This window comes from Streptomyces sp. NBC_00775 (genome assembly GCF_036347135.1).
In the GTDB taxonomy this organism is placed as follows: Bacteria; Actinomycetota; Actinomycetes; order Streptomycetales; family Streptomycetaceae; genus Streptomyces; species Streptomyces lutosisoli.
In genome coordinates this window covers 8,947,622-9,061,902 of the sequence record NZ_CP108938.1, presented here as the reverse complement: position 1 = coordinate 9,061,902, position 114,281 = coordinate 8,947,622, and the positions used below count along the sequence as shown (strand labels likewise).

106 protein-coding genes, 1 pseudogene and 1 riboswitch (2 of these 108 running past the window's edge) are annotated in these 114,281 nt (G+C 70.9%); of the genes and pseudogenes, 31 read left to right on the top strand and 76 right to left on the bottom strand.

The window, feature by feature from the left end:
• The 4 genes from OIC96_RS40300 to OIC96_RS40285 all read left to right on the top strand — a co-directional run.
• A protein-coding gene (locus OIC96_RS40300; protein WP_406501383.1) for a putative hydro-lyase crosses the window boundary here: on the top strand, positions 1-774 show its 3' portion. The gene continues 81 nt to the left of window position 1, outside the view; 774 of the gene's 855 nt are visible here — the last part of the coding sequence; its start codon lies off the left edge, out of view; it ends in the stop codon at positions 772-774.
• 58 nt (positions 775-832) lie between these two features.
• Positions 833-1,591 (top strand): LamB/YcsF family protein, encoded by a 759-nt coding sequence (locus tag OIC96_RS40295; RefSeq protein ID WP_330303095.1) that lies wholly within the window; start codon positions 833-835, stop codon positions 1,589-1,591.
• Between the two features lie 77 nt (positions 1,592-1,668).
• Entirely contained in the window at positions 1,669-2,286 is a 618-nt protein-coding gene (locus OIC96_RS40290) for a 5-oxoprolinase subunit B family protein (protein WP_330310015.1), read from the top strand.
• Complete coding sequence (locus tag OIC96_RS40285; RefSeq protein WP_330303096.1) at positions 2,283-3,152, top strand: biotin-dependent carboxyltransferase family protein; 870 nt, start codon at positions 2,283-2,285, stop codon at positions 3,150-3,152. Before OIC96_RS40290 ends, OIC96_RS40285 begins: the two co-directional genes overlap by 4 nt.
• Before the next feature lie 55 nt (positions 3,153-3,207).
• On the opposite strand, the gene OIC96_RS40280 is transcribed toward OIC96_RS40285, so the two are convergent.
• The 5 genes from OIC96_RS40280 to OIC96_RS40260 all read right to left on the bottom strand — a co-directional run bounded on the left by OIC96_RS40280 (position 3,208) and on the right by OIC96_RS40260 (position 8,585).
• Positions 3,208-4,062, bottom strand: a complete 855-nt coding sequence (locus OIC96_RS40280; RefSeq protein WP_330303097.1) for an SGNH/GDSL hydrolase family protein — start codon at positions 4,060-4,062, stop codon at positions 3,208-3,210.
• Complete coding sequence (locus tag OIC96_RS40275) at positions 4,059-5,213, bottom strand: glycosyltransferase (protein ID WP_330303098.1); 1,155 nt, start codon at positions 5,211-5,213, stop codon at positions 4,059-4,061. The genes OIC96_RS40280 and OIC96_RS40275 overlap by 4 nt, the downstream gene beginning before the upstream one ends.
• Positions 5,210-6,334 (bottom strand): glycosyltransferase family 4 protein, encoded by a 1,125-nt coding sequence (locus OIC96_RS40270; protein ID WP_330303099.1) that lies wholly within the window; start codon positions 6,332-6,334, stop codon positions 5,210-5,212. Before OIC96_RS40270 ends, OIC96_RS40275 begins: the two co-directional genes overlap by 4 nt.
• Before the next feature lie 139 nt (positions 6,335-6,473).
• Entirely contained in the window at positions 6,474-7,892 is a 1,419-nt protein-coding gene (locus OIC96_RS40265) for a HEAT repeat domain-containing protein (protein WP_330303100.1), read from the bottom strand.
• A gap of 300 nt (positions 7,893-8,192) precedes the next feature.
• Positions 8,193-8,585, bottom strand: coding sequence for an ankyrin repeat domain-containing protein (locus OIC96_RS40260; protein WP_330303101.1), 393 nt, complete (start codon positions 8,583-8,585; stop codon positions 8,193-8,195).
• A gap of 259 nt (positions 8,586-8,844) precedes the next feature.
• Here OIC96_RS40260 and OIC96_RS40255 point away from each other — a divergent pair, with 259 nt between their 5' ends.
• Together OIC96_RS40255 and OIC96_RS40250 are read left to right on the top strand one after the other, a co-directional pair.
• Positions 8,845-9,039, top strand: a complete 195-nt coding sequence (locus OIC96_RS40255; RefSeq protein WP_189188106.1) for a hypothetical protein — start codon at positions 8,845-8,847, stop codon at positions 9,037-9,039.
• Between the two features lie 40 nt (positions 9,040-9,079).
• Entirely contained in the window at positions 9,080-10,639 is a 1,560-nt protein-coding gene (locus tag OIC96_RS40250; protein WP_330303102.1) for an ATP-binding protein, read from the top strand.
• A gap of 186 nt (positions 10,640-10,825) precedes the next feature.
• On the opposite strand, the gene OIC96_RS40245 is transcribed toward OIC96_RS40250, so the two are convergent.
• Positions 10,826-12,325: an SCO1417 family MocR-like transcription factor gene (locus tag OIC96_RS40245; RefSeq protein WP_330303103.1), complete on the bottom strand. Its 1,500-nt coding sequence runs from the start codon at positions 12,323-12,325 to the stop codon at positions 10,826-10,828.
• A 100-nt stretch (positions 12,326-12,425) separates the two neighbouring features.
• On the opposite strand from OIC96_RS40245, the gene yczE reads away from it, so the two are divergent.
• The 4 genes from yczE (at position 12,426) to OIC96_RS40225 (ending at position 15,964) form a co-directional block, all read left to right on the top strand.
• Positions 12,426-13,169, top strand: coding sequence for a membrane protein YczE (gene yczE, locus OIC96_RS40240; RefSeq protein WP_330303104.1), 744 nt, complete (start codon positions 12,426-12,428; stop codon positions 13,167-13,169).
• Positions 13,166-13,933 carry a glycerophosphodiester phosphodiesterase gene (locus OIC96_RS40235; protein WP_330303105.1) on the top strand — a complete coding sequence of 256 codons (768 nt, stop codon included), beginning with the start codon at positions 13,166-13,168 and terminating at the stop codon, positions 13,931-13,933. Before yczE ends, OIC96_RS40235 begins: the two co-directional genes overlap by 4 nt.
• A 42-nt stretch (positions 13,934-13,975) precedes the next feature.
• A complete protein-coding gene (locus tag OIC96_RS40230) occupies positions 13,976-15,334 on the top strand; it encodes an MFS transporter (RefSeq protein ID WP_330303106.1) in 1,359 nt (452 codons plus the stop codon).
• A gap of 255 nt (positions 15,335-15,589) precedes the next feature.
• On the top strand, positions 15,590-15,964 hold the full coding sequence (locus tag OIC96_RS40225; protein WP_003977404.1) for an RNA polymerase-binding protein RbpA: 375 nt from the start codon (positions 15,590-15,592) through the stop codon (positions 15,962-15,964).
• A 300-nt stretch (positions 15,965-16,264) separates the two neighbouring features.
• Here the strand turns inward: OIC96_RS40225 and fxsA are convergent, their stop codons facing one another.
• From fxsA to OIC96_RS40205, 4 genes are all read right to left on the bottom strand, one after another.
• On the bottom strand, positions 16,265-16,849 hold the full coding sequence (fxsA, locus tag OIC96_RS40220) for an FxsA family membrane protein (protein WP_330303107.1): 585 nt from the start codon (positions 16,847-16,849) through the stop codon (positions 16,265-16,267).
• Between the two features lie 142 nt (positions 16,850-16,991).
• Positions 16,992-17,783 carry a polyprenol monophosphomannose synthase gene (locus OIC96_RS40215; RefSeq protein ID WP_330303108.1) on the bottom strand — a complete coding sequence of 264 codons (792 nt, stop codon included), beginning with the start codon at positions 17,781-17,783 and terminating at the stop codon, positions 16,992-16,994.
• Positions 17,784-18,324: 541 nt separating this feature from the next.
• Positions 18,325-19,950: an amidohydrolase gene (locus tag OIC96_RS40210; RefSeq protein ID WP_330303109.1), complete on the bottom strand. Its 1,626-nt coding sequence runs from the start codon at positions 19,948-19,950 to the stop codon at positions 18,325-18,327.
• A 67-nt stretch (positions 19,951-20,017) separates the two neighbouring features.
• Positions 20,018-20,458, bottom strand: coding sequence for an Lrp/AsnC family transcriptional regulator (locus OIC96_RS40205; protein ID WP_327427179.1), 441 nt, complete (start codon positions 20,456-20,458; stop codon positions 20,018-20,020).
• Positions 20,459-20,724: 266 nt separating this feature from the next.
• On the opposite strand from OIC96_RS40205, the gene OIC96_RS40200 reads away from it, so the two are divergent.
• Positions 20,725-21,162: a hypothetical protein gene (locus tag OIC96_RS40200; protein WP_330303110.1), complete on the top strand. Its 438-nt coding sequence runs from the start codon at positions 20,725-20,727 to the stop codon at positions 21,160-21,162.
• A 25-nt stretch (positions 21,163-21,187) separates the two neighbouring features.
• On the opposite strand, the gene OIC96_RS40195 is transcribed toward OIC96_RS40200, so the two are convergent.
• Positions 21,188-22,300: a phosphotransferase family protein gene (locus OIC96_RS40195; RefSeq protein WP_330303111.1), complete on the bottom strand. Its 1,113-nt coding sequence runs from the start codon at positions 22,298-22,300 to the stop codon at positions 21,188-21,190.
• 13 nt (positions 22,301-22,313) lie between these two features.
• Positions 22,314-23,426: a hypothetical protein gene (locus tag OIC96_RS40190; protein WP_330303112.1), complete on the bottom strand. Its 1,113-nt coding sequence runs from the start codon at positions 23,424-23,426 to the stop codon at positions 22,314-22,316.
• Between the two features lie 199 nt (positions 23,427-23,625).
• On the opposite strand from OIC96_RS40190, the gene OIC96_RS49965 reads away from it, so the two are divergent.
• Positions 23,626-24,024 (top strand): hypothetical protein, encoded by a 399-nt coding sequence (locus tag OIC96_RS49965; protein WP_406501388.1) that lies wholly within the window; start codon positions 23,626-23,628, stop codon positions 24,022-24,024.
• Here OIC96_RS49965 and OIC96_RS40180 read toward each other — a convergent pair.
• Positions 23,987-25,159 (bottom strand): acyl-CoA dehydrogenase family protein, encoded by a 1,173-nt coding sequence (locus tag OIC96_RS40180; protein WP_330303113.1) that lies wholly within the window; start codon positions 25,157-25,159, stop codon positions 23,987-23,989. The two genes, OIC96_RS49965 and OIC96_RS40180, sit on opposite strands and share 38 nt — an antisense overlap.
• A 321-nt stretch (positions 25,160-25,480) precedes the next feature.
• Here OIC96_RS40180 and OIC96_RS40175 point away from each other — a divergent pair, with 321 nt between their 5' ends.
• A complete protein-coding gene (locus OIC96_RS40175) occupies positions 25,481-26,719 on the top strand; it encodes a glycoside hydrolase family 18 protein (protein WP_330303114.1) in 1,239 nt (412 codons plus the stop codon).
• Positions 26,720-26,772: 53 nt separating this feature from the next.
• Here OIC96_RS40175 and OIC96_RS40170 read toward each other — a convergent pair whose 3' ends face one another.
• Both OIC96_RS40170 and OIC96_RS40165 read right to left on the bottom strand, forming a co-directional pair.
• Positions 26,773-27,432, bottom strand: coding sequence for a TetR/AcrR family transcriptional regulator (locus OIC96_RS40170; protein WP_330303115.1), 660 nt, complete (start codon positions 27,430-27,432; stop codon positions 26,773-26,775).
• Between the two features lie 147 nt (positions 27,433-27,579).
• Positions 27,580-27,837, bottom strand: a complete 258-nt coding sequence (locus OIC96_RS40165; protein ID WP_330303116.1) for an SCO1431 family membrane protein — start codon at positions 27,835-27,837, stop codon at positions 27,580-27,582.
• Between the two features lie 104 nt (positions 27,838-27,941).
• Between OIC96_RS40165 and OIC96_RS40160 the strand changes: the two genes are divergently transcribed.
• Positions 27,942-29,423 (top strand): M1 family metallopeptidase, encoded by a 1,482-nt coding sequence (locus OIC96_RS40160; RefSeq protein WP_330303117.1) that lies wholly within the window; start codon positions 27,942-27,944, stop codon positions 29,421-29,423.
• 52 nt (positions 29,424-29,475) lie between these two features.
• Here the strand turns inward: OIC96_RS40160 and OIC96_RS40155 are convergent, their stop codons facing one another.
• From OIC96_RS40155 to OIC96_RS40145, 3 genes are all read right to left on the bottom strand, one after another.
• Positions 29,476-30,828: a peptidase C39 family protein gene (locus OIC96_RS40155; RefSeq protein ID WP_330303118.1), complete on the bottom strand. Its 1,353-nt coding sequence runs from the start codon at positions 30,826-30,828 to the stop codon at positions 29,476-29,478.
• Between the two features lie 243 nt (positions 30,829-31,071).
• Entirely contained in the window at positions 31,072-32,613 is a 1,542-nt protein-coding gene (locus tag OIC96_RS40150) for an amino acid permease (RefSeq protein WP_330303119.1), read from the bottom strand.
• Positions 32,614-32,689: 76 nt separating this feature from the next.
• On the bottom strand, positions 32,690-33,646 hold the full coding sequence (locus OIC96_RS40145) for a hypothetical protein (protein ID WP_330303120.1): 957 nt from the start codon (positions 33,644-33,646) through the stop codon (positions 32,690-32,692).
• A 232-nt stretch (positions 33,647-33,878) separates the two neighbouring features.
• Here OIC96_RS40145 and OIC96_RS40140 point away from each other — a divergent pair, with 232 nt between their 5' ends.
• Together OIC96_RS40140 and OIC96_RS40135 are read left to right on the top strand one after the other, a co-directional pair.
• Positions 33,879-34,532 (top strand): uridine kinase family protein, encoded by a 654-nt coding sequence (locus OIC96_RS40140; protein WP_330303121.1) that lies wholly within the window; start codon positions 33,879-33,881, stop codon positions 34,530-34,532.
• Between the two features lie 429 nt (positions 34,533-34,961).
• Complete coding sequence (locus tag OIC96_RS40135) at positions 34,962-36,827, top strand: AAA family ATPase (RefSeq protein ID WP_330303122.1); 1,866 nt, start codon at positions 34,962-34,964, stop codon at positions 36,825-36,827.
• Between the two features lie 259 nt (positions 36,828-37,086).
• Here the strand turns inward: OIC96_RS40135 and OIC96_RS40130 are convergent, their stop codons facing one another.
• The 9 genes from OIC96_RS40130 to OIC96_RS40090 all read right to left on the bottom strand — a co-directional run bounded on the left by OIC96_RS40130 (position 37,087) and on the right by OIC96_RS40090 (position 44,483).
• Positions 37,087-38,175, bottom strand: a complete 1,089-nt coding sequence (locus OIC96_RS40130) for a hemolysin family protein (protein WP_330303123.1) — start codon at positions 38,173-38,175, stop codon at positions 37,087-37,089.
• Entirely contained in the window at positions 38,172-39,497 is a 1,326-nt protein-coding gene (locus tag OIC96_RS40125) for a hemolysin family protein (protein WP_330303124.1), read from the bottom strand. The genes OIC96_RS40130 and OIC96_RS40125 overlap by 4 nt, the downstream gene beginning before the upstream one ends.
• A 199-nt stretch (positions 39,498-39,696) precedes the next feature.
• Entirely contained in the window at positions 39,697-40,161 is a 465-nt protein-coding gene (locus tag OIC96_RS40120) for a PH domain-containing protein (protein ID WP_330303125.1), read from the bottom strand.
• Between the two features lie 14 nt (positions 40,162-40,175).
• Positions 40,176-41,036 (bottom strand): ATP phosphoribosyltransferase, encoded by an 861-nt coding sequence (hisG, locus tag OIC96_RS40115; protein WP_330303126.1) that lies wholly within the window; start codon positions 41,034-41,036, stop codon positions 40,176-40,178.
• Between the two features lie 50 nt (positions 41,037-41,086).
• Positions 41,087-41,359: a phosphoribosyl-ATP diphosphatase gene (locus OIC96_RS40110; RefSeq protein ID WP_327427198.1), complete on the bottom strand. Its 273-nt coding sequence runs from the start codon at positions 41,357-41,359 to the stop codon at positions 41,087-41,089.
• Between the two features lie 34 nt (positions 41,360-41,393).
• Complete coding sequence (gene ribH / locus OIC96_RS40105; protein ID WP_330303127.1) at positions 41,394-41,879, bottom strand: 6,7-dimethyl-8-ribityllumazine synthase; 486 nt, start codon at positions 41,877-41,879, stop codon at positions 41,394-41,396.
• Positions 41,880-41,938: 59 nt separating this feature from the next.
• The gene (locus OIC96_RS40100) at positions 41,939-43,237 is read right to left on the bottom strand and encodes a bifunctional 3,4-dihydroxy-2-butanone-4-phosphate synthase/GTP cyclohydrolase II (protein ID WP_330303128.1); all 1,299 of its coding nucleotides are present in this window, start codon (positions 43,235-43,237) and stop codon (positions 41,939-41,941) included.
• On the bottom strand, positions 43,234-43,872 hold the full coding sequence (locus OIC96_RS40095; RefSeq protein WP_330303129.1) for a nicotinamide mononucleotide transporter family protein: 639 nt from the start codon (positions 43,870-43,872) through the stop codon (positions 43,234-43,236). The genes OIC96_RS40100 and OIC96_RS40095 overlap by 4 nt, the downstream gene beginning before the upstream one ends.
• Positions 43,869-44,483 (bottom strand): riboflavin synthase, encoded by a 615-nt coding sequence (locus tag OIC96_RS40090; RefSeq protein ID WP_327427202.1) that lies wholly within the window; start codon positions 44,481-44,483, stop codon positions 43,869-43,871. Before OIC96_RS40090 ends, OIC96_RS40095 begins: the two co-directional genes overlap by 4 nt.
• 152 nt (positions 44,484-44,635) lie before the next feature.
• Positions 44,636-44,766, bottom strand: a riboswitch (FMN riboswitch).
• Positions 44,767-45,119: 353 nt separating this feature from the next.
• Between OIC96_RS40090 and OIC96_RS40085 the strand changes: the two genes are divergently transcribed.
• The gene (locus OIC96_RS40085) at positions 45,120-46,010 is read left to right on the top strand and encodes an RNA polymerase sigma-70 factor (RefSeq protein ID WP_330303130.1); all 891 of its coding nucleotides are present in this window, start codon (positions 45,120-45,122) and stop codon (positions 46,008-46,010) included.
• Between the two features lie 126 nt (positions 46,011-46,136).
• A complete protein-coding gene (locus tag OIC96_RS40080; RefSeq protein ID WP_330303131.1) occupies positions 46,137-46,892 on the top strand; it encodes an SDR family oxidoreductase in 756 nt (251 codons plus the stop codon).
• Positions 46,893-47,232: 340 nt separating this feature from the next.
• Here OIC96_RS40080 and OIC96_RS40075 read toward each other — a convergent pair whose 3' ends face one another.
• Positions 47,233-48,423: an ROK family transcriptional regulator gene (locus tag OIC96_RS40075; protein ID WP_330303132.1), complete on the bottom strand. Its 1,191-nt coding sequence runs from the start codon at positions 48,421-48,423 to the stop codon at positions 47,233-47,235.
• Positions 48,424-48,545: 122 nt separating this feature from the next.
• Here OIC96_RS40075 and OIC96_RS40070 point away from each other — a divergent pair, with 122 nt between their 5' ends.
• Entirely contained in the window at positions 48,546-49,757 is a 1,212-nt protein-coding gene (locus OIC96_RS40070; RefSeq protein WP_330303133.1) for an MFS transporter, read from the top strand.
• Here OIC96_RS40070 and OIC96_RS40065 read toward each other — a convergent pair.
• Both OIC96_RS40065 and OIC96_RS40060 read right to left on the bottom strand, forming a co-directional pair.
• Entirely contained in the window at positions 49,717-50,175 is a 459-nt protein-coding gene (locus OIC96_RS40065) for an acyl-CoA thioesterase (protein WP_330303134.1), read from the bottom strand. The genes OIC96_RS40070 and OIC96_RS40065 overlap by 41 nt on opposite strands.
• A gap of 118 nt (positions 50,176-50,293) precedes the next feature.
• Positions 50,294-51,559, bottom strand: a complete 1,266-nt coding sequence (locus tag OIC96_RS40060) for an alginate lyase family protein (protein WP_330303135.1) — start codon at positions 51,557-51,559, stop codon at positions 50,294-50,296.
• 133 nt (positions 51,560-51,692) lie between these two features.
• On the opposite strand from OIC96_RS40060, the gene OIC96_RS40055 reads away from it, so the two are divergent.
• The gene (locus OIC96_RS40055; RefSeq protein WP_330303136.1) at positions 51,693-53,087 is read left to right on the top strand and encodes a uracil-xanthine permease family protein; all 1,395 of its coding nucleotides are present in this window, start codon (positions 51,693-51,695) and stop codon (positions 53,085-53,087) included.
• Here the strand turns inward: OIC96_RS40055 and OIC96_RS40050 are convergent.
• Complete coding sequence (locus tag OIC96_RS40050) at positions 53,069-54,184, bottom strand: glycoside hydrolase family 6 protein (RefSeq protein WP_330310016.1); 1,116 nt, start codon at positions 54,182-54,184, stop codon at positions 53,069-53,071. The genes OIC96_RS40055 and OIC96_RS40050 overlap by 19 nt on opposite strands.
• Positions 54,185-54,357: 173 nt before the next feature.
• On the opposite strand from OIC96_RS40050, the gene OIC96_RS40045 reads away from it, so the two are divergent.
• Both OIC96_RS40045 and OIC96_RS40040 read left to right on the top strand, forming a co-directional pair.
• Positions 54,358-55,041 carry a DUF5995 family protein gene (locus OIC96_RS40045; protein ID WP_330303137.1) on the top strand — a complete coding sequence of 228 codons (684 nt, stop codon included), beginning with the start codon at positions 54,358-54,360 and terminating at the stop codon, positions 55,039-55,041.
• Between the two features lie 89 nt (positions 55,042-55,130).
• Complete coding sequence (locus tag OIC96_RS40040; protein WP_330303138.1) at positions 55,131-56,060, top strand: LLM class F420-dependent oxidoreductase; 930 nt, start codon at positions 55,131-55,133, stop codon at positions 56,058-56,060.
• 17 nt (positions 56,061-56,077) lie between these two features.
• Here OIC96_RS40040 and OIC96_RS40035 read toward each other — a convergent pair whose 3' ends face one another.
• Both OIC96_RS40035 and OIC96_RS40030 read right to left on the bottom strand, forming a co-directional pair.
• Complete coding sequence (locus OIC96_RS40035) at positions 56,078-57,787, bottom strand: flavin monoamine oxidase family protein (RefSeq protein ID WP_330303139.1); 1,710 nt, start codon at positions 57,785-57,787, stop codon at positions 56,078-56,080.
• A 59-nt stretch (positions 57,788-57,846) separates the two neighbouring features.
• Complete coding sequence (locus OIC96_RS40030; protein WP_330303140.1) at positions 57,847-58,635, bottom strand: carbon-nitrogen hydrolase family protein; 789 nt, start codon at positions 58,633-58,635, stop codon at positions 57,847-57,849.
• A 299-nt stretch (positions 58,636-58,934) separates the two neighbouring features.
• On the opposite strand from OIC96_RS40030, the pseudogene OIC96_RS40025 reads away from it, so the two are divergent.
• Positions 58,935-59,177 (top strand): annotated as a pseudogene (locus OIC96_RS40025) (hypothetical protein); the annotation flags it as partial.
• A 46-nt stretch (positions 59,178-59,223) separates the two neighbouring features.
• On the opposite strand, the gene OIC96_RS40020 reads toward OIC96_RS40025, so the two are convergent.
• From OIC96_RS40020 to OIC96_RS39985, 8 genes are all read right to left on the bottom strand, one after another.
• Positions 59,224-59,604 (bottom strand): DUF742 domain-containing protein, encoded by a 381-nt coding sequence (locus OIC96_RS40020; protein WP_330303141.1) that lies wholly within the window; start codon positions 59,602-59,604, stop codon positions 59,224-59,226.
• A 7-nt stretch (positions 59,605-59,611) separates the two neighbouring features.
• Positions 59,612-60,100, bottom strand: a complete 489-nt coding sequence (locus OIC96_RS40015; protein WP_330303142.1) for a roadblock/LC7 domain-containing protein — start codon at positions 60,098-60,100, stop codon at positions 59,612-59,614.
• Positions 60,090-62,387 (bottom strand): sensor histidine kinase, encoded by a 2,298-nt coding sequence (locus tag OIC96_RS40010; protein ID WP_330303143.1) that lies wholly within the window; start codon positions 62,385-62,387, stop codon positions 60,090-60,092. The genes OIC96_RS40015 and OIC96_RS40010 overlap by 11 nt, the downstream gene beginning before the upstream one ends.
• A 167-nt stretch (positions 62,388-62,554) precedes the next feature.
• Positions 62,555-64,060, bottom strand: coding sequence for an HAD-IA family hydrolase (locus tag OIC96_RS40005; protein ID WP_330303144.1), 1,506 nt, complete (start codon positions 64,058-64,060; stop codon positions 62,555-62,557).
• 28 nt (positions 64,061-64,088) lie between these two features.
• Positions 64,089-65,165, bottom strand: coding sequence for an ABC transporter ATP-binding protein (locus tag OIC96_RS40000; RefSeq protein WP_330303145.1), 1,077 nt, complete (start codon positions 65,163-65,165; stop codon positions 64,089-64,091).
• 3 nt (positions 65,166-65,168) lie between these two features.
• Entirely contained in the window at positions 65,169-65,981 is an 813-nt protein-coding gene (locus tag OIC96_RS39995) for an ABC transporter permease (protein ID WP_330303146.1), read from the bottom strand.
• Positions 65,969-66,877, bottom strand: coding sequence for an ABC transporter permease (locus OIC96_RS39990; RefSeq protein WP_330303147.1), 909 nt, complete (start codon positions 66,875-66,877; stop codon positions 65,969-65,971). Before OIC96_RS39990 ends, OIC96_RS39995 begins: the two co-directional genes overlap by 13 nt.
• A complete protein-coding gene (locus OIC96_RS39985) occupies positions 66,874-68,031 on the bottom strand; it encodes an ABC transporter substrate-binding protein (RefSeq protein ID WP_330310017.1) in 1,158 nt (385 codons plus the stop codon). The genes OIC96_RS39990 and OIC96_RS39985 overlap by 4 nt, the downstream gene beginning before the upstream one ends.
• Before the next feature lie 211 nt (positions 68,032-68,242).
• On the opposite strand from OIC96_RS39985, the gene OIC96_RS39980 reads away from it, so the two are divergent.
• Positions 68,243-68,983: a GntR family transcriptional regulator gene (locus OIC96_RS39980; protein ID WP_330303148.1), complete on the top strand. Its 741-nt coding sequence runs from the start codon at positions 68,243-68,245 to the stop codon at positions 68,981-68,983.
• A 135-nt stretch (positions 68,984-69,118) separates the two neighbouring features.
• Here the strand turns inward: OIC96_RS39980 and OIC96_RS39975 are convergent, their stop codons facing one another.
• Positions 69,119-69,571: an Lrp/AsnC family transcriptional regulator gene (locus OIC96_RS39975; RefSeq protein WP_062713983.1), complete on the bottom strand. Its 453-nt coding sequence runs from the start codon at positions 69,569-69,571 to the stop codon at positions 69,119-69,121.
• Between the two features lie 10 nt (positions 69,572-69,581).
• Positions 69,582-71,048: an amino acid permease gene (locus OIC96_RS39970; RefSeq protein WP_330303149.1), complete on the bottom strand. Its 1,467-nt coding sequence runs from the start codon at positions 71,046-71,048 to the stop codon at positions 69,582-69,584.
• A gap of 328 nt (positions 71,049-71,376) precedes the next feature.
• Between OIC96_RS39970 and OIC96_RS39965 the strand changes: the two genes are divergently transcribed.
• From OIC96_RS39965 to OIC96_RS39955, 3 genes are read left to right on the top strand one after another with little or no spacing between them, the layout of a single operon-like run.
• A complete protein-coding gene (locus OIC96_RS39965; protein WP_330303150.1) occupies positions 71,377-72,489 on the top strand; it encodes an LLM class flavin-dependent oxidoreductase in 1,113 nt (370 codons plus the stop codon).
• Positions 72,486-73,289: an SDR family NAD(P)-dependent oxidoreductase gene (locus tag OIC96_RS39960; RefSeq protein ID WP_330303151.1), complete on the top strand. Its 804-nt coding sequence runs from the start codon at positions 72,486-72,488 to the stop codon at positions 73,287-73,289. Before OIC96_RS39965 ends, OIC96_RS39960 begins: the two co-directional genes overlap by 4 nt.
• Positions 73,286-74,230, top strand: a complete 945-nt coding sequence (locus tag OIC96_RS39955) for a GDSL-type esterase/lipase family protein (RefSeq protein ID WP_330303152.1) — start codon at positions 73,286-73,288, stop codon at positions 74,228-74,230. The genes OIC96_RS39960 and OIC96_RS39955 overlap by 4 nt, the downstream gene beginning before the upstream one ends.
• A gap of 15 nt (positions 74,231-74,245) precedes the next feature.
• Here the strand turns inward: OIC96_RS39955 and OIC96_RS39950 are convergent, their stop codons facing one another.
• The 6 genes from OIC96_RS39950 to rpe all read right to left on the bottom strand — a co-directional run bounded on the left by OIC96_RS39950 (position 74,246) and on the right by rpe (position 79,018).
• A complete protein-coding gene (locus OIC96_RS39950; RefSeq protein WP_330303153.1) occupies positions 74,246-74,641 on the bottom strand; it encodes a hypothetical protein in 396 nt (131 codons plus the stop codon).
• Positions 74,642-74,782: 141 nt separating this feature from the next.
• On the bottom strand, positions 74,783-76,225 hold the full coding sequence (locus OIC96_RS39945; protein ID WP_330310018.1) for a GuaB1 family IMP dehydrogenase-related protein: 1,443 nt from the start codon (positions 76,223-76,225) through the stop codon (positions 74,783-74,785).
• A 106-nt stretch (positions 76,226-76,331) separates the two neighbouring features.
• On the bottom strand, positions 76,332-76,709 hold the full coding sequence (locus tag OIC96_RS39940; protein WP_330303154.1) for a barstar family protein: 378 nt from the start codon (positions 76,707-76,709) through the stop codon (positions 76,332-76,334).
• Positions 76,706-77,140, bottom strand: coding sequence for a ribonuclease (locus OIC96_RS39935; RefSeq protein WP_330303155.1), 435 nt, complete (start codon positions 77,138-77,140; stop codon positions 76,706-76,708). The genes OIC96_RS39940 and OIC96_RS39935 overlap by 4 nt, the downstream gene beginning before the upstream one ends.
• Before the next feature lie 65 nt (positions 77,141-77,205).
• Positions 77,206-78,219, bottom strand: coding sequence for a sugar-binding transcriptional regulator (locus tag OIC96_RS39930; RefSeq protein ID WP_327434917.1), 1,014 nt, complete (start codon positions 78,217-78,219; stop codon positions 77,206-77,208).
• 112 nt (positions 78,220-78,331) lie between these two features.
• A complete protein-coding gene (gene rpe, locus OIC96_RS39925) occupies positions 78,332-79,018 on the bottom strand; it encodes a ribulose-phosphate 3-epimerase (RefSeq protein ID WP_327427226.1) in 687 nt (228 codons plus the stop codon).
• A 134-nt stretch (positions 79,019-79,152) separates the two neighbouring features.
• Between rpe and OIC96_RS39920 the strand changes: the two genes are divergently transcribed.
• Positions 79,153-81,339 (top strand): MMPL family transporter, encoded by a 2,187-nt coding sequence (locus OIC96_RS39920; protein ID WP_330303156.1) that lies wholly within the window; start codon positions 79,153-79,155, stop codon positions 81,337-81,339.
• A 50-nt stretch (positions 81,340-81,389) separates the two neighbouring features.
• Here the strand turns inward: OIC96_RS39920 and OIC96_RS39915 are convergent, their stop codons facing one another.
• Entirely contained in the window at positions 81,390-82,823 is a 1,434-nt protein-coding gene (locus OIC96_RS39915; RefSeq protein ID WP_330303157.1) for an RsmB/NOP family class I SAM-dependent RNA methyltransferase, read from the bottom strand.
• A 139-nt stretch (positions 82,824-82,962) separates the two neighbouring features.
• Between OIC96_RS39915 and OIC96_RS39910 the strand changes: the two genes are divergently transcribed.
• Positions 82,963-83,091, top strand: a complete 129-nt coding sequence (locus OIC96_RS39910) for a hypothetical protein (RefSeq protein WP_330303158.1) — start codon at positions 82,963-82,965, stop codon at positions 83,089-83,091.
• A gap of 254 nt (positions 83,092-83,345) precedes the next feature.
• On the opposite strand, the gene fmt is transcribed toward OIC96_RS39910, so the two are convergent.
• Entirely contained in the window at positions 83,346-84,278 is a 933-nt protein-coding gene (gene fmt / locus OIC96_RS39905; protein ID WP_330303159.1) for a methionyl-tRNA formyltransferase, read from the bottom strand.
• A 520-nt stretch (positions 84,279-84,798) separates the two neighbouring features.
• On the opposite strand from fmt, the gene OIC96_RS39900 reads away from it, so the two are divergent.
• A complete protein-coding gene (locus OIC96_RS39900; RefSeq protein ID WP_330303160.1) occupies positions 84,799-85,341 on the top strand; it encodes a hypothetical protein in 543 nt (180 codons plus the stop codon).
• 125 nt (positions 85,342-85,466) lie between these two features.
• Here OIC96_RS39900 and OIC96_RS39895 read toward each other — a convergent pair whose 3' ends face one another.
• The 14 genes from OIC96_RS39895 to pyrR form a co-directional block, all read right to left on the bottom strand.
• Positions 85,467-87,614 (bottom strand): primosomal protein N', encoded by a 2,148-nt coding sequence (locus OIC96_RS39895; protein ID WP_330303161.1) that lies wholly within the window; start codon positions 87,612-87,614, stop codon positions 85,467-85,469.
• Between the two features lie 228 nt (positions 87,615-87,842).
• Positions 87,843-89,051, bottom strand: coding sequence for a methionine adenosyltransferase (metK, locus tag OIC96_RS39890; protein WP_330303162.1), 1,209 nt, complete (start codon positions 89,049-89,051; stop codon positions 87,843-87,845).
• Between the two features lie 240 nt (positions 89,052-89,291).
• Complete coding sequence (coaBC, locus tag OIC96_RS39885) at positions 89,292-90,494, bottom strand: bifunctional phosphopantothenoylcysteine decarboxylase/phosphopantothenate--cysteine ligase CoaBC (protein WP_330310019.1); 1,203 nt, start codon at positions 90,492-90,494, stop codon at positions 89,292-89,294.
• 116 nt (positions 90,495-90,610) lie between these two features.
• A complete protein-coding gene (gene rpoZ / locus OIC96_RS39880; protein ID WP_003982715.1) occupies positions 90,611-90,883 on the bottom strand; it encodes a DNA-directed RNA polymerase subunit omega in 273 nt (90 codons plus the stop codon).
• A gap of 37 nt (positions 90,884-90,920) precedes the next feature.
• Complete coding sequence (gene gmk / locus OIC96_RS39875) at positions 90,921-91,478, bottom strand: guanylate kinase (protein ID WP_330303163.1); 558 nt, start codon at positions 91,476-91,478, stop codon at positions 90,921-90,923.
• A gap of 37 nt (positions 91,479-91,515) precedes the next feature.
• Positions 91,516-91,839, bottom strand: a complete 324-nt coding sequence (locus OIC96_RS39870; protein ID WP_016638838.1) for an integration host factor — start codon at positions 91,837-91,839, stop codon at positions 91,516-91,518.
• Between the two features lie 278 nt (positions 91,840-92,117).
• Positions 92,118-92,960 (bottom strand): orotidine-5'-phosphate decarboxylase, encoded by an 843-nt coding sequence (pyrF, locus tag OIC96_RS39865; protein WP_330303164.1) that lies wholly within the window; start codon positions 92,958-92,960, stop codon positions 92,118-92,120.
• Positions 92,957-94,063 (bottom strand): quinone-dependent dihydroorotate dehydrogenase, encoded by a 1,107-nt coding sequence (locus tag OIC96_RS39860; RefSeq protein ID WP_330310020.1) that lies wholly within the window; start codon positions 94,061-94,063, stop codon positions 92,957-92,959. The genes pyrF and OIC96_RS39860 overlap by 4 nt, the downstream gene beginning before the upstream one ends.
• 100 nt (positions 94,064-94,163) lie before the next feature.
• Positions 94,164-97,472: a carbamoyl-phosphate synthase large subunit gene (gene carB / locus OIC96_RS39855; protein ID WP_330303165.1), complete on the bottom strand. Its 3,309-nt coding sequence runs from the start codon at positions 97,470-97,472 to the stop codon at positions 94,164-94,166.
• Positions 97,465-98,622: a glutamine-hydrolyzing carbamoyl-phosphate synthase small subunit gene (gene carA / locus OIC96_RS39850; RefSeq protein ID WP_330303166.1), complete on the bottom strand. Its 1,158-nt coding sequence runs from the start codon at positions 98,620-98,622 to the stop codon at positions 97,465-97,467. Before carA ends, carB begins: the two co-directional genes overlap by 8 nt.
• On the bottom strand, positions 98,619-99,167 hold the full coding sequence (locus tag OIC96_RS39845; protein WP_406502244.1) for a PH-like domain-containing protein: 549 nt from the start codon (positions 99,165-99,167) through the stop codon (positions 98,619-98,621). The genes carA and OIC96_RS39845 overlap by 4 nt, the downstream gene beginning before the upstream one ends.
• Positions 99,168-99,181: 14 nt before the next feature.
• Positions 99,182-100,468, bottom strand: a complete 1,287-nt coding sequence (locus OIC96_RS39840) for a dihydroorotase (RefSeq protein WP_330303168.1) — start codon at positions 100,466-100,468, stop codon at positions 99,182-99,184.
• 4 nt (positions 100,469-100,472) lie between these two features.
• A complete protein-coding gene (locus OIC96_RS39835) occupies positions 100,473-101,450 on the bottom strand; it encodes an aspartate carbamoyltransferase catalytic subunit (RefSeq protein ID WP_327427241.1) in 978 nt (325 codons plus the stop codon).
• An 88-nt stretch (positions 101,451-101,538) separates the two neighbouring features.
• The gene (pyrR, locus tag OIC96_RS39830; RefSeq protein WP_330303169.1) at positions 101,539-102,129 is read right to left on the bottom strand and encodes a bifunctional pyr operon transcriptional regulator/uracil phosphoribosyltransferase PyrR; all 591 of its coding nucleotides are present in this window, start codon (positions 102,127-102,129) and stop codon (positions 101,539-101,541) included.
• 254 nt (positions 102,130-102,383) lie between these two features.
• Between pyrR and bldD the strand changes: the two genes are divergently transcribed.
• Complete coding sequence (bldD, locus tag OIC96_RS39825; RefSeq protein WP_067366005.1) at positions 102,384-102,884, top strand: transcriptional regulator BldD; 501 nt, start codon at positions 102,384-102,386, stop codon at positions 102,882-102,884.
• A gap of 231 nt (positions 102,885-103,115) precedes the next feature.
• On the opposite strand, the gene nusB is transcribed toward bldD, so the two are convergent.
• From nusB to mltG, 11 genes are all read right to left on the bottom strand, one after another.
• Positions 103,116-103,550, bottom strand: coding sequence for a transcription antitermination factor NusB (gene nusB / locus OIC96_RS39820; RefSeq protein ID WP_330303170.1), 435 nt, complete (start codon positions 103,548-103,550; stop codon positions 103,116-103,118).
• Between the two features lie 2 nt (positions 103,551-103,552).
• Positions 103,553-104,119 carry an elongation factor P gene (efp, locus tag OIC96_RS39815; RefSeq protein WP_330303171.1) on the bottom strand — a complete coding sequence of 189 codons (567 nt, stop codon included), beginning with the start codon at positions 104,117-104,119 and terminating at the stop codon, positions 103,553-103,555.
• 59 nt (positions 104,120-104,178) lie between these two features.
• Complete coding sequence (locus OIC96_RS39810) at positions 104,179-105,285, bottom strand: aminopeptidase P family protein (protein ID WP_330303172.1); 1,107 nt, start codon at positions 105,283-105,285, stop codon at positions 104,179-104,181.
• Between the two features lie 91 nt (positions 105,286-105,376).
• Positions 105,377-106,267 carry a Pro-rich N-terminal domain-containing protein gene (locus OIC96_RS39805; protein WP_330303173.1) on the bottom strand — a complete coding sequence of 297 codons (891 nt, stop codon included), beginning with the start codon at positions 106,265-106,267 and terminating at the stop codon, positions 105,377-105,379.
• 196 nt (positions 106,268-106,463) lie between these two features.
• Positions 106,464-107,555: a 3-dehydroquinate synthase gene (aroB, locus tag OIC96_RS39800; RefSeq protein ID WP_330303174.1), complete on the bottom strand. Its 1,092-nt coding sequence runs from the start codon at positions 107,553-107,555 to the stop codon at positions 106,464-106,466.
• Complete coding sequence (locus tag OIC96_RS39795) at positions 107,552-108,034, bottom strand: shikimate kinase (protein WP_330310021.1); 483 nt, start codon at positions 108,032-108,034, stop codon at positions 107,552-107,554. Before OIC96_RS39795 ends, aroB begins: the two co-directional genes overlap by 4 nt.
• A 29-nt stretch (positions 108,035-108,063) precedes the next feature.
• Positions 108,064-109,248 carry a chorismate synthase gene (aroC, locus tag OIC96_RS39790; RefSeq protein WP_330303175.1) on the bottom strand — a complete coding sequence of 395 codons (1,185 nt, stop codon included), beginning with the start codon at positions 109,246-109,248 and terminating at the stop codon, positions 108,064-108,066.
• A gap of 219 nt (positions 109,249-109,467) precedes the next feature.
• Complete coding sequence (locus OIC96_RS39785; RefSeq protein WP_330303176.1) at positions 109,468-109,926, bottom strand: (2Fe-2S)-binding protein; 459 nt, start codon at positions 109,924-109,926, stop codon at positions 109,468-109,470.
• A gap of 25 nt (positions 109,927-109,951) precedes the next feature.
• Positions 109,952-112,159, bottom strand: coding sequence for a xanthine dehydrogenase family protein molybdopterin-binding subunit (locus tag OIC96_RS39780; RefSeq protein WP_330303177.1), 2,208 nt, complete (start codon positions 112,157-112,159; stop codon positions 109,952-109,954).
• Between the two features lie 137 nt (positions 112,160-112,296).
• Entirely contained in the window at positions 112,297-113,136 is an 840-nt protein-coding gene (locus tag OIC96_RS39775; protein ID WP_330303178.1) for a shikimate dehydrogenase, read from the bottom strand.
• On the bottom strand, positions 113,117-114,281 hold the 3' portion of the coding sequence (mltG, locus tag OIC96_RS39770; protein ID WP_330303179.1) for an endolytic transglycosylase MltG. The gene runs 653 nt beyond the window's last position; the window shows 1,165 of its 1,818 coding nt (coding positions 654-1,818); the start codon falls outside the window, past its right edge; its stop codon occupies positions 113,117-113,119. The genes OIC96_RS39775 and mltG overlap by 20 nt, the downstream gene beginning before the upstream one ends.

Below are 114,281 nucleotides of genomic sequence, written 5' to 3'. Positions count from 1 at the left end.
CACGCGTGGACCCCCAGGAAGGCGCGTGCCCAGTTCCGTTCGGGCGTGTCGGGCCCCACCGCCGGAGTCGCCGCGGGTCACACCCAGGCGAATCTGATCTCGGTGCCCGCCGACTGGGCGTACGACATGCTGCTGTTCTGCCAGCGCAACCCGAAACCGTGCCCGGTCCTCGACGTCACCGACGCTGGCTCCTGGACCACTCCGCTGGCTCAGGGCGCGGACCTGCGCACCGATCTGCCGCGCTACCGGGTATGGGAGCACGGCGAGTTGGTCGACGAACCCACGGACGTGACCGACCGCTGGCGCGACGACCTGGTGTCGTTCCTCATCGGGTGCAGCTTCACCTTCGAGTGGGCGCTGAGCGAGGCGGGTGTCCCCATGCGTCACATCGAGCAGGGGCGCAACGTCTCGATGTACGTGACGGGGCGCCAGTGCCGTCCGGCCGGGCGGCTGCACGGCCCGATGGTGGTGTCGATGCGCCCGGTCCCTCCCGAGCACCTGGCCGCGGCGATCAGGGAGAGCAGTCTGCTGCCCGCCGTGCACGGCAGCCCGGTGCACTGCGGTGAGCCGTCGGGGCTGGGCATCGAGGATCTCTCGCGTCCCGACTTCGGCGATCCGGTGGACGCGGCGCCGGACGACATCCCGGTGTTCTGGGCCTGCGGAGTGACACCCCAGGCCGCCGTGATGGCGTCCCGTCCGCCGTTCGCGATCACCCACGCGCCCGGCCAGATGTTCCTCACGGACACCCGTGACGAGCAGTACCGCGTGGCCTGAACAGGAATGACCTGACCGGGAAGGTCCCGGTCAGGAAATACAGGAGAGACCACACCTCATGACCCCGATCGATCTCAACGCCGACCTCGGCGAGGGCTTCGGCCGCTGGCGTCTGACCGACGACGAACAACTGCTGTCCGTCGTCACCAGCGCCAATGTGGCCTGCGGTTTCCACGCCGGGGACGCGGCCACCATGCGGCGGGTGTGCGAGCTTGCGGCCGAGCGCGGCGTACGGATCGGCGCCCAGGTCTCCTACCGGGACCTGGCGGGGTTCGGGCGGCGCGCGATGGACGTACCGGCCGACGAGCTGGCCGCCGAAGTGGCGTACCAGATCGGCGCCTTGGAGGTCTTCGCACGCGCGGCCGGCACGCGCGTGTCGTACGTGAAACCGCACGGCGCGCTCTACAACCGCGTCGTGCACGACGAGGAGCAGGCGGGGGCGGTCGTCGAGGGCGTACGGCTGGCGGACGCCACCCTGCCCGTCCTCGGCCTGCCCTCCTCCCGCTTCCTGAAGGTGGCCGAGCAGGCTGGACTGTCCACCGTCACCGAGGCGTTCGCGGACCGCGCGTACACCGAGGAGGGCACCCTGGTGCCGCGTACCCAGGCCGGCGCGGTGATCACGGACGCGGACATGGTCGTCGAACGCTCGGTGGGCCTCGCCCGCTTCGGCGAGGTGACCTCGCACTCCGGGGAGCGCATCCCGGTCCGCGCCCGCTCCCTGTGCCTGCACGGGGACACGCCGGGCGCGGTGGAACTGGCCCGCAGGGTGCGCGACCGGCTGAAGCACTCGGGCGTCCGCGTGGAGGCGTTCGCATGAGGGCACTGCCAGTTGGCGACGACTTGGGCGCGCTGCCGGCCGGCGACGGCACGCGGGCGCTCTCGCTCGGCAAGGACATCCGGGCGCTGCCTGTCGGTGACCGGGCCCTGCTCGTCGAGGTCTCCTCGGGCGACGCGGCGCAGGCCCTGCACGCCGAGCTGCTGCGCCGCCGCGCGGAGGGTTCCCTGTCCGTGCGCGAGATCGTCCCCGCGGCTCGCACGGTTCTCCTGGACGGCCTGGACGACCCCGGGCGCCTGGCGGAGCGGCTTCCCACGTGGGACATCCCGCCGCTGCCCGCGCGGGCGGGCGGGGCGATCGAGATCCCCGTACGGTACGACGGTCCCGACCTGGCGGATGTGGCGGCCCTGTGGGGTGTGGCCGAGCGCGAGGTGCCGGAGATCCACGCGGCGGCCGAGTTCCGGGTCGCCTTCTGCGGGTTCGCGCCCGGCTTCGGTTACCTCACGGGACTGCCGTCGCACTACGACGTGCCTCGCCGGGCGACCCCGCGGACGGCGGTTCCCGCGGGTTCCGTGGCGCTCGCGGGCCCGTACACCGGTGTGTACCCGCGCTCGTCGCCGGGCGGCTGGCAGCTGATCGGCACGACGGACGTGGTGCTGTGGGACCACGCGCGCGTGCCGGCCGCGCTGCTGGCTCCGGGCGCACGGGTCCGCTTCGTACCGGCGCGGCGCTCATGACGGACCGGGCCCTCTCCGTCGTCCGCTCGGGGGCGCTGACCACCGTCCAGGACCGGGGCCGCCCCGGCCACGCGCACCTCGGCGTACCGCGCTCCGGCGCGCTCGACGCACCCGCGGCGGCGCTGGCCAACCGGCTCGTCGGCAACCCTTCCGAAGCAGCTGTCCTGGAGACGACGCTCAACGGCTGTGCCCTGCGCCCGCGTTCGGCGATCACCGTGGCGGTGGCGGGAGCGCCCTGCCCGGTCACCGTCGACGGCCGTCCGGCCGCCTGGGGTGCGCCCGTGCGTGTGCCCGCCGGGGCGCTGCTGGACGTCGGCCACGCGCGCGCGGGGCTGCGCAGCTATGTGGCCGTCTCCGGCGGAGTGGCCGTGGACCCGGTCCTCGGCAGCCGCTCCACCGACCTCCTCTCGGGCCTGGGCCCCCCGCCGCTCACGGACGGCGTGGTGCTGCCCCTGGGACGCCCCGCCGCGCTCCACGCGCGCGTGGATGTCGTCCCGCACGCCGCCCCGCCCGCCGAGCTGGTCCTGCGGGTGACGCTGGGCCCGCGCGACGACTGGTTCACAACGTCGGCCGTGCGCGTCCTCACCACCCGCGCCTACCGGGTGTCGTCCGCGAGCAACCGCATCGGCCTGCGGACGGAAGGGCCCTCACTGGAGAGGGCCGTTTCCGGTGAACTCCCCAGTGAGGGCATGGTCCTGGGCGCCGTCCAGGTACCGCCCGACGGCCGGCCGGTCGTCTTCCTCGCCGATCATCCGACCACCGGCGGGTACCCGGTGATCGCGATCGTCCGCCCCACCGACCTCCCCGCGGCGGCTCAGGCGGTCCCGGGCACGCCGGTCCGCTTCGTGGCCGTACGCCGCCGCTGAAGCCGGCAAGTGCACGCGCACTGCCACCGAGCGCCCCCGCGTCCCCGCCGAACCGTCATGCCGCGTCCGGCTGTTCGGCCACCGACAGCGCGGCCAGCGCGGATGAGACGGCGTGCGAGGCGCTCAGGTCGAGGCGCGCGCTGGTGCCGTGCGCCCGGTGGCGTAGTTCGGCGGCGGCGAGGGTGAGCAGCTGCGGGAGCAGGTCCGTGCAGCGCCGGGCCACCCATCCCGTTCCCGCGGTGGCCAGCCACCACAGGCTGGCCGATCGCGTGGGCACGGGAAACTCGGGCTCGGCCGAGGGCGCCGTCCCCGTGGCGATGTCCTGCTCGGCGAGCAGCGCGTGGTAGCGCAGGGCGAGTTGCCGGTGCCCCTGCTCCCCCGGGTGCAGCCGGTCCGCGCTCCACATCGCGCGGCCCGTCAGCCACTCCTCCTCCGCGGCGTGCAGGTGCATCGCCCCGTGCCGCTCGGAGAGCACGTGCACGACCGTGTTGACGGCCCGCTGCCGCCGGGCCAGCGGTCGCGCCAACGCCCCCGGCAGTCCGAGCATGGAGCCGGGATCCGGGAGACAGGCCGTCATCACCACCGCGTCCTGAGCGCGGAACGCCGCGTACACCTTGTCGAGCCGCTCGGCCACCGAGTGGATGTCGAAGGTGCACCGCAGGGTGTCGTTGACGCCGATCACCACGGAGACGATGTCAGGCTCCAGGGCCAGCGCCGCCGGGGTCTGCCGCTCCAGCACATCCCGGGTCTGCGCCCCGCTGACCGCGAGGTTGGTGAACTCCACGGGTGCGTCCGCCGGGGCGAGCCCCTGCGCGAGCAGTGCGGCCCACCCCCGCCACGCGTCTCCGACGGGATCACCCACGCCTTCCGTCAGCGAGTCCCCGAGGGCCACGAACCGAAGGGGTCTCATCCGACGCCCTCCTGCAAGCGCGGGCGCGCCTGGACCACCGCGTCGTGCGCGGCGAGAAAGCCCTCTACGGCGGCATCCCATCCGAAACACTCCGCACGCGCGCGTGCGGCTTCCCTGCGCTCGCTCTCGGGGCGTCCCAGCAACAGCCGCACCGCGTCCGCGAAGGAGTCCCCGCGGTCCGCCGCGGTGGCCCCTGCTGACCCGACGATCTCCGGCAGGGCGGACAGCGCGCTGGCCACCACGGGCGTGCCGCAGGCCATCGCCTCCAGAGCGGCGAGCCCGAACGTCTCGGCGGGCCCGGGGGCCAGGCACACGTCGGCGGAGGCCTGCAGCGCGCCGAGCACGGCACGGTCGGAGACGTGCCCGAGGAAGGTGACGGGCAGCCTCCGCTCCCGGGCGCGCAGTTCGAGCCGGGCCCTCAGCGGTCCGTCCCCGGCCACGACGAGCACGGCACGCTGTCCGCGCCGCAGCAGGGCCTCCAGCGCGTCGAGTGCCGTGCCGGGCCGCTTCTCGACGGACAGCCGGGAGCACATCACGAGCAGCGCCTCTCCCCCGCGCGCGTACTGGGCGCGCACGCCGGGATCGCGCAACGCGGGGTGGCGCCCCACAAGGTCGACGCCCAGGGGGGCGCGTACGACATTGCGTGCGCCGATGCGGACGAACTCGCGCTCGGCGAACTCCGTGGTGCACACCACACGCGCATAGGTGTGCGCCGTACGGATGTTGAGGGCGTCGGCGGTCCGCCGGGCCATCCCCTCGGAGAGCCCCCAGGTCCGCAGCACTCCGTCGGCGGTCTCGTGGGAGACCATCACGGCGGGCACCCGGGCCCGCCGTGCCCATACGCCGGTCCAGCGCAGCGTGGTCCGGTCGGAGACTTCGAGGCGGTCGGGCGCGAGCGACTCCAGGAGCCGGGCCACCCGCCGCTTGTCCGTGAGCACGCGATAGCCACCGGTCCCGGGCAGTAGCGGCCCGGGCAGCGTGATCACCCGCCCCTGCTCGGTCTCGCGGTCGCTCGCGCGCTCACCGGGGATGATGAGCACCGGCTCGTGCCCGGCCGCCCGGTAGCCGGAGCCGAGCTCCCGCAGCGCGGTGCGCAGACCGCCGGAGGCGGGGGCGACGAAGTTGGCGAGCCGAACGATGCGCAGGCTCATGCCGCCACCAGCTTCCGCGCGGAGAGCACATCGGCGTAGTGCCCGATGAGCTGATCGCCCACGGCGGCCCAGGTGCGGCCCTCGACCGTGGCCCGCCCCGCGGCGCCGTAGGCGGCCCGCAGCGCGGGATCGGCGGCCAGCGCCCACACCGCGTCCCGTACGGCGGCCCCGTCACGCGGCGGTACCAGCAGCCCCGTACGTCCGTGAGCCACCAGGTCGAGCGGTCCGCCCGCGGCGGGCGCGACGACGGGCACCCCGCTGGCCATGGCCTCCTGCACGGTCTGGCAGAAGGTCTCGAAGGGACCGGTGTGCGCGAAGACGTCCAGCGAGGCGAAGATCCGGGCGAGTTCGTCGCCGGTGCGACGCCCGAGGAAGACGGCGCCCGGCAGCGCCTCGGTGAGCGTGTGCTGACTCGGCCCGTCGCCCACGACCACGACGCGCACGCCGTTCAGGCCGCAGACACCGGCGAGGAGCTCGACCTGCTTCTCGGGGGCGAGCCGGCCGACGTAGCCGACGATCAGCTCGCCGTTCGGCGCGAGTTCGCGGCGCAGTGCCTCGTCCCGGCGGTCGGGACGGAAGCGGACGGTGTCCACGCCGCGCGGCCACAGCCGTACCCGGGGCACTCCGTGTGCCTCCAGGTCGTGCAGGGCCGCGCTGGACGGAGCGAGCGTCCGGTCGGCGGCGGCGTGCACGGAGCGTATGCGCCGCCACGCGGTGGCCTCACCCGCACTGATGTACGTGCGGGCGTATCCGGCGAGGTCGGTCTGGTAGACGGCCACGGCGGGGATGCCGAGCCGGGCGGCGGCCGCCATGCCGCGGACGCCGAGGACGAAGGGGCTGGCCAGGTGGACGATGTCGGCGCGGTGTTCGGTGATCGCCGCGGCGACGCGTCGGCTGGGGAGGGCGACGCGGACCTGGGGGTAGCCCGGGAGCGGTAGGGAGGGGACACGGATGACGGGGCACGGCGCGAGGGCGTCGGGCCCGTTCCCGGCCGCTGTGGCCGGGGCGACGACGAGGGGAGCGTGACCGCGATCGACGAGGTGCCGGGCGGTCTGGAGCGCGCAGTGGGCCACGCCGTTCACATCGGGGGGAAAGGATTCGGTCACGATGACGACACGCATACCCGTGTTGTCGCCGTGCTGGACGTGGCCGCGTCAACGTGGATCTTTCCTGACGAGGAACGTCCCATGAGCGTTGCGCTCCACACCCGTCCAGGTCAGCCCGCGTCCACGCCCTCCTGACTCCCGGGTCACCGAACGTTCATACGGCGGGCATGTCGGGCCCTATCCGGCTGCGTACCGCGGTCTGGACGTCCGCCTCCTCGGCCGGATCCGCCGCCAGCCGCCGGAGCTGGTCCACCACGCGCGCGTCACCGGTCTCGGCGTGCCGTGCGGCGACCTCGCGGGTGGACTCCTCGCAGTCCCACAGGCATTCGACGGCGAAGCCCGCGGGGAAGGAGGGATCGGTGGCGGCCAGAGCACGGGCGGCGCGCCCGCGCAGATGGGACGAGGCCGTCTCGCGGTACACATGGCGCAGCACGGGTGCGGCACAGACGATGCCGAGCCGTCCGGCGCCGTCGACGAGGGTCCACAGGGTCGGCGCGTCCGGGCCTTCGCCCCGTACCGCTTCCCGCAGCGCCCCGAGGACCAGTTCGCTGTCCTGGGCTCCGCCCCGGCAGGCGAGCATCCGTCCCGCGGCGGCGCCCAGGGCGTCGGGCCGGTGCGCCCAGCTTCGTGCCCGCTCGACGGCGGCCACGCTGCGCATCCGTTCGAAGGCGTCGACGGCGGCCTCGGCAGCGGCCGCGGAACCATTGGCCACGGCTGTCTCGATCAGATCGAGGGCATCTGGATCATTGCCGTCGGCGAGATAGCGCAAGGCGGTGCAGCGGGCTCCGTCGCCGCCGCTCCGGGCGGCCTCGACGATCTCGGGCCGGTCCTCGGGGCCCGCGACGGCGGTCAGGCAGCGGGCGGCCGGCACATGGAGCGCGGCTCCGCGTTCGATGCCCTGCTGGGCCCACTCGAAGACGGCCTGCACGCTCCACCCCGGGCGGGGCCCGGATGGTCGCATCTGCCGCTGCCAGCGGTCGAAGGAACCGGCTTCCTGGGCGGCACGCACGCGTGTGCCGATGGATTCGCGCGGATCGTCGGCCCACAGCCGCCAGGGCCGGGGCTCGAAGGCGTCGCGCACGGCGGCGGCGAGTTCGGCCTCGCCCTCCGCGTCCGACGGGAAGCGAGCGAGTACGGGCACGGCGAGGGCCCGCAGACCCGCGTCGTCGTCACGCAGGGCCAGCTCGTCGAGAGCCCAGGCCCAGCTGGTGCCGGAGGCGGCGTACCTGCGCAGCAGTTCGAGCGCGTCGTGCCTGCCGTACGAGGCGAGGTGCCCGAGGACCGCGAGGGCGAGCCCCGTGCGTGACTCGCACGTGTCGAGGACGTCCTCGGCCTCGAAGAGATGCCGCTCGATCTCGTCGAGCTCACCGCTCAGATCGAGGTAGAGACGGGCGTAGTACAGGGAGCGGTTCTCCACCTGCCAGTCGTGGCGGGGGTCCCGCAGCACACAGTGGTTCAGCGCCGCGAGCGCTTCGGCGCGCGGTGCGGTGAGCGCGTGCAGCGTGCCGTCGCCGCGGCCCCTCTGGAGCAGGCCGAGCAGCGTTCCGCTGGGCGCTATGACCGGATCGAACATGGGAAACAGCCTCACATCAAGCGTCGACGCAACCGGGATCCTGCATTACCTGGCCGCGTGACAACACGTCGGAGCGCCCGCCGTTTCTTGCTTGCTGTAGACCATCTTCCTCTGCCTCTCGTCGGTGGCCCATGCGGGCCGCATCACGGCCCGCGCGGTGCGGCAACATCTGCCCAGCCATCGCGTCCGTGAATCACGACGTCATGATGACTCGGCAGTTCTTCCTGCCGCGACCGTATTTCCGGCGGCCCCGTTCCGCCTCCCTTTTTTCTTGCGTTTCGCCTGGTCAGAGCGTTCGAGTCAGTGTGCGCCGAACAATTCGAGCAGTTCCGTCTTGCCGAACATGCGCGCCGTGTCGACGGCCGAGGGTGTACCGGCGGCCGGATCGGCACCGGCGTCCAGCAGCACCCGGATCACGGCCGCCTCACCCTTGAAGACGGCCCCGGCGAGCGGCGTTTGCCCCCGGTCGTTGATCCGGTCCGCCTCGGCGCCGCGCTCCAGCAGGGCGCCTACCGCGTCGGCGTGACCGTGGTAGGCGGCGAGCATCACGAGCGAGTCACCGCGGTCGTTGGTGAGGTTGGCCGGAACGCCCGCGTCCACATACGCCACGAGCGCCTCGGTCTCGCCACGGCGGGCCAGATCGAAGATCTTGGTCGCCAGCTCCACGACCTCGGGGTCGGGGGCTTCACTCATCGGCCGGACCGCCTCTCACTACAACCGTTCGGGTGAATCGACAGCGTACTGGCTCCACCGGGACATGACCGGCACCGTCCACGGCAAAGATCACAGCAGACCCGCCCGACGCAACAGACCCGTTCAGGTAGCCCCAGACGGCTCCGCCACCTGGGTGAAATTAGCCGAAATTCACCCAGTTGCACCTTTTATCGTATGGATACATGCTGTGATCCTGGAAGTACTCATGGTGACTGTCCCCACGAACCAGGAGACTCAAATGATCCTGTCCATGTCAGGTGTGGTCCTGCTCGGCGTCGTCGTATTCCTCTTCTTCCGCAAGGACGGCCTCAAGGCGTCGCACTGCCTGGTGTCGACCTTGTTCGGCTTCTACCTGGCCAGTACGGCCATCGCTCCGAGCATCAAGGCCGGCGGGGAGAGCCTGGCGAGCCTGCTCGGCGGGATCAAGTTCTGACCTCGTCCACCCCTCCCGCACGCACCATCAGGAGACAGCAGTGGCCCGGCGCCCTCTCCCCCGCATTCTCAGCAACGGCAGCGCACAGATCGCCCGAAGCCGGGAGCTGGCCCGGACGGCAGCCGACAGCGCCACCGACGTCCTCCACCCACTGATCACGGTCTCCCGAGGACTGCGCCGGCTGGCAGGAGCCGGACGGCGCAAGTGGGCCGACACCCCCAAGGACCGGCGCGGGCCGCTGCTGTTCCTGGTGGCCTCGGTGATCCTGGTCGTGGCACTGGTGCCGTACGGGCCACTGCTCGCCGCCATCAGCCTGATGGCGGCGGCAGCCTGGACCGGCCGCGACCACACCTCGTCGGCGCCCACCGGCCCCGACGAGGCGCAGACCGGGCGCCTCCAGTCGCTGTACGAGGCCCTGGTCCCGTACTTCTCGGCGGCCGAGGACCCCGAGCCCCTGTACGCCCACGGCGGCGACTGGGAGAAGGCGTTCTCCTCGTACGACTTCGACGACGACGGACGCGTGTCCCGGCTCCTCATCCGCTATCCGGCGTACTTCACGGACGGCGAGGCGGAGTCCCGCGCCCGCATCGAGCAACTCCTGCACGCGAAGTCGGGGCGCGGCCGCGAGTACCACTTCGACTGGGACGAGGAGGGCAACGAACTCACCATCACGGTCCTCCCGCCCCTCCCCACCGACATCGCCGCCCAGCGCTTCGTCACCGCCCCCGGCGAGACGGTCCTCGGCTTCACCGACCCGGCCGACGTCCAGCGCACGCTCGCCCTCACCTACGGTGAGGAACAGCGCGACGTCCCTCCGGTCGTCTGGCGCACGGGAATCCGCTCGACCGAGCCACACCTGCTGGTGGTGGGCGAACCCGGCAGCGGAACGACCACGCTGATGCGCTCCATCGCCCTGCAGACCCTCCAGTACGGCGATGTCGTCATCGTCGAGGGGGGCGCCACCGGCGAGTACGCGTGCCTGACCGGGCGGGCCGGTGTGCTGGCCGTCGAGTGCGGGCTTGCGGGAGCCCTCGCCAGCCTGGAATGGGCCGCGCACGAGACGGAGCGGCGGTTGATCGCCGCGAACCGTGCACGTCAGGCGGGGCATCCCGCTCCGGACGACATCAAGAATCCCCTGTGGATCCTGCTGGACCGGCCCAGCGCGCTGGGCCACCTGGCCGCCGCCGACGGACGCCAGGACCCGCAGGCCCTCCTTCAGGTGCCCCTCCGGCACGGGCGTGCGGCGGGCGTGACGGTCGTCGTGGCCGAGCACTTCGACAGCCTCGACGTCCTGAGCGAGGCGGTGCGGCAGCACACCCGCGCGCGCGTGGTGCTCGGTCCCGCGTCCTCCGCCCAACTGGAAGCCGTCCTGGGCGTGCCCCCGCACACCACTCCCACCCGTGACGTGCCGCCCGGGCGCGGTTACGCCCGCCTTGGAACCGGGCCCGTCCTTCGGCTCCAAGTGCCCGCCACGCCTGATCCGTACGACGATGCGACGAGCGAGGCCCAGCGGCGGGCGGTCCTTGAACTTCTGCCGGAGCGTACGACTCCGGCGGACGCGGGGGCGCTGCCGGTGAATGCCGCCGTGGCGGAAAGCTGAGTTTTCTCGCCCCCTCCGCCCCTACCCGTCCCATCCCTGGGGGCTGCGCCCCCAGACCCCCCCTAAAAGATTGCGCAGTTCCCCGCGCCCCTTTCAGGGGCGCGGGGAACTGCGCAATCTTTTGCACCAGCCCCCACCCACCCGCAGACAACACACAACCGAACGGGGTCGAAGGGGCGAAGCCCCTTACGCCACGAACGTTCGCGGGGCCTCGTTCCCCCCGCTCGCCCCCGTCTCAACCAACCGCGCCGCCGCAGCCAACCGCACCGCCGCCTCCTCGGCCACCGCACCGCCCACGGTGAACGGCAGCCGTACGTACCCCTCGAAGGCCCCGTCCACCCCGAAACGCGGCCCAGAGGGCACGCGCACGCCCACGCGCTCGCCCACCTCGGCGAGACGGGACCCGGACAGCCCGCCGGTGCGCACCCACAGCGTGAGCCCGCCCTTCGGTACCGAGAACTCCCACCCGGGCAGCTCCCGCCGCACGGCGGCGACGAGGGCGTCGCGGTTCTCGCGGGCCTGGCCCCGCCGGATGTCGACGGCCTGTTCCCAGCCCCCGGTGCTGAGCAGCCAGTTCACGGCCAGCTGCTCCAGCACGGGCGTACCCAGATCGGCGTACGCGCGCGCCGAGACCAGGCTGCGGATCACATCCGGAGCGGCCCGCACCCAGCCGATGCGCATGCCCGCCCAGAAGGCCTTGCTCGCGGATCCGACGGTGATGACGGTCGACCCGGCGGGGTCGAAGCTGCACACGGGGCGCGGCATCTCCACGTCCTCGTCCAGATGCAGTTCGCTCATCGTCTCGTCGACGACGAGCACGGTGCCCGCGGAACGCGCCGCGTCCACGAGCCCGCGCCGCTGGTGTTCGTCGGCGAGGGCGCCGGTCGGGTTGTGGAAGTCGGCGACCACGTAGGCGAGACGGGGCGCGGCGTCGCGCAGGACCTGGCGCCAGCGGTCCAGGTCCCACCCGGCGAGCCCCTCGGCCATGGCGACGGGCACCAGCCGGGCCCCGGCCTCGCGCATCAGTTGAAGGATATTGGCGTAGGAAGGCGACTCGACGGCGATGCGCTCGCCGCGCCCGGCGAAGAGATGGCAGATCGCGTCGATCGCGCCCATCGCCCCGGTGGTCACCATGATCTGCTCGGGCATGGTCGGAATTCCGCGCGCGGTGTACCGCTCGGCGAGCATCGAGCGCAGCGCGGGCAGCCCGGCGGGATAGTCGCCATGCGTGTGCGCGTACGGCGGCAGCTCCTCCAGCGCGCCCCGCACGCTGCGGGTGAGCCATGGCTCGGGCGCCGGCAGCGCCGCGCAGCCGAGGTCGATCATGGACCCGAGGGCCTCGGGCGGCAGGGGTTCCAGGCCGCGCGCGGGCAACGGGTTCCCGGCCGGCACCGCGGTCCAGCTGCCCGCTCCGCGGCGGGACTCCAGGAACCCCTCGGCTCGCAGCGCCTCGTAGGCGGCGGCGACGGTCGTACGGCTGACGGACAGGGACAGCGCGAGCTCCCGCTCGGCGGGCAGCCGCGCGGCCACCGGGACCCGGCCTTCGAGCACCAGCAGCCGGATGCCGTCGGCGAGCGCGCGATAGGCGGGCGGACGGCGCGTGCCCGGCCCCGCGGGGCGCTCCTGCTGGGAGTTGAGGAGCCGGGCGAGCTGTGCGGCGCCTACCGCCGAAGTCCACTGCGCCATGATTCCCAGTCCACCTTCCCCGAATTGGCCTTGGATGAGATCTCCAACCAAGCCACAGAATGTCATGCGCCAGGCCACTACCACCACAGGGGGGCATCTCTTGTCCACATGCGCCGAGAGCTCCGAACACTCCGCGGACTCACCGCTCTCCGGAAACTCCACCCTCCCCGAGGGCTCCGCGGACTCTCTCCACTCGGAGTCCCGACGACTCCCGCGCCGCCTCGTCCAGCTGTACGCAGGCCTTGCCCTGTACGGCGCGAGTTCGGCCCTGCTCCTGGATTCCGGCCTCGGTCTGGAGCCCTGGAACGTGCTGCACCAGGGCCTCGCCGAGCTGACCGGTCTGACGATCGGTGTGGTGTCGATCATCGTGGGCGCGGCGGTGCTGCTCCTGTGGATCCCGCTGCGCCAGCGCCCCGGCCTCGGCACGGTCTCCAACGTCTTCGTGGTCGGCATCGCCATGGACGGCACGCTCGCGCTGGTGCCGGAAGCGCACACCTTGGCCGTACGGATTCCGCTGCTCGTGGCGGGCATCGTGCTGAACGGCGTGGCGACCGGCCTCTACATCTCGGCCCGCTTCGGTCCCGGTCCGCGCGACGGCCTCATGACGGGTCTGCACCGGCGTACGGGACACTCGATCCGTCTGGTGCGCACCGTCCTGGAGGTGGCGGTCGTCGCGACCGGCTTCGCGCTGGGCGGCACGGTCGGCATCGGCACGGTGCTGTACGCCGTCGCGATCGGCCCCCTCGCCCAGCTCTTCCTGCGGGTGTTCGCCGTTCGCACGGCACCGGGCGGCAGCACCGTCGTTGCCGCCGGTCAACCGGAGGGCGCGATACTGCCCCGGTGAGCATGCGCATACGCCATCCCTACCTCGACCATCCGGGCCCGATCGCCTTCGCGCACCGGGGCGGGGCGGCGGACGGTCTGGAGAACACCCTGGCCCAGTTCCGGCGCGCGGTGGCGGCGGGCTACCGCTACATCGAGACGGACGTGCACGCGACGGCGGACGGCAGGCTCGTCGCCTTCCACGACTCGACGCTCGACCGGGTGACGGACGGGGCGGGCCGGATAGCCGACCTCCCCTGGGAGGACGTGCGCCACGCGCGCGTGGGGGGCAAGGAACCGGTCCCTCTCTTCGAAGAGCTCCTCGAAGTCTTCCCCGAGGTGCGCTGGAACATCGACGTCAAGGCCGAGCCCGCCCTCCTGCCGCTGCTCGACCTGATCGACCGCACCGACGCCTGGGACCGCATCTGCGTCGGCTCCTTCTCCGAGGCGCGCGTCGCCCGCGCCCAGCGCCTGGCCGGGCCGCGCCTGGCGACGTCGTACGGCACACGCGGTGTACTCGGCCTGCGGCTGCGCTCGTGGGGCATACCGGCCCCGCTGCGGCGGTCGGCCGTCGCCGCCCAGGTGCCGGAGTCCCAGTCGGGCGTGCCGGTGGTCGACCGCCGCTTCGTGCGGGCCGCCCACGCGCGCGGGCTGCAGGTACACGTGTGGACAGTGAACGAACCGGAACGCATGCACCGGCTCCTGGACCTGGGAGTCGATGGCATCATGACCGATCACATCGACACGCTGCGCAAGGTCCTGGAGGACCGGGACACCTGGGTCTGAGCTCCCTCGCGCGGTTCGTTCACGGGGAAGCGAGGGGCACGGGTGGGCACTGACACCGTGCGGGCACAGCAGGCCGCCGAGCAGATAGCGGTCGCCGAGCGGCGGCGCGAACAACGCGGCTGGTACTTCTACGACTGGGCGTGCTCCGTCTATTCGACGAGCGTGCTGACCGTCTTCCTGGGCCCCTATCTGACGTCGGTCGCCAAGCACGCGGCGGACGCGGACGGTTTTGTGCACCCCCTGGGGATCCCGATCCGCGCCGGTTCCTTCTTCGCGTACACGGTCTCCGCCTCCGTCATCCTGTCGATCTTCGTGATGCCGATGGCGGGCGCGGCCGCCGACCGCACGGGCCGCAAGAAGCCGCTGCTCGCGGCCGCCGCCTATCTGGGCGCCGCGGCCACCACCGGCATGTTCTTCCTGGACGGCGACCGCTATCTGCTCGGCGGTCTGCTGCTGATCGTCGCGAACGCCTCGGTGGCGGTGTCGATGGTCCTCTACAACTCCTACCTGCCGCAGATCGCCCCGCCCGAGGAGCGTGACGCCGTCTCGTCCCGGGGCTGGGCCTTCGGTTATGCGGCGGGCTCACTGGTGCTGGTCGCGAACCTCATCCTGTTCACGGCCCACGACACCTTCGGTGTCTCCGAGTCGACGGCCGTCCGCATCTGTCTGGCCTCGGCCGGCATCTGGTGGGGCGCCTTCACCCTCGTACCCCTCAAACGCCTGCGCGACCGCCCGACGGACTCCACGGGGACGGCCACCGCGCACGGCTGGCGGCAATTGGCGGCCACCGTGCGGGACATGCGGGCCAAACCCCTCACACTCGCCTTCCTGCTCGCCTATCTCATCTACAACGACGGCATCCAGACCGTCATCTCGCAGGCCTCGGTGTATGGGTCGGAGGAGCTGGGCCTGAGCCAGTCGACCCTGATCGTGGCCGTGCTGCTGGTCCAGGTGCTCGCGGTCGGGGGCGCCCTGGGCATGGGGCGGCTGGCGCGCACATACGGCGCGAAACGTACGATCCTCGGCTCGCTCGTCGCCTGGACCGTGACGCTCGGCGCCGGGTACTTCCTGCCGGCCGGCGCGCCCGTCTGGTTCTTCGTCCTCGCCGCCGGTATCGGTCTCGTCCTGGGCGGCAGCCAGGCGCTGTCCCGCTCCCTGTTCTCCCATCTCGTGCCGAGCGGCAAGGAGGCCGAGTACTTCTCGGCGTACGAGATGAGCGACCGCGGCATGAGCTGGCTGGGCCCGCTGCTGTTCGGGTTGACCTACCAGCTGACGGGAAGTTATCGGGACGCGATCATCTCGCTCGTGGCCTTCTTCGTCATCGGATTCGTGCTGCTCGCGCGGGTCCCGGTGCGGCAGGCGGTGCGCGACGCGGGCAATCCCGTACCGGACAGGATTTAGCACCCGGGGCCAAAGGCCGGTAGTGTACGCGTTTGGCCTGCCAGGCGTACCGTTACTGCGCGTCAAAGATGCCGAAACGGTGGGTGACATCTGCTGCCAGATGTGACAAACCGGGCGCTGGTGGGTACAACAAGGGGCGGCTACGACGGCGACGCATGACCCGGAACGGGAATCTTTACCGCCGACCGGACGTTGACCGGATGACGACGACAGCGACACCTGTCCTGTGGGCGACAAGCCCGGGAGGCACGATTCATGAGTGAGCGAGCTCTTCGCGGCACACGCCTCGTAGTGACCAGCTATGAGACGGACCGCGGGATCGACCTGGCTCCGCGCCAGGCCGTGGAGTACGCATGCGAGAAGGGACATCGCTTTGAGATGCCCTTCTCGGTGGAGGCCGAAATTCCGCCGGAGTGGGAGTGCAAGGTCTGCGGGGCCCAGGCACTTCTCGTGGACGGCGACGGCCCTGAGGAAAAGAAGGCGAAGCCCGCGCGTACGCACTGGGACATGCTGATGGAGCGGCGCACTCGCGAGGAGCTCGAAGAGGTCCTTGAGGAGCGCCTGGCCGTTCTGCGCTCCGGCGCGATGAACATCGCGGTACATCCGCGGGACAGCCGCAAGTCCGCGTAGTCCCTCCGGGGGTTGAGCGGCATAGCACGCACGCCGAGACCGTGGGCACCGTACGTTTCTGTACGGGGCCTGCGGTTTCGTGCGTTCTGATGGGGCGCCGGGGGTCAGTGCGGCCCAGTGCGGGCGGCCGGGCCGGCCCTGGGGGCTGCGCCCCCAGACCCCCCTTCGCCTTGACGGCTCGTCCTCAAACGCCGGACGGGCTGGATGGTGCCGGGCCGCGCCTCAAAGCTCGGCCATCAGCGCTCGGCCATCGGCTCTCAGCCCCAGCCCCAGCCCCAGCCCCAGCCCCAGCCCCAGCCGTCAACGACTGAGCGGCGGGCGCGGGTCCTGTCCCGAGCCCGGGCCCCGCACGTCCTCGTCCCTGATGACCTCGCCCTGGACCACCTTCCCGTCGGGGCGGTGGATGCGGGCCTGCTGGAAGGCGTCGCCGAGGGTGCCGGGGGCGGCCGCGCGCATCTTGCGGTCGAGGGTGCGCTCCGCGTAGCGGCTGAGGGCCTTCTGGACGGGCGGGATGAGCAGGAGCAGGCCGACGGCGTCGGAGATCAGGCCGGGGATCATCAGGAGGAGGCCGCCGAGCATCATCAGCCCGTTGCCATTGCCGTTGCCGCCGCCGGTCGTCGGGGCGGCGCCGCTCTGCTGCTGTTGAAGGGTCTCGCTGAGGTTCTTGAAGGCCCGGCGTCCGGCCCGCTTGATGACCACGGCGCCGAGGACGAAACCGGCGAGCAGCAGCAGGAAGACGGTGAAGCCGCTCGACGCGCCCGCGACCACCGTCAGCAGCCAGATCTCCAGCACCAGCCACGCGGCGATGCCGAGCGGCAGGAAGGTGCGCAGCCGCGAGCGCCGCGGGCGGGCGGGGTACGTGGGAGTCGGAGCGCCAGTCGTCATGTTCCCAGTGTGCCTGGGCCCGGCTCAGTACGGGATAAGCGGATGATCAACCGCGGCTGTGGATCGGTGACCGGGGCTGTGCGTCGGCACCGCGGCTTTGCGTATCACCGCGACGGCGTACCGAGCGCCCGGCCGGCGCCGCTCAGGAGGACTTGCGGCCCTTGATCCGCGCGACCCGCTCGCCCACGCCCCACGTGGTGACCCGCCACAGGGCCTCCACGAGGATGTCGCGGCTCATCTTGGAGTCGCCGAGTTCCCGTTCGACGAAGGTGATGGGCACCTCGACGACGTGGAAGCCCGCCTTGACGGCGCGGCGGGCCAGGTCGACCTGGAAGCAGTACCCCTGCGAGGCGACCTCGCCGAGGCCGAGGCCTTCGAGGGTCTCGCGGCGGAAGGCGCGGTAGCCGCCCGTGACGTCGCGGATCGGCACGTCGAGCAGGACACGGGAGTACAGGCTGCCGCCTCGGGAGATGAACTCGCGGGACTTGGGCCAGTTCACGACCCGCCCGCCCGGCACCCAGCGCGAGCCGAGCACGAGGTCGGCGCCCTTGAGGGCGGTCAGCAGACGGGGCAGCTCCTCGGGCTGGTGCGAGCCGTCGGCGTCCATTTCGACGAGTACGCCGTAGCCGTGCTCCATGCCCCAGCGGAAGCCCGCGAGGTAGGCGGCACCGAGGCCTTCCTTGCCCTTGCGGTGCAGCACCTGGACGTGGTCGTCCTCGACGGCCAGCTCGTCGGCGAGCTTGCCCGTGCCGTCGGGGCTGTTGTCGTCGGCCACCAGGACATGCGCCTCGGGCACGGCGGCACGTACCCGGCCGACGATCTTCTTGATGTTCTCCGCCTCGTTGTAGGTCGGAATGATCACCAAGGCCTCGCCGAGCGGGCCGAACTGCCTCCCCTGGGCTCCTACCGCGAGGGTCCCGTCGCCGTCGTTCACTGCTGCCCCTTCGTGTCCGTACGCAGGGGTCCACCATAGTGCGCTCAACCTGCGCTGTTGCCTCGCCGCGTTAGTACGGGGGTGTCGATTCGACAAGAGGCGGGTAAGAGTCGACGTCCTGGGGCGGAAACTCGTGTGCTGCGGATCGGGGCCCGGCGCCCTTCGGGCCGACCAGGGACCCGCTGGCTGCGGGTCGACCGAAAGCCGTTGTCTACTGAACGTCCGGGCCCCACCCGGGTCACACCTGCCGACTTGTCGGAACGTTCCCTCGCCTCGTTGCACGGGCGCTGGGCCTGGCTCCCAGTGGTGGTGCGCCGGTGCGGCACACCACCCCTGACCCAGCGGCGCTTCGAGGCCGCGCGGAAGTTCCCCGGTCGGACGTCCGGTGGTGGACCCGGCCGAACCTACCGGCCACCTGCGGCCAGCTGTCAACAGCCGTTTGACCTGCTGTTTTTCCCTCAATCGCCTGGTCAGCGCGGAGGATGCGCAGGTCGCGAGACGGAGTGGCGGGCGATGATCAAGGGCGCGCCACCCCGGGACATCACTCGTTAGGCCGCACGAATACCGTCCGTCCGGCCACCACGGTGCGCAGGCAGACGGGCAGGTCGTTCCCGGGGGTCAGATCAGGCAGTCCGGGGGTGCCGGAGCGGGGGTCGGTGGACCAGCGCGCGACCCGGTCGTCGGGGGCCTGCACGACGAGCTCGGCGGTGCGCCACACGGCGTAGTCGGCGGGCGCGCCCGGCACCAGGACTCCCGCGTCGTCCCGTCCGATCGCCCGCCAGCCGCCCCGCGTATGCGCCGTGAACGCGGCGCGTACGGACACCCGGTGCTCCGGCGTGCGATGGAAGGCCGCGGCGCGGACGGTGCCCCACGGGTCGAGGGGCGTGACCGGGCTGTCGGAGCCGAAGGCGAGCGGCACGCCGGTGCGCAGCAGGGCCGCGAAGGGGTTGAGGCTCCGGGCCCGTTCGGCGCCCAGGCGCTGGGCGTACATGCCGTCCTCGCCGCCCCACAGCGCGTCGAAGGTGGGCTGCACGGAGGCGGTGAGGCCGAGTTCGGCGAAGCCGGCGATCGTTTCCGGGGTGAGCATCTCGGCGTGCTCGACGCGGTGCCTGGCGGCGCGCACGCGGGCCAGGCCGACCTTCTCCGCCGCCGCGCGCACCCCTTCGACCACGGAGGTCACCGCGGCGTCCCCGATGGCGTGGAAGCCCGCCTGGAGGCCCGCCTCGGTGCAGGCCACCACATGCGCGGCGACCGCGGCGGTGTCGAGGTAGGCCGTGCCGGTGTGCTCGGCGTCGGCGTACGGCTGGTGCAGGCAGGCGGTGTGCGAGCCGAGCGAGCCGTCGATGAAGAGGTCGCCCGCGGCGCCGGTCGCGCCCAGTGCCCGCGCCTTCGCCACGCCCTCTTCGGCCCACTCGGCCCAGTAGCCGACGACCCGGGGGCCGGGCTCCTCGGCGGCGAGCCGCAGCAGCCCGGTGAAGTCGTCCTCGGAGGAGATCTCCGGGCCCGCGCACTCGTGTACGGAGCCGATGCCGAGCGAGGCGGCGTGGGCGAGCGCGGCGCGCTGGGCCTCGATGCGCTGCCCGTCCGTGATGGCGCCGAGGGCCGCGGCGCGGACGGCGTGGTGGGCGTCGCGGATCAGCGGGCCGTCGGGCGAGTACCCGGCGCGTGCCGTGACGCCCGGGACCAGGTCCAGGAGCGCGGTGGTGACCACGGCGGAATGCACGTCGATACGGGAGAGGTAGAGCGGGCGACCGCCGGTCGCGGCGTCGAGTTCGGCGCGCGCCGGAGGACGTCCGCCGGGCCAGCGGGCCGCGTCCCAGCCGTGGCCGAGCAGGACCCGGTCGGCGGGGCGGGCGGCCGCGAAGTCCCGTACGAGAGCGAGCGCCGCCTCCAGGGACGGGGCGTCGGACAGGTCGAGGCCGGTGAGCGCGAGCCCGGTGGCGGTGGTGTGCACATGCGCGTCGGTGAACGCCGGGGTGACCAGGGCGCCTTCGAGGTCCACGACCTCGTCGACCCCGTTCGCGAAGGCGTCGGCCGCGCCTTCGGAGCCGACCCACGCGACGTGCCCGTGTTCGACGACCATCGCGGTGGCGAAGGGGTCGGCGGGGCTGTGGACTTCTCCACCGCGCAACAGCACGGTGTCCGACGAGGCGGTGCTCTCACTCATGGGGAACAGTCTCGCGCCTGTGGGCGCCCGCCCCGCGCGCGGGGGCCGCGAAAAGCCGCAAACCCTGTCAGATGCGGGGCGGTCGCGCCTCGTACGGCGTCGACAGCACCACCGTCGTCCGTGTCGACACGCCGGCGAGCGTGCGCAGCCTCGCGAGGAGCTCCTCCAGTTCATGCGGGGTGGATACCCGCACCTTGAGGATGTAGTTCTCGTCGCCCGCGACGCTGTGGCAGGCCTCGATCTCGGGGACGCCGGCGAGGCGTTCCGCGATGTCGTCCGGGGCGCTGGGGTCGAACGGCTTCACCGAGATGAAAGCGGTCAGGGGCAGCCCTACGCTCTCAGGGTCCACGACCGCGGCATAGCCGCGGATGACGCCGCGCTGCTCCAGCCGGCGCACCCGCTGATGCACGGCAGACGTGGACAGGCCCGTGGCCTTGCCCAGGTCGGTGTAACTCATCCGCCCGTCTGCGACGAGCAGCTGCACAATTTGTCGGTCCAGCTCCTCCATGACGCAAGAACCTACAGGGCCCTTGATCCCCCCGGATACTCAGCGGCGCAGGTCATACCCGGTTTGTAATGTGGCTTAGAGTCAGCTGTACGCCACCCGGGGGACAAATCCACCGGGCCAGGCACCTGCGGGCGGCATGTGACGAACGCCACATGGCCGCAACCGGGTCCGTGATGTTCTCGTGATTACCGCAGAGACGGGACGGGAAGTGCTTGCTGTGGTCGAGGCCGCAGTGCCTTGTCGGCCCACCCGAGGGGGAGAAACCCATGCAGAGTCTTAAGCGCCCAGGTCGTACCGCGTCCAAGCGGCAGCAGCCCGTTCTCGAGCCCGAGCCGGAGGGCGTCGAACCGGACGCCCTGGACGGCGAGGAGTTCGACGCGTACGACACTTTCGAGATGTACCGGGTGATCTGCCCGGACTGCGCGCAGTCCATCGCGCTCCTGGCGGACGAGGAGGTCCTGCCCGAGCACGCGCTGTGCGCCTCGCCGTGGAACCCCTTCGGGCTCACGGTCTGCTCCGGTACGGGCCGCGCGGCGGCCGAGGCACGGCCCGCGGACGAGTCCGCCGAACTCCAGGAGCAGGACACCGCCCTCCTGTTGACGCTCCCTCAGGGCCTCGACTGGCGGACGCAGCCGTTCTCCCACGTGGGTGGTCCGGGCTCGCGCCCGATGCGGGTTCCCGAGATGCGGCGCCAGGCCGCCTGACCGTCCTCGCACTCGGCGAGCGCGTTCAGCGGGCGACGCCCGGTCCTTGCCAGTAGCTGCCCTGCACCATGGCTCGCAGGCTGCCGTGGTGCAGGATCAGTGTGTCCGGGTCCGGGGGTACGGCGACCTCACCGAAGTGCACCTGGCGGTAGGCGACGCGGAGCATGACGATCGCGTGTCGCAGAGCGGCGTACAGCGTGTAGAACTCCATGTCCCGCGGTGTGTGGCCGGCGAGTTCGGCATAGCGTCGCTCCACGCGGTCACGGCGCAGGAAGTCGGGCAGCCCGCTCTGTCCGAAGCTCACGGTGAGGTCCTGGAAGAAGCGGTGCAGATAGACGGTCCAGCCGAGGTCGACCTCGCGCGGGGCCAGGGCCGCCATCTCCCAGTCGAGGACGGCGGCGGGTTCGAAGCCGTCGTAGATGACGTTCCCGATGCGCGCGTCACCCCAGTTGAGCACCGCCTCGCCCTCGTCGCGCGGCCACAACTCGTCGAGCCGGTCGAAGGCGCTCTCGATCAGCGGTGATCGTGACAGTCCGTCAATCACCCATGCGTAGTACGCGCGTTGGGCCCTCACATGACGGCGCAACGGACTACCGTCACCCGGCAGAGCCAGGAAGTCGGCTTCCTTCACCGGGACTTGGTCGTGCAGCCGCGCGAGGAGCCCGGTCGAGGCGGCCTCCAGACGCTCACGCTCCTCGTCGCTCGCCGCGTGCAGCCAATTCCCCTCGTACGTATAGGGCATGACGTCCGGGGGCACGCGCCCCTCGATCCGCTCCATGACGAAGAACGGCGCCCCGAGCGGCCCGGGGTCCTCCTCCAGCCACAGCACCCGGGGCATCGGCAGATCGGTGCGCTCCGCGACCAGGCGCATCGTGCGGTACTGCCGTGGCATGTCGTAGACGGGGAAGACGGTGTACGCCGCCGGGTCCGCCGCCAGCCTCAACGCGCAGGAGCGCACGGGCGGTTCAGGGTGTTCGATGTCGAAGAGCAGGGTCTCGCTGGACATGCCGTTGGACTCGGGGACGGTCATGTTCACCGTCCTGGCGCCGGGCAGGCGCGTGGCGAGCCAGGCCGTCAGCCGGTGTGCCAGTTCCTCCGGGTCGCGCGTGGTCGTACGGGGACGCGGTGCCGTGGCCATCTCACCACTCCAATCAGGGCGCGACCGAGTCGAATCCGGTGAAGCCGCTCGGATCGTGGCGGCCGAACGAGCCGTGCTCGAAGATCCCGTAGCCGACCCGCCCGTCCAGCGTGAAGCGGGCGGAGTGGTCGATCACCCCGTACGCGGCGAGGGGGTGCGCGGCCGGGTCGGCGAGGTCGTAGACGCGCCGGTCGGTCCAGTCACGGCCGCGCCAGGTGCCGTGCTGCCAGTCGTCGGCGGGCGGATAGCCCGCCCCGACGGCGAGCGGCGACGAGGTCAGCACCTCCACGCCCAGTTCGAGGGGCTTGCGGTCCACCGGATCCGTCAGGTGGACGACGGCGGAGAGAGGGTGGCGGGTACCGGAGCGATAGCTGATGTCGGCCTGGGGCCAGCCGAGTTGGAGGTCGCGCCGCCCCTCACGTACGAGCGTCGCGTCGTTGAGTGAGCGGTGGCCGTCGGCGTCCTCCTGGGCGATGACCATCAGGAAACGGTCCTCGAACCGGACCGGACACCAGAGCCAGTGGAACCCCTCGGTCGGGTTGTCGTCCGCGAGCCGGCCGCCTTCCTCCCCCGGGATCGGGCGCACTCCCCAGCTGCGGTCACGGGTGCCGGTCCATTCGCCCGCCGAGACGGGTATCTCCTCGCCGTCGACGCGGATGATCCCCCGGACACCGCCCGCCTGCACGAAGCGGCGCCCCTCCAGGGTGAGCCGGCCGCCGCGGCGCTGGATGTGGTGCGGTTCCCAGAGGGCCGGGAAGTCGGCGGTCCAGGTGATGTCGTACGACAGGGAGTCGTCGTCCGACTGGAGGCGCAGCCGGCGCAGCGGCTCCTCGACGGTGATCCGCAGGGGTCCCACGGCGAGGTTCATGCGGTCGTCGCCGAGCGCGTCCGACGCCCGTACCGCGTGCAGGCGGTCACCTAGGCGCAGGGTGGCGTAGGCGTCGATCACACCGACGTTCGGATAGACGCCGAGGCCCAGGATCAGCAGCGCCCGCCCCTGGTGGTCGAGGACGTGGAAGATACAGCGGTCGTACGCGTTCCGGTCGCTGGTCGCGACATGCTTCATGGACAGGGGCACCTGGTGCACGGGGTACTCGTCGAGTGCTACGGGGCGGTCGTCGGGCACGGCAAGCCTCCCTGGGCGCACGGCAGTTGACGTCGCCCGGAGGGGTGCGGCCCCCGGCGGCGCAGTTGACGGTACGTCAGATACTGGCCCGGGACCAGATCTCGCGTCACGGACGGAACCCCTCGTACGGGCCCCTCGCGAACTCACGCTCGATTCCCCGGGCGGGTGACCTGTCCGCCCGCCCGCGCGTTCCCCTCGTATGACCCCCACATATTCTGCGACCGGGCGTCGGCGCCGGATCCTCGTCCCGGCTCCGGCAGAATCGGTTCGGCAGACGCCTCCGCCGGCCCAGGATCCCCCCATCTACCGCGCCCTGATCCGCACCTGGGCCGATCGCGGGCGCACGCTGCCGGGGCGCCACGACCCGGAGTGGGTCCGGCTCGCGGCGCCGTCGGCGATGTACGGATACGCCCAGTTCAGCGCGAGTCTGGACGCACGGGACGAGGAGTTGTTCAGCGCGAGCCGGGACGCACGGGACGAGGAGCTGTTCAGCGCGAGCCGGGACCCACGGGGTGACGGGCAGGTCGGCGCGAGCCTGGAACCACAGGGGGACGGGCAGGTCAGCGCGAGTCCGGCCCCGCGAGGTGACGGGCGATGACCATCCGCTGGATCTGATTGGTGCCCTCGACGATCTGGAGGACCTTGGCCTCGCGCATATAGCGCTCCACCGGGAAGTCTGCGGTGTAGCCGTACCCGCCGAGCACCTGGACGGCGTCCGTGGTGACCTTCATCGCGGTGTCCGTGCACAGCAGCTTGGCCATGGCCGCCTGCTTGGAGAACGGCCGGCCCGCGTCACGCAGCCGGGCCGCGGCCAGGTAGAGCGCCCGGCCCGCCTCGATCTGTGTCGCCATGTCCGCGAGCATGAAGCGCAGCCCCTGGAAGTCCGAGATCGGACGCCCGAACTGCTGCCGACCGGTCGCGTAGGCCACGGCCTCGTCCAGGGCCGCCTGGGCGACACCTACGGCACAGGCCGCGATGCCGAGCCGCCCGGAGTCGAGCGCGGACAGGGCGATCGCGAAGCCCTGACCCTCGTCACCGATACGCCGGTCGTCGCGGACCCGCACCCCGTCGAAGTGGACCTGGGCGGTGGGCGAGCCCTTCATGCCCATCTTCTTCTCGGGCGGCGCGGCGCTCAGCCCCTGGGCGTCACCGGGCACCAGGTAGGCGGTGATGCCACGGGGCCCCTCCCCGCCACTGCGCGCGAGCACGGTGTAGAAGTCCGCGATGCCGCCGTGCGTGATCCAGGCCTTGGTGCCGGTGATCACCCAGTGGTCACCGTCTCTCGCGGCCTTGGTCCGCAGCGAGGCGGCGTCCGAACCGGAGGACGGCTCGGAGAGGCAGTACGCGCCGAGGAGGCCGCCACCGAGCATCGCGGGCAGATGTTCGGCCCTCTGCTCCTTGGTGCCGTAGTTCGCGAGGGCGTGGCAGGCAAGCGAGTGCACGCTCACGCCGAGGGCGACGGTGAGGCGGGCCGCGGCCAGCTCTTCGAGCACCTGGAGGTAGACCTCGTACGGCTGGTCTCCCCCGCCGTATGCGGAGTCGTAGGGCAGGCCGAGCAGTCCCGACTCGGAGAGCAGGCGGAAGACGTCACGCGGGAAGTGCCCGGCGTCCTCCTCCTCGGCCGCCTTGGGGGCGATCTCGCGCTGCGCGATGTCGCGGACGAGCGAGATCAGATCCCGGGCCTCGTCCGTGGGCAGTTGACGGTCCACCGGCTGCGGGGCGCGGTCGGGCATGGCGACGCTCTCCTCCCTGTCGGGCACCTCGGCGAAAGCGCCTTGGGTGGGGCGGCTCCGCCGGTCTCACCGAGTGCCGGCCGATGCTCGCACTCCCGGGTCTCGGAAGCTGCTGACCAGCGGCTCTGCGCTGTGAGTATGCCCGCTCGAAGGCATCCCGTCACCGGTTAACGACCGCTCACTCCAAGAAAAGTTCCCTCGCCCGAGATTGGTCCGAACCATTGACGCACTGGTCTAGTCCTCCTACTGTTTCGGACCATCACTTCATCGCGTTCATGCCAATCGGCGCACGCTCCCCTCTCCCCCACGAGGAGACACCCGATGCACATTTCGCACCGTCCCCGCTCCCGGTTCCGGGCGCTCGTGTCCGCCGCGTGTTGCGCCGTCCTCGGCGCCGGACTGCTCGCCGGCGCGGGCACCGCCACCGCGTCCTCCGCCGTCGTGACGCCGAAGGCGGCCGGGTCCAAGGTCGTCGGCTACTTCACCGAATGGGGCGTCTACGACCGGAACTACCACGTCAAGAACGTCGAGACCTCCGGTTCGGCCGCCAAGCTGACCCACATCAACTACGCCTTCGGCAACGTCACCGGCGGCAAGTGCGCCATGGGCGACTCGTACGCGGCGACCGACAAGGCCTACACCGCCGACCAGTCCGTCGACGGTGTCGCCGACACCTGGGACCAGCCCCTGCGCGGCAACTTCAACCAGCTGCGCAAGCTGAAGAAGAAGCACCCGAACCTCAAGGTCCTCTGGTCGTTCGGCGGTTGGACCTGGTCGAGCGGTTTCGGCGAGGCCGCCAAGAACCCGGCCGCGTTCGCCCAGTCCTGCTACGACCTGGTGGAGAACTCCAAGTGGGCGGACGTCTTCGACGGCATCGACATCGACTGGGAGTACCCCAACGCCTGCGGCAACACCTGTGACACCAGCGGCAAGGCGGCGTTCAAGAACCTGATGTCGGCGCTGCGTTCGAAGTTCGGCTCCAGCAATCTGGTCACCGCGGCGATCACGGCCGACGCCACCGCGGGCGGCAAGATCGACGCGGCGGACTACGCGGGCGCGGCGCAGTACGTCGACTGGTACAACCCGATGACGTACGACTTCTTCGGCGCCTGGGACGCGACCGGGCCGACCGCCCCGCACTCGCCGCTGAACTCGTACACCGGTATCCCGAAGGCGGGTTACTACACCTCCGCGACCATCGCCAAGCTCAAGGGCCTCGGCATCCCGGCCTCGAAGCTGCTGCTCGGTATCGGCTTCTACGGGCGCGGCTGGACCGGTGTCACCCAGGCGGCGCCGGGCGGCACGGCGACCGGCCCGGCGACGGGAACGTACGAGCAGGGCATCGACGACTACAAGGTGCTCAAGACGAAGTGCCCGGCGACCGGCACCGTCGGCGGCACCGCGTACGCCAAGTGCGGGACGAACTGGTGGAGTTACGACACTCCGTCGACCATCGCGGGCAAGATGAGCTACAAGAACGTGCAGGGCCTGGGTGGCACCTTCTTCTGGGAGCTGAGCGGCGACACCTCGAACGGCGAACTGATCAAGTCGATCAACTAGCCCTGGCAGTACGGGACTTGGGGCGGGGGCCGCATTCGGTCCCCGCCCCTCGCTCAGGTGTCCCGGCGTGCGGCCGGCGGGGCCTGATAGGAGGGGTCGAGCTCCTCGACGGCGCGCAGGGCGCCGCCCAGCATCTTCACCAGCAACTCGCGCATGGTGTCGCGCGGCAGCGCCTGGTGGCCTATCCAGTCCAGGGTGGCGCCCTCGACGCTGCAGAGCCAGCCGAGCAGCGCCATGCGGGGCAGCGGCTCGATCTTGCGCCTGCCGTACGCGCCTTCGGCGATGGTCTGGACGATGACCTCGCGCACGCCCTGGCGTATGGCCTGCACCTCGGTGTCGAAACCGACGCCGCCGGTGATGATCGTGCGGTACGCGGCCTGGTTGTGCTCGGCATAGCGCAGATAGCCGTCGATGGTGCGGTGCACCCGCTCCGCCGGAGGCAGTTCGAGGCCACCGGCCGCCCGGGAGACCAGATCCGCGACCGAGTCCTCGACGATGGCGAGGTAGTAGCCGCGCTTGGATTTGAAGTAGTAGTAGATCAGCCCTTTGGCGACATGCGCCTGCCGTGCGATGTCATCCATCGACAGCGCGTCGTACGACGTGTCGGCGAACAACTTCCGTCCGATGGCGATGAGTTCGGCGCGGCGCGCCAGTGAGCGATCGGTGCCGCGCGCCCGGGGGCGGTCGACGCCGTGCTGTTGACTATGATTCAATTTGAGCCCTGGTCTCCAACTGCCAGCGGGACGTTGGCAGTATGGCAGACCGATGCCACCTGCTCGTTCGACTCTGATCGACCGGGGGCACGGTCTCGCGGCGGGCCGTCTCGCGAGACCTCGGCCCATGAACCCGAGGGGCTCAGCTCACAGCAGGCCGAGCTGGGTGACGAGCATCGCGAGGACCACCACGAAGGTCCAGCCCGCGATGTGTTCGAGGATCTTGGGACCGTCTTCCCTGGGGCCTCCGGTGCGGGCACGGAGACGGGCGGCGGTGGCGGAGCTCGCGGTCATGGCATCTCGCTGACGTAGTGGTGCGGTGGTGTCCCCCGCCTCCCGTCGGCTCCCCACCGACTCGACCACCTTGCCACCGAAGCAGGTTTCAGCGGTAGAGACCTTGGTCACGCCCAACACTTCGACGAGCTTCGAATGCCGCCGGATTCCACAACGATGTGAGAAGTCTGTGCGTCTCATCACACGACAGTGGTCAGTCAACCGAAAGGTCCCTGATGAGCACGTTCCGGACGCCTCGCCGCAGAGCTCGCCTGGCCCTGGCGGCGGCGATCACCGTGGCGGCGGCCTTAACGGGTCCGGTCTCACAAGCCGCCCCTTCGCCGTCCAGCGCCCCGTCCCCCGGTGCGGCAGGTCTCGGCGACCCGATGTTCCCGCTCGACGGCAACGGCGGATACAAGGTCAGCCGCTACCTCCTCGACTTCGACTGGCAGGCACCGAAGACGCCCTTCGAGGCAGCCACGACGATCAAGGCGACCGCCACCCAGGCCTTGTCCCGCTTCGACCTGGACTTCGCGGGCAACACCCTGCACGCGGTGACCGTCAACGGGAAGGCGGCCACCGCCGTACGCGACGGCGACGAGCTGGTGATCACCCCGGCCGAGCCCCTCGCCCAGGGCAAGGCCTTCACCGTCAAGGTCACCTATACCGCCGACCCGACGCAGATCCGCCACCGCGACGACGCCATCGAGGACTACGGCTGGATCCCGACACCGGACGGCACGGTGCTCTATCCGCAGCCCAACGGCGCCAAGATGATCTTCCCGTCGAACGACCATCCGAGCCGGCGCGCGCCCATCACCTTCCACATCACCACCCCGCCGGGCCTCACCGCCGTCGCCAACGGCAAGCTCACCGACCGCGCCGAACAGGCCGACGGACGCGTGCGGTGGACGTACGACTCGGAGCAGCCGCTGGCCACGCAGCTCGCCCAGCTGGCGATCGGCAAGTTCACCCTCGTCGACAGCACGGGACCGCACGGGCTGCCGATCCGCGACGTGGTCCCCGACGACCTGGTCGCGCCGACCGAGCAGTACCGCAAGCTCACCGCCGACCACATCGCCTGGCTGGAGGAGCGGCTCGGCCCGTACCCCTTCAACCGGTACGGCCTCCTCGTCGGCGACACCGACCTGGGCGTGGCCCTGGAGACGAACACGCTCTCCCTGATCCCGAAGGCCGACCTGCTCGGCGACCAGGTCAGCGCCGAGCGGAACCTGGTGCACGAACTGACCCACCAGTGGACCGGCGACAGCGTCGGCATCAAGACCTGGTCCGACCTGTGGCTGAGCGAGGGCCACGCCCGCTTCTACGAGCGGCTGTACTCGGAGGCACACGGCGGCGCGGTCTTCGAGGACACCATGAAGACGGCGTACGCGAACCACGACCAGTGGCGCCACGACTACGGCGCCCCGGCCGAGCCGACCGAACCGAACCTCTTCAAGCGGATGCGCTACGACGGTTCGGCGCTCGTCCTGTACGCGCTGCGCGAGAAGGTCGGCCAGGAGACGTTCGGGAAGATCGAGCGGGCCTGGGTCACCAAGTACCGCGGAAAGACCGCGAGTACGCAGGACTACATCGACCTGGCGTCGAAGGTCGCGGGCGAGGACCTCGACGGCTTCCTGCACCCCTGGCTGTACGGGGCGAACACCCCGCCGATGCCGAACCACCCGGACTGGGTCGTCAATCCGGTCCAGAGCTGAACGCCGCATGGCGGCCCTTCCTCATTTGAAGAGGGGCCGCCCTGCGCGGAGTTCAGCGAATGCCGACCGCCTCGAGCGCCTTGCACTGCCGTGCCGACGGATGTGCCGGGAAGTACAGATAACAGACCCCGCCCGTACCGGAGACGACCTTCCCAGAGGCGTTGTACCTCTTGGTACGGAGCCAGATCGTCTCCCACTCGGACCGCTTGTAGACCCGGCGCACCGCCTCGTCGCCCGGCGACGCCGGGTCGTTGGCGATCACGTCGCCGTCCGCGGTGAACCCTATGACGGTCATGAGGTGCCCCGAAGTGCCGTAACCCGCCCCCGTCAGCTCGGACTTGAGGAACGACTGGGACGTTATGGCCGGGATGCCGGCGGCGATCAGCGTCTCCAGGTCGGTGAGCGAGCCGAGGCGGGTCACCACGCCTTGCAGGTCCTTGTACGTCGACGCGTAGGCGGCGTTGAACGGCCAGTTGCCGCAGCCGCCGTACTGGTAGTCGTAGGTGAAGCGGGCCGCGTGGCACACCTGCGGGTCGGAGTAGTCCGGGTTGACCCAGGCCAGCTGCTCCGCCGTCGGCTTGCGGCCCCAGTACTCGATGATCATCTGCGAGGAGGTGGGGCTGCACCAGGCCTCGCCGCCGTTGTCGTACTCGGGGTACTGGCCCGCGTGGATCTCCTGCGAGTAGCGCGGGACGCTCAGCTCCTGGGCGAGGCCGGGTGTGGTGGCCGGGACGGTGAAGCGGTCGGGGATGTCGGAGCCCATCGCGCCGAGCCGCCACACCATGGGCGTGATCCTGGCGCCGGGAGTGCGGTAGAGGGTGAGCCGCAGCCGGTACGAGAGAAGCCGCAGGCCCGAGTCGGCGTCGTCGATGGAGAAGGTGTCCGTCCAGATGGTGCTCTTGCCGTCGCTCTGGTCGTCCACGGAGGTCCGCCTGATGTCCTGGTCGCCGGCCGCCCAGCGGCCCATCACATACCAGGGGGTGTCCGTGCCGTCGGAGTACGTGCCCGTCAGCTCGACCTGGAGCCAGGTGCCCGCCGGGGTGTGCGCGTTCCAGGAGGCGATCACCTCGGTGGAGGGGACGGCGAGCCGGTGGACCGGGGCGGTCCAGGTCGCGTACTCCCAGGTGGAGGTCTTGCCGGTGTGCGGGTCCGTGTAGTCGGCGGTGCCGGCCGGGGCGGCGATCACCAGACCGGGACGGACGCCCGGCACGGCCCGCGTGCCCTGCGCGCTACCGCTCCGCCAGTCGGTGTACGAGGTCCAGGCACGATTGTCCACGAGGCGTGCGGGGGCTTCGGCCGGCCCCGCGGGGGTGGCCGCGGCCGCGGGGCCCGCGGCACCTGTGGCTGCCGCGGCGACGGCCACGGCCAGGATGGCTCTGCGGGACGGCTCTGAAGCTCTGGTCATGGGTGGGTGACCCCCAGTTCGTCCGGAAGCGACGGTTCAGACGCACGGCATGGAGCGGCGGGTGCAGACGTGGTACCAGTGCACGGCTGTGGGCCAACTATGGACGCCGGAAGCCGACTTCTGCCAGCACTTCGGCCCGCGCCGCGCCCACCAATATTGGTCGGGACCACTGGCATGACCTGCGACGCCCTCGGCCCCGGCGGACACCAGGGCCGAGGGCGTGCGGGTCAAGGGCGTACGGGGTCAGATGAGGTCCATCGCCGCGACCTCGTCGGGCCGTCCGTAGCTGACCGGCCCCTGGAAGCGGCGGCGGGCCGTGGCGAACCACCACACCGTGGCGATGATCAGCACCACGGCGAGGGCGATCCCCGCGTAGTTGAAGGTGTCGCCGGTGATCGGCGAGACCTGCGGCAGCATGAACAGCACGCTGCTGGCGAGGATCCAGATCACGGCCACCCAGCCGACGGGCTTGCTCCAGCGGCCCAGGTTCCACGGGCCGGGCTGGAACTCCTCACCGAGCCGCAGCCGCAGGAAGATCGGCACGGCGTAGGCGAGGAAGAGTCCGACGACGTTGACGCTGACGATGGCGGTGAAGGCCGTGTGCGACCACCAGCCGGGGACGACCAGGGCCACCGAGCAGGCAACCGCCAGCCACACGGCCTTGACGGGGGTACGGGTGCGCGGCGAGACCGAGTGCCACCAGTGGGAGCCCGGCATCGCGCCGTCCCGGGAGAAGGCGAAGATCTGCCGGGTGTTGCTGGTGAGATTGGCCAGACCGCAGAAGAGCATGGCCCCGATCACGATCAGCAGGATCACCTTAGCCATGCCCATGCCAAGGCCATCGATGAGAATCTGCACGGGCGGCGCCGAGGAGCTCGCCACCTTGTCATAATCATGAATGCTGTACACAAGGGCGAGGATGAGGATCAGTCCGGTGATCGCCGAATAGCCGATCGCCCGCGTGATCCCCCGGGGCGCGTTGACCGTGGCCCGCACCGTTTCCTCGGACATGTGGAAGCTGCCGTCGAAGCCCGTGAAGGTCCAACTGGTGACCAGCAGGCCGAGCATCCCCCCGTAAAGGCCGTTCGTGAAACCGGTGTTGTTCACGAAATGCGTGACGAACGACGCCGACTGGTGATCGTCGGGCATCACGATCAGTGTGCTCACGATCACCAGGAGCCCGATCAGCAGCCACCACACGGAGATCCGGTTGATCAGGGCGACCAGCTGGACGGTGTAGGTATTGGCCAGACCCTGGATCACGATGATGAGCGCCGTGATCAGGACCGTCTGCTGGGCCGTCGGCTCGTACGAGTGCCACTGCAGGGCGATGAAGGCCTGGATGAAGGTGGCGGCCGCGTACCCGGTGGCGGCCGTGCCGCCCACCTGGCCAACGAAATTCAGCCAGCCCGTGTACCAGGACCAGGCACCCTTGTGGCGCTTGGCGAGCTTTCCGGCGGAGAAATAGAGCGCTCCACTGGTCGGATAGGCGGAGGCGACCTCCGCCATCGCGGCGCCGATGAAAAGCACCATGACGGAGACGCCGATCCAGCCGAACACGAGAATGCGCGGACCACCGGCATTCATACCGAATCCGAAGGCCGAGAAAATTCCCGAGACGATGTTGATGATGGTGAAGGAGATCGCGAAATTGTCGAACGCCTGGAATCGGCGCGTGAGCTTTCTCGGATATCCCATCGCATGAAGTGTCGCGTCGTCGTCGAGCGCGGCGGATTCCTCGCCGGCGCGGCCTCTCGCGCGTGGGGCCGATATCCGTTCTGACACAACTGACCTTTCTCTGGGGGTTGACCGGAAGACTGGGGGGTGGCCGGAGAACTGAGAACTGGTCCGGGCTGCCGGGTCAGGCGCCTCCCGGCACGGGCAGGCCGCAGGAGCGACGGGCGCGGGAGAGCTGCTCCTCGGGCTCACCGAACACGCTCCAGGGCATACGGCAGGCGTACGGCCCCATGGCCATGAAGACCGCGCGCGCCTCGAACTCGCGCTGGGACATGAACAGCGCGTGCGCCAGATACGCCAGGTCGAGCACCGGTGTGAACCGGTATCCCGGCAGCTGCGGCAGCCAGTTCTGGTAGATCGCGAGCGCTGTGGCGCGCCACTGGGGCTGCTCCCAGGTGCGGTCGACCAGGAGTTGCGAGGGGTTGTAGCTCTCCACCAGGGCCACCAGCGGAAGCAGCCGCAGCGGCGAGGAGGCGGGGGCCCGCTGGCTCAGGAAGGCGGCGACGTCCCAGGCAGCGTTCACCGAGCCGCCGTACCGCGTGAAGAAGAACGTCAGGAAGCGGTGGTGGCCCTCACGGTTCCAGGGATCGAGGCGGAGGATGTGCGAGAACAGCCGCCAGGGGCCGGGCGGTTGGGTGAGCAGACCCTGCGGGGCGGAGTCGCGCAGATCGTGCAGCCGGGCCATGGCCAGTTTGGCCACCCAGGGCGTGGGATCGGCGGGGTCCGTCGCCGCGGCCCGGTCGCACGCGGTCAGCGCTATGCGCTCCAGGGCCTCGGCCCGGTCGTCCTTGGCGTCCGCCGCGCGCAGCGCCCGCAGGACGGCCACGCGGGCCCACATCAGGGCGGCCTCGGCGGTCGGCTCCTCGGCCAGCCAGCGCTCGGCGAGGTCGGAGTCGGCGGCCTCGGAGGCCAGGACCAGGGAGCGGTGGGCGCGCAGTCCGAAGTCGCCGCGCGTCTCCGCCAGGGCTTCATGGGCGCTCAGATAGCGGCCGGCCCGGACATCCACACAGACGCTCGCGAGTCTGCGGTCGTCGGCCGCCGGATGCCACACATACTGCCCCTCGAATAACCCCGCGGCCATCTTCCCCTGTCCATCCCCGTACGACGCTTCACTGTTGCGCAACAGGCACCCTACTCAGCATCAGGGGGAACCGGAACGGCGTTTCCGAAATACCTGGTTCCGTGACGTCCACGGCTTATGGAAGGAGTGAAATGAGTACTTGAGGAATGTTCAATGACTGGTTCAATACGGCACTATTCGGTACCCATGACTCCGCTGTGGACGCCGGCCCGATAGAATGTTCCACAGGAATATGCCGACATCTCATCGCACTCCGGGAAGCCCCATTCACGACCTCGCCTCACATCTGCGCCGGCTGCCGCCCTCCTGCGGCCCCGTCCGCCTGATCGGCGTCGACGGGCACGCCGGCTCGGGAAAGACCACTTTCGCCGGGCAGCTGGCGGCGGCACTGGGCGGCGCGCCCGTGCTGCACCTCGACGACATCGCGACGCACGAGGAGCTCTTCGCATGGACGGAGCGACTGCTGCGCCAGGTGGTCGAGCCACTGCGGCGCGGCGAGACGGCGCGCTACACCCCCTACGACTGGACCGCCCGGAGTTTCGGGCCGGCCCATGAACTGCCGCCCGCACCCGTCATTCTTCTGGAGGGCGTCGGGGCGGGCCGCCGCGCGGTGCGCCCGTTCCTCGCGCGACTGCTGTGGATGGAGTTGCCGCACGACGAGGCCTGGGCGCGAGGGCAGCGGCGGGACGGGGAGGCGCAGAGCGAGTTCTGGGCCGGATGGGTCCGCGCCGAGCGCCAACACTTCACCAAGGACCCCTCAAGACCGTTCGCCGATCTTCTGGTGCGGCAGTGTTCCGAGGGATACGAGGTGCTGCCGGGGCCTGTTGAGACCTCTGGACCGGACCACTTCATCACTCACGGTGACGGACCACCCGCAGTGTGCTGAACTTGTGAAGACCCTTGCGTGAGAAGTTCTCTCAGTGCTTCAACTCGGCTTGACCGGGGGGCCGTACAGGACTTACGTTCTGAATGTGCGGCCTTTCGAAGCCGCCCGCAGTCGCGAAGCCCCCGGTTGTTCCCCCGTGATCGGGGGCTTCGTTCTGCCCACACCCCCTCTTTCCGGACGCTGCGCGCCGCGATTCGCTCACCCTCGGTCACCATGCGAAGTGCGCCCCATCTGCTCCCACCTCGTGGAACGGGGTGTGCGGCACCCTTCGGCCCGCGTATGTACCGCAGGTACGATGCCTCTCGGTGCGACCTTCGGACGGCTGCTCTGCGCACCGATGCAACTCCCGTCCGCGGCACAGTGGTTAGGCTGCCGACGGGCACCGGCCCGTTCGGAGAACCATCGGGGGCACGGTTTGTGGGGGACGTGATGGACTTCGGCACGCAGGGCCCCGAGGCCCCGGCCGACCTCGCCTGGATGCGAGGCGTGGACGCCTACACGATGGGCGCCTATCCGCAGGCGGAGGAGGAGTTCCGCACCGCGGTCCGGATGGACCCGGGCATGGCGGACGGCTGGCTCGGACTGCACGCGCTGCGGGTGGACACGACGACCGCGCTGCTGCGGATGTTCCGGCACCGGGACCGTTTCGGGGAGCAGCGCACCCGTCATCGGCGCACCCTCAACTCCTGGTACTGGCTGGGCTGGTGGGTGCAGCCGGTGCTGGAGAGCCCGCGCGATCTGCTGCTCGCGCACGCCTCGCACTGGCTCGACGGACGCCATGTCCCGGAGCTGGACCGGGCGTTGGCCGGTCTGCCCCCCGTCGACACGGACCCCCAGGTGCGGTTCCTGCACGCGTGCCGCGCCTATCTGGTCAAGGACTGGGAGCAGTTGGTCCGGCACACCGATCCGCTGATCGACGATCCCATGCTGGGCATAGAGGCCGGCCTCTTCGGCGGGATGGCCCGGGTCCGCCTGGAGATGTTCGGCCAGGCCGAGCCCCTCCTCTCCTCCGCCCTGATGCGCTGCCGCAGCGAGCAGCCGCAGCGCAAGGAGCTGCGGTACTGGCTGGCGCGGGCGCACGAGGGCACGGGGCGGTCCGCCGCCGCGCTGCCCCTGTACCGGGCGGTGCACCGGGTCGACCCCTCCTTCATGGACACCTCGGCGCGGCTCGCGGCCATCTCCGAGGGCGACGGGTACGACGATGCCGCCGCCGACCTGGCGGCGATCACGCTCGCCGGAGTCGGGCAGGACGTGATGGAGGGCCCGGACGGCGTGGATCCGCTGTTCGGCGGCGAGGGACGGGACCTGAAGCTCTCGGAGCCCGACTTCGCGCCACCGGGGGCGCTGCCTCCCGAGACCGACGCGGTGCGCGAGAAGGCCGTGATCCCGGTGCAGCCGCTGCCCGCGGGGCCGACCGACCCCGCGTTACTCGAAGACGCGCTCAACGAGCTGGAGCGCATGGTGGGCCTGGAGCCCGTGAAGCGCCAAGTCAAGGCGCTGTCGGCGCAGTTGAACATGGCGAGACTGCGCGCCGGGCAGGGCCTCCCGGTCCAGCCACCCAAGCGGCACTTCGTCTTCTCCGGCCCCTCCGGCACCGGCAAGACCACCGTGGCCCGCATTCTCGGCCGGGTCTTCTACGCGCTCGGGCTGCTCGGCGGCGACCACCTGGTGGAGGCCCAGCGGGCCGACCTGGTCGGCGAGTACCTCGGCCAGACGGCCGTGAAGGCCAACGAGTTGATCGACTCGGCGATCGGTGGAGTCCTGTTCGTGGACGAGGCGTACTCCCTGTCCAACTCCGGGTACGGCAAGGGCGACGCGTACGGCGACGAGGCCCTGCAAGTCCTGCTGAAGCGGGCCGAGGACAACCGGGACCACCTCGTCGTCATCCTCGCCGGCTACCCGGAGGGCATGGACCGCCTGCTCGCCGCCAACCCCGGCCTCTCCTCCCGCTTCACCACCCGCGTCGACTTCCCCTCCTACCGCCCCCTCGAACTCACCTCCATCGGCGAGGTGCTGGCCGCCGAGAACGGTGACATCTGGGACGAGGAGGCGTTGGACGAGCTGCGCTCGATTGCCGGGCACGTCGTCGACCAGGGCTGGATCGACGAGCTCGGCAACGGGCGCTTTCTGCGCACCCTGTACGAGAAGAGCTGCGCGTACCGGGATCTGCGGCTCTCGGGCTATCCGGGCACCCTGTCGCGCGACGACCTGTCCACGCTTCGGCTGCCGGATCTCATGCAGGCGTACGGGGAGGTTCTGTCGGGCCGGGGGCCACAGGATCCGTCGGCGATGTGACGACGGATTTCGCCCCCGCCGCCCCTACCCGTCCCATCCCTGGGGGCTGCGCCCCCAGACCCCCCTAAAAGATTGCGCAGTTCCCCGCGCCCCTTTTAGGGGCGCGGGGAACTGCGCGAACGGCCCCCACCAGCCCGCAGACGACAAAACAGGGCGGGCGGGGATCGCGGGGCGAAGCCCCGCGCCTTTAGGGGCGCGGGGAACTGCGCGAGCAACCCCACCCACCCGCACCCGACACACAACCCACGGGGCCGGCGGGTCAGCTTGCCAGGGCCTCCTCCGGGGCCTCGCTGGGGCGTGGGTCCGAGACGCGTACGGCTGGAGCCTGGCGGTGGGCCGGGTCACGTACCTCGCCGACCAGCAGCTCCAGTACGTCCTCCAGGGCCACAAGACCCAGCACCTTGCCGGACGCGTCGGCGACCTGCGCGAGATGCGTCGCCGCACGGCGCATCACCGTGAGGGCGTCGTCCAGCGGGAGTTCGGAGCGCAGGGTCGTCATCGGGCGCCAGATCTGCTGGGGTACCGCCCGCTCGGACTCCTCCAGGTCGAGCACGTCCTTCACATGCAGGTAGCAGCTCATGAAGGCGCCGTTCTCGGCGACCACCGGGAAGCGGGAGTACCCGGTGCGCGCGGTGAGCGCGACGATCTGGCCCGGGGTGACCGAGGGGCCCACGGTCACCAGGGAGTCGCGGTCCAGGAGGACGTCGGTGACCGGGCGGGAACCCAGCTCCAGGGCGTCTTCGAGGCGCTCCTGCTCCTCGGGGTCGAGGAGGCCCGCCTGACCGGAGTCCTCGACGAGACGGTTGAGCTGTTCGCTCGTGAAGACCGCCTCGACCTCGTCCTTGGGCTCCACACCGAAGAGCTTCAGGATGAGCCGCGCGCACGCGCCGAGGGCCGCCGTGACCGGCCGGCACAGCCGCGCGAAGGCGACCAGGCCGGGGCTGAGCCACAGCGCCGTCTTCTCGGGCGCGGCCATCGCCAGGTTCTTCGGCACCATCTCGCCGATGACGAGGTGGAAGAAGACGACGAGGGCCAGCGCGATGACGTATCCGAGCGGGTGGATCAACCCCTCGGGCAGACGGACCGCCTCGAAGACCGGCTCCAGCAGATGGGCGACGGTCGGCTCGGCAACCGCGCCGAGCGTCAACGAGCAGACGGTGATGCCGAACTGGGCCGCGGCCATCATCTGCGGCAGCCGCTCCAGGCCGTACAGGACCTGTCGGGCCCGCGCGGTCCCCAGCGGTTCGATCTGGCTACGCCGCACGGAGACGAGCGCAAACTCGGCGCCGACGAAGAAGCCGTTGGCGAGCACCAGCAGCGCGGCGAACAGGAGTTGGAGCACGCTCATCGCACGGCCTCCGCAAGGGGCGCGGTCCGCACCAGGCGGACGCGTTCGGCGCGGTAGTGCCCGACCTGGCGCACCGACAGACGCCAGCCGGGCAGTTCGGCCCTGTCGCCGGGGGCGGGGATCCGGCCGAGCAGATCGGCGACGAGGCCGGCGACGGTCTCGTACGGACCTTCGGGCACGTCCAGGCCTATGCGCTGCAGGATGTCGACCCGGCAGCTGCCGTCGGCGTCCCAGGCGGGCCGGCCGTCCTCGGGCGGGGCGGCGGCGAGTTCGGGCAGGTCCTGCCCGTCGTGCTCGTCGCGGACCTCGCCGACCAGCTCCTCGACGATGTCCTCCAGGGTGACCACGCCCGCCGTACCGCCGTACTCGTCGACGACGACGGCGATCGGCTGCTCGCTGCGCAGCTGTTCCAGCAGCGGCTGCACGGGCAGCGTCTCCGGGACGAGCAGGGGGGCCTGGGCGATCCGGCCGACCGGGGTACGCAGCCGGTCGTGCGAGGGGATCGCGAGGGCGTCCTTGAGGTGCACCATGCCGACGATCTCGTCGATCCGCTCCCGGTAGACGGGGAAGCGGGACAGGCCGGTGGCGCGGGTGAGGTTGACGACGTCCTCGGCGGTCGCGGAGGACTGGAGGGCGCTGACCTTCACGCGCGGGGTCATGACGTGCTGCGCGGTCAGGCCGGCGAGCGAGATGGTCCGTACGAAGAGATCCGCGGTGTCCTGCTCCAGGGCGCCGGCCTGCGCGGAGTGCCGGGCCAGGGAGACGAGTTCGCCGGGGGTGCGGGCGGAGGCCAGCTCCTCGGCGGGCTCGACGCCCAGGGCGCGTACGAGCCGGTTGGCGACCGCGTTGAGCGCGGCGATCACCGGACGGAACAGGCGGGAGAAGACATGCTGCGGGCCCGCGACGAAGCGGGCGACCTGCAGGGGCTTGGACACCGCCCAGTTCTTGGGCACGAGTTCGCCGACGACCATTTGCACGGCCGCGGCGAGCAGCATGCCGACCACCACGGCGACGCCGGACACGGCGCCCGCGGGCAGCCCGATCGCGGCGAAGGGTCCGTGCAGCAGCTCGGCGAGCGCCGGTTCGGCGAGCATGCCGACGACGAGCGAGGTGATGGTGATGCCGAGCTGGGTGCCGGAGAGCTGGAAGGACAGCTCCTTGAGTGATTCGACGACCGTACGGGCCCGTCGGTCGCCGTCGGCCGCGGCCTTCTCGGCGTCGGGGCGCTCGACCGTGACCAGGCCGAACTCCGCCGCGACGAAGAAGCCGTTGGCCAGAATCAGCAGAAACGCCGCTCCAAGGAGCAGCAGGGGGATGGTCATGCCGCCGCCTCGATATGTCGGGAGGGGGCGGCGCAGGTACTACAGGACGATCCGTCCATCGCTGGAGGGAGTCACTCCTCGGATAGCAGGGGGCCTCTGAACGCCGGGCGGCACATCAGAGGCGGAGGCGCAACGAAAACGCCTCCGCCAACAGATTAATCAAGACATGGGCCCGCAGGGCAGGGTGGAAGGCTGAGAGTCAGCCCTGATGTTGCTCGGGGTCGCGGATGGACCGGGCCTCGGCGAGGGCACGCAGGGCGCGGGCGTCCTCGATCGCGCGCTGCTTGGCGATGCCCGGCTGGATGCCGAGCGCGGGCAGGCTGGTGCCGTCACTGAGGTTGAGGAACACCCAGGGGTCGCCGGGGCGGAGGTTGACCTGGACGATTTCCGCCCAGTCCAGGCGCCTCTTGCTGGCGATGTTGACGACGGTGACACCGCTCTCGTCGGCGACCACCTTGGGCCGGGAGAGCAGCAGGAGTACCGCGAAGAGCAGCGCCGCCGTGAAGACGAAGCTGACGCGCTCCCCCGGGCTGAGCTGCTCCAGGAGCATCGCGACCGTCGTGATGACCACGAAGATCGCCGCACCGGCGGTGAGCAGGACGGCCCGGGTGCGGGACGGCCGGAACGTGACGGGAAGGGCAGGAGTCTGGTGGGAGTCCGACATGGCTCTCGGTCCCGTCAGAGCCGGCAGGCGTGGATGGCCGTGGTCAGGATGGCCCGCGCGCCGAGCGCGTACAGGTCGTCCATGATCCGCTGGGCCTCCTTGGCGGGGACCATGGCGCGCACGGCGACCCAGCCCTCGTTGTGCAGCGGCGAGATGGTCGGCGACTCCAGGCCGGGCGTGAGGGCGACGGCCTTCTCCAGGTGCTCGGCACGGCAGTCGTAGTCCATCATCACGTACGTCCGGGCCACCAGGACGCCCTGGAGTCGGCGCAGGAACTGCTGCACCTTGGGCTCGGCGTCCGCGTCCGAAGTGTCGGCTCCGACACGGCGGATGACGACGGCCTCGGACTTCATGATCGGGTCGCCGAAGACCTCCAGGCCCGCGTTGCGCAGCGAGGTGCCGGTCTCGACGACGTCGGCGATGACCTCGGCGACACCCAGCTCGATGGCGGTCTCGACCGCGCCGTCGAGGTGGACGACGGAGGCGTCGATGCCGTGGTCGGCGAGGTGCCCCGCGACGATGCCCTCGTACGAGGTGGCGACCGTCATGCCCGCGAGGTCCTCGACGCCCTTGGCGGTGCCGGGCTTGGTGGCGAAGCGGAAGGTCGAGCGGGCGAAGCCGAGCGGGAGGATCTCCTCCGCCTTGGCGCCCGAGTCGATGAGCAGGTCACGGCCGGTGATGCCGATGTCGAGACGGCCGGAGGAGACGTAGATCGCGATGTCGCGGGGGCGGAGGTAGAAGAACTCGACCTCGTTCTCCGGGTCGACGATCCGCAGTTCCTTGGACTCGCGGCGCTGCTGGTAGCCGGCCTCATGCAGCATCTCCGCCGCAGGGCCTGACAGGGAACCCTTGTTGGGGACGGCGATGCGCAGCATGAGGTCGGCTTCCTTTGCGTGAAGGGGATGTGTCTGCGGAACAGGGGGATTTACAGGTGGGCGTACACGTCGTCGAGGGAGATGCCGCGCGCGACCATCATCACCTGGACGTGGTAGAGCAGCTGCGAGATCTCCTCGGCGGCGGCGTCCTTGCCCTCGTACTCGGCGGCCATCCAGACCTCGGCGGCCTCTTCGACGACCTTCTTGCCGATGGCATGGACGCCCTTGCCGACCAGCTCGGCGGTGCGCGAAGTGGCGGGGTCGCCGTTGGCGGCCTTCTGCTGGAGCTCGGTGAACAGCTCCTCGAACGTCTTCTTGGACATGATGCCGCCCACCCTACGCGCTACCGCCCCTGCCTCAGCGCCAGGGTTCAGATACTGAGCGCAGCGTGGCCGCGGTCGCCACGGCGGCGGTCACCGCCTCGTGTCCCTTGTCCTCGTTGGAGCCCTCGATGCCCGCGCGGTCGAGGGCCTGCTCCTCGGTGTCGCAGGTCAGCACGCCGAAGCCGACGGGGACACCGGTGTCGATGGAGACCTGGGTGAGGCCGTTGGTGACGCCCTGGCACACGTACTCGAAGTGCGGGGTGCCGCCGCGGATGACGACGCCGAGCGCGACGATCGCGTCGTAGCCGCGGCCCGCGAGGACCTTGGCGACGACCGGGAGCTCGAAGCTGCCCGGGACCCTGAGCAGGGTCGGCTCGTCGATTCCCAGCTCGTGCAGGGCGCGCAGTGCGCCGTCGACGAGGCCGTCCATCACCTTTTCGTGCCACTGTGCCGCGATGACCGCGACGCGCAGGTCGCCGCAGTTGCGTACGGACAGTTCAGGTGCACCCTTGCCGCTCACGTCTCTCCTCAGTGCCGCTTGCTGTGTTGCCGATAGTGCCGTTTGTTGTGGATTGTCTGTTACTGGTTGCCGCAGGCGGACACGGTGGTCGTGTCCAGCCAGGGCAGGTCGTGACCCATCCGGTCCCGCTTGGTGCGCAGATAGCGGAGGTTGTGCTCGCCTGCCTGTACGGGCATCGGCTCCCGGCCGGTGACCTTGAGGCCGTGCCGGACGAGCGCGTCGGTCTTGTCGGGGTTGTTGGTCATCAGGCGCAGGCTGTGCACGCCGAGGTCCTCCAGGATCTGCGCGCTGGCGCCGTAGTCCCGGGCGTCGGCGGGCAGGCCGAGTTCCAGGTTGGCGTCGAGCGTGTCGCGGCCGCGCTCCTGGAGCTCGTACGCCCGCAGCTTGGAGAGCAGCCCGATGCCGCGTCCCTCGTGGCCGCGCAGGTAGACGACGATGCCGCGGCCCTCGGTCTGGATGCGCTCCATGGACGTCTGGAGCTGGGGGCCGCAGTCGCAGCGCAGCGAGTGGAAGATGTCGCCGGTGAGGCATTCGGAGTGGACGCGGACGAGGACGTCCTCGCCGTCGCCGATCTCGCCGTGCACGAGGGCGACGTGCTCGACGCCGTCGACGATGGAGCGGTAGCCGTACGCCGTGAACTCACCGAAGGCGGTGGGCAGCTGGGTCTTCGCCTCGCGCCGGACCGTGGGTTCGGCGGTACGGCGGTAGGCGATCAGGTCCTCGATGGAGATGATCGTGAGGCCGTGCTTGCGGGCGAAGGGGATCAGCTCGGGCAGCCGGAGCATGCGGCCGTCCTCGCCCGCGATCTCGACGATCGCGCCGGCCGGGCGCAGACCCGCGAGGCGGGCGAGGTCGACGGCGGCCTCGGTGTGGCCGTTGCGGACCAGGACGCCGCCGGACTTGGCGCGCAGCGGGAAGATGTGGCCGGGGCGGACGAAGTCGTCGGCCTGGGCGGTGCCGTCGGCGAGGAGCTGAAGCGTGGTGGCACGGTCGGACGCCGAGATGCCGGTGGTCACACCGTGAGCGGCGGACGCGTCCACCGACACCGTGAACGCGGTTTTCATCGACTCGGTGTTGTCGTCGACCATCTGCGGGAGCCGGAGCCGGTCCAGCTCGTCGCCCTCCATGGGCGCGCAGATCAGCCCGCGGCACTCGCTCATCATGAAGGCGACGATCTCGGGGGTCGCCTTCTCGGCGGCGATGACGAGGTCGCCCTCGTTCTCCCGGTCCTCGTCGTCGACGACCACAACCGGACGGCCCGCCGCGATGTCGGCGATGGCCTGCTCGACCGGATCGAGCGCGAAGTCCGAGGCATCAAGATCGTGCCCGGTGCTGTACCAAACCGGCGCCGTAGTCATGCCGGGGCTCCTTCCAGGACGGGCTGCCCGGCCTTGCGGGAGCGCAGCCACCAGTCGCGCATGCCCCACAGGACGAGCGCGCCGTACAGGACGTAGACGAAACCGGAGAAGGCGAAGCCGTTGGCGAAGTTGAGAGGCACGCCCACCAGGTCGACCAGCAGCCAGGCGAACCAGAACTCGACCATGCCGCGCGCCTGGGCGTACATCGCGACGATGGTGCCGACGAAGATGTACGCGTCCGGCCAGGGGTCCCAGGAGAGGGACGGGTACGCGAAGAACAGACCGGCGACCGCGACGGTGCCGACGGCCGCGGCACCGGCCATCACGGCACGCTCACGCCAGCTGGCGAACCGCACCGCGATGGAGCCGTCCTGGCCCTTTCCGCGGTTCCACTGCCACCAGCCGTACACCGCGACGACCATGACGACGACCTGCTTGCCGGCGCTGCCGGAGAGGTGGGCGGTCGCGAACGCCGCGAAGAGGATGACGCCGGAGAGGAACTGGACGGGCCAGCTCCATATGGAGCGGCGCCAGCCGAGCGCGAGGGCGATCAGACCGATCACGTTGCCGAGCATGTCCGACCACTTGATGTGCTGGTCGAGGAGCGTGAAGGCCTCGGAGTTGAGCCAGTTCACTTGCCGGCCCCCTCGGCGGTGGCGCGGTCGCCGAGCAGTCGCTCGACGTACTTGGCGATGACGTCGACTTCGAGGTTGACCGGGTCGCCGGGCTGCTTGAGGCCGAGCGTGGTCAGGTCGAGGGTGGTGGGGATGAGGCTGACGGTGAAGTAGTCAGGGCCCGCGTCGACCACCGTCAGGCTGATGCCGTCGACGGTGATGGAGCCCTTCTCGACCACGTAGCGGGAGAGGTCCGCGGGGAGCGAGATCTTCACGATCTCCCAGTTCTCGGACGGCTTGCGCTCGATGACCGTGCCCGTGCCGTCGACGTGTCCCTGCACGATGTGCCCGCCGAGGCGCTCGCCCACGGCCATGGGGCGTTCGAGGTTGACGCGGGAGCCGACGGTCAGGGCGCCGAGGCTGGAGCGGTCCAGGGTCTCCGCCATGACGTCGGCGGTGAACTCGTCGCCCTCGTGTTCGACGACCGTGAGACAGACTCCGTTGACGGCGATGGAGTCGCCGTGCTGCGCGCCCTGCGTGACGACGGGGCCACGCAGCCGGAAACGCGAGGCGTCGTCGAGAATCTCGACGGCGGTGACCTCACCCAGCTCTTCGACGATTCCGGTGAACACTTCCCGGGTCCTCCTGCCTCATAGGGCACGGACTCCGGGGCCTGTCGATGACGACAGAATGAGCGGACAGCGACACCGGGAGCGACGCCGAAAGGAGACTCGTCCCACAGGACAAGTCACAACAAACGGCAGCGCGCACGAATGCCCGCCCGCCGCGCACTGCCTCCCATCCGGACTTTAACCGTCGGTCCAGGAATTTCACCTGGTCAACCGGCCGCTGGAAGCGGCCGGGTCGCGGACTGTAACCGCCGGTTCGGAATTTCACCGACCCCGGAGTGCGCTGCTTCTGGTACAGGGCCAGTGTGCCACGCCTGATCGACGCCCATGCGGGCGAACGCCTGTGGGCTGGCTCACAGGCCATACGGATGGACTTCTGCGGCGACGCGCGAGTGGCCAACTTCCTTCCCGCCACACACCCTTGAGACTGGTCCATACCTATTGACGCTCTGGTCTAGTCCATTTAAAGTCGGCGATCACCGCGATCTTCACGATCACCGCTTCGTCGACATCACCACTTCATCGAACCGGTTTGTCGACACCCCGACTTGTCGCCACCCCCCGATCGGCCCGGCGGCGGTGACGGAGGCCCTTGCCCCGCCGCCGGGTCTCCAACCCGGTCTCTGCCAGGGTGGGAGCGTGACAACGAGCCTCGCCGACGACTTCGAGACCCATCGCCCGCGGCTGTTCGGGCTGGCCTACCGCATGCTCGGTTCCGCCGCGGACGCGGAGGACACCGTGCAGGACGCGTATCTGCGCTTCAGCGGCGCCGACCACGCGGCGGTCGAGCGGCCCGGCGCCTGGCTCGCCAAGGTCGTCACCAATCTCTGTCTCAACCGGCTGGCCTCGGCCCGCGCGCGGCGCGAACAGTACGCCGGGCCGTGGCTGCCCGAGCCGGTGATCACCTCGGACGGCACGCTCGGCCCCCTGGAGTCGGCAGAGCAGCGCGACGCGGTGTCCCTGGCCCTGTTGGTCCTCCTGGAGCGGCTCACCCCGACCGAACGCGCGGTGTACGTCCTTCGGGAGGCCTTCGCGTACGGCCATCGGGAGATCGCCGGCGTACTGGAGCTGAGCGAGGCCAACTGCCGTCAGCTGTACCGGCGGGCGGTGCAGCGGGTCGCCGCGCCGGAGGCCCGCTTCGTGGCCGCGCCCGAGCAACAGGCCGGGCTCGTCGAGTCGTTCCTCACGGCGGCCCGCGAGGGCGATCTGGCCGGTCTGGAGAGCCTGTTCTCGGCGGAGGTGACCTGGTGGTCCGACGGCGGCGGCAAGGTCTCCGCGGCACGGCGGCCGATCGAGGGGCGCGAGAAGGTTCTGCGGTTCCTGGCGGGCCTCCTGGGCCGGCACGTGTCGGGCGACGTCGACTTCGCGGTGGCGGAGGTCAACGGACACGCCGCGCTGGTCGCCCGGGCCGACGACCGGCTGCTGAGCGTCGTGACGTTCGAGTTCCACGAGGGCGTGTGCACGGAGGTGCGGGCGGTGGTGAATCCCGACAAGCTGGAGTTCGCGGGCCGCCAGCTGGCACGGGTGTAGGGCTTGGTCCACCGAGCACGACCACGTCAACACCCGGCGTTGTCACATTTTCCACGGCTGTCCGGTCTCAGCTGACGGAGGGCGCTCCACCCGGGAGCCGTCCGACGTCCGAAAGGGCTGAACAGCATGACCACGATCCTGGTGACCGGCGGTACCGGAACCCTGGGCCGGCTCGTCGTCGAGCGGCTGAGGGCGGACGGGCACGAGGTGCGGGTGCTCAGCCGGCACACTCAGCCGTACGCCGTCGATCTGCGCGAGGGCGGTGCCGGGCTGGACGCCGCGGTCGAGGGTGTGGATGCGATCGTCCACTGCGCGACGTCGCCGCGCGGGGGCGACGAGCAGGCCACCGCGCATCTGATCGCGGCCGCGCGCCGGGCCGGTGTCCCGCACCTGGTCTACATCTCCATCGTCGGCGTCGATGTGGTGCCGCTCGGCTACTACAAGGCCAAGCTCGCCGTGGAGAAGCTGATCGAGGAGTCGGGGCTCGGCTGGACGATCCTGCGCACCACCCAGTTCCACGATCTCGTGGTCCAGCTGCTCGCGGCCCTCACCAAGCTGCCGGTCCTGCTGGTCCCCGCGGGTGTCAGCGACCAGCCGATCGAGGTCGCCGAGGTCGCCGGCCGGCTGGCCGAGCTGGCGGTCGGCGGTCCCGCGGGGCGCGTCGAGGACATGGGCGGGCCGGAGGTCCGTACGTTTCCCTCGCTGGCCGGTGCCTATCTGCGTGCCACGGGCAAGCGGCGCCCGCTCGCCGGGCTGCGCCTTGCGGGGAAGGCGTATCGGGCGTTCCGGGACGGGGGGCACCTGACGCCGCGGCGTGCGGTGGGGAAGGGCACGTTCGAGGATTACCTGGCGGGCCGGTTCGGGAGCGAGTCGAAGCGGTGACGCGGGGGGTCCTGGGGGCTGCACCCCCAGGACCCCCTAAAAGATTGCGCAGTTCCCCGCGCCCCTTAAAGGGGTGGTTCGTCGGCTGCGGGGCGGTGGGGGCTGGTCGCGCAGTTCCCCGCGCCCCTAAAAGACAAAAGCACCCGAGGTGGGCCGGGGATCGCGGGGCGAAGCCCCGCGCCTTCAGGGGCGCGGGGAACTGCGCGAACAACCCCCACCGCCCCGCAGCCAACAAACAACCGCCACCCACCCAAGGGGCGCGGGGAACTGCGCGACCAGCCCCCACCCACCCGCACCCGACACGCAACCCAACGGGGTCAAAGGGGCAGAGCCCCTGGGGCTACCGGGCCGGTGGTGGCGCGAACAGTTCGTCCTGGGCGCCGTCGCGGGCGGTCAGCAGGGCGCCGCGCAACACCGCACCACCGCCCAACACGCTCGCCCGCACCAACGTCGGCAACGGCGACATCCGCACCAGCCGCTCCTCGACCCGCGCGGCGAGCACGTCACCCCCCGCCCGCCCGACCTCACCCCCGAGGACCACACACCCGGGATCCAGCACGGCGATCACGGACGCGGCCCCGATGGCGAGACGGTCGGCGAGGGCGTCGAGGAAGCCGGCGGAGTCCGGGTCGCCGGGGGTGGCCACCGCCCGCCTCACCAGCGCCGCCGCATACGGTTCGTGCGGAGTGGGATCCGCCACGACCCCGTACCGCTCCGCCAGCGCGGCCACAGCCGCCGCCCCGGCCAAGGAGTGGAATCCGCCCTCGCAGTCCGTCGCCGAGGGAAGCGCCGAGGTACCGGGCACAGGGAGGAAGCCGATCTCACCGGTGCCGCCGGAGGCACCGCGACGGAGCCGCCCGTCGAGCATCACCGCGGCACCGGTGCCATGGCCCAGCCACAGCAGCACGAACGTGTCGCGGTCGCGCGCGGCGCCGTCGCGCTGTTCGGCCAGAGCGGCGAGGTTCGTCTCGTTCTCGACCAGGACGCGGGCGGGCAGGCGCTCCTGGAGGGCGGCTACCAGCCGGCGGTGCCACTCGGGAAGGCCGGAGGAGTCGCGGAGTTCGCCGGTCGCCGGGTCGATGAGGCCGGGCGCCCCGATGCCGACCGTGTGCAGGCGCTCCGCCCCCGCCTCCTTGGCCGCGCGTTCCACCAGCGTGACCGCCTGCTCGACGGCGGGCCCCGTGCCGATGTCGTCCGCGATGGGCACCGACGCCCGCGCGAGCTCCGCGCCCAGGAGGTCGGAGACGACTACGGAGACGCCCTCGGTGCGGACGTCGAGGGCGGCGAGATGGGCTTGGTCGGCGACGATCCCGTACACACGGGCGTTCGGGCCACGGCGCTGCTCCCCTGACTCCCCGACGATCGAGATCAGTCCGGCGGCCGTCAGCCGTTCGACCAGGTCGGCGACGGTGGGCCGGGACAGTCCGGTGAGCTGCTTCAACTGCCCTGCCGTCAAGGGGCCTTCCTGCTGCAGCAGCCGCAGGGCTAGCCGGTCGTTGATGGCCCGGGCGGTGCTCGGTGATGCGGGCATGCCGGGATCCTCCCAGATCAGCTGCCGTCCCTGGACGGCCGGTATATCGCCTATCTATCAGGCAGGGTTCCTGATAGTTTACGGCGGCAGCACGGGGAGCGGAGCCGGGAGGGGCGGAGAAAATGAGTGACGTGGTCTACGACCTGGGCGAGGTGAAGCGCGCCCGGTACGCCGTCGCCGCCGTGTTCGCGGTGCACGGCGCCGTGACGGGCTCGTTCGCGACCCGCGTCCCCTGGATCCAGGACCACGCCTCGGTCGGGGCGGGGCAGCTGGGCTTCGCGCTCGCCTTCACGGCGTTCGGGGCCTCCTGCTCGATGCCGCTGGCGGGACGGATCACCCATCGCTTCGGGTCCCGGGCGGCGCTGCGCGGGCTGATCGCCCTGTGGACGATGGCCCTGGTCCTCCCGTCGCTGGCGCCGAACCTCCTCACCCTCTGTCTGGCGATGTTCACCTACGGCGCCACGGCGGGGATGGCCGATGTCGCCATGAACGCGCTGGGTGTCGAGATCGAGCGGCTCCTCGACAAGTCGATCATCTCCGGGCTGCACGGCATGTGGAGCGCGGGCGCCCTGATCGGCTCGGCCGCGGGCACGCTCGCCGCGCACCTGGGCTCCGACGCGCGTCTGCACCACGCGCTGGCGGCGGCGGTCCTCACGCTCCTCGGCGTGACCGCCTGCCGCTGGGTGCTCGATCTCCAGCCCGCCGAGGACGAGGAGCCGCCGCCGAGGTTCGCGCTGCCGCCCAAGTCCGCCCTGCTCATCGGCGCGGTCGGCTTCTGCGCGGTGTTCGCGGAGGGCGCGAGCCTGGACTGGTCGGCGGTCTATCTGCGGGACCAGCTGGATACCTCGGCCGGTCTCGCGGCGGCGTCGACGACCGGTTTCATGCTGACCATGGCGATCGCCCGGCTGGTGGGCGACGCGGTGGTGAACCGCTTCGGCGCGGTGCGCACCGTACGGGCGGGCGGCGCGCTGGCCGTGGTCGGCGGACTGCTGATCGTCGTCGCGGACGACGCGGCGGTGGCGATGGGCGGCTTCGCGCTGCTCGGCCTCGGTATCGCGGTCGTCGTCCCGCTCTGCTTCGCGGCGGCCGGGCGCAGTGGCCCCAACCCCAGCCAGGCCATCGCGGGCGTCGCCACCATCACGTACACCTCGGGTCTGATCGCGCCGAGTCTGATCGGCACGGTGGCGCAGGCGACGAGTCTGGTGGTGTCGTTCGGGCTGGTCACGGTGCTGGCGGGCGGGCTCGCCGCGCTCGCGGGCGTGCTGCGCGCGGGCGACCGTGACCGTCCGAAGGTCAGCCCTGCGAGCGCAGCAGTTCCTGACCCAAGGCCCTGAACCGGTCGCTCCACGGCGTCGGGCGCAGCGTCCCGGCGTCGAGCCGGACGAGGACCCTGGTGCCGTGCGCGTACGTCACCGCGCCATCGGCCGAGCAGAAGCGGAAGCCGTAGGTCAGTCCGGTGTTCCCGAGCCGGTCCAGCCAGAGGTGGACGGCGTACGCGCCCGGCCGGTTCACCGGAGCGTCGTAGCTGATCCGGAGCTCCTTGACGGCGTTGCAGAAGTCGCCCGCCGCCTCCCAGTCGCCCGCGAAGCCGAAGCCGCGCTCGCTCCAGAGGGCCGTCCAGGCGCGCTCGACCATCACCGGATAGCGGGCGTTGTGCAGCAGCCCGAGTGCGTCCAGGTCGTCGAAGTGGACGGTGACGGGGAGGAGCTGCCCGTACGAGAGGGCGGGGGCGACGGGGGCTTCGGCGGTCACGGGCGGGGCTCCTGAGACGTACGGGATGCGAGCCGATCTGGCTGACACGATCGGCTGGACGTGGCTGAATACGACACCTCATCCTAAGCAAACGCTCAGAAGCCCCGGTCGGGAGGGCTCAGCCCGCGATCGAGTCCAGCTGCTCCGCCGCAGGGCGCAGAGCCCACAGGTCACCGCCGGGTGGCGTTTCGAGCTTCGGCACGGCGGCCTGCGCGGCCCGGTCCCCCGCGTCGGCGGCCGCGTGCACGATGTCGCTCGCCGCGAACCGGTGGAACTCCAGCTCCGGGTGGGCCCACGGCTCGGCACCCGTCGCCGCGGGCAGCAGATAGTCGACCGCCTTGAACAGGCTCTGGCCGTCCAGTCCTTCGTACGACCAGAGGTTCACGCCGACGTGCCGGCCGATGGCCGCGAGCCGGGTGTAGGCGACCAGGTCGAAGGTCGAGTAGTGCCAGCTGCGGGTGCGGGCCAGCTCCTGGGGCTGGCTGCCGTCGGCGGCGATCTGCGGGTCGATCCGCAGGGCGCGTGCGTCGAGGACGGTCCGGCGGGCGAGGTCCCGGTCGCCGGTCGCGTACGCCAGCGCGGCGAGCTGCATGTCGTAGAAGGTGCCGTGGTTGTTCTTGGCGGCGCCCTCCTCCTTGCCGAACGCGCTGTTCGCCAGCCAGTCGCGGAAGTCGGTGTTCCAGGCGCGCATCGCGGTGCGGTCGCCCTTGGACCAGCCGGGGGCGCCCGTGTCCAGGATCGCGATGGCGTCCAGGACGCTGGTGTAGGACTGCGAGAAGTCGATGATGCCGATCGCCCGGCCGTCGTACTTGCAGGGGATGAACTGCCCGTGGTTCAGGTTCGGGTTCATCCGGGTGTCCGGGGCGAGGAACCAGGTGTGCAGGACGGTGGCGGCCTTCTCGGCGTACTGCTTCTTGCCGGTGTAGTACCAGGCGAGCGAGAGGTCGTATGTCGAGTCGAAGACCTTCTCGACGTCCTGGCGGTCGGTGCCGGTGTCGACCTCGGGATTGCGCTGGCCGTCGCGCTGGACGTAGGGGCAACCCCAGGGGTTGTCGGCGGTCTTGGGCTGCGAGGGCCACCAGTACGGCGCCTGGCTGAGGTAGTCGTGGACGTCTCCGCCGGGGGCGGGCTTCGGCTTGTCGACGACCGTCCAGGGGCCCTGGTCAAGCCAGTTGTCGGCGCGGGCCGTCAAGTCCTTCAGGGCGCGGCCGAGTTGGGGGTCACCGTGGTCCAGGCGTATCCGGGTCTGCTGGAGCCGGCTGCCGTCGAGGACGGCGGTCTTGGGGACCTGCGGAGCCGCGTGCGCCGCGGCGGAGGGAACGGCGACGGTCGCCAAGGTGGCCACGACCGCCAGCAGGATGCTCAGACGGGGTCTTGCACTCATAGAGCACTCCGATCAGCAACGAGATCAAGGATGTGAACGCAGTTCATGAGTAGGACCGTGCGAGCGTAGGACCGCCGGTTAGCCGTGACAATGGTCCGGACAGATTCACGTACAGAGAAAGCGAAGCCTCACCATGGACCTCGGCGTGCGCTGGAAACTGCACGGCGACGGGCGGACGCCCGCCCCCGGAGCGGTCGTCCGCCCCGATGAACGCCTCACTTGGCCCCGCACCTTCGGGCTCGGGGCCCAGCACGTGGTGGCCATGTTCGGGGCGTCCTTCGTCGCGCCCGTGCTCATGGGCCTGGACCCGAACCTCGCGATCATGATGTCCGGCGTCGCGACGGTCATCTTCCTGCTCGCGACGCGCGGCCGTGTGCCCAGCTACCTCGGCTGCTCGCTGTCCTTCGTGGGCGTCGCCGCCGTGATCCGCGCGCAGGGCGGCACCAGCGCGACCGTGACCGGCGCGGTGTTCGTCGTGGGCATCGCCCTGTTCCTGGTGGGACTCGCGGTGCGGCGCTTCGGGGCACGGATCATCCATGCCACGATGCCGCCGATCGTGACCGGCGCGGTCGTCATGCTGATCGGCTTCAATCTCGCGCCGGTGACCGCGTCCACGTACTGGCCGCAGGACCAGTGGACCGCGCTGCTCACCATGCTCTTCACCGGTCTGGCCGTCGTCTGCCTGCGCGGTTTCTGGTCACGGATCGCGATCTTCCTGGGGCTGCTCTTCGGGTACGGGATCTCCTGGGCCTTCGACCGGATCTTCGGCATGATCCACTCGGTGGACGCCGGCGGCAAGGTCACCGACCACTGGCGGCTCGACCTCTCCGGCGTCGGCAAGGCGGACTGGATCGGGCTGCCGTCCTTCCACGGCCCCACCTTCCAGTGGTCGGCGATCCTCGTCGCGCTGCCGGTCGTGATCGCGCTGGTCGCCGAGAACGCCGGTCACGTCAAGGCCGTCGGCGAGATGACCGGCGACCGGCTGGACGACAAGCTGGGCACCGCGATCTCCGCGGACGGCGTCGCCTCGATGCTCTCCACCGCGGTCGGCGGCCCGCCCAACACCACGTACTCCGAGAACATCGGCGTGATGGCCGCGACCCGCGTCTACTCGACCGCCGCCTACTGGGCCGCCGCGGGCTTCGCCCTCCTCTTCGGCCTCTGCCCCAAGTTCGGGGCGATCGTGGCGGCGATCCCGGGCGGCGTCCTCGGCGGCATCACCGTCATCCTGTACGGCATGATCGGCCTGCTCGGCGCCCAGATCTGGCTCAACGCCAGGGTCGACCTGCGCAACCCGCTGAACCTGGTGCCGGCCGCCGCGGGCATCATCATCGGCGTCGGCGGCGTCACGCTGAAGTTCACGGACAACTTCTCCCTGAACGGCATCGCGCTTGGCACCCTCGTCGTGATCACCGGCTACCACGCGCTGCGGGCGATGGCTCCGGCCCACCTCAAGACGCAGGAGCCGCTGCTGGACGAGGGCACCTCCTCGTACGACGAGGCCGAGGATCAGCGCGCCAGCTCGTAGGCGTACTCCGCCGAGAAGGTCCCCGGCGTGCCCTTGCACCCGTCGGACTCCCCCGGCAGCTTCACCCAGAGATAGGCGTCGATCCTGGCCTCCCCGGTGTTCAGGGTCGGCGCCTGTCCGATCTTGCGGCCCGCCGGATCGCACCACTCGCCGTCGGCCGGGGCGCCGTTGCCGTTCCGGCTGGTGTCGATGACGGCGCCCAGGCTCGCGGGGCCGCCGAGCGCGGACAGCACGTGTCGGGCGTACGGGATCTCGTCGCTCGTACGGTGGAAATTGGACACGTTGGTGAAGATGCCGTCGGAGGAGGCGGGTGAGGCGGCGCCCGCCTGGTCGAGCAGCGAGGCCTGTTTGTCGACGGGGTTCCAGTCGGAGTGGCCGGCGTCGTAGTAGACGCGGGCCTTGCGGTTCGCGGCCTTGAAGACGCGGCCCGCGCGGGCCAGCGAGGCGAACCGGTCGGCCTGCCGGCCCTCGGTGAGGCAGTCGGACTGGGCGATCGAGTCGGGCTCCAGGATGACGATGACCTCGCCGGAGCCGAGACCCGCCGCGAACTTGTCGATCCAGCCGTCGTACGCGGCGAGGTCGGGCGCCCCGCCCTCCGAGGCGCCGCCGCAGTCCCGCTGCGGGATGGCGTACGGCACGACGACCGGGACCCGGCCCTGCGCGGCGGCGGCCGAGGTGACCGCCCTGACCCGCGCGGTGATGGTGGCCGGTGTGAAGTCCGCGAACCAGACGGCGGCCGGGCGGTCGGCTATCCGGGACTCGATGACGTCGCGACGCGAGTCGCCGGGATGGGCCGCGACCCAGTCGAGGACCTGGGAGTCGGGGTGGCGGTAGAGCAGGGCGGGTGCGGCCACGGTCACCGGCTTCTTCTTGCTCGGGGAGGGCTTCGGGGCCGGCTTCGGCGACGGGGATGCGGAGGAGGCCGGGGACGGCGAGGCCGGCGTGCGCGACGGCGTCGGTACGGCAGGCAGCGGCTGGAGGCTCGGCGAGCGGGTGACCAGCGGTTTGGCGTCGTCGGAGGGGCGGTTGCCGTCGAGCGCGGACATCATCCCCGTGGCGCTGCCGACCGCGACCACGACCGAGGCCGCCGCAACCATGGCGCCGCGCCGGGCGGCCCGCCTGCGCTCGGCCCTGCGCGCGGCCAGCCGCTGGGCACGTAAGCCTGACACGTACTGCTCCCCCCACTTCCGCCACGCACGTGTTCCCCCGTTCTGGGGAAGCGTCCGGCCCGGCGGCACTCCGGCCAGCCTAGGACTGGGACGCTGCCCCCATGGCGCAGTTGGCACAGTTCAGCAATCCCGTAAGCGCGGTGGACACCGTCGTCTCCCGTATGCGCACCCTGGAGGCGGTCCTGCCCGAGCGGGACGGGGTCGCGGTCTTCAACCGTGTCTACCTCGCCGTCACCGAGGAGGTCGACCGGCGCCTGGACGCCGGGGAGTTCGCGGATCCCGGGGCCGCGATCACGCTGGACGTGCGGTTCGCGGAGCGCTATCTGACGGTGGCCGAGGAGGGCTGGGCGCCCGCCTGCTGGCGGCCCGTGCTCCAGTTCCGGCGCCATCCCGGGGTACGTCCGCTGCAGTTCGCGCTCGCGGGCATCAACGCGCACATCGGGCACGATCTGGCGCTGGCCGTCGTGGACACCTGTCGTACGCTCGGCTGCGAACCGGCCGATCTGGAGGACGAGTTCGACCGCGTGGGCGACCTCCTCGTCTCGCTGGAGGAACGCGTCCGCGAAGATCTGATGCCGGGTCCCGACCTGCTCCAGATCGCCGATCCGCTCACCCATCTGCTCGGCTCGTGGAGCCTGGAGCGGGCACGCGACGCCACCTGGTCGGCCGCGCGGGCCCTGTGGGCGCTGCGCGGACTCCCCGACCTGGCCGAGGAGTTCGCGCACCGCCTCGACGCGGCGGTGGGCTTCGCCGGCCGGATGCTGCTCACTCCGCTGCCGGACTGATCCGGCCACACCACCGCGTATGGGCGCGAAACGCGACGGGATGAGCGATACGTTGCCGATCGATACGCCTGTTGCAAAGGAGCACGACCATGGCCACTCGGCTCGGGCTGAGTCTTCCGCAGACGCACCAGTACGACATCGGACGCGACGTGCCGGACGTGGCGCGCGCGGCCGAGGAGATCGGCTTCGAGAGCCTGTGGGTGTTCGAGCGCGCCCTGTTCCCGGAGCCCGCGACACAGGGGCTGTACGGCATGCCGGGAGTGCCCTGGCCCTCGGCGTACCGCGGCCTCGCCGAACCACTGGTGACGCTGACCCTGGCCGCCTCGGCCACGCGGCGGGCGCGGCTCGGCACGAGTGTCCTGGTCGCCCCGCTGCACGGCCCGTTCCAGCTGGCCAGGGCCCTCGGCACGTTGGACGCGGCCAGCGGTGGCCGGGTCGTGGCGGGCCTCGGCACGGGCTGGTCGCTCGACGAGTACGCGGCCGCGGGAGTGGCCCCGTTCGAGGAGCGCGGCAAGGTTCTGGACGAGGTCCTCGACGTGTGCCGCGCGGTGTGGGGCCCCGACCCGGTGCACTACGAGGGCCGCCTGACCAAGATCGCGTCGGCCGTGGTCGCCCCCAAGCCCGCCCGGCCGATCCCGGTCCTGCTGCCCGCGTTCAGCAAGAAGTCGCTGTCCCGGCTCATCGCGCGCGGCGACGGCTGGATGCCGGTGGCCATGGGGGCCGAGCAGCTCGCCACCCAGTGGCAGGGGGTGCGGGACCTCGCGGCCGAGCGGGGGCGGACGGAGCCGATCGAGTCGGTGGCGCGGATCAACCTCCGGTACACGGCCAAGTCGTACGACGGCGCGGACCGCGCCCCCTTCCAGGGCAATATCGACCAGATCGTGACGGACCTCGCGGCCCACGCCGAGGTCGGCCTCGACGAGTACTTCCTCGACTTCGGCGACGCCCCGCGGGATGCCGGGGAGCTCAAGGACCTCGCCGCCGAGGTGTACTCGGCGGCGCGGGCGGCCGGGGTCTGACCCGGCCTCGTGAGAACTCAGTCCTCCGGCAGCTCGACGGGCGCGATCTCGTCGTAGACGTCGCCGGGCCCGGGGTTGGTCGAGTCGGTCGCCCCGCCCAGCTGGTGCATGACGCCCCAGACCGCGTTCAGCGCGGTCTGCACGGCGCCCTCGGCCCAGCCGGCCGTCCAGGAGATGTCGTCACCGGCGAGGAAGATGCCCCGCTTGTCCTCGGGCAGCGCGTCCTGCATGAAGTGCGTGAACAGGCGGCGCTGGTAGCGGTAGTGGCCCGGCAGGTTGGCCTTGAACGCGCCCATGAAGTAGGGCTCGTTCTCCCAGGACACGGTCACCGGGTTGCCGATGATGTGCTTCCTGATGTCGACCTTCGGGTAGATCTCGCCGAGCGACTTCAGCATGACCTCCATCCGCTCGTTCGCGGACAGCGGCAGCCACTTCAGGCTGTCGTCGCACCACGTGTACGAGAGGCAGATGACGGCCGGCTTGTCCGGACCCTCGTCAAGGAGGTAGGTGCCGCGCGTCATGCGGTCAGTGAGCGTCATCGACATGACGTCCCGGCCGGTCGGATTTCCCCTGTCGTCGACGGCCTTGTCGAGCCAGAACGGCCGGTCGACAGGCACGAAGAGCTTCGAGGACTCCATGTAGTGGGTCCGCTCGATCGCGGTCCAGTGGTCGATCGGGAAGAGCGAGTCGTCGCAGGCGATCTTCGACAGCAGCATCCAGGACTGGGCGGTGAAGATGGCCGACTTGAAGGTGCGGATGTCGCCGTTCGCGTCGGTGACGGTGATCTGGTTGCCCGCGGTGCGGTGCAGCCGGGTCACGGCCGGGCGCGGGGTGCCGTCGTGCAGCGTCGACAGCGAGGTGCCGTACGCCCAGTGGACGATCTTCTCCGGCTCGCGCTCCCACAGGCGCAGCGGCAGCTGCTGGGAGCCGCCGACGATGCCGCGGTGGTGGTCGTCGGCCTCGGTGTAGACGACGCGCAGGATCTCCAGGATGGAGTTCGGGAAGTCGGTGTCCCAGCCGCCCGTGCCGAAGCCGACCTGGCCGAAGATCTCGCGGTGCCGGAAGGACTTGAAGGACTCCGAGTCGCAGAGGAAGCCGTAGAAGGTCTGGTTGTCGAGCTTCTCGACGAGCTTCGCCCAGATCTCACGGATGCGCGGGACGTCGCGCTCGCGCATGGCCTGGTTCATGTCGGAGAAGTCGGCGCCGTCTTCGAGACAGGCGTTCCAGGCGTTCATCACGTCGCGGTAGACCTGCGGCAGGTCGTCGACGGTGGTCGCGTAGTGCGACTCGCCCTTGAGGTCGACGACCGTCGAGGGCGTGGACTCGGCGAGGGGGTTGGGGAACGCCTTGGTCTCCAGGCCCACCAGGTCGATGTAGTGCTGGAGGGCCGTGGAGGACGGCGGGAAGCGCATGGCGCCCATCTCGGCGGTGAGCGACGGGTCGCATCCCTCGAAGCCCACGGTCCGCAGCCGTCCGCCGATCTCGTCGGCCTCGTAGACGACGGGCTTGAGGCCCATCTTCATCAGCTCGTACGCGGCCACGATGCCGGACAGGCCGCCGCCGATGACCGCGACCTCGGTGCCGTGCTCGGTCGCGGGTATCTGGCCGAGGCCCGCGGGGTGCGCGAGGAAGTCGTCGTACGCGTACGGGAAGTCCGGGCCGAACATGGTGATCGGCGGCTGCTGCACGTCGGCGTGCTGGACGGCGTTGGGCACGGTGGACGTCATGGGGTACGGACTCCTTGCACGGAAGCTTGTGAGGGGAAGCGCTGGGGGGCGGCCGAGGTTCAGATGAGCGACCCGTAGAGGCCGGGGCGGCGGTCCTTCAGATACGGGTTCGCCTCGCGCGAGGCCGCGAGGAAGACGGGGTCGGCGTCGGCGAAGACGAGCTCCTCGCCGCGTCCGGCCCGGGCACGGGCGACCCCGTCGGGCCCGGCCAGCGTGGACAGTCCGACGAACTCGAACTCCCCCTCCGGACCGACCCGGTTGACGTACGCGACGTACATCTGGTTCTCGAAGGCGCGCACCGGGACGACAGACTCGGCGACGAACTGGAACGGATGCATCTGCGCGGTCGGGACGACGAGGAGGTCGGTGCCGGCGAGGGCGTGCGCGCGGACGTTCTCCGGGAACTCGACGTCGTAGCAGATCATGAGGCCGACGCGGAGGCCGTTCAGCTCCGCCTGTACGACGGGCTGCTCGCCGGGCGTGAAGTGGTCGCGCTCGAAGCAGCCGAAGAGGTGGGTCTTGCGGTAGTTCGCGAGACGGGTGCCGTCGGCGGAGATCAGCTGCGCGGAGTTGAAGACCCGCTCGCCGTCGCGCTCGGGGTAGCCGTAGGCGACGGCCACGCCGTGCCGGGTGGCGATCTCGGCGATCGCGTCGGCGGAGTCGCCGTCGGCGGGCTCCGCGAGGCGGGCGATGTCGTCGCCGATCGCGTACCCGGTGAGGAACATCTCCGGCGCCGCCACCAGCCCTGCGCCGGCGGCGGCGGCACGGCCCGCGGTCTCGTCGAGAACCTTGAGGTTCTCGACGACCGAGCCGGGGCGGCCGGAGCTCTGGAGCAGGGCTGTGCGCATGCGTGATCCTCACCGGTACGGAGGGGTTTGGGGAGCCAGATAGACGGTACGGGTGGGGGGCTCGGCCGGACAAGGAGGAGCCGTTGCGCGCCGGTGAACGAATCGTTGCGTACGACCCGGGCTCCGCGGCGATTCGTTGCGCACCCTCAGGCGTAGCCCGGATCCCCCTTGAGGCGCAGGTCACAGGCGTGGCCCCCGCCGGACGGCGGAGGGGCGGTGAGGTCCGCGGCACGATGTGCCCGCCGGGCGTCGGCGGAACAGTGGCGCTGTCCGTTTCACCTGCAGAAAGGACCGTCACGATCCGCCTCAACTGTCGTACGAAGGTCATCGCGCTCGGCGCCGCCGTGCTCCTCTTGGCCGGGGCAGCCGGAACCGCCGCCGCGTCCGGCACCGGGCATCAGGGGAAGCGGGAGGCCGCCGCGCTCACCGGCACCGCCACGCTGTACCGGTCGGCGGGCGACGACATCACCTTCTCCTTCGACGCGCACCTCGCGGCCGAGGACAACGACAATCCGCTGAAGGCCACGGGCACCTTCGCGTTCCAGCTCTCACGGCTCGGGTCCCGGTCTCACGGCTCGCGTCCGCTTCTCACAGCTCGCGCAGCCGCTCCACGATCTCGCGCAGCAGCTCCGGGTCGGCCGTCGGCGCACCCGGCTCCGTCCGCCGCGGTGCGTCGATGCGCACCAGACCGGCTTCGGCGAGGTCGCCGAGCAGCACACGTACGACGGTCAGGGGCAGGTCGGCGTCCGCGGCGAGCTCGACGACCGGCCGGGGTCCGCGGCGCACCAGGTCGAGCAGGGCGGCGCCGGCGTGGTCGACGCCCGGCTGCCCCTCATCCGTCTCCACGGCTGTGACCTGCGACATCAGATCGATCGTGTGCCGGTCCGAGGGCCGGGTCCGGCCCCGTGTCACGGTGTAGGGCCGCACCATCGAACCGGTCTCGTCCTCGTACCAGTGGTCGTCGGTCACGGCCGGATCAGGGGCCCGCGGGGTCGGCGGTCGACCGAACGGCGGCGGCCATGTGGCGGCCGACGCGGCGGACCAGCAGTGCCATCTCGTGGGCGAGCTGTCCGACGTCCGTCTGCACCTCGCTCAGAACAGCCAGCCGACTGCCGTCGCCGGCCGGGGTGATGAAGAGGTAGGCGTCGTCGAGCATCACCATGGTCTGGCGCACCTCCCCCGCGGCGAAGCGCTCGCCGGCCGACCGGGCCAGGCTGTGGAAGCCGGAGCAGACGGCGGCAAGGTGCTCGATGTCCCCTCTCCGCATGCCGTCCGAGCAGCTCAGCGGGAGGCCGTCGGCGGTGAGCAGCACGGCCTGGCGGACGTGGTCGGTCCTGGCCACGAGGTCGTCGAGCAGCCAGCCGAGGTCCGTGCCGGGCCGGTCGGAAGTACCGGGCGGTTCGGGGGTGGTGCCCGGGGGTTCGGAGAGCCGGGCGGGGTGCTCGGGGGTCTGGTCAGGGCGCATCGTCGGCGTCCCTCGCTTCCTCGGTGTCGGTTCGCTGCGCGGGGCCGGGTTCCGTGGGCAGGCCCTTGCGGCCGCGGTCGAGGCCACGCTGGAAGGCGCCGAAGACCGCGCGGATCTCCTCGGGCGTGACCTCGCGCTCCGGCGTCCCGTCGGCTGCCGGAACCTCGGTGCGCAGCTCGGGGGCGAGGGAGGTCTGGCGGACGCGGGTGGGCAGTGCGGGCGAACCCGACGCCGGACCGCTCTCCGGCACACGCCCCAGGCTCAGGCCCAGGTCCTGCTCCCGCTCCACCTCGCGCTGCTTCTCGGGGACCGCGGTCCCCCTCCGAGAAGGCAGCGCCCGCCGCTCCGTCTCCGCGACCGCCTCCGGCCGCTCGGGGTCGACCGGCGCGAGGGTCGCCTCCGGCAGCAGCACCACCGCCGTCGTACCGCCGTACGGCGACCGGCACAGCGTGACCTCGATGCCATGGCGAGCGGCGAGCCGCCCCACCACGTACAGCCCGAGCCGGTCGTGCCGCGTCGGGTCGAAGTCGTCCGGCGTGGTGATGGTGCGGTGGGCTTCCTCGATCTGTTCGGGCCCGAGGCCGAGGCCCCGGTCGTCGATCTCCAGGACGAAACCGCCCCCGGCCCGGCCGGTGCGCAGGGTGACCTGGGTGTGGGGCGGCGAGAACACGGTGGCGTTCTCGATGAGTTCGGCGATCAGATGGGCGACGTCGGCGACGGCGTCCGCCGCGACACCCACCTCCGGCATCGGCGGGATCACGACACGCGCGTACTCCTCGATCTCGCTCACCGCGGAGGACACCACGTGGGCGATGGGCACGGGCCGCCGCCATCTGCGGCCGGGCGCCGCGCCGGAGAGGATGATCAGGCTCTCCGCGTGGCGCCGCATGCGGGTGGTGAGGTGATCGATCCGGAACAGGTCGTCCAGGACGTCCGGGTCGTTGGTGCGCCGCTCCAGCGTGTCGACGAGTTTGAGCTGGCGGTGCACGAGCGCCTGATTGCGGCGGGCGATGTTGAGGAGTACGGCGAACAGCCCGCGGCGCAGGGTGGCCTGCTTGACGGCGGCCTCGACGGCCACGAGGCGGGCGGTGTTGAAGGACCGGCCGACCTGGCCGATCTCGTCGGCCCCCACCTCCCCGTCGGCCAGGGGCGGTGCTTCGGTGGCGGCGTCCACGTCCTGGCCCGCGCTCAACCGCCGCATCACGTCCGGCAGTTGGCGGGAGCTCAAGAGGTCGGCGGCATCCCGCAGCGTTTCCAGGCGGCGCGAGATGCGACGGGCGCCGCGCACGGCGAACCACAGGGACAGTGCCACGGCGGCGAGTCCAAGCACTCCGACGATCGCGGCCTTGGCCAGTTCCCGGTAGGCGAACTCCCGCCCGCGCTCTGCGGAGTTGACGGCCGACCGGGTGCACAGTTGCATGTAGCGCTTGACGGCCCGGTCGGTGGTGGTACGCCAGGATCCGGCCGCGACGGCCTCGCCCGCACGCTGCGCGCCCGCTCGCAACAGGGCGTCCTCACCCCGGGTCAACTGCCGGTGGAGGTCCCCACGCTGGAACTCCTCGAAGAGGGCACGCGAGTCGCCGGGCAGGTCGGGCACATACGTCCGCTCGAAGATCCGGCGGTCCTCGATCGTCGCCGTGAGCGTGTCGTACTGGCGGTCGGTGAGCGATCCGGCAGCCCGCGCCCCGGCGACGAGGGCGTCCTCGCGCGATACGAACTCCCGCACCCGCACCAGCTCGATGACGACCTGGGCCTCGCGCGCCAGTTGCCCGGCCTGGAGCGCGGTGAGCGCGGACTGGACGTCGAAGCCCGATTCCACGAGGGCGCTGTACTCGTTGACGGCCTGGTCCCAGGACATGTCACGGGACAGCACGCGCTCCCGCAGCCCGTCCAGCCCGTCGACGGAGTCGACCATGGTGTCGAGCACCTGCCGCTGCCGGTCGGAGAGCCGGCCGCGGTCCCCGTCCCGGATCGCGTCCCGCATGGCGGTCACGGCGCGGTCGGTGCGGCGCTGCTGCTCCATCAGGTCGAGGGCAGCCGCCGTACGGTGGTCCGCGCCCAAGTACGCGGCCGAGAGCCGCCGTTCGATCTGGATCTGCCCGACCGCCGTGTCGACCGGTGTGCCGAAGGCGTCGTACACCCCCTGGACCCGGACAAGCGCGCGCAGTTCGCCGGTGACGGACATCATGGCGAAGCTCCACAGCGCCATGAGAGCGATCACCGGAGCGAGAGCGAGCGCCACGATGCGCGTACGGACCGTGGCGGGACGGCCGAAGGGCCAGCGCATGGTCTCCCCAGGGCGGCAGGACGGTCGGGTGGCCGGGCGACGTGTGGTTACCCATCGGTGTTACCCGCTGGTAGCGAGCGCGGATCAACCTACGGGATGGCGCACCCGGACCGCAATGGCTTCCTGGACTGACTCTCCGTTCAATACGAGGGGCGTGCTGGGTCCGCTCAATCCGCGGCGCGCACCCGGTCAGTCGCCCGAGGCACGGTGAAGGTGGTGACGACCGCGGCGTGGTCCGACGGCCAGTCGTTGTCGGCGACGTCGGGCCAGGGGCGCGGGGTGCCGCTGACGAACGTGCGGGAGTCGCGGACACGCAGGCCGCGATGCAGCACGAAGTCGATCCGGTCCTGGGGCTCGGGCCGCCCGCTGCCGTCCTCGTGCTCCACGTGGATCGGCGACCAGGTGTGCCCCGGATCCCGTACGGGGTCGGGGTGGGCCTCGCGGTAGGAATCGCCCAGCCCCGCCTCCTCGGCGGCCTTGGTCACGGGCCACTCGACGTCCGGCCAGTCCAGGTGCGAGGGAGCGTTGAAGTCACCGACCAGCACCACAGGGGTGGCGTCGGTGGCGGAGTCGGCGATCTGCCCGAGGATCTCCCTCATCTGCTCCAGCCGTACGGCCTCGTGGTCGATCAGCTCGTCCGCTGGGAGCCGGTCGAAGGCGGCCTCGTACGGCCCGTACGGCGTGTAGTCGAGGTGGGCGCTCCAGACGTCCACCTCCTGCCCGCCGTCGACCCGGATCCGTACCCCGGTCCCCCCGTAGAAGCCGACGTCCGGGTCGCCGAGACGCGCGGTGATCGGATAGCGGCTGATGACGCCGAGGTTCTCGCCCGCCCGGTGGTGGTGCCAGCCGAGCGCTTCGGCGAGCTCCCTCGCCGAGTTCCCGTACGTCTCCTGGAGGCCGACCACGTCCGCGCCCGTCTCGGCGATGACCTTGAGCTGCTTCTCCCGGTGGTCGTCGACCTTGGTGCCGCCGTACCAGAGGTTCCAGCTCATCACCCGCAGCGAGCGGGGCGCGATCATGGCGCGCAGCCGTGCCGGGGTCACCTCCTCCAGGCTGGCGAGGACGGTGCGGCCGGCCGCGGGGGCAATCGGTGCGAGTGAGGGCACCGCGAGCACGGCGCAGCCCGCCGCCTCGGCGGACGTGACGCCCGTCTCGGTGTCCTCCACGGCGACGCACGCGGCGGGCTCGACGCCGAGGGCGCGGCAGGCGGCGAGGTACGGGTCGGGGGCGGGCTTGGTGTGCTCGGTGTCGTCGGCGGTGACGGACACGGCGAAGTGGCCGGCGCCGAGGGCTGCCAGGACGGTGTCGGCGACGGCTCGCGGCGATGCGGTCACCAGGGCCGTGGGGACACCCTCGCGGGCCAGTTCGCCGAGGAGCCGCAGCGCCCCCGGGCGGGGCACGATGCCGGTGCGGACACGGTCGGCGAACTCCCGGTGCAGCTCGGCGGCGATCTCATCCGCCCCCGCGCCCGTGACCCCGCCCAGCCAGCCGGCGGTGTACTCGACGGGCCGCCCGAGCACCTCCGGCTGGTCGGCCCTGGTCAGCCGGCGCCCGAGACCGTCGGCCACCTGCTCGACCGCCTCCCACCACAGCCGCTCGGTGTCCACGAGCGTGCCGTCCATGTCGAACAGCACGGCCTGGAGGGTGGAGTGGGGGGTGGTGCGGTGGGTCACGGTGCTCTCTTTCGTCAGTGGGGGGTGTTCAGTTGGCGCGCTCGGCGACCAGCACCGGCCGCTCCGGCAGGCTCACCGTCACGGCGGCACCCGATCCGAGCGCGGCGGCCTCGTGGGTGGGCAGGTCGGCCTTCACCTCGGTGCCGTCCGGGAGCCGGACGGTGACGCGGGTGGCGGCCCCGAGGAACGCGGTGGCGACGACCCGGGCGGCTCCGGCGTCGTCCGCCCGCACCCGCACCGCCTCGGGCCGTACGAGCACGTCCACCTCCGTCGCGGCGGGCGCGTCTCCGTCGACCGGCAGCCGCTGTCCGAGTACCTCGACCACGCCGGAGTCCAGCTGTCCCGGAATCCTGCTCATCGTGCCGACGAACTCGGCGACGAAGGCGGTGGCGGGGCGCCCGTACAACTCGGCGGGCGCGGCGCACTGTTCGAGCCGCCCGGCCCGCATGACCGCGACCCGGTCCGCCATGGACAACGCTTCTTCCTGGTCGTGCGTCACGAACAGGGTGGTGATGCCGAGTTCCTGCTGAAGACGGCGGATCTCCTCGCGGAGTGTGAGCCGCACCTTGGCGTCCAGCGCGGACAGCGGTTCGTCGAGCAGCAGCACGCGCGGCCGCAGAGCGAGCGCGCGGGCCAGCGCGATGCGCTGCTGCTGGCCGCCGGAGAGCTGGTGCGGGAACCGCTCGCCCTTGTCGGCGAGACCCACGAGGTCCAGCAACTCGGCGGCACGGGCCCGCCGTTCGGCCGTACGCACCTTGCGCATCCGCAGCCCGAAGGCCACGTTGTCGAGGGCGCTGAGGTGCGGGAAGAGGCTGTACGACTGGAAGACCATCCCGGCGTCGCGGCGGTGTGCCGGGACCCGTGTGACGTCCTCGCCGTCGACCAACACCTCACCGGAGTCGGGGTGTTCGAACCCGGCGAGCATGCGCAGCGCGGTGGTCTTGCCGCAGCCGGACGGGCCGAGCAGGGCGAGCAGTTCACCGGGCTGGACGGTCAGGTCCAGCCCGTCGAGGGCGACGGTCGGGCCGAACTCCCGGCGCAGACCCCGGAATTCGACGGTGGCTGCCTTGGCGTCGGCGGCCTTCTCAAGCGTGGTGACGGTCATGGTTCATCCCCGGGGAGCGGTACGGGAGCGCCCGCCGAGCCCGGCGAGCGAGAGGAGCAGTGCCCAGGTGACGAGCAGGCTGAGCACGGAGACGGCGACGGACAGCTGGGCCTGCGAGCCGCCGACGCTGTAGATCCACACGGCGAACGGCTGGAAGCCGAGCAGCTGGGCGACCGTGAACTCGCCGAGGACCAGCGCCAGCGTGAGGAAGGAGGCGTTGAGCAGCGCCCCGCGCAGATTGGGCAGCACGACCCTGACCAGCGCCTGCGGCCAGCCCGCGCCGCAGCTGCGCGCGGCCTCGACGAGGGTGCGTACGTCGATCGCGCGCAGCCCGGCGTCCAGGGCCCGGTACACGAACGGCAGCGCCATCACGACGTACGCGAGGACGAGAACCACAGGGAAGTCGGGGTTCTGGATGGCCACGAACGTCTGGAACAGCGGCGTACGGGAAAGGTGTTCGGGGCCCCACTTCAGCACCGTGGCGATTCCGGCGACGAAGGCGATCGGCGGGACGACCAGCGGCAGCGAGCAGATCACCTCGACGACGGGCCGCAGCTTCGGCGCGCCGAGCCGCAGCGCGACCATGGCGGGCACCATCAGCAACAGCACGACGGCGATGGTGGCGGCGGCCAGTTCCAGCGAGAGCAGCAGGCTGGAGACGAAGCCGTCGGTGGAGACGATCTGGCTGTACGCGTCGAAGGTGATGCCCTGGTTCGGCACATCGACCGTGAAGATCACCGACGCGGCGAGCGGGACCAGGAAGTACAGCGCGGCGCAGCCGAGGACGACCCAGCGCCACAGGTTCAGGCGAGCCATCGCGCACTCCGTCGTTGCAGGGGCAGGTACACGGCCATGACCAGGCCCGCGATGAGGACCATGTCGAGGCTGAGGGCGAGCGCCACGTTCTCCTGGCCGACCAGGACGTTGCCGGAGATGGCGTCGGCGATCTGCAGGGTGACCAGCGGGACCGCGCTGCCCACCATCGCGGCGGCGGTGGCGTACGCGGCGAACGCGCTGCCGAAGAGCAGCACGAACCCGCCGAGCAGCGAGGGCGCGAGGACGGGCAGCGCCACGTGCCGCCAGTACTGGACGGAGGTGGCGCCGTTGTTCTGCGCGGCCTCGCGCCACTGGGAGCGGAGGCCGTCGAGGGCGGGCGTGATGGTGAGGACCATCAGCGGGATCAGGAAGTAGAGGTAGACGATGACCAGACCCCAGAAGCTGTAGAGGTTCCAGCCCTTGTCGGTCAGGCCCAGGTGTTTGGTCAGCACACCGGCGTTGCCGAGCGTGGCGACGAACGCGAACGCCAGCGGGACGCCGCCGAAGTTGGCGAGAACCCCGGACGCGGTGAGCACGGCCTCGCGCAGGGCGCGGAAGCGGGAGGTCACCACGGCCTGGGCGAGCGGCAGTCCGAGGACGGTCGCGATGCCCGCGGAGACGGCGGACAGCTTGACGCTGCCGATCAGGGCGGTGAGATACGCGCCCTTCAGCGATCCGGTCAGATTGGCCGTGGTGTACGAAGTGGCCCCGGTGGCCAGGTCCTTGACGGTGAAGGCGCCGTTCAGCATGGCCAGGGCGGGGATCCCGAAGGCGATCGCCACGAAGACGAGCAGCGGGAGGACGGCGAGCCAGCCGGGGGCACGGCGCCGCCGCTGCTGTCCAGCAGCGGCGGCGGGCGCCACGTCGGTCCCGGCCTCGGTGAGGACGGTCGTCATCCGGAGACGGCCTTGCCCCAGCCCGTGGCCAGGACCGTCTTGGCCTTGGCCTGCTGGTCCTCGGTCGGGAAGCTCGGCGTGCCCTCGACCTTGGGGAGCTTGGCGGCGGCGGTCTTGTCGAGCGTGCCGGCCTTCTCCATGGCGGTCATCAGGGCCGGGCGGGCGTAGCCCTTGAGCCAGAGGTTCTGGCCCTCGGTGCTGTACAGGTACTCCTGCCACAGACGGGCGGCCGCCGGGTGAGGGGCGTCCTTGTTGATGGCCTGGGAGTAGAACATGGCGTACTGGCCGTCGGAGGGGATGGAGACCGTCCAGTCGACGCCCTTGGACTTGAACTCGTCGGCGTAACCGGCGTTCAGGTAGTCCCAGTCGATGCTGATGGGCGTCTCGCCCTTCTCGACGGTGGCCGGAGTCGACTCGACGGGCGTGTAGTTGCCGTTCTTCTTCAGCTTGGCGAAGAAGTCGAGGCCGGGCTGGATGTCGTCGAAGGAGCCGCCGTTCGCGAGCGAGGCCGCGTACACGCCGCCGAAGGCCGAACCCGACTTGGTGGGGTTGCCGTTGAGGGCGACCTGGCCCTTGTACTGCGGCTTCAACAGGTCCTTGAAGGTCGTCGGGCACACCTTGACCCTCTTGGCGTCGCACCCGATGGAGATGTAGCCGCCGTAGTCGTTGTACCAGCGGCCGTCCGTGTCCTTCTGGCCCTCGGGGATGTCACCGAATCCGGCCACCTTGTACGGGGCGAGCAGCCCCTGCTGAGCGGCGCTCAGCGCGAACGAACTGCCGAGGTCGAGCACGTCGGGGGCACGGTCCTGGCCCTTCCGCGACGTGACGGCGTTGATCTCGTCCTGGCTGGCGCCGTCCGGGTTCTCGACCTCGATCTTGATGCCGTACTTCTTCTTGAAACCGTCGATCAGGGCACCGTAGTTGGCCCAGTCGCGGGGCAGCGCGATCGCGTGCAGCGTGCCCTCCTTCTTGGCGGCCTTGACCAGGGCGTCGAGGCCCCCGAAGTCCGCGGCGGAGGTCGCGGTGGCCGCGCTCTTGCCGTCGGCGGTGGTCGCCTTGTCGTCGGGAGCGGCGCCACAGGCGCTCAGGGCGAGTGCGGCGGCGACGGCGAGGCCGCCGGTGAGGACGGCGGTTCTCGGCAGGAACACGGTCACGGTCTCTCCAGGAGTACGCACGAGGGTGTGGTGGGACGGAGAACTTGTCTGAACAAGTTGGCCCCAGTAGGCCCGCCGATGGTGTCCTGTTCGTAAACATTGGCGAAACCGTGACCTCCGATTCCCTGCACAATCCCGGCGGATACGGATCACCGTCGGATCTCGATTAGGCTGGTCACGCTGTGCACAGCAGCCGAATCAGAGGGGAAGCATGGCGGCGCGACATGAGGAGATCGCCGACGAGCTGCGGCGGGCGATCGACCGCGAGGAGTACACGGTGGGCAGTCTGCTGCCCGCGGAGACGGATCTCGCGGCCCACTACGGCGTCTCGCGCGGCACGGTCCGTCAGGCCGTCGCGGCCCTCACGGCCGAGGGACTGATCGGCTCACGCCAGGGCGCCCGCCGCGTGATCCTGGCCAGCCGCCGCAGTCAGAGCTTCGCCGAGCTGCGCAGCTTCGCCCAGTGGGCGCGCGCGATGGGGCGCGAGGCGACGGGGCACGTGGTGGAACAGGAGTACCGGCCGGCGACCGCCGAGGACGCCGTACGCCTCCAACTCCCCGAAAAGACCGCCGTGTTGCACGTCCTGCGCGTCCGCGGCCTGGACGGCGAACCGGTGCTCCTGGAGCGGACCGTATACGCCGACTGGATCTCCCCCGCCGTCGAGGCCATCGAGCCTGAGTGCCCATCAGTCACCCAGCGGCTCTTCGAGGACACCGGCCTGGTCTTCGCCTACGGCGAGCACGTCATCGACGCGGTCGCGGCCGGCGCCCAGGACGCCGACCTCCTCACCGTCCGCCGCACCAGCCCCCTCCTCCGCGTCCGCCGCGTCACCACCACACGCGAAGGGCGCCCGGTGGAGTGGTCGGACGACCGCTACCGCTCGGACGCCGTGAGCTTCAGCGTGCACAACTCCATAGACAACAACGCGCTGGCAAGAAAGACAGCGGAGTGACGGTTCCTTACAGCCGGGCGCCAGGGACAGCGCCCCTTCAGGGGCGCGGGGCTGTATCACTTTGCGGCTCCGCCGCGGGGCGCGACCAGCCACAACGAACCCGCAGCCGCCAACGCACCCACCTCCCAGAGGCACTTACGTAGGCGACCCAGACGAAAACCGCCGCAGCAACGGAGACAACACGAGCACGGACTTCGTCCGCTCCACGAACGGCTCCCCCGCGATCCGCTCAAGGACCCGCTCGAAGTGGCGCATGTCGGAGGCGAAGACCTGAACGACCGCGTCCGCGTCGCCGGTGACGGTCGACGCGGCCACGACCTCCTGGTAGCGCTCCAGGCCCCGCCGGATGGTCTCCGGGGAGGTGTTGTGCCGGCAGTAGATCTCGACGAACCCCTCGGTCTCCCAGCCGAGGGCCGACGGATCCACCCGCACGGTGAACCCGGTGATGGCCCCGGTCGCCCGCAGCCGGTCCACCCGCCTCTTCACGGCGGGCGCGGACAGCCCGACAAGTTGCCCGATGTCGGCGTAGGAGCGACGGGCGTCCTCGGCGAGGGCGTGCACGATGCGTTCGTCGAGATCGTTCAGCACTGCGGGTGGTTCACTTTTCTACGGTGGCGATACGGGACCGGCGGTAGCCGTGACTGAAGTAGAACACGAGCCCGACGGCCATCCAGACCCCGAAGACCACCCAGGTGACGGTCGACAGGCTGCCCATCATCCACACGCACAGCGCGAAGCCGATCGCGGGCAGCACCGGCGACAGCGGAACCCGAAAAGTGCGCCGCATGTCCGGGCGCGTCCGGCGCAACACCACGACGGCGACATTGACCAGCGCGAAGGCGAAGAGCGTACCGATGCTGGTGGCGTCGGCGAGCTGGCCGAGCGGGATCGCGGCGGCGAGGACACCGCAGAACAGCGAGACGATCACCGTGTTGGCGCGGGGTGTGCCCGTCTTGGGGTGGACCCGCGAGAAGACCTTGGGCACGAGCCCGTCACGGGACATCGCGAACAGGATGCGGGTCTGGCCGTACAGCACGGTCAGGACGACGCTCGCGATGGCGATGACGGCGCAGGCGGCCAGCAGCGTGCCCCAGAAGGTCTGCCCGGTGACGTTCTTCATGATCTCGGCGAGCGCGGCCTCGGAGTCGTTGAACCGCTGCCAGGGCTTGGCGCCGACCGCGACGGCCGCGACGACGACGTACAGCGCGGTGACGATGACCAGCGAGAGCATGATGGCGCGCGGCAGGTCGCGCTGCGCGTCCTTGGCCTCCTCACCTGCGGTGGAGGCGGCGTCGAAGCCGATGTAGGAGAAGAAGAGCGTGGCACCGGCGGCGCTGACGCCCGCCATGCCGAGCGGCATGAAGTGCTCGTAGTTGCCGGAGCGGAAGCCCTGGATGCCGATCGCGCAGAACAGCACCAGCGCCGCGATCTTCACCATCACCATGATCGTGTTGGCGCGCGCGGACTCCTTGGCACCGCCGAGCAGGAACGCCATCGCGAGCAGCACGACGATCAGCGCGGGGAGGTTGAAGATGCCTCCGTCGCCGGGCGGCGCGGACAGGGCGTCCGGGATGGTGACGCCGATGGTGCCGTCGAGCAGCTCGTTCAGGTACTCGCCCCAGCCGACCGCGACCGCGGCCACCGACACGCCGTACTCCAGGACCAGACACCAGCCGCAGATCCAGGCGATCAGCTCACCCATCGTTGCGTACGCATACGAGTACGAGGACCCGGCGACCGGGATGGTGCCCGCCAGCTCGGCGTACGAGAGGGCGGAGAAGAGCGCCGTGAGACCGGCGATCACGAAGGACAGGGTGACCGCGGGTCCGGCCTTGGGGACGGCCTCCCCGAGGACGACGAAGATGCCGGTGCCGAGCGTGGCACCGATGCTGATCATGGTCAGCTGCCACAGGCCGAGGGAGCGCCGGAGGGAGCCCCCCTCACCCTGGCCACCCTCGGCGACCAGGCGTTCTACGGGCTTGCGGCGCATGAGGCGCGCGGCGATCCCCGGGGACGGTGGGGCGGATGTGGTGCGGGACTGCGGGGGTGCGCCTTGGTCGAGCACGCGCTGGCTCCTTCATCGCTGCCGGTCGGAATCGACGGGGACCGGCAGCACCCCTGACAGGAGGGACCCACCGAGCGGGGTCCCCGCCACGCCTGTGTACAGCGCTTGACCCTATGAGTCCGGCCTTCACGGGCGTAATGGAGCAACCTTGCGCATCTCCGCAAGATCGTTGCGTTCATCGCATCTCGGCGCGTGTTCGTTGCGCGGGGCCTTTCGATGGTTGCGTGAGGCGTCTTTCAGCGGGTCGGCGCGGTTGTGGAGGCCCTATGGATTGACACCTCGTCAGGTCTGCTTCATGGTGCTCGCCACTCGATACGGGAGGCACGGCATGGACCTGGATGTCCTGTACGAGATCGACGTACCGAAGCCCTGGAAGGGATCGCACCCCTACGGTCAGCGCGCGGCCGAGCAACGGGCGTACCGCGAGGCCGTCGAGCAGATCCGGCTCGCGGACCGGGTGGGCTTCCGCACGGTGTGGGCGGTCGAGCACCACTTCCGCGAGGGCCGCTCGCACTGCCCGGCGCCCGAAGTCCTGCTCGGCCATCTCGCGGCGCTGACCGAACGCATCCGGCTGGGATTCGGCGTGACGCTCACCCCCTTCGGCTTCACTCCCCCGCAGCGGATCGCGGAGAAGGTCGCCGCCGTCGACGTCCTGTCCGACGGACGCGTGGAGTGGGGCACGGGCCGCTCGACGCCGATGGAGCAGACGGCGTTCGGCGTGGACCGCGCACGCTCGCGCGACGACTGGCACGAGGCGATCGAGATCGTCACCGGGATGTGGCGCGAGGAGTACTTCGCGTACGAGTCACCGCGGTTCACCTTCCCCCGCCGCATGGTCACCCCGAAGCCGGTGCAGGACCCGCACCCGCCCTGCTGGATGGCGGCGACCTCGCCGGGGTCGGCGGAGGTCGCGGGCGCGAGCGGCCTGGGCCTGCTCTCGTTCTCGATCATGCAGCCACTGGAGGTGATGGCCCGTCAGGTCACCGCCTACCGCGAGGCGGCCCGCACGCCGTCCCCGATCACGGACGTCACGACGAACCGCGTCGCCGCGTACACCCTCGTCCACGCGGCCGACCGCCCGGGCAAGCGCGTCTGGGACTCGGTCGCCTGGTGGTACGAGAACCTCGCGCAGTTCACGCTGGAGTGGGAGCTGCCGCACCTTTCCCCGGACCAGCGCGAGAAGGTCTTCCCGCTGCTCGGCCCGATCCTCCAAGGAAACGTCCCCGTAAGGGAGTTCAACGACGGCGACATGATCCTCATCGGTGACGCGGAGACGATCGTCCGCAAGGCGAAGCACTACGCGGACCTCGGCATCGACCAGCTCATCTGTTACGTCCAGTGGGGGTATCTGGAGCACCGGGAGATCCTGCGCACGATCGAGATCCTGGGGAAGGAAGTCGTCCCGGAGCTGGCGGGATACCGGCCCAGGGCGGCGTCATGACCCTGGACACCACTCCCGTCCCCGACTACGCCTCCCTCCACCGCCTCGACGGCCGGTCGTTCGTCCTCCTCGGCGCCGGCAACGGCATCGGCCGCCAGACCGCGCACGCGCTCACCTCGGTGGGAGCCCGGGTGCTCTGCGTCGACGTGGACAAGGAACGCGCGGAGGCCGTCGCGGCCGAGACGGGCGGTGCGCCGTACGTCGCCGATGTGACGGCGCGGGAAGCGGTGCGGGATCTCTTCGCTTATGCCGTACGGGAGTTGGGCCCGGTCGGCGGAGTCGTCGACATCGTCGGCATGGCTCAGTACGGCCCCGTGGACGCGCTGGACGACCAGAGCTGGGACTGGCACTTCGACATGGTGCTGCGGCACGCCTGGCTCGCGGTCCAGTACGGCGGCCCGGCGGTCGCCGAAGCCGGCGGCGGTCCCCTCGTGTTCGTCGCCTCCGTCTCGGGCCTGACCTCGGCACCGCTGCACGCCGCGTACGGCGCCGCGAAGGCCGGCCTTGTCTCGCTGGTCCGCTCTGCGGCGGTGGAGTTCGGGCCCCGCGGGGTGCGGGTCAACGCCGTCGCGCCCGGGGCGGTGTGGACTCCTAGGGTGGCCGGGCTGCTCGGCGAGGAGGGGCGCCGCCGCAACGCCGACAACGCCCCGCTCGGCCGTATGGCCGAACCCGCCGACATCGCCTCGGCCCTGCTCTTCCTGGCGTCCCCGCTCGCCTCGTACGTCACCGGTCAGACCCTCGTCGTGGACGGCGGCGTCACGGTCAAGTTCCCGTACCCGACGATCGGCGGCCCACGATGAAGGACCTCTTGCGCGGCATCGCCTGGCGGTCGGACGACGGCCGCCCGCTGCGCGCCGACCCGGCCGACCGGGACCGGCTGCCCGCCGACACCTGGTCACGGGCGCTCGTACCGGCGGGCGTACGCCTGGAGTTGAGGTGCCAGGGGGTGTCGACGCTCAGGATCCGGTACGCGGCGACGGAACCGTCCCTCGCGGACGCCTACCGCGCCACCACACCCGTCTTCACGCTGCTGTCCGGCGAGGAGGTGGCGGCCGAGGCCCCGGCACACCCGACGTCCGACGGCACGGCGGTGCTGGAACTCCCCTACCCTGAGGGGGAGTTCACGGTCCACCTGCCAGAGGCGCTGTGCCCGGTGATCCGCGAGGTCGACGCCGGCACGGGCACCGTCGAGCCCGCTCCCGCCCGCCCCCGCTGGCTCGTCTACGGCGACTCGATCGTCGAGGGCTGGGCCGCCTCCCGCCCGCATCTCGCCTGGCCCGCGCTCGCCGGGCGGGCACTGGGCGTCGACACGGTGAACCTCGGATACGCGGGCGCGGCACGCGGTGAAATCGCCTCGGCCGAGCAACTCACCGCACTGGACGCCGACTTGATCACCATCGCCTTCGGCACCAACTGCTGGACCCGGCCACCGCATTCGGCCGCGCTGCTGCACGAAGTGGTGCGGGCGTTCCTGGCGGTCGTCCGCCAAGGCCATCCGAACGCACCGCTGTTGGTCGTCTCGCCCGTCGTACGCCCCGACGCGGACTCGACGGCGAACCGCCTCGGCGCCACCCTGAGCGACCTGCGCGAGGCGGTGGAGCGGGCAGTGGGTGACGTACCTCTGCTCCCCGGGGGCCAGCTCCTGGACGCGGCCCACCTGGTGGACGGCGTACACCCGGGCGACGAGGGGCACGTGCGGCTGGCGGAGGCGGTGGTGGAGGCGATGCGGAAGGCGGGGTGACGTCGGGCTCCTGCGTCAGCCCTCGTCCGGCTCCCCCGCGAGGGCCCGCGCCCGGGCCACGTCCTCCTCGTCGAACCCCATGTGCCCGGGCCGGCCGTGGACCGCCGCCTGCGCGTCGATCCAGCGGGTGTGGGCCTCCCAGGCGGCCTGCTTGCTGGTGCCGAGGGCCGCGCCGATCTGGGACCAGGAGGCGCCGGACTCGCGGGCGGCACGGACGGTGAGCTGACGCCCGTACGCCGCCTTGCGGGCGACCACCTCGCTCAGCGAGAGAAGCTCCAGGAGCCCGGCCCGGTCGAGCGCTTCGGCGTCACTGCCGGCCCCGGCGAGCGACTCCCGCACGCGCAGCTCGTCGAGGCGGGCCACGGCGGTCAGCAGGGTGTACTGCGGCTCGATGCTCTGCGGTGTCGTCATGACTCCAGCGTCACGTCAAGAAAGCTTGACGTCAAGAGGGCCTGACGCACGGCTTCACCACCCGCGCCAAGGGAGCCGCACCAACGCGTACGGCCCCTCTCCCCGGGGGCGGGAAGAGGGGCCGTACGGCAGGAAAGCGGGTCAGCTCCAGCTGGCGTGGAGCGGCTTGCCCTCGGCGTAGCCGGCGGCGCTCTGAATGCCGACGATGGCGTTCTCGGCGAACTCCTCCAGGGAGTTGGCGCCCGCGTAGGTGCAGGAGGAGCGGACGCCCGCGATGATCGAGTCGATCAGGTCCTCGACGCCCGGGCGGGCCGGGTCGAGGAACATGCGCGAGGTGGAGATGCCCTCCTCGAACAGGCCCTTGCGGGCACGGTCGTACGCCGACTCGTCGCTGGTGCGGTTCTGGACGGCACGGGCGGACGCCATCCCGAACGACTCCTTGTACAGGCGCCCGTTGGCGTCCTGCTGAAGGTCGCCCGGGGACTCGAACGTCCCGGCGAACCAGGAGCCGATCATGACGTTGGACGCGCCGGCGGCGAGCGCCATGGCGACGTCGCGCGGGTGGCGGACACCGCCGTCGGCCCACACGTGCTTGCCGTACTTCTTCGCCTCGGCGGCGCACTCCAGGACGGCGGAGAACTGCGGCCGGCCGACGCCGGTCATCATGCGGGTGGTGCACATGGCGCCGGGGCCGACACCGACCTTGATGACGTCCGCGCCCGCGTCGATGAGGTCCTTGACGCCCTCGGCGGCGACGATGTTGCCCGCGACGATCGGGACCTGCGGGTCGAGCGCCCGCACGGTCCTGATCGCGCTGATCATCGACTCCTGGTGGCCGTGCGCCGTGTCGATGACGAGCGTGTCGACGCCCGCGTCGAGGAGCTGCTTGGCCTTGCCCGCGAATTCGCCGTTGATGCCGACGGCGGCGGCGATCCGCAGCTTGCCGTTGGCGTCGGTGGCGGGCGTGTAGAGCGTGGCGCGCAGGGCGCCCTTGCGGGTGAGGATGCCGGCCAGCTTGCCGTCCGCGTCCACGGCGGGGGCGTAGCGGCGGTTGGCGTGGTCGAGCTTGTGGAAGGCCTCGCGCGGGTCGATGTCCGCGTCGAGCAGCAGCAGGTCGCGCGACATGACCTCGTTCAGCTGCGTGAAGCGGTCCACGCCGGAGAGGTCGGCATCGGTGACCACACCGACCGGGCGGCCGTCCTCGTCCACGACGACGCCCGCGTTGTGGGCGCGCTTGTTCAGCAGCGCCAGCGCGTCGGCGACGGTCTGGTGGGGGGCGAGGACGATCGGGGTGTCGAGCACCAGGTGGCGTCCCTTGACCCAGGAGATGACCTCGGTGACGACCTCGATCGGGATGTCCTGCGGGATGACGACGAGGCCACCGCGGCGGGCGACGGTCTCGGCCATCCGGCGGCCCGCGATCGCCGTCATGTTGGCGACGACGAGCGGGATCGTGGTGCCCGAGCCGTCCGGGGAGGTGAGGTCCACGCCCTGACGCGAGCCGACCGCGGAGCGGCTCGGCACCATGAAGACGTCGTCGTACGTCAGGTCGTACGGGGGCTGGATGTCATTGAGGAAACGCACGTGCTGCACATCCCAGTCGTTCGAGGTGACCCCCGGACAGGTCAGCCAGGGGGAAGAGCACGTACTTCATTGTCCCATGTCAGCCGGTATGCGATGCCCGCACAGATCATCCAGGCTGGTCAGGGGGCAGTTGGTCGGATCCTCCAAGAGCGAGGACGACCGAAAGCGTGGCGTCGAACTGCTGGTAGTGCCCGGCGGCCGACTCCAGGACCTCCTGGGCGATCTCCCACTCGTCGGGCCGCGCCTTCGCGTACTGCCGCCAGCCGCTCACCACGAGCAGTCTGCCCGGGCTGGCGGGCCCCCAGTCGGGGTCGCCCAGCACGTCGGCCAGGGCGTCCCAGTTGCGCCCGAACCACTCCGGCAGGTCGAGGGCGCGGACACAGCGCGCCATGAAGCCGGCCTTGTCCGAGACCCCGGTGAGGTCGAGGTCACTGACCTGCCACCCGGCCGCGCGGCACACCCCCGCGAGAGGACCGTGGGTCATCTCAACACCGCCCTGAACGACTTGTAGTGATCATCGGTGTAGTAGATCTCACCGCCTTGCCCCGTGACAATGCGCCGGGCTCCGCGGTCGCGCTCGCCAGGGGTTTTGACCGTGTACTCGTGGTAATAGCCGCGCTGCTGCTTCGGCAGCAGCCTCTCGAAGTTCCCGAAGACGACGCCGTCCTTGGCGTACGGGAAGGGGCCGCCCTGGTCGATCAGGGCGAGGGTCGCGCGGGCCTCGGCGGGGAGCTGGGCCGCGGTGACGGTCCGCATGCCGCCGACCCAGGACGGAGTCGAGCCGACCACGGAGTCGGCTGCCGGCGTCCGGCTGCCGGTCGACGTCTGGGTGCCGGTCGACGAGCAGCCCGTCAGCAGCACTCCGAGGCACAGGAACAGGCCCGCCAACACGCGGGGGACGGACCGCAGCAGCATGACGTCGATGCTGCCACGGCCGCCCCCGAGCGGCGCGCCGATGGGCCCAGCGGGCCCCTGAAGGGTCACGGCCCGTCCGGGTCCGCCCGGTTGAGGGCCGGACGCGGCGGTGTCCCCGCCGTCATCAGATAGTCCGCGGCCGACGTGTCCGTCACCAGGCTGGTGACGAGCCCGGAGCGCAGCACCGCGTCGATGGCGGCCGCCTTCCGCTGTCCGCCCGCGATGGCGACGACCTCGGGGATGCGCCGCAGCCGGTCGGCCTCGACCGTGATGCAGCGCTCGCCCAGGTCGCGCCCGACCCGGCGCCCCTCGGCGTCGAAGAGGTGCGCGGACATCTCGGCGGCGACACCGAGCGAGGCGTAGTGGGCGCGCTCCTCGTCGCTGAGCATGTCGTGCACCGTGGAGATGCCCGGCTCCCAGGAGCCGATGGAGACACAGGCGACCGTGACCTTGTCGAAGTACTCGAAGGCACGGGCGATCCCGGTCTGGTTGCGCAGCGCGGCCGCGGTGGCCGCGTCGGGCAGCAGCATCGGCGCGTAGATGGGGTGGGCGTCCCCGCCCGACACCTGGGCGGCGCGCCGTACCGCCTCCACCGAGCCGCGCTCGGCGGTCCCGGCGTCGTAGACGCCCGTCAGCTGCACCACGGTGCACGGCGGGAGCCGGTCGAGCGCCGCCGCCATATGGATCGTGGAGCGGCCCCAGGCGAGGCCGAGGACATCACCCTCGTTGACGAGCTCGCCGAGCAGGTCGGCGGCCACTTCTCCGAGGTTCTCGGGATCGGGCGACGACTCCTCGGCCTCGGCCGGGGACTCGACCACGACGGCGTGCCTGAGGCCGTAGCGGGCGCGCAGCGCGTCGGAGCGCTCCGCGTCCAGCTCGGCCGGCACACGGATCTCGATCCTCACCAGATCCCGTTCGAGAGCGGTCTCCAGGACCCGGGCCACCTTGAAGCGGCTGACGCCGAACTCCTCCGCGATCTGGATCTTGGACTTGCCCTCGAGGTAGAAGCGGCGGGCCATGGCCGCCGCCTGCACCAGCTCAGCGGGTCCCATCCGCATGGCTGACCGGCCCGCCGACATACCCGACACGGCGATCTCCTCTTCTGCTGTTCACACTCTCGGTTCGCCGTTCATCCTTGCAGATCCGGCGTACTTGATCAGCCCTGATGGGCGGCGTTCACGTTCCCTTGGTTCAGTGGTCGCACGCCCATGCCGCCTGGGCCGTTGCGGCCTGGGCCTGGGTGCGCAATGCACGTACCGCCTGGGCCGGGTCCGATGCCCCGTACACCGCCGAACCGGCGACGAAAACGTCGGCTCCCGCCTCCGCGCACCGCTCGATGGTGGACGCCGACACACCGCCGTCGACCTGGAGCCACAGTTCGAGGCCGTGCTTGCTGATCAACTCCCGGGTGCGGCGGATCTTGGGGAGCATGATGTCAAGGAACGCCTGTCCGCCGAAACCCGGCTCGACCGTCATGATCAGCAGCATGTCGAGTTCGGGGAGCAGGTCCTCGTACGGCTCGATGGGGGTCGCGGGCTTGAGCGCCATGGACGCCCGGGCGCCCTTGGCCCGGATCTCGCGGGCGAGCCGCACCGGAGCGGCGGCGGCCTCGGCGTGGAAGGTGACGGAACCGGCACCCGCTTCCACGTACTGGGGCGCCCACCGATCGGCGTCCTGAATCATCAGATGGCAGTCCAGCGGGGTGTCCGTCGCACGTGCCAGAGACTCTACGATCGGCACACCGAGCGTGAGGTTCGGTACGAAGTGGTTGTCCATGACGTCGACGTGGAGCCAGTCGGCTCCTTCCACCGCCTTTGCCTCCTGGGCAAGACGGGAGAAGTCGGCGGACAGGATGCTGGGGTTGATCTGCACGGCCATGCCCCAAGACTGCCATGCCTCGGGCCGGTTGCTCGCCTCGGTCCAGACCTGGGCCGTTCCGCGGATGTTCTACGACGACCGGGCGTGCCATGCTGGACGGCCGACCGGGACCAGCCGCGGCTACGGGGGTGGCCATGAAGGACGGGAATCAGCGCCACGTGCGCCAGGGACTCATCGGGTTCGTGTGCGGGCGGCGCGGCAAGTGGCTGATCGTCGGCCTGTGGCTGGTGGCGCTCGTGGTGGCGGCACCGCTCGCCTCCAAACTCACCGACGCCCAGGACAACGACGCGGCCTCCTGGCTGCCCGGGTCCGCCGAGTCCACCCAGGTCCTCAACACGTCCAACAAGTTCCGGCCGGAGCAGATCCCGGCGGTCGTCGTGTACGCCCGCGAGGGCGGGCTGACCGCCCAGGACAAGCAGCGGATCGTCCAGGACGTCCAGCAGATCAAGGCGCTCACGGCCCACGGCGTACGCGGCGCGGAGACGCGCGGCCCCGTCTACGACAAACCGTCCGCACCGAAGGCCGCCCAGATCTACGTCCCGATCACGATGGAGAAGACGGGCTGGGAGGAGCTCGCGCCCGCGGTCGACTCGCTGCGCGACCAAGTCGGCAAGGGCGGGGGCGGGCTCGCGGTGCACATCACCGGACCCGGCGGCACCTCCGCCGACTTCTCCAAGGCCTTCGAGGGCATCGACTCGACCCTGCTGTTCTCGGCGATGGGCGTCGTGATCGTGATGCTGCTGCTCACCTATCGCAGCCTGGCCCTGATCTTCGTCCCGCTGATCGGTGTGGTCGTCGCGCTCTTCACCTCCCAGGCGCTGATCTATCTCCTCGCGAAACACGCGGGTCTGACCGTCAACGGGCAGAGCGCGGGCATCCTCACGGTCCTTGTCTTCGGCGCGGGCACGGACTACGCGCTGCTCCTGGTCGCCCGCTACCGCGAGGAGCTGCGCCGCCACGAGGACCGCCACGAGGCGATGGCCCTCGCCCTGAACCGGGCGGGCCCGGCGGTGCTGGCGTCCGGCGCGACGGTCGTCCTGAGCATGCTGGTGCTGCTCGCCGCCGAGATGAACTCGACGCGGGGCCTCGGCCCGGTGGCCGCGATCGGCGTGTCCATCGCCCTCCTCGCCATGCTCACGCTCTTCCCGGCCCTGCTGCTGGTCTTCGGCCGCTGGATCTTCTGGCCGGCGATCCCACACCTCGGCTCGTCCGATCCGACCGCGAGCGGTGTCTGGGCCCGCATGGGCCGCCGTATCGCCGTCCGCCCGCGCGCCGTCTGGGGCGCCACCGCCCTCGCCCTGGCGGCCCTCTCCTTCGGCCTGCTGCAGATCCACGCCCAGGGCATCGGCAACGCGGACGCGTTCACCGGCAGGCCGGACTCGATCGTCGGGCAGGAGGTGTCCGCGCGGTACTTCCCGGCGGGCAGCGGTGATCCCCTGGTCATCGTCGCCGGCCAGGCCCAGGGCGACCAGGTCAGGAGCGCGGTGGCCGGTACGAAGGGTGTGGTGCCGGACAGCATCAGCGTGCCGGAGGGCACGAAATCCTCGTACGACGGCAAGGTGCTGTTCGAGGCCACGATGACCGCCCCGTCCGACAGCGAGGCCGCCAAACGGACGGTCGAGCGGGTACGGGACGCGGTGCACGCCGTGCCGGACGCCGACGCCAAGGTGGGCGGCGGCACCGCGGCCCTGCTCGACATGGACGCGGCGACCACCCACGACAACATCCTGATCATCCCGGCGGTGCTGCTGGTCGTCCTGCTGATCCTGGGTCTGCTCCTGCGCGCCCTGGTGGCCCCGCTGCTGCTGATCGGGACGGTCGTCCTGTCCTTCGCGGCGGCCCTCGGCGCCAGCGCGCTCGCCTTCAGGCACCTCTTCGACTACGCGGGCGAGCAGACGGACTTCCCGCTGTTCGTGTTCGTGTTCCTGGTCGCCCTCGGCATCGACTACAACATCTTCCTGAGCACCCGGATCCGCGAGGAGGCGGGCCACCAGGGCACCCGCACGGGCGTGGTGACGGGCCTGGCGGCGACGGGCGCGGTCATCACCTCCGCGGGCCTGGTCCTGGCGGGCACCTTCGCCGCCCTCGCCACCCTCCCGATGGTCGCCTTCGCCGAGATCGGCTTCGCCGTCGCCCTGGGCGTGCTCCTGGACACCTTCATCGTCCGGTCGATCCTGGTGACGTCCCTGTTCCTGGACGTCGGACCGAAGGTGTGGTGGCCGCACCGCCTGTCGCACGAGCACACGGCGGCACGGCCCGCGGTGACTTTGTCGGCGACTCCGGAACCGGCGGCACGGCCGGGCGGGCCCTCGGCGGACTAGGACAGGCGGGACTGACCCGGACGCTCTCGGCCGACCGGGAGGTCAGACGGTCAGGCGGTCCGGCGGATCAGTGCCAGATACATGGCGTCCGTCCCGTGCAGATGCGGCCACAGCTGTACGTCGGGGCCGTCGCCCAGGGCCGGTACGCCCGGCAGGAGCGGGCGGGCGTCGAGCAGCTCCGCGGAGCCGCCGTCGTAGTGCTTGAGCACGTCGTCGACGACCGCGCGGGTCTCGGCGAGGTGCGGCGAGCAGGTCGCGTACCCGACGACGCCGCCGACCCGTACGGAGTCGAGCGCCGTGCGCAGCAGCCCGCGCTGGAGCGGCGCGAAGCCGTCCAGATCCTCGGGGCGGCGCCGCCAGCGGGCCTCGGGACGGCGGCGCAGGGCGCCAAGGCCCGTGCAGGGCACGTCCATGAGCACGCGGTCGAAGGTGCCGGGCAGCCACGGCGGACGGGTGCCGTCGGCGGCGATGACCTGGTACGGGCCGGGGTTGCCCGCGAGCGCCTTCGCCACCAGGCCGGCCCGGTGCGGTTGCTTCTCGGAGGCGAGCAGCAGGGCACCGCGTTCGGCGGCGAGCCCGGCGAGCATGGCGGCCTTGCCGCCGGGTCCTGCGCAGCCGTCCAGCCAGGCCTTGTCGGGTCCGTCGAGGGGTGCGTTGGCGAGGGCGAGCGCGACCAGTTGGCTGCCCTCGTCCTGGACGCCCGCACGGCCCTCGCGCACGGCGTCGATGGCGCCCGGCTCACCGCCCTCGGTGAGCCGCACGGCGTAGGGAGACCAGCGCCCCGGCAGCCCGGACTCGTCCCCGACGGCGTCGAGGAGCTCGTCGGCGGTGGAGCGCCCGGGCCGGGCGACGAGCGTGACCTCGGGCCGCTCGTTGTCGGCTTCGAGCAGATCCTCGATCCCGGCACGGCCACCGCCGAGGGAGTCCCACAGCGCGGAGACGACCCAGCGTGGGTGGGAGTGCACGACCGCGAGATGCTCCTCGGGGTCCTCTTCGTAGGGCGGCGCGACCTGCTCCAGCCAGCCGTCGAGATCCTGCTGCGCGACCTTGCGCAGCACGGCGTTGACGAACTTGGCCCGCCCGTCGCCGAGCACGACCCGGGCGAGCTCGACGGAGGCCGACACCGCGGCGTGCGTGGGAATGCGCGTGCCGAGCAGCTGATGCGCACCGAGGCTGAGCACATCGAGCACGGGCGGATCGACTTCCCTGAGCGGCCGGTCGACACAGGCCGCGATGACAGCGTCGTACGTCCCCTGCCGGCGCAGCGTCCCGTACACCAGCTCGGTGGCCAGCGCCGCGTCCCGCCCGTCGAAGTCACCCTTCTCGCGCGCCTTCCGCAGCAGCGGCGGCAGAACGAGGTTCGCGTACGCGTCCCGCTCGTCCACGGCCCGCAGCGCCTCGAAGGCGAGCATACGGACCGGGTCCTTCTGGGGACGGCGGTAGGGCTTGCCGGGCTTGTGCGGCCGACGGGACTGCTCACTCACGAAAAATGTGCTCCGGATCCGGGAAAAGGTGCGTCTATCAGCGTACGCCGAGGGGTTCGTACTGGGGCGGCGCCGGGGTCGTAACCGAGGCCGAGGCGGTGGGCCTGGGCCGAACCGGGCCGGGCCGTGGCCTCGGGCGGTGCGGCGTGGCTGGGGTGGTGGGTTCTGGCCGGGGACGAGCCGGGCCGTGGCCAGGCGCTGGGGCATGGCCGAGGCGGTGGCCCGGCAGGAGGGCGGGGTCGCGGCCGGGGCCAAGCAGGTCGCGTGAAGTCCGCTGCGGTTCCGCAGCGCCCTGAAGGGGCGCGGGGCTGTGACACCATGCGGCTCCGCCGCGTGGGCGCGACCAGCCACGACGGCGCCGCAGACGATCGGCGGCATTTCGCGGCACATCCAGCGGAGCGCTCAGCCCGAGGCCTGGCCGAAGCCGGGGCCAGCCCGAGGCCGGGGCCGAAGGCGGGCGGCGGCCCGGACTCGGCTCCAGCCCTGAGCCGGCCTCGGACCAGGCTCCAGCCCGGGCCGAGGTCAGACCCCCAGCCGCTCCCCGGAGGGAATCCGCACCCCGCGCGCCCAGTCCGCGGCGCGCATCGGCTTCTTGCCCTGGGCCTGGACCCAGAGCAGCTCGACGGCGCACGAACCGGTCCCGACGTACACGTTGTTCTTGCCGACGGACAGCTCGCCCGGGGCGAGGTCCGTGCGGTCGGGCACGGACGCGACCTGGATGAGCTTGAGCCGCTCGCCACGGAAGACGGTCCAGGCACCGGGCGCGGGGGTGCACCCGCGCACGACCCGGTCGACGCGCAGTGCCGGGGCGGACCAGTCGATGTGGGCGTTCTCGACGGCGATCTTCGGCGCCATGGTGATGCCGTCGGCGGGCTGCGGCACGGCCTTGAGGCTGCCGTCCTCGATCCCGTCCATCGTCGCGGCGAGCAGCCCGGACCCGGCGAAGGCGAGCCGGGTGAGCAGGTCCCCGCTGGTGTCGGTGGGCCGGACCTCCTCGGTGACGGTTCCGTACACGGGTCCCGAGTCGAGCCCCTCCTCGATGAGGAAGGTGGAGGCACCGGTGATCTCGTCGCCGGCCATGATCGCGTGCTGCACGGGGGCGGCACCGCGCCACGCGGGCAGCAGGGAGAAGTGCAGATTGACCCAGCCCTGTGCGGGGATGTCGAGGGCGACGCGGGGCAGCAGCGCCCCGTACGCGACGACGGGGCAGCAATCGGGCGCGATCTCCCTGAGCCGGGCCAGGAACTCCTCGTCCCGCGGCTTCACCGGCTTCAGCACCTCGATCCCGGCCTCCTCCGCCCGCTGGGCGACCGGACTCGCGACAAGGTGTCGCCCCCGCCCGGCCGGCGCGTCGGGCCGCGTGACGACAGCGGCGACCTCGTGCCGCCCGGAGGCGATCAGGGCGTCCAGAGCGGGAACGGCGACCTCGGGGGTACCTGCGAAGACAAGCTTCATGGGTGGCGGTTGGCCTCTCGGGCGGGAGTTCGTTACCCCCCGCACACGTGCCGACTGGGCCGGAGTACGGGGCAGCGCACCAGTCTATGCGGCACGGAGGCTCGGGGGCTCGGGAGTTCCGTGCGTGCCATGTCCGAGCGGGCGGAGGCCATGCCCGGGCGGGCCGCGGACACCACGTCCAAGTACGGCCCACGTGCCTTGCTTCACCGAACCACGTGCCTCGCCGGGCCCCTGCGCCTCCGGGTCCTGCGTGTGCCCCCTCAAGCCCCCTGAAGACCGGCAGCCGTCGGCGACGGCCCGCCCCCACGGGAGACCCGTACGTGACACCCGACTCGCACGGGAGGTGCGCGGGTGGGAGAAGAAGCGGGGGCGTACGCCTCAAGACGCGCCCCGTGCATATGCCCTTACGCCCCCAATGCGTGACCAGCGGAGCGTAAACGCGTTGGTCAAGAAAGAGTTGACCACAACGGGCCGCAGTCGCGGCCCGATCCTTTTCAACGCCGGTTCGAGAGGCTTGTTCATGGCCGACCACGCAACCCACGACGCCCAGGCTCGGGCCAGCCTGCACTTGCTGGTGCGGGACATCGAGCGGGTCCGCCGGCAGGTGGACGCACTGCGCACGCTCACCGCCCAACTGGGCAACGTCTACCGCCCGCGCCGCTCCGGCCCCTCCACGGGCTTCGTCGTCTACGGACGCGCTCCCGCCCCGACCGTCCGCCTCGCCCAGGAGCTGCGGGACAGCGTCGAGACCCTGGTCACGGCCGCCGTGGACTTCGACCGCTCACTCGGTTTCTCGTGGGACGCGGTGGGCTCGGCGCTCGGGGTCACCAAACAGGCGGTGCACCGCCGTTACGGCGCCCGCCGCGCCACCGCCCAGGCGGCCGCCGAGGCCGAGCGGGCCACGGAGACATCGGGCACCCGCACGGTAGCCGTCAACACCGGCATCCCCACGGTGCCGACGGTCCCCGCAGCCCGCTCCATGCCGACCCAGCCGACGGCGGGCAGTCCCACCCTCCGCGAAGAGGTCAGGCCCACGGCATTCCCGGGCCCGCGCAACGGCTGACCGCAACGGGCTGACCCACTCCCCGTCTGCCTCCCGGAGCCAACAGCCCCGGGAGGCAGCCCGACGGACAGACCGTCACCCGAAGTTCATGGCCATACCGTCACTCGAAGTTCACGGGCACACCGTCACCCAATGTCCGGCGGATCGACCCGAATCCGTACGGGCTCGCTCCCCCCACGCGCCATCCGCGCCGCCTGCGCGGTCTTCAGCGCGGCCGCGAGCGCGGCACCGCTCCCCGGCGGCACCCGAATGAGCACACGCTCCCAATGCTCCCCGGGCGGCGGCCCGCCAACCCGCCGCGGACGCCCGGCCTCCGTGACGGCCATCGGCACGGGCCCCAACACCTCCGCGTCGCGAGGCAGTTCGGCCGCGGCCAGAAACCCGGCGAGGGCCTCCGGCGTACCGGAGACGGCCGCCATCCGTGAGACAGGCGGAAACCCCAGCTCGGCCCGCTCGGCGAGCTCACGCACCGCGTGCCCGACCGGATCCCACCGTACGAGCGCCTGAACGGGCCGCAGGGTCGGCTCGGCGACGACCACCACCGTGCCCCCGGCCCCCTGCGGACGGACGAGCGACGCAGCCGCCATCCACCGCCGCAACGCGTCCTCACCGGCCCGCAGATCGGGCCGCCCGAGCATCGCCCAGCCGTCGAGCAGCAACGCTGCGGCATACCCGCCCTCGGCAACGGGCTCGGCCCCAGGCGTACTGACGACAAGGGCGGGCGCCTCGGACACCGTGTCCAACACCTGCTCCCGCCCGGACGTCCGCACCGCCACGGCCGGAAACGCCCGCCCCAGCTCCTCGGCGGTACGCCGCGCCCCGACGATCTGCGCCCGCAGCCGGAACCCGCCGCACTCGGGGCAGTGCCAGGCCGCCTCGTCCCGCCCGCACCACGCGCACCTCAGCACCCCGGCGTCCTGCCCCTCCAACGGCCCGGCGCAGTGCCGGCACCGCGCGGGCGCCCGGCATTGCGCACACGCCATCCGGGGCACATACCCCCGCCGGGGCACCTGCACGAGCACGGGCCCCTGCCGCAGCCCCTCCCTGACGACCTGCCAGGCGAGCGTGGGCAGCCGCGCGGCCCGAGCGGCCTCGTCCCGCGCGAGATCCCCGTCCCCCACGGTCCGCACGAGTGGCGCGGTCCCCCGCACCTGCTCCCGCTCCGCGACCAGCGGCAGCGCCCATCCGCTCTCGACGAGCTGTGCCGCCTCGACGGTGCAGCTCCAACTCCCCAGCAGAAAGGCACACTTGTCATGGGCGGCCCTCAGCAGCAGCACTTCCCGCGCATGCGGCTGGGGCGCGTGCGGCTCGCTGTGGCTGCCGTCCCCGTCGTCCCAGATGACGACGAGCCCCAGATCCCGCACAGGCGCGAACATGGCGGCCCGGGTCCCGACAACGGCCCGTACGGACCCACGCCGCACGGCCAGCCACTCCCGATACCGCTTCTCGGGCCCGGCCTCGGCGGTGAGCACCGCATGGCGCCCTTCCCCCAGCAACGAGGAGAGCGCGACGTCCACACGCGCCACGGCCCGCCCGTCCGGTACGACGACGAGCGCGCCCCGCCCCGAGGCGAGCGTCGCGCCCACGGCCCTGGCGATTTCCTCGGCCCAGCCGGGCCCGGGCAACGCGTTCCACACGGCCCGCGGTGCCCCGCCCGCGGCGAGCGATTCCAGAAAGGCCGCCCCCCGCCCGTACCGCACCCAGGACCCGACCGCGGGCACACCGGGAACCGGCAACGGCGCGGGCGAGGGCTTCTGTTCGGCCCGCGCGTTCCTCGGCGGCACCGCGAGTTGCAGCACATCGGCGAGACTGCCCGCATACCGGTCGGCGACGGCCCGTGCGAGCCCGAGCAGCTCGGGCCCGAGGACAGGCTCGGGAGACACCACCTGAGCCAGCGCGGCGAGCGGCCCGGAGTAGTCGGACTCGGCGAGCCGCTCGACGAGAAACCCGTCGATCAGCCCACCACCCTCACGTCGCCCGCCCCGCACATTGCGTCCCCCGGCGCCGAAGCGCACCCGGACCCGCACCCCCGGCTGAGCGGCCTCGTCCAACTCCTCGGGCACCGCGTAGTCGAAGTACCGGTCGAGATGCAGCACACCCTTGTCGACCAGCACACGCGCGACGGGCCGCTCCTTGGCAAGCGCGGCCCCCCGCCACGTCCGCGGCTTCGCCTTCGGCTCCCTGGCCTTGCGCACACCCTCACGAATCAGCGCAAGCTGCTCGGGCGGCGCACCCTCCGCGCCACCCTCACCCCGCCCATTCGCGCTGCTCACAGCAACATTCCTACCAGACCGCACTGACACCGCCGCCCGCCCGAGATCAACCCGGCCGCGGATCACGAACGCCCTGCGGGCGCGTCTGCCACGGGCCACTCGGCCATACCCGTCCAGGACCGGCAGCAGGATTCGAACCTGCCCGGAACACCACCCGACGGCACCGACGCAGGAAACGGCGAGGCCCGGCGCCCCCAAAGGGCACCGGGCCTCGCCGAACAGCTGGTTCTACAGGCCGGCGGCCTTGCGCAGCGCGTCCACCCGGTCCGTGCGCTCCCACGTGAAGTCGGGCAGCTCGCGGCCGAAGTGGCCGTACGCGGCGGTCTGGGAGTAGATCGGGCGCAGCAGGTCGAGGTCGCGGATGATGGCCGCCGGGCGGAGGTCGAAGACCTCGGTGATGGCGGTCTCGATCTTCTCGGCGTCGACCTTGGCGGTGCCGAACGTCTCGACGAAGAGGCCGACGGGCTCGGCCTTGCCGATGGCGTAGGCGACCTGGACCTCGCAGCGGGAGGCGAGGCCCGCGGCGACGACGTTCTTCGCGACCCAGCGCATCGCGTACGCCGCCGAGCGGTCGACCTTGGACGGGTCCTTGCCGGAGAAGGCGCCGCCGCCGTGGCGGGCCATGCCGCCGTACGTGTCGATGATGATCTTGCGGCCGGTCAGGCCGGCGTCGCCCATCGGGCCGCCGATCTCGAAGCGGCCGGTGGGGTTGACCAGGAGGCGGTAGCCCTCGGTCTCCAGCTTGATGCCGTCGTCGAGGAGGGCCTTCAGCTCCGGCTCGACCACGAACTCGCGGATGTCGGGCGCGAGGAGGGAGTCCAGGTCGATGTCGCTCGCGTGCTGCGAGGAGACGACGACCGTGTCCAGGCGGACCGCCTTGTCACCGTCGTACTCGATGGTGACCTGGGTCTTGCCGTCCGGGCGGAGGTAGGGGATCGTGCCGTTCTTGCGGACCTCGGACAGCCGCTTGGACAGCTTGTGCGCCAGGTGGATCGGCAGCGGCATCAGATTCGGCGTCTCGTCCGTCGCGTACCCGAACATCAGGCCCTGGTCGCCGGCACCCTGCTTGTCCAGCTCGTCCTCGTCGCCCTCGACACGCTGCTCGTACGCCGTGTCGACGCCCTGCGCGATGTCCGGGGACTGGGAGCCGATCGACACCGACACGCCACAGGAAGCGCCGTCGAAGCCCTTCTTCGACGAGTCGTAGCCGATCTCCAGGATCTTGTCCCGGACCAGCTGGGCGATCGGCGCGTAAGCCTTGGTCGTGACCTCGCCGGCCACATGCACCAGGCCGGTCGTGATCAGCGTCTCCACGGCGACCCGGGACGTCGGGTCCTCGCGCAGAAGCGCATCGAGAATGGTGTCGCTGATCTGGTCAGCGATCTTGTCGGGGTGACCCTCGGTCACAGACTCCGAGGTGAACAGGCGACGGGACACAACGCTCCCTGAGGTTGCAGCGGCTGCTGGCTGATCATTGGCGGACGTGACGAGAGCTGCGCTCGGCGTCGTCCGAGAACAGTTTATCGGTCGCACTCGCCCGCAGACCCCTCTGTCTCGCTTCTCGGAAGCGCTGTGACCTGCGGCACGCGCATTCTGCGCCATGACGCCGGGTCTCCACCAGAGTCGCCGCAGCCGTTTTCGCGCGGATGGAGGCGACTGTTGAGGTGAATGAGACATTCACCTCAGACGGCGTGTCACCAGGTCCCACACGATATCGGCCAGAGCTTCCTTGGGTCCGTACGGCACCGGGGTCTCGCTGCCGTCGGCTCCCAGCACCACGGCCTCGTTCTCCTCGGAACCGAAGGTCTTGCGCTCCCCCACCTCGTTCACGACGAGGAGGTCGCATCCCTTGCGCTCCAGTTTCGTACGACCGTTGGCGAGGACGTCGTCCGTCTCGGCGGCGAAGCCGACAATCACCTGGCCGGGGCGCGCACGGTCCGCCGATATCTCCGCGAGGACGTCCGGATTACGGATCAGAACGACCGGCTCCGGTTCCTGGCCGTCCTTCTTCTTGATTTTCCCGGCCGCGTACGCCGCCGGGCGGAAGTCCGCCACGGCCGCGGCCATCACCACGGCGTCGGCGTCCGGGGCCGCCTTCAGCACCGCCTCGCGCAGCTGCACGGCGGTCCCCACCTGGACGACGTCCACGCCCGCCGGGTCCGGCAGTCCGGTGTTCGCGGCGATCAGCGTGACCCGGGCGCCCCGCGCGGCCGCGGTGCGGGCGAGAGCGTACCCCTGCTTGCCGGAGGAGCGGTTGCCGAGGAAGCGGACCGGGTCGAGCGGCTCGCGCGTGCCGCCCGCGCTGACGACGACGTGACGGCCGGCGAGATCCGGCTCGGTGACGCCGCGTGCGAGGACGCGGCGACAGATCTCGAAGATCTCCCCCGGGTCGGGCAGCCGGCCCTTGCCGGTGTCCACGCCGGTCAGACGCCCCACCGCGGGCTCGATGACGACGGCGCCGCGGCGGCGCAGCGTCGCCACGTTCTCCTGAGTGGCCGGGTGTTCCCACATCTCGGTGTGCATGGCGGGCGCGAAGACGACCGGACAGCGAGCGGTGAGCAGGGTGTTCGTGAGGAGGTCGTCGGCCAGGCCGTGGGCCGCCTTGGCCAGCATGTCGGCCGTCGCGGGGGCCACGACCACCAGGTCGGCGTGCTGTCCGATGCGGACGTGCGGGACCTCGTGGACGTCCGACCAGACCTCGGTGGAGACGGGGTGGCCGGAGAGCGCGGACCAGGTGGCGGCGCCGACGAAGTGCAGCGCGGACTCGGTGGGGACGACCCGTACGTCGTGGCCCGACTCCGTCAGCCTGCGCAGCAGCTCACAGGCCTTGTACGCGGCGATGCCACCGCTGACCCCCAGAACGACCTTCGGCTTGCCCACCAGGGCCTCCCCGCACTCGAGACACGCACGCCCCGGCTCGAAGACGTACGACTCCATGACACACCACAGGCCCGACAGTCGCGCCGCCGGGCCTGGGATGAGGAAATAAACAGTGACTACTGCGCGGGGCCCTCAACGGCCTCGGACGTCAGCAGACCCGCGTTGATCTCACGCAGGGCGATGGAGAGCGGCTTCTCGTGGACGTGGGTGTCCACGAGCGGACCGACGTACTCGAGGAGGCCCTCGCCGAGCTGGGAGTAGTACGCGTTGATCTGACGGGCGCGCTTGGCGGCGTAGATCACGAGGCTGTACTTCGAGTCGGTGGCCTCAAGAAGCTCGTCGATCGGAGGGTTGATGATGCCCTCGGGCGCGGTGATGGAAGAGGACACGCTCTGCCTTCCGAAAGGTGGAAAAAGACCTGAAAGATCAAACAACTTCCATCAAGGCTAGCAGCTCGCGTGCTACGTCCTCGACCGAGGTGTTGACCAGGGTGACATCGAACTCCGGCTCGGCCGCCAGCTCGATCTTGGCCGCCTCCAGGCGGCGCTCGATCACCTCGGGCGGCTCGGTGCCCCGCCCGGTGAGCCTGCGCACCAGCTCCTCCCAGGAGGGAGGAGCCAGGAACACGAGCTGGGCCTCGGGCATGGACTCACGGACCAGCCGGGCGCCCTGGAGGTCGATCTCCAGGAGGACCGGCTCACCCGCCTCCAGCCGCTCCAGGACGGCCGCACGCGGCGTCCCGTAACGGTTGCCGGCGAATTCGGCCCACTCCAGGAGCTCGCCGTTGGCGATCAGCTTGTCCATCTCCTCGTCGGAGACGAAGAAGTAGTGGACACCATGCTTCTCACCGGGGCGCGGCTTGCGGGTCGTCGCCGACACCGAGAGCCAGACCTCGGGGTGTTCCTTGCGCATATGGGCGACGACCGTGCTCTTGCCGACCCCTGAGGGGCCGGAGAGCACGGTCAGCCGCGGACGTTCACTCATGCAGCGATTATTCCAGCAATCCCGGTATGCCCAGGACTCAGGCGCCGGAGCCGCCGAACTCACGCTCCAAGGAGGCGATCTGGTTCGAGCCGAGGCCACGCACGCGGCGGCTCTCGGAGATCCCGAGTCGCTCCATGATCTGCTTGGCGCGGACCTTGCCCACGCCCGGCAGGGACTCGAGGAGAGCGGAGACCTTCATCTTGCCGATGACGTCATTCTCCTGGCCCTGCTTGATGACCTCGTGAAGGGAGGCGCCGGAGTGCTTGAGTCGATTCTTGACCTCGGCCCGCTCCCGGCGAGCCGCGGCGGCCTTTTCGAGCGCGGCTGCGCGCTGTTCAGGGGTAAGGGGCGGAAGAGCCACGCCTACGTCACCTCGGATGTCGATCTGTCGGATACGGACCGGTGAGGAACCTAGTCGCCCCACACCTGGGGAGCCACGAGCAACACGCTTGCCCGTTCACCCTGCGTCGGAGACTAGCGGGCAAGTCCGCCAGAGTCAGCGAGAACAGCGGAAAAGTCCTGGTCAGCCTCCCTGGAGCCCGACATTTCCGACATACTGCCCCGGATTTGAGGATGTATTCAGACTCGAGGCACTCCGAAGACACTCATCGGAGGACTGCCGAGCGGCTGTCGGAGGACTCAGGCGGCCGTCACAGCCGCCCGGATCTCCTCCGCGAAGCGCTCCGCGGACTCACGCAGCGCGACCACGTCGGGACCGTGACGCAGAACACCCCGGCTGACGTTCGGGACGACATTGCGCACCGCCGCCCCGAAGACACCCGCCAGATCGGCGGCCGTGGCCCCCTGGGCGCCGATTCCGGGTGCAAGGAGAGGTCCGTTGATGTCCAGGTCGTAGGAGGAGAGGTCGCCCAGCGTGGCGCCGACGACCGCGCCGAAGGATCCCAGGGGCGTCTCCCCCGTGTTCTCGGCGGCCAGGTGCGCGAGCATCGTCGCTCCGACGTTCCGGCCGTCCCCGCGGACCGCGTGCTGCACCTCGCCGCCCTCCGGGTTGGAGGTGAGCGCGAGCACGAAGAGCCCGGCCCCGCTCTCGCGCGCCAGCTCCACCGCGGGCTTCAGCGAGCCGTAGCCCAGATACGGCGACACGGTCAGCGCGTCCGAGAAGAGCGGCGCGTCCTTGCGCAGGAAGGTCTCCGCGTACGCGGCCATGGTCGAGCCGATGTCGCCACGCTTGGCGTCCATCACGACCAGCGCCCCGGCCGCCCGCGCCTCCTCGACCGACTTCTCCAGGACGGCGATCCCGCGCGACCCGAAGCGCTCGAAGAACGCGCTCTGCGGCTTGAGGACGGCGACCCGGTCGGCCAGCGCCTCGACGACCGTGCGGCTGAAGCGCTCCAGGCCCGCGATGTCGTCGTTCAGACCCCAGTCGCCGAGCAGGGAGGCGTGCGGGTCGATGCCCACGCACAGCGGGCCGCGCTCGTCCATGGCACGGCGAAGACGTGCGCCAAAGGGTTCCAGGCTCATGCGGACTTCCTCACGTCGGCGCCGACCGCGTCGGCGAGGGTGGCGTACGGGCTCGTACGGAGGCGCGCGGCGAGCCCCTTGTGGATGGCGCGGCCCCAGAAGGGGCCCTCGTAGATGAAGGCGCTGTAGCCCTGCACCAGCGTGGCGCCGGCCAGGATGCGCTGCCAGGCGTCCTCGGCGTTCTCGATGCCGCCGACGCCCACCAGGGTGATGCGGTCGCCCACGCGCGCGTAGAGGCGGCGCAGCACCTCCAGGGAGCGTGCCTTCAGCGGGGCGCCGGAGAGTCCCCCGGTCTCCTTGACCAGAGAGGGCCCGGACTTCAAACCGAGTCCCTCGCGCGCGATGGTGGTGTTCGTGGCGATGATCCCGTCCAGGCCGAGCTCGACGGCCAGGTCGGCGACCGCGTCGACGTCCTCGTCGGCGAGGTCGGGCGCGATCTTGACGAGGAGCGGCACACGCCGGTCGGTGACCGCACGGTCGGCGGCCTCGCGGACGGCGCTCAGGAGGGGCCGCAGCGCCTCCGTGGCCTGGAGATTGCGCAGGCCCGGCGTGTTCGGCGAGCTCACATTGACCACGAGATAGTCGGCGTGCCGGGCGAGCCGCTCGGTCGACTTCACGTAGTCGCCGACGGCCTCCTCCTCGGGGACGACCTTGGTCTTGCCGATGTTGACGCCCACGACGGTCCTGAAGACGGGCGTACGAGCCCCCAGGCGCTCGCTGACGGCCGCGGAACCCTCGTTGTTGAACCCCATGCGGTTGATCAGCGCCCGGTCCGGCACAAGGCGGAACAGCCGCTTCTTGGGGTTGCCGGGCTGCGGCTCCCCCGTCACGGTGCCGATCTCGATGTGGTCGAAGCCGAGCATCGACATCCCGTCGACGGCGACCGCGTTCTTGTCGAAGCCGGCCGCGAGCCCGAACGGGCCGTGCATCCGCAGCCCGAACGCCTCGGTCCGCAGTTCCTTGAAGCGGGGCGCGAGCGCGGCGGCGATGAAGGTGCGCAGCACGGGGATGCGGACGGCGAGCCGGATCCAGCGGAAGGCCAGATGGTGGGCCTGCTCCGGGTCCATCCGCTTGAAGACGAGGTTGAAGAAGAGCTTGTACATGGTCATGTCCTCGAAAGAGCCCGGTGAAGGGGTCTGGAGAGCCCGGTGAAGGGGCCTCATGAAGAGGGGGACACCGTTTCCGGTGTCCCCCTCAGGGCTGCTAGTCGCGGGCCGCGGTCAGATGCTCGGCGTGTTCCTGGAGTGAACGCACGCCCACGTCACCGTGGTTGAGCGCGTCGATGCCCTGGACGGCGGCGGCGAGCGCCTGGACCGTCGTCAGGCACGGCACGGACCGGGCCACGGCGGCCGTACGGATCTCGTAGCCGTCGAGGCGGCCACCGGTGCCGTACGGCGTGTTGACGATGAGGTCGACCTGGCCGTCGTGGATGAGCTGGACGATGGTCTTCTCGCCGTTCGGGCCCTCGCCCTCGCTCTGCTTGCGCACGACCGTGGCGTTGAGGCCGTTGCGCTTGAGCACCTCGGCCGTACCGGACGTGGCGAGCAACTCGAAGCCGTGGGCGACGAGTTCACGCGCCGGGAAGATCATCGAGCGCTTGTCGCGGTTGGCGACCGAGATGAAGGCACGGCCCTTGGTCGGCAGCGGACCGTACGCGCCCGCCTGGGACTTGGCGTACGCCGTGCCGAACACCGAGTCGATGCCCATGACTTCACCGGTGGAGCGCATCTCCGGGCCGAGCACCGTGTCGACGCCGCGCCCGTGGATGTCGCGGAACCGCGACCACGGCATGACGGCTTCCTTGACGGAGATCGGCGCGTCCAGCGGGAGCGTGCCGCCGTCGCCGTTGGCGGGCAGCAGCCCCTCGGCGCGCAGTTCGGCGACGGTCGCGCCCAGCGAGATCCGGGCGGCGGCCTTCGCCAGCGGCACCGCGGTCGCCTTCGAGGTGAAGGGGACGGTGCGCGAGGCACGCGGGTTGGCTTCGAGGACGTACAGGATGTCGCCCGCCATGGCGAACTGGATGTTGATCAGTCCGCGGACCCCGACACCCTTCGCGATGGCCTCGGTGGAGGCCCGCAGGCGCTTGATGTCGAACCCGCCGAGCGTGATCGGGGGCAGCGCGCACGCCGAGTCGCCGGAGTGGATACCGGCCTCCTCGATGTGCTCCATGACGCCGCCGAGGTAGAGCTCCTCGCCGTCGTACAGCGCGTCGACGTCGATCTCGATCGCGTCGTCGAGGAACCGGTCGACCAGGACGGGCCGGGAGGGGCTGATCTCGGTCGACTCGGCGATGTAGGACGACAGCCGCGTCTCGTCGTACACGATCTCCATGCCGCGCCCGCCGAGCACGTACGACGGCCGTACGAGGACGGGGTAGCCGATCTCGTCGGCGATGGCCTTGGCCCCGGCGAACGTGGTGGCCGTGCCGTGCTTGGGGGCCGGGAGTCCGGCCTCCGCGAGGACCTGCCCGAAGGCACCGCGGTCCTCGGCGGCGTGGATCGCCTCGGGGGGCGTACCGACGATCGGCACGCCGTTGTCCTTGAGCGCCTGCGCCAGGCCCAGCGGCGTCTGGCCGCCGAGCTGCACGATCACACCCGCGACCGGACCGGCCAGCGTCTCCGCGTGGACGATCTCCAGCACGTCTTCGAGCGTCAGCGGCTCGAAGTACAGGCGGTCGGAGGTGTCGTAGTCCGTGGAGACGGTCTCGGGGTTGCAGTTGACCATCACGGTCTCGTAGCCGGCGTCGCTGAGCGCGAAGGAGGCGTGGACGCAGGAGTAGTCGAACTCGATGCCCTGGCCGATGCGGTTCGGGCCGGAGCCGAGGATGATGACGGCCGGCTTCTCGCGGGAGGCGACCTCCGTCTCCTCGTCGTAGGAGGAGTAGAAGTACGGCGTATTGGCCGCGAACTCGGCGGCGCAGGTGTCGACCGTCTTGTACACCGGGCGCACGCCCAGCGCGTGCCGCACCTCGCGCACGACGTCCTCGCGGAGCCCGCGGATCTCGGCGATCTGCGCGTCGGAGAAGCCGTGCCGCTTGGCCTCGGCGAGCAGCTCCGGTTCCAGCTTGTCGGCCGCGGCCAGCTCGTCCGCGATCTCCTTGATCAGGAACAGCTGGTCGACGAACCACGGGTCGATCTTCGTCGACTCGAAGACCTCCTCGGGCGTGGCGCCCGCGCGGATGGCCTGCATGACGGTGTTGATGCGCCCGTCGGTCGGCCGCACGGCCTCCGCCAGCAGCTCACTCTTGTCGCCCGGCTCGCCGACGAAGGTGAACTGGCTGCCCTTCTTCTCCAGCGAGCGCAGCGCCTTCTGCAGCGCCTCGGTGAAGTTGCGGCCGATCGCCATGGCCTCGCCGACCGACTTCATGGTCGTGGTGAGGGTGGAGTCGGCGCTCGGGAACTTCTCGAAGGCGAAGCGCGGGGCCTTGACCACGACGTAGTCGAGCGTCGGCTCGAAGGACGCCGGGGTCTTCTCGGTGATGTCGTTCGGGATCTCGTCGAGCGTGTAGCCGACGGCGAGCTTCGCGGCGATCTTGGCGATCGGGAAGCCGGTCGCCTTGGAGGCGAGGGCCGAGGAGCGGGACACGCGCGGGTTCATCTCGATGACGATGACCCGGCCGTCCTCGGGGTTCACCGCGAACTGGATGTTGCAGCCGCCGGTGTCGACGCCGACCTCGCGGATGACCGCGATGCCGATGTCGCGCAGGATCTGGTACTCGCGGTCGGTGAGCGTCATCGACGGGGCAACGGTGATCGAGTCACCGGTGTGCACGCCCATGGGGTCGAAGTTCTCGATGGAGCAGACGACCACGACGTTGTCGTGCTTGTCGCGCATCAGCTCCAGCTCGTACTCCTTCCAGCCGAGGATGGACTCCTCCAGGAGCACCTCGGTGGTCGGGGAGAGCGTCAGGCCCTGACCGGCGATGCGGCGCAGCTCCTCCTCGTCGTGCGCGAAGCCGGAGCCGGCGCCGCCCATGGTGAAGGAGGGGCGGACGACGACGGGGTAGCCGCCGAGCGTCTCGACGCCCCCGAGCACGTCGTCCATGGAGTGGCAGATCACGGACCGGGCGGACTCGCCGTACCCGATCTTCGCGTTCACCGCTTCCACGACGCCCTTGAAGAGGTCGCGGTCCTCGCCCTTGTTGATCGCCTCGACGTTGGCGCCGATGAGCTCGACGCCGTACTTCTCGAGGGTCCCGGACTCGTGCAGCGAGATGGCGGTGTTGAGCGCCGTCTGACCGCCGAGGGTGGGCAGCAGGGCGTCCGGCCGCTCCTTGGCGATGATCTTCTCGACGAACTCGGGAGTGATCGGCTCGACGTACGTGGCGTCGGCGATCTCCGGGTCGGTCATGATCGTCGCCGGGTTGGAGTTGACCAGGATGACCCTGAGCCCCTCGGCGCGCAGGATGCGGCACGCCTGGGTGCCGGAGTAGTCGAACTCGGCGGCCTGGCCGATGACGATCGGGCCGGAGCCGATGACCAGGACGGACTGGATATCGGTGCGCTTAGGCACGCTGGCCCTCCATCAGGGATACGAAGCGGTCGAACAGGTAGGCGGCGTCGTGCGGGCCCGCTGCCGCTTCGGGGTGGTACTGGACGCTGAAGGCCGGCTGGTCGAGGAGGTGAAGCCCCTCGACGACCTGGTCGTTCAGGCAGACGTGGGAGACCTCGGCGCGGCCGTAGGGGGTCTCGGAGACCTTGTCGAGCGGGGCGTCGACGGCGAAGCCGTGGTTGTGCGCGGTGACCTCGACCTTGCCGGTCGTGCGGTCCTGCACGGGCTGGTTGATGCCGCGGTGGCCGTACTTCAGCTTGTAGGTGCCGAAGCCGAGCGCGCGGCCCAGGATCTGGTTGCCGAAGCAGATGCCGAAGAGCGGCGTCTTGCGGGCGAGCACTTCCTGCATGACGGCCACCGGGCCGTCGGCGGTCGCCGGGTCACCGGGGCCGTTGGAGAAGAAGACACCGTCGGGGTTCACGGCGTACACGTCCTCGGCCGTGGCCGTCGCGGGCAGCACGTGCACCTCGATGCCGCGCTCGGCCATACGGTGCGGGGTCATGCCCTTGATGCCCAGGTCGACGGCGGCGACGGTGAACTTCTTCTCCCCGATGGCCGGGACGACGTACGTCTCCTTGGTGGCGACCTCGGCGGCGAGGTTCGCGCCCGCCATCTCGGGCGCCTGACGGACCTCGGCGAGCATCGTGCCCTCGTCGGGCAGCGCGTTGCCGGAGAAGATGCCGACCCGCATGGCGCCGCGCTCGCGCAGGTGGCGGGTGAGCGCACGCGTGTCGATGCCGCTGATGCCGACGACGCCCTGCTTGCGGAGCTCCTCGTCCAGCGAGCGCCGGGAGCGCCAGTTGGAGGGCACGCGCGCGGGGTCGCGTACGACGTAGCCCGCGACCCAGATCCGCTGCGACTCGGGGTCCTCGTCGTTGACGCCGGTGTTGCCGATGTGCGGGGCGGTCATCACGACGACCTGGCGGTGGTACGACGGGTCGGTGAGGGTCTCCTGGTAGCCGGTCATGCCGGTGGAGAACACCGCTTCGCCGAAGGTCTCCCCCACGGCCCCGTAGGCGCGGCCACGGAACATCCGGCCGTCCTCCAGGACGAGTACGGCGGGAGCTGCCTTGTGCCTCTGCGAGGCGACTCCCTGGATGGAGGTCGTCATCGTGCGCCTTCCGTTTCCGTCTTGTTGATCATGTTGGTCAGGGTCTCGACCCACCTGTTGTGCTCGGCCGCGCGGTCCGAGCGGAACCCGGAGTCGATCAGCTTGTCACCGTGCGCCCATGTGACGATGAGCAGTCCGCCCTCGCTGAGGACCTTGCCGGCGATTCCCTTGCCGAGCAGGGCCTCGCGCAGCGCCTCGGCCGGGATGAAGAAGTCGGTGGCCCCGGGGCGTACGACGTCCAGTCCCGCGTCCGTCAGCGTGAGCTCGACCCGGCTGCGGGTGCCCAGGCCGTGCGCCACGATACGGTCGAGCCACTGCCCGGCGGTGGTGGAACCGTGGTAGCGGCCGCTCATGCTCAGTCTCGCCGGGCCCGGATCTTCCGGCGCGGTGGGGAGCTCGGGCAGGTCACCCTGGAGGGTGCCGCGCCACTTCCAGCCCTCGCGCATCAGCCAGTAGACGAGGGCGACGAAGAGGGCCAGGCCGACGAGCCAGCCGGCCCGGGCGGCCCAGTCGGTCACTTCCGCCGACTTCTGTTCGGCGGCCATCGGGATGAGAGGTGTCACGCGAGCTTCCCGTCGACGAGGGTGGCCTTGCCCCGCAGCCAGGTGTGCGTGACCCGGCCCGGCAGCTCACGGCCCTCGTAGGGAGTGTTGCGGCTGCGCGAGGCGAAGCCCGCGGGGTCCACGGCCCCACGGTATTCCGTGTCGACCAGCGTGAGGTTGGCGGGCTCACCTGCCGAGACGGGACGGCCGTGGCCCTGCGCCTGGCCGATCTGCGCGGGCTTGACGGACATGCGGTCGGCGACACCGGCCCAGTCGAGCAGTCCGGTCTCGACCATCGTCTGCTGCACGACGGACAGTGCGGTCTCGAGCCCCACCATGCCCATGGCGGCGGCGGCCCACTCGCAGTCCTTGTCCTCGTGCGGGTGCGGGGCGTGGTCGGTGGCGACGATGTCGATCGTGCCGTCGGCGAGGGCCCCGCGCAGGGCCATGACGTCACGCTCGGTGCGCAGCGGCGGGTTGACCTTGTAGACCGGGTTGTACGTGCGGGCCAGCTCGTCGGTGAGGAGCAGGTGGTGCGGGGTGACCTCGGCGGTGACGTCGATGCCGCGGGACTTGGCCCAGCGCACGATCTCGACGCTGCCGGCGGTCGACAGGTGGCAGATGTGGACGCGGGAGCCGACGTGCTCGGCGAGCAGGACGTCCCGGGCGATGATCGATTCCTCGGCCACCGCCGGCCAGCCGCCGAGCCCCAGCTCGGCGGAGACGACGCCCTCGTTCATCTGGGCGCCCTCGGTGAGGCGGGGCTCCTGCGCGTGCTGCGCGACCACACCGCCGAAGGCCTTCACGTATTCGAGCGCCCGGCGCATGATCACGGCGTCGTCCACGCACTTGCCGTCGTCGGAGAAGACGGTCACCCCGGCCGCTGACTCGTGCATCGCGCCCAGCTCGGCGAGCTTCTTGCCCTCCAGGCCGACCGTGACGGCGCCGATGGGCTGCACATCGCAGTAGCCGTGCTCCTGGCCGAGCCGGTAGACCTGCTCGACCACACCGGCGGTGTCGGCGACCGGGAAGGTGTTGGCCATGGCGAACACGGCGGTGTAGCCGCCGCTCGCCGCCGCCCGGGTACCGGTCAGCACGGTCTCGGAGTCCTCGCGGCCCGGCTCGCGCAGATGGGTGTGCAGGTCGACGAGACCGGGGAGCAGCACCTTGCCGTCGGCCTCGACGACCTCGGCGCCCTCGGCCGAGAGGCCGGTACCGACCGCCTCGATGACAGCACCGTCGATCAGCACGTCCTGCGGCTCGCCGCCGAGCACCTTCGCACCGCGGATCAGGATCTTGCTCATGGTCTTACTTCTCCTCGGTACGGGTGTGGGTGACGGCGGGCTCGTTGCCGCCAAGGAGCAGGTACAGCACGGCCATCCGGATCGAGACTCCGTTGGCGACCTGCTCGACGACGGTGCAGCGCTCGGAGTCGGCGACCTCGGCGGTGATCTCCATGCCGCGGACCATCGGGCCGGGGTGCATCACGATGGCGTGCTCGGGCATCTTGGCCATGCGCTCGCCGTCGAGGCCGTAGCGCCGCGAATACTCGCGCTCGGTCGGGAAGAACGCCGCGTTCATCCGCTCGCGCTGGACACGCAGCATCATCACCGCGTCGGACTTGGAGAGGGTGCTGTCGAGGTCGTACGAGATCTCGCAGGGCCAGGTCTCGACGCCGACCGGCACCAGGGTGGGCGGGGCGACGAGGGTGACCTCGGCGCCGAGGGTGTGCAGCAGGTCGACGTTGGAGCGGGCGACCCGGCTGTGCAGGACGTCGCCGACGATCGTGATGCGCTTGCCGGCCAGGTCCTGTCCTATCCCGGCGTCCCGGCCGACGAGGCGTCGGCGCATGGTGAAGGCGTCGAGCAGGGCCTGCGTGGGGTGCTGGTGGGTGCCGTCGCCCGCGTTGATGACGGCGGCGTCGATCCAGCCGGAGGTGGCGAGCCGGTACGGGGCTCCGGAGGCGCCGTGCCGGATGACGACGGCGTCGACGCCCATGGCTTCGAGGGTCTGGGCGGTGTCCTTGAGGGACTCGCCCTTGGAGACGCTCGACCCCTTGGCGGTGAAATTGATGACGTCCGCGGAGAGGCGCTTCTCGGCGGCCTCGAAGGAGATCCGGGTGCGGGTCGAGTCCTCGAAGAAGAGGTTGACGACGGTGCGGCCGCGCAGGGTCGGCAGCTTCTTGATCGGCCGGTCGGCGACCCGTGCCATCTCCTCGGCGGTGTCGAGGATCAGGACGGCGTCGTCGCGGGTGAGGTCGGCGGCCGAGATGAGATGACGCTGCATCTGTCAGGCTCCGTAAGGCAGTTCAGTTCGGGAGGATTCGGGCAGGCAGAGCGCTCAAGGGCGTACGACAGCGGCGTACGCCGGAGGACTACTGCGGTGCGTCCGCGGAGGTCCGCTTCGCACCGAGCAGCACGGTGTCGCGACCGTCCTCCTCGGCGAGCTGGACCTTGACCGTCTCCCGCAACGACGTGGGGAGGTTCTTGCCGACGTAGTCGGCACGGATGGGCAGTTCGCGGTGGCCGCGGTCGACGAGGACCGCGAGCTGCACGGCGCGCGGGCGGCCGATGTCGTTCAGCGCGTCGAGCGCCGCGCGAATCGTGCGGCCGGAGAAGAGCACGTCGTCGACGAGGACGACGAGACGGCCGTCGATGCCGTCGCCGGGGATCTCGGTGCGGGCCAGCGCACGCGGCGGGTGCATGCGCAGGTCGTCGCGGTACATGGTGATGTCGAGGGATCCGACCGGGATCTTGCGATCGGTGATCTCTTCGAGCTTGTCGGCCAGCCTGCGGGCCAGGAAGACGCCTCGGGTCGGAATGCCGAGGAGCACCACGTCGTCGGCGCCCTTGGCGCGTTCGACGATCTCGTGGGCGATGCGGGTCAGCACACGCGCGATGTCGGGGGCTTCCAGCACGGGCCGTGCGTCGGCCTCGTACTGCTGCTTGTCGTGCTCTGTGTCCATAAGAAACGGACCTCCTTCTCCGCCTCACGGGACGGATCATTAAAGGACGTCGGAATTGCGCCATCCACGCTACCAGCCCGGCAACGCCCCTGATCACCACCCATTCGAGCCACCGCGGGTGACTCCCACGGAAGAGTCGGTCCGGACCATTCGGCTTGACGGGGAAGAGTAACGCTGCGTAACCTCACTGTGAGTCACAAGAGTCACCAGCCGCGCGGCGGAGCCGCACGTTGATACAGCGTCCGGGGAGCTATATGTCCAGCGAATACGCCAAACAGCTCGGGGCCAAGCTCCGCGCCATCCGCACCCAGCAGGGCCTTTCCCTCCACGGCGTCGAGGAGAAGTCCCAGGGACGCTGGAAGGCGGTCGTGGTCGGTTCGTACGAGCGCGGCGACCGCGCCGTCACCGTGCAGCGCCTCGCGGAGCTGGCGGACTTCTACGGGGTTCCGGTCCAGGAGCTGCTGCCGGGCACCACGCCGGGCGGAGCCGCCGAGCCGCCGCCGAAGCTGGTTCTCGACCTTGAGCGCCTTGCCCACGTGCCGGCCGAGAAGGCGGGCCCCCTGCAGCGCTACGCGGCGACGATCCAGTCGCAGCGCGGTGACTACAACGGCAAGGTGCTGTCGATCCGCCAGGACGACCTGCGCACGCTCGCCGTCATCTACGACCAGTCGCCCTCGGTCCTGACCGAGCAGCTGATCAGCTGGGGCGTCCTGGACGCGGACGCGCGCCGCGCGGTCTCCCACGACGAGGGCTGACCCCTTCGCACAGCTGAGCAGAAACGTGCCGCCGGGGTGGCCGGAACATCGCGTTCCGGCCACCCCGGCGGCTTTCTGCGGGCCTCAAGAGCCTCATGTGCACGGGAACGCCGGAGGGCCCGCAGCAGACGCGCTGCGGGCCCTCCGGCGTTTTTCGTACCTTCACGTACCTCGGCGTACGTCTCGTACGGCCGTGTACGCCTCGTACGTCCAAGCGGTGCCGAGCACCGCTCAGTCCTCGTCGCGGCGGAGCGACGGCTTCAGGTCCTTCAGCCGGCCCAGCAGGCCGTTCACGAACGAGGGCGACTCGTCCGTGGAGAACTCCTTGGCCAGCTGCACCGCCTCGTCGAGCACCACGGCGTCCGGGGTCTCGTCGACCCAGATCAGCTCGTAGGCACCGAGGCGCAGGATGTTGCGGTCGACGACCGGCATCCTGTCCAGCGTCCAGCCGACGGCGTACTGCGAGATGAGGTCGTCGATCCGGCGCACCTTGGTGGCGTACCCCTCGACCAGCTGCATCGTGTACTCGCTCACCGGCGGCTGCCGGGTGTCGGACCGGGAGTGCCGGATCCAGTCCGCGAGGACCGTCTGGACGTCCACGCCGCGCTGGTCGCCCTCGAAGAGGATCTGGAAGGCGCGCTTGCGGGCCGTGTTGCGGGCAGCCACGGTTAGCTGTTCACCCGGCCGAGGTAGTCGCTGGTGCGGGTGTCGACCTTGATCTTCTCACCGGTGGTGATGAAGAGCGGGACCTGGATCTGGTGGCCGGTCTCCAGGATGGCGGGCTTGGTGCCACCGGTGGAGCGGTCGCCCTGGACGCCCGGCTCGGTCTCCTGGATGACCAGCTCGACGGCGGCGGGCAGCTCTACGAAGAGCACCTCGCCCTCGTGCTGGGCGACGGTGGCCGTGAAGCCCTCGATCAGGAAGTTGGCGGCATCGCCGACGGACTTGCGGTCGACCATCAGCTGGTCGTACGTGTCCATGTCCATGAAGACGAAGTACTCGCCGTCCATGTACGAGAACTGCATGTCGCGCTTGTCGATCGTGGCCGTCTCGACCTTGACGCCGGCGTTGAACGTCTTGTCGACGACCTTGCCGGAGAGCACGTTCTTCAGCTTGGTGCGCACGAAGGCCGGGCCCTTGCCGGGCTTGACGTGCTGGAACTCGACGACGGACCAGAGCTGGCCTCCGTCGAGCTTGAGCACCAGGCCGTTCTTGAGGTCGTTCGTGGAAGCCACGGTTGCGGAATCTCCTGGACTGACGTGGACGACCCCGGGGCACGCGCGTAGCTCGAAGGCTAGAGCGCGAGCAGTTCCTTGGTCGTGATGGTGAGTAGCTCGGGTCCGCCGTCCGCCTCGGGGCGTACGACGAGCGTGTCATCGATCCGGACACCGCCCCGGCCCGGGAGGTGGACCCCCGGTTCGACGGTGACCGGCACGCAAGCGTCCAGTTTACCCATGGCCGCGGGGGCCAGCTGCGGGTCCTCGTCGATTTCGAGCCCCACACCGTGCCCGGTCAGCGGTGGAAGGCCTTCCGCATACCCCGCGGAGTCCAGTACCTGGCGGGCCGCGCGGTCCACGTCACGGTAGGAGGCCCCGGGTGCCAGCGCCTCCCGTCCGGCGCGCTGGGCGGCGAAGACGAGGTCGTACAGCTCGATCTGCCAGTCGGCGGGCGAGGTGCCGATCACGAACGTACGGCCGATCTCGCAGCGGTAGCCGCGATAGGTCGCGCCGAGACAGACGGAGAGGAAGTCGCCCTCCTCGACGCGCCGGTCGGTGGGCCGGTGGCCGCGCCGCCCCGAGTTCGGCCCGGTGCCGACCGAGGTCGCGAAGGCCGGGCCGTCGGCGCCGTGGTCGACCAGACGGCGCTCCAGCTCCAGGGCGAGATGGCGTTCCGTACGGCCGACCAGGATGGATTCGAGGAGCTCGCCCAGCGCCTGGTCGGCGATCTCGGCACCGATCCGCAGGCAGGAGATCTCCTCCTCGTCCTTGATGATCCGCAGCTGTTCCACCGCGCCGCCCAGGTCACCGAGGCGCAGCCGGGGCGCCACCGAGCCGATGGCCCGGTGCCGGGTCACCGTCAGATGGTGTTCCTCGACCGCGAGGGACTCGGCGCCCTGACCGGAGGCGACATCGGCGGCGGCCACGGCGGGGTCGCCGCCCGCGCGCGGCAGCACCTGCACCCGCAGTGCCTCGTCGGGACGTCCTTCATCGGCCTCGCCGCTCGGCGGACCGCCGCAGAGCAGCAGATCCTCACCCTTGCCGAGCAGGAGCACGGCACCTCGCGGGGCCGCGCCGGCGAGATACCTCACATTGGCCGGGCGGGTGACGAGTGCCGTCGCACTGCCGCCCGCCGTACAGCGTTCCCGGATCCGCTCTCTGCGCGCCGCGTACACCTCTGACATGAACCGAGCGTACGAGCGGTGGCCGGATGTCGCCGGTTGTGCGGGGCCGGACGTGTGCACAGTGGTGTCCGTGCAGGAGGTTTCTGGAGGTTCACCACTGCGGCGGGCTGGCGATCGACCGGGCGAGGACGTCGTCCAGGACGCGCGCCGTGGCCGGTACGTCGAGCTGCGAGTTGTCGATGATGGGGAGCCCCGATCCGTACCAGCCGGCCATCCGGCCGTGGATGCGGGCGACTTCCTCGTCGGTGAGGCGGCGGTTGCCGGAGCGCTCGGCGTTGCGCTCCAGGACTATCTCCAGCCCTGGGAGCAGGACGACGGGCAGCAGGCCCGGCCCTACATGCCGCTTCCAGCCGCCGAGGCCGACGACCGGACGGTCCGGGAAGACGGCGTCGTCGAGGATGCAGGAGATGCCGTTGGCCAGGAAGTTCCGCGCCGCGAAGCCGCAGGTGCGGCGGGCGAGACGATACTGCGCCTCAGAATGATCGTTCCACCCCGACTGCGGGTCCGCGAAGCCCGAGCGCACCCATTCGCGTACGTCGTCGAGGCTGATGTGGGCGGTGGGGACCCGGCGGTGGTCCGCCCAGTACTTGGCGACGCTGGTCTTTCCGGCGCCCGCGGGGCCGATGAGCAGCACCGCGAGCGTGGTGGCCGTGAGGTCGGGCGTGCCCGCGGCGGGCGGCGCGCTCGGTATGGCGACGGGGCCGCCCGGGGGCAGCTGCACATGCCCGGTGGTGTCCGGCGTGGGCGGCACGGGCGCGTGGTGTGCGGGCTGGGCCGGAGCGTGGTGGGGGGGCACGTGATGCTGCGGGGCCTGCACGGGAGGAACCCCGGGCGGCATGGGCGCCCCGGTGAAACCCGGAGCGGGTGCGGGACCCGGGTGACCCGGGTGCCCCGGGTGCTGTCCGGCCGGCGACCAGCCGGCGGCCGGTCCCTGCCCCGGCTGGTGGGGCGGCGGCAGCGGGGCCCCCACTGCGTGCTGCATCCGGTGCCACTCCGTCTCGTACAGGCAATTGGCGCTGGCGAACGGGGTGTCGATCCCGTCCGCTACCGAACGGTACCTTCCCCGGCCGCCGTTGTGTGAACGGCCGGGGAACGTGCGAAGTGCCCATAGTCGAGGGGCAAAACGGGCCAAGTGCGGGCCCGTTGGACGTTACGTCCGCCGTGGGCCCCGCCGCTTGCTACTCCCCGACCTCGCCGTACGCGGCGAGCAGGACGGCCGGGTCCGGGCCCTCCAGGACCGTCGGCTTGGCGAGGCCGTCGAGGACGATGAAGCGCAGCAGGTCGCCGCGGGACTTCTTGTCGACCTTCATGTTCTCCAGGAGCTTGGGCCACTGGTCGTAGCGGTAGCTCAGCGGGAGGCCGACGGACTCCAGGATCGTGCGGTGGCGGTCGGCGGTCTCGTCGTCCAGCCGGCCCGCCAGACGGCCGAGTTCGGCGGCGAAGTGCATACCGACGGCGACGGCCGCGCCGTGCCGCCACTTGTAGCGCTCGTTCTTCTCGATGGCGTGCGCGAGGGTGTGCCCGTAGTTGAGGATCTCGCGCAGCCCGGACTCCTTGAGGTCGCCGGAGACGACCTCCGCCTTGACCTTGATGGAGCGCTCGATGAGCTCGGCGGTGTGCGGGCCCGTGGGCGTACGGGCCGCCTCGGGGTCGGACTCGATGAGCTCCAGGATCACCGGGTCGGCGATGAAACCGGCCTTGATGATCTCCGCGAGCCCGGAGACGAAGTCGTTGACCGGCAGCGAGTCGAGCGCGGCCAGGTCACAGAGCACGCCCGCGGGCGGGTGGAAGGAGCCCACCAGGTTCTTGCCCTCGGCGGTGTTGATGCCGGTCTTGCCGCCGACCGCCGCGTCCACCATGGCAAGCACCGTGGTGGGGACGGCGATCCAGCGCACCCCGCGCAGCCAGGTCGCCGCCACGAAGCCGGCCAGGTCGGTGGTGGAGCCGCCGCCCACGCCGACGATGACGTCGGTGCGGGTGAAACCGGACTGACCGAGCGCCTTCCAGCAGTAGGCGGCGACCTCGGCGGTCTTGGCCTCCTCCGCGTTCGGCACCTGGATGGCGACGGCCTCGAAGCCCTGCCCGGCCAGATCGGCACGGAGCGCGTCACCGGTCTCGGCGAGCGCCTCGGGGTGGATGACCGCGACGCGCTTGGCCTTGTCGCCGACCAACGCGCCGAGCTCACCGAGGAGTTGACGGCCGACGAGGACCTCGTAGGGGTCGGTGCCCGCGGTGCCGCCGACCTGGATACGGGTCACTGCCTCGCTCATGCTTCCTTCAACTCCAGTGCGTCGAGGACCGCCTGGGCGACCTCTTCGGGGGTACGGCCGTCGGTGGCCACGACCGCGCGGGCTACTTCGGTGTAGAGGTGACGGCGCGCGTCCATCAGCTCGCGCCACTGCCGGCGCGGGTTGACGGCGAGCAGCGGCCGGGCCGCGTTCAGGCCTGTGCGCTGGACCGCCTCCTCGACGTCCATCGAGAGATAGACGACCCGGTGTCCGGCGAGCAGTGCGCGGGTGTCCTCGTCGAGGATCGCGCCGCCGCCGAGCGCCAGGACACCGTCGTGTTCGGCGAGCGCCTTGTGCACGGCCTGCTTCTCGATGGCGCGGAAGACGGGCTCGCCCTCGTCGACGAAGATGTCGGCGATGGCACGGCCCTGCTCGGCCACGATGTCGTCGTCCGTGTCCCGGTAGGCGCAGCCGAGCCGCTCGGCGACCAGCGCGCCCACCGTGGACTTGCCGACACCCATCGGGCCGATGAGGACGAGACGCGGAGCGGTCACCGCACGACCAGGTTGTCGAGGTAGGACCGCACGTTGCGGCGGGTCTCCGGGACGCTGTCGCCGCCGAACTTCTCGGCGACCGCGTCCGCCAGGACGAGGGCGACCATGGCCTCGGCGACGATGCCGGCGGCCGGGACCGCGCAGACGTCGGAGCGCTGGTGGTGGGCCTTGGCGGCCTCGCCGGTGGCGACGTCGATGGTGGCGAGCGCGCGCGGCACGGTCGCGATCGGCTTCATCGCGGCACGGACGCGCAGCAGCTCACCGGTGGTCAGACCGCCCTCGGTGCCGCCGGAGCGCCCGGAGGTGCGCCGGATGCCGTCCTCGGTGTGGACGATCTCGTCGTGCGCCTTGGAGCCGGGCACGCGCGCCAGCTCGAAGCCGTCGCCGACCTCGACGCCCTTGATGGCCTGGATGCCCATGAGCGCGGCCGCGAGCCGGGCGTCGAGACGCCGGTCCCAGTGCACGTGCGAGCCGAGGCCCACCGGCACGCCGTACGCCAGCACCTCGACCACGCCGCCGAGCGTATCGCCGTCCTTGTGGGCCTGGTCGATCTCCGCGACCATCGCCTTCGACGCGTCGGCGTCGAGGCAGCGCACCGGATCGGCGTCGAGCTTCTCGACGTCCGAGGGCTTGGGGTAGACGCCGTACGGCGCCTTGGCGGCGGCGAGTTCGACGACGTGCGAGACGATCTCGATCCCGGCCGTCTCCTTCAGGTACGAACGGGCCACCGCGCCGAGCGCCACACGGGCGGCGGTCTCACGGGCGGAGGCGCGCTCCAGGATCGGGCGGGCCTCGTCGAAGCCGTACTTCTGCATGCCCGCGAGGTCGGCGTGACCGGGCCGGGGCCGGGTCAGCGGGGCGTTGCGGGCCAGGTCGGCGAGGATCGCCGGGTCGACCGGATCGGCCGCCATGACCTGCTCCCACTTGGGCCACTCGGTGTTGCCGACCATGACGGCGACCGGGGAGCCCATGGTGAGACCGTGGCGTACGCCGCCCAGGAAGGTGACCTCGTCGCGCTCGAACTTCATCCGGGCACCGCGTCCATAGCCCAGGCGCCGCCGGGCAAGGTGGTCCGCCACCATCTCCGTGGTGATCGGCACGCCGGCGGGAAGACCCTCCAGCGTCGCGACAAGTGCGGGACCGTGGGACTCCCCCGCGGTCAGCCAGCGCAACCTGCTCAACGGTGCTCCTCATGCTCGCGCCCTGGTACTGCTGCTGCGTACGCGCGTCCTCGCGTACGGCGACGGCGCGACCGGGTGCGCGGCCCTGGCCCGCCACCTCCGATCCTCCCACGTCTCGGCCCGGGATTCGGCCGCAGGTCCATCAGGCGGACGGACCTCGTCAGGTACCGCGGCCCTCGTACGCCCCCTCCGGGTCGCGGCCCGCGTACCTCCCCGTCATCACGCCATCCGGGCCGCCGCGCTCTTGATCGCCTCACGGATGCGGAAGTACGTGCCACAGCGGCAGACGTTCGCGATCTCGTCGATGTCGGCGTCCGTGGGGTTCTTCGTGCGCTTCAGCAGGGCGACGGCCGCCATGATCTGGCCGGGCTGGCAGTAACCGCACTGGGCCACGTCCTGCTCCAGCCAGGCTTCCTGGACCGGGTGCAGCTTGTCCCCGTCCGCGAGCCCCTCGATGGTGGTGACCTCCCGGCCCGCGGCCTCGGCGACCGGAACCACGCAGGGCCGCACGGCCTCACCGTCGAGGTGGCTCGTGCAGGCCTTGCAGACGTCGATGCCACAGCCGTACTTGGGTCCGCGGACGCCGAGCAGATCGCGCAGCGCCCAGAGCAGGGGCAGGTCGTCGGGGGCGTCGACGGTGACGGTCTTCCCGTTGACGGTGAAGGTGTGGGAGGGCATGTACGGGCTCCTGGTACGCGAGGTCTCAGCGCGGGAAGGGGGTGAAGTCGACGTCGAAGTTCACCGGGAAGCTGCGCGGCTTGGTGCTGGTGGCCCGCGCGTAGGCGTTGGCGATGGCGCCCACGGCGGCGGGAACGCCCAGCTCACCCGCGCCGCCGGGATCGTGGTCCGTCGGCAGGACGAAGATCCGCACGTCCTTCGGGGAGTCCTTCTGTCGCGCGTAGTGGAACTGCGAGTAGCTGCCTTCCAGTGGAAGCCCCTTGTCGATGTGGAGCCCGGCCCGCAGCGTGGTGGAGATCGCGTCCGTGAGTCCGCCGAGCAGCTGCGCCTCAAGGCCGCGCGGATTGACCGGCCGCCCGACGTCCGCCGCGATCACCGCCTTCGTGACCCGGGGCTTCCTGGGATCGGTGGCGTCGATCTCCACCAGGCAGGCGGTGCAGGACTTGTACTCCTCGTGGAAGCCGACGCCCTGGGCCCAGCCGGCGGGCAGTGTCCGGCCCCAGTCGCCTTCCTCGGCGACCTTGTCGAGGACGGCGCGCTGCCGGTCGGTCTTGAGGAAGGAGCGCCGGAAGGCGACCGGATCCTGGCCGAGCTTCGCCGCCAGCTCGTCGACGACGATCTCCTCGGCACCCCGTGTGTTGGCGGAGTACACCGAGCGCCACGACCCGGTGTGCATCTTCAACGGCACCTCGGTGAGCGCCTGGGTGGTGACGCCGAAGTTGTACGGGGACTTCACCGTGGTCAGGAACAGGGTCTGCGCGAAGGTGGCGTTGCCGAGGCCAGTGGGCAGCGAGGCCGCGGCGGCGGTGATCGCGTCCCCGAGACCGTGCCGGAAGTCGGTCTCCACGGCGGCCACCTGGTGGACGAAGGTGAGGACCTGACCGGCGGCGTAGGTGGCGCGGATCCTGTGGTGCGTCGCGGGCCGCATCCGGCCGTGCCGCATGTCGTCGATGCGCGACCACATCAGCCGCACCGGGCGGCCGCTCTTCTTGGACACGACGGCCGCCTCCAGCGCGGCGTCGTAGAACAGCCGGCGCCCGAAGGAGCCGCCCGACTGCACCACATGCACCTTGACCTTGCTCACCGGCAGTCCGACGGCCTGCGCGATGGCGGCCTGGGCGACGATCGGCGACTTCATGCCCGACCAGATCTCGGCCCCGTCCGCCCGTACGTCGGCCACGGCGGAGTTGGTCTCCATCGGCGCGTGACTGGCGAACGCGAAGTCGAACTCGGCGTCCACTTTCTTGACCAGAAGCCCGAGCAGATCGAGGGACGGCGTCGCCGCCTTCAGCTTCGCGCGGATGTCGTCGTCGGAGAGGCTGTCGACCGTGCCCCCGCCCCAGACGACGTCCAGGGCGTTCTTGGCATCGAGGGCCTGACCGAAGGTCTCGGCGATCACGGCGACGCCGGTGTCGATGGTGACCACGTCGAGGACCCCGGGCATGGCGCGTACGACAGCCTCGTTGTTCACCGCCTTCACGGTGCCGTTGACGGTCGGCGGACGGCGGACCATGCAGGGCTTGGCGCCGGGGATGTCGAGGTCGAGCGTGTAGACCTGCTTGCCGGTGACGAGAGCCCTGGCGTCGATACGGGAGGTGGGGGTGCCGACGAGGGTGTGCTCGGACTCCTTCTTCGGCGTGACGGTCAGCGAGCCGAGGTCGAAGGAGGCGGCGGCCGCCGAGAGTGCCCCGTAGGAGGCGGTGCGGCCGTCGGGTGCGCTCACTATCCCTTGACGGACCGTCAAGTCTCCTGCGCTCACGCCCCATTGCTTCGCCGCCGCGCCGACCATGCGCGCGCGGGCGGCCGCCGCGGTGTGCCGTACGGGGTCGTACAGCGAGCGGATGGAGTTGGAGCTGCCGGTCAGCTGGTTGAAGAGCAACTCGGGCCGGGCGTCGTCCAGTTGAATGCGTACCTGGTCGAGCGGCGTGTCCAACTCCTCGGCCACCAGCATGGCCACCGCGGTGGTCAGACCCTGCCCGACCTCTTCCCTCGGCAGCCGGAAGCGGACGATGCCGTCGTCGTCGACGCTCAGGACCAGCATGCCCGCGGTGGGCTTGCCTGCCAGGATCAGCAGATCGCCGAGGTCGATCAGATCAGCGGGCGCGGGCGGGGTGGGGATGGCCGCCTCGGCGATGCCGGGTTCATAGGCGTCCAGACCGATCTTGGTCGCCACGGCCAAGGTGGGCGCGGCCACCAGGTAGGTGAGAAACCTGCGCCTGCCGTGTCCAGTCATGGGGGCTCCGTTCACGCGCCCGCCGCCGTCGCCGGGCCGTCCGGAGATCATTACCGGAGGTAAGCCTGGCGTTCAAGAGCGCACACATGATCGGACCATCAACCGCCAACCCCTCACAGACACCCGCCGCCGAACCCCTACCGGGCAGCGAGCGCGTGCTCCCCCGCCTTCCGCATGGCGTCCAGCGGCGCGGGCGAACGGCCTGTCATCTGCTCGACCTGGAGCACCGCCTGGTGCACCAGCAGATCGAGTCCGCTCACCACGGCACCGCCGTACGCGGACCAGCGCGCCGCGAGGTCCGTGGGCCACGGCTCGTACAGCACGTCGAAGAGGGTCGCGGGCCGCTCGGGGACGGCGGCGGCGAGCGCGTCCGTGGTACCGGCCGGGGTCGTGGCGATCACCAGCGGCGCCCGCAGCGCCTGCTCCGCGTCCGCCCAGTCCGCGATCCGCACCTCGACATCGAGCCGCTCGCCCCACTGCCGCATCTCGGCGGCGCGCGCCTCACTCCGGACGTACGCGACGACCTCGCCGGTACACACCCGGGCGAGAGCAGCCAGAGCGGAGGAGGCGGTGGCGCCCGCTCCGAGGATGGCGGCGGAGTCCACCTCCTCGATCCCGCGCTCACGCAGGGCGGCGACCATCCCGGGGATGTCCGTGTTGTCGCCGACGCGCCGCCCGTCCTCCGTGAACACCACCGTGTTGACCGCCTCGACCGAGGCCGCCGTCTCACTGATCTCGTCGACCAGCGGAATCACGGCCCGCTTGAGCGGCATGGTCAACGACAACCCCGCCCACTCCGGCCCGAGCCCCTCGAAGAACCCGGGCAGCCCCTCCTCGTCGACATCGAAACGGTCGTACGACCAGTCGCTGAGCCCCAGCTCCTTGTACGCGGCGCGGTGCAGCACCGGGGAGAGGGAGTGGGCGATGGGGGAACCGAGTACGGCGGCTCGGCGGGCGTCAGTTGCCCGAGCTGTCATTGAATTTTTCCTTGAGCCTCTGGAATTCGGCATACGTCTTGGCGAATTCGGTGTTGCTCTCACCGTCCGTCGCCACGAAGTAGATCCAGCCGTCATCGGTTGGGTTGAGTGTCGCCTTCAACGCGTCATCACCCGGGTTACCGATCGGTCCGGGCGGCAGACCCTTTCGCGTGTACGTGTTGTACGGGCTCTTATTGGTGTTGATCTCGGACTCGCTGATGTGGATCTTACTCTGGCCCTTCAAGTAGTTGAAGGTGGAGTCGAACTGCAACAGCTGATTGGTCTCGGTATTGGTGGGCTTCAGCCGGTTGTAGATGACTTCGGCCATCTTGCGGAAGTCGTCATGGGTCTTCCCCTCGGCCTGCACGAGGCTCGCGACCGTGATGACCTGCAGCGGGTTGTCCAGGTTGAGATCCTTGGCCTTCGCCTTGAGGTCCAACGTGGCGTACTTCTGCGAGGCCTGCTCCACCATCTTCTTCAGCACGTCCTCGGGCTTCATGCCCTTGGCAGCGGGATAGGTGGCCGGGTAGAGGAATCCTTCCAGCGGGTCCTTGACGTCGCTGCTGGTTTTCGCCCAGTCCGGAAGTCCGAGGCTCTTGTATTCCTTCAGGGCAACTTTCTTCGTGGTGCCGCCGGGAAGCTGGAGTTTCGCGTCGATCAGGGTGTAGACCTTGGAATTTCGCTGCCCGGGATAAACGACCACATTGTTCTGGCTCTTGGGGTCGAGCATCAACTTGACTGCGTTCGCGGCCGACATCTCCTGCTTCAGCAGATAGGCGCCCGCCTGGATCTTGTCCCCGTCGGGATTGTTCTTCTGAGCGGACACGAAGGCGTCGACGCTCTTGATGACGCCGGCGTCCTTCAGAGCCTGGCCGATGGCGTAACCGCCGGCCCCCGAGGGAATCTCGACCGTCACGGCCTCGCCCGTGCCGCTCCCCGTGTAGTCCGGCGCCGGGCCGAAACGTTTTTGGTAAAACTGGTACCCGAAATACCCGACTCCGCCGAGCCCGCCTCCGAACACCAGCACGACCACCAGGCAAGCACAGCCGCTGCGGCGCTTCTTGCCCTTGCCGGCGCCCTTGCCCCGGCGGTCGCCGCGGCCGCGCCCGCTCTTCGGGTCGTCGTCATCGAAGTCGTCGTCATCG

Coding starts and splice junctions, on each gene's coding strand:
- hisG (WP_330303126.1), bottom strand. CDS start 41,036: ATGCTGCGCATCGCCGTCCCCAACAAGGGTTCCCTGTCAGGCCCTGCG.
- carA (WP_330303166.1), bottom strand. CDS start 98,622: ATGACGACCTCCATCCAGGGAGTCGCCTCGCAGAGGCACAAGGCAGCT.
- OIC96_RS40050 (WP_330310016.1), bottom strand. CDS start 54,184: ATGGTTGCGGCGGCCTCGGTCGTGGTCGCGGTCGGCAGCGCCACGGGG.
- OIC96_RS40010 (WP_330303143.1), bottom strand. CDS start 62,387: ATGCGCTGGCCCTTCGGCCGTCCCGCCACGGTCCGTACGCGCATCGTG.
- OIC96_RS40055 (WP_330303136.1), top strand. CDS start 51,693: ATGGACCTCGGCGTGCGCTGGAAACTGCACGGCGACGGGCGGACGCCC.
- OIC96_RS40135 (WP_330303122.1), top strand. CDS start 34,962: ATGGACTTCGGCACGCAGGGCCCCGAGGCCCCGGCCGACCTCGCCTGG.
- OIC96_RS39950 (WP_330303153.1), bottom strand. CDS start 74,641: ATGACGACACCGCAGAGCATCGAGCCGCAGTACACCCTGCTGACCGCC.
- OIC96_RS40140 (WP_330303121.1), top strand. CDS start 33,879: ATGCCGACATCTCATCGCACTCCGGGAAGCCCCATTCACGACCTCGCC.
- OIC96_RS39955 (WP_330303152.1), top strand. CDS start 73,286: ATGAAGGACCTCTTGCGCGGCATCGCCTGGCGGTCGGACGACGGCCGC.
- OIC96_RS39990 (WP_330303147.1), bottom strand. CDS start 66,877: ATGACGACCGTCCTCACCGAGGCCGGGACCGACGTGGCGCCCGCCGCC.
- OIC96_RS39860 (WP_330310020.1), bottom strand. CDS start 94,063: ATGTACAAGCTCTTCTTCAACCTCGTCTTCAAGCGGATGGACCCGGAG.
- OIC96_RS39795 (WP_330310021.1), bottom strand. CDS start 108,034: ATGGGTGTCGGCAAGTCCACGGTGGGCGCGCTGGTCGCCGAGCGGCTC.
- OIC96_RS40000 (WP_330303145.1), bottom strand. CDS start 65,165: ATGACCGTCACCACGCTTGAGAAGGCCGCCGACGCCAAGGCAGCCACC.
- OIC96_RS40180 (WP_330303113.1), bottom strand. CDS start 25,159: ATGCCCGACCGCGCCCCGCAGCCGGTGGACCGTCAACTGCCCACGGAC.
- OIC96_RS39780 (WP_330303177.1), bottom strand. CDS start 112,159: ATGACTGGACACGGCAGGCGCAGGTTTCTCACCTACCTGGTGGCCGCG.
- OIC96_RS39935 (WP_330303155.1), bottom strand. CDS start 77,140: ATGCTGCTGCGGTCCGTCCCCCGCGTGTTGGCGGGCCTGTTCCTGTGC.
- OIC96_RS40295 (WP_330303095.1), top strand. CDS start 833: ATGACCCCGATCGATCTCAACGCCGACCTCGGCGAGGGCTTCGGCCGC.
- OIC96_RS39835 (WP_327427241.1), bottom strand. CDS start 101,450: ATGCAGCGTCATCTCATCTCGGCCGCCGACCTCACCCGCGACGACGCC.
- OIC96_RS40270 (WP_330303099.1), bottom strand. CDS start 6,334: ATGCGTGTCGTCATCGTGACCGAATCCTTTCCCCCCGATGTGAACGGC.
- OIC96_RS40210 (WP_330303109.1), bottom strand. CDS start 19,950: ATGAGTGAGAGCACCGCCTCGTCGGACACCGTGCTGTTGCGCGGTGGA.
- OIC96_RS39930 (WP_327434917.1), bottom strand. CDS start 78,219: ATGTCGGCGGGCCGGTCAGCCATGCGGATGGGACCCGCTGAGCTGGTG.
- OIC96_RS40110 (WP_327427198.1), bottom strand. CDS start 41,359: ATGTCCAAGAAGACGTTCGAGGAGCTGTTCACCGAGCTCCAGCAGAAG.
- OIC96_RS40160 (WP_330303117.1), top strand. CDS start 27,942: ATGAGCACGTTCCGGACGCCTCGCCGCAGAGCTCGCCTGGCCCTGGCG.
- fxsA (WP_330303107.1), bottom strand. CDS start 16,849: ATGACGACTGGCGCTCCGACTCCCACGTACCCCGCCCGCCCGCGGCGC.
- bldD (WP_067366005.1), top strand. CDS start 102,384: ATGTCCAGCGAATACGCCAAACAGCTCGGGGCCAAGCTCCGCGCCATC.
- OIC96_RS40225 (WP_003977404.1), top strand. CDS start 15,590: ATGAGTGAGCGAGCTCTTCGCGGCACACGCCTCGTAGTGACCAGCTAT.
- OIC96_RS40120 (WP_330303125.1), bottom strand. CDS start 40,161: ATGTCGGACTCCCACCAGACTCCTGCCCTTCCCGTCACGTTCCGGCCG.
- OIC96_RS40255 (WP_189188106.1), top strand. CDS start 8,845: ATGATCCTGTCCATGTCAGGTGTGGTCCTGCTCGGCGTCGTCGTATTC.
- gmk (WP_330303163.1), bottom strand. CDS start 91,478: ATGAGTGAACGTCCGCGGCTGACCGTGCTCTCCGGCCCCTCAGGGGTC.
- OIC96_RS40035 (WP_330303139.1), bottom strand. CDS start 57,787: ATGACGTCCACCGTGCCCAACGCCGTCCAGCACGCCGACGTGCAGCAG.
- OIC96_RS39785 (WP_330303176.1), bottom strand. CDS start 109,926: ATGCCCTCCCACACCTTCACCGTCAACGGGAAGACCGTCACCGTCGAC.
- OIC96_RS39805 (WP_330303173.1), bottom strand. CDS start 106,267: ATGCAGCACGCAGTGGGGGCCCCGCTGCCGCCGCCCCACCAGCCGGGG.
- OIC96_RS40205 (WP_327427179.1), bottom strand. CDS start 20,458: ATGGAGGAGCTGGACCGACAAATTGTGCAGCTGCTCGTCGCAGACGGG.
- OIC96_RS39920 (WP_330303156.1), top strand. CDS start 79,153: ATGAAGGACGGGAATCAGCGCCACGTGCGCCAGGGACTCATCGGGTTC.
- aroB (WP_330303174.1), bottom strand. CDS start 107,555: ATGAGCGAGGCAGTGACCCGTATCCAGGTCGGCGGCACCGCGGGCACC.
- OIC96_RS40280 (WP_330303097.1), bottom strand. CDS start 4,062: ATGAGACCCCTTCGGTTCGTGGCCCTCGGGGACTCGCTGACGGAAGGC.
- OIC96_RS39810 (WP_330303172.1), bottom strand. CDS start 105,285: ATGTCAGAGGTGTACGCGGCGCGCAGAGAGCGGATCCGGGAACGCTGT.
- pyrF (WP_330303164.1), bottom strand. CDS start 92,960: ATGAGCCTGGAACCCTTTGGCGCACGTCTTCGCCGTGCCATGGACGAG.
- OIC96_RS40030 (WP_330303140.1), bottom strand. CDS start 58,635: ATGCGCACAGCCCTGCTCCAGAGCTCCGGCCGCCCCGGCTCGGTCGTC.
- OIC96_RS39940 (WP_330303154.1), bottom strand. CDS start 76,709: ATGACCCACGGTCCTCTCGCGGGGGTGTGCCGCGCGGCCGGGTGGCAG.
- OIC96_RS40275 (WP_330303098.1), bottom strand. CDS start 5,213: ATGAGCCTGCGCATCGTTCGGCTCGCCAACTTCGTCGCCCCCGCCTCC.
- OIC96_RS40200 (WP_330303110.1), top strand. CDS start 20,725: ATGCAGAGTCTTAAGCGCCCAGGTCGTACCGCGTCCAAGCGGCAGCAG.
- OIC96_RS40100 (WP_330303128.1), bottom strand. CDS start 43,237: ATGACTACGGCGCCGGTTTGGTACAGCACCGGGCACGATCTTGATGCC.
- fmt (WP_330303159.1), bottom strand. CDS start 84,278: ATGAAGCTTGTCTTCGCAGGTACCCCCGAGGTCGCCGTTCCCGCTCTG.
- OIC96_RS40075 (WP_330303132.1), bottom strand. CDS start 48,423: ATGCCCGCATCACCGAGCACCGCCCGGGCCATCAACGACCGGCTAGCC.
- OIC96_RS39840 (WP_330303168.1), bottom strand. CDS start 100,468: ATGAGCAAGATCCTGATCCGCGGTGCGAAGGTGCTCGGCGGCGAGCCG.
- OIC96_RS40285 (WP_330303096.1), top strand. CDS start 2,283: ATGACGGACCGGGCCCTCTCCGTCGTCCGCTCGGGGGCGCTGACCACC.
- OIC96_RS40265 (WP_330303100.1), bottom strand. CDS start 7,892: ATGTTCGATCCGGTCATAGCGCCCAGCGGAACGCTGCTCGGCCTGCTC.
- OIC96_RS40145 (WP_330303120.1), bottom strand. CDS start 33,646: ATGGCCGCGGGGTTATTCGAGGGGCAGTATGTGTGGCATCCGGCGGCC.
- OIC96_RS39960 (WP_330303151.1), top strand. CDS start 72,486: ATGACCCTGGACACCACTCCCGTCCCCGACTACGCCTCCCTCCACCGC.
- OIC96_RS39980 (WP_330303148.1), top strand. CDS start 68,243: ATGGCGGCGCGACATGAGGAGATCGCCGACGAGCTGCGGCGGGCGATC.
- OIC96_RS40070 (WP_330303133.1), top strand. CDS start 48,546: ATGAGTGACGTGGTCTACGACCTGGGCGAGGTGAAGCGCGCCCGGTAC.
- OIC96_RS40155 (WP_330303118.1), bottom strand. CDS start 30,828: ATGACCAGAGCTTCAGAGCCGTCCCGCAGAGCCATCCTGGCCGTGGCC.
- OIC96_RS40125 (WP_330303124.1), bottom strand. CDS start 39,497: ATGACCATCCCCCTGCTGCTCCTTGGAGCGGCGTTTCTGCTGATTCTG.
- OIC96_RS39995 (WP_330303146.1), bottom strand. CDS start 65,981: ATGGCTCGCCTGAACCTGTGGCGCTGGGTCGTCCTCGGCTGCGCCGCG.
- OIC96_RS39900 (WP_330303160.1), top strand. CDS start 84,799: ATGGCCGACCACGCAACCCACGACGCCCAGGCTCGGGCCAGCCTGCAC.
- OIC96_RS40080 (WP_330303131.1), top strand. CDS start 46,137: ATGACCACGATCCTGGTGACCGGCGGTACCGGAACCCTGGGCCGGCTC.
- OIC96_RS49965 (WP_406501388.1), top strand. CDS start 23,626: ATGACCCCCACATATTCTGCGACCGGGCGTCGGCGCCGGATCCTCGTC.
- OIC96_RS39965 (WP_330303150.1), top strand. CDS start 71,377: ATGGACCTGGATGTCCTGTACGAGATCGACGTACCGAAGCCCTGGAAG.
- OIC96_RS40130 (WP_330303123.1), bottom strand. CDS start 38,175: ATGAGCGTGCTCCAACTCCTGTTCGCCGCGCTGCTGGTGCTCGCCAAC.
- OIC96_RS39845 (WP_406502244.1), bottom strand. CDS start 99,167: ATGGCCGCCGAACAGAAGTCGGCGGAAGTGACCGACTGGGCCGCCCGG.
- OIC96_RS39775 (WP_330303178.1), bottom strand. CDS start 113,136: ATGACAGCTCGGGCAACTGACGCCCGCCGAGCCGCCGTACTCGGTTCC.
- pyrR (WP_330303169.1), bottom strand. CDS start 102,129: ATGGACACAGAGCACGACAAGCAGCAGTACGAGGCCGACGCACGGCCC.
- OIC96_RS40015 (WP_330303142.1), bottom strand. CDS start 60,100: ATGCGCCCTGACCAGACCCCCGAGCACCCCGCCCGGCTCTCCGAACCC.
- OIC96_RS40060 (WP_330303135.1), bottom strand. CDS start 51,559: ATGAGTGCAAGACCCCGTCTGAGCATCCTGCTGGCGGTCGTGGCCACC.
- OIC96_RS40045 (WP_330303137.1), top strand. CDS start 54,358: ATGGCGCAGTTGGCACAGTTCAGCAATCCCGTAAGCGCGGTGGACACC.
- OIC96_RS40175 (WP_330303114.1), top strand. CDS start 25,481: ATGCACATTTCGCACCGTCCCCGCTCCCGGTTCCGGGCGCTCGTGTCC.
- rpe (WP_327427226.1), bottom strand. CDS start 79,018: ATGGCCGTGCAGATCAACCCCAGCATCCTGTCCGCCGACTTCTCCCGT.
- OIC96_RS40195 (WP_330303111.1), bottom strand. CDS start 22,300: ATGGCCACGGCACCGCGTCCCCGTACGACCACGCGCGACCCGGAGGAA.
- OIC96_RS40260 (WP_330303101.1), bottom strand. CDS start 8,585: ATGAGTGAAGCCCCCGACCCCGAGGTCGTGGAGCTGGCGACCAAGATC.
- OIC96_RS40040 (WP_330303138.1), top strand. CDS start 55,131: ATGGCCACTCGGCTCGGGCTGAGTCTTCCGCAGACGCACCAGTACGAC.
- OIC96_RS40245 (WP_330303103.1), bottom strand. CDS start 12,325: ATGGCGCAGTGGACTTCGGCGGTAGGCGCCGCACAGCTCGCCCGGCTC.